The 113,588-nt window shown below is 62.1% G+C and carries 104 protein-coding genes and 1 pseudogene (2 of these 105 only partly in view); 68 read left to right on the forward strand and 37 right to left on the reverse strand.

The features are described from left to right. Positions 1–832: the 3' portion of a bifunctional UDP-N-acetylglucosamine diphosphorylase/glucosamine-1-phosphate N-acetyltransferase GlmU gene (gene glmU / locus ACWTU8_RS07635; protein ID WP_455847645.1), read on the forward strand. 533 nt of this gene lie to the left of the window's left edge; the window shows 832 of its 1,365 coding nt (coding positions 534–1,365); the start codon falls outside the window, past its left edge; the stop codon is at positions 830–832. A 10-nt stretch (positions 833–842) separates the two neighbouring features. On the opposite strand, the gene ACWTU8_RS07640 is transcribed toward glmU, so the two are convergent. Continuing rightward, positions 843–1,217: an ADP-ribosylation/crystallin J1 gene (locus ACWTU8_RS07640; RefSeq protein WP_455847646.1), complete on the reverse strand. Its 375-nt coding sequence runs from the start codon at positions 1,215–1,217 to the stop codon at positions 843–845. 227 nt (positions 1,218–1,444) lie between these two features. Between ACWTU8_RS07640 and glmS the strand changes: the two genes are divergently transcribed. Both glmS and ACWTU8_RS07650 read left to right on the forward strand, forming a co-directional pair. Beyond that, positions 1,445–3,268, forward strand: a complete 1,824-nt coding sequence (gene glmS / locus ACWTU8_RS07645) for a glutamine--fructose-6-phosphate transaminase (isomerizing) (protein WP_029353006.1) — start codon at positions 1,445–1,447, stop codon at positions 3,266–3,268. Between the two features lie 80 nt (positions 3,269–3,348). Beyond that, the gene (locus ACWTU8_RS07650) at positions 3,349–4,107 is read left to right on the forward strand and encodes a DUF502 domain-containing protein (RefSeq protein ID WP_455847647.1); all 759 of its coding nucleotides are present in this window, start codon (positions 3,349–3,351) and stop codon (positions 4,105–4,107) included. Here ACWTU8_RS07650 and recG read toward each other — a convergent pair. Next, entirely contained in the window at positions 4,059–6,167 is a 2,109-nt protein-coding gene (gene recG, locus ACWTU8_RS07655) for an ATP-dependent DNA helicase RecG (RefSeq protein WP_455847648.1), read from the reverse strand. The two genes, ACWTU8_RS07650 and recG, sit on opposite strands and share 49 nt — an antisense overlap. A gap of 92 nt (positions 6,168–6,259) precedes the next feature. Here recG and ACWTU8_RS07660 point away from each other — a divergent pair, with 92 nt between their 5' ends. From ACWTU8_RS07660 to ACWTU8_RS07670, 3 genes are all read left to right on the forward strand, one after another. Beyond that, positions 6,260–6,547, forward strand: coding sequence for an FAD assembly factor SdhE (locus ACWTU8_RS07660; protein ID WP_455848408.1), 288 nt, complete (start codon positions 6,260–6,262; stop codon positions 6,545–6,547). A gap of 12 nt (positions 6,548–6,559) precedes the next feature. Next, positions 6,560–10,057, forward strand: a complete 3,498-nt coding sequence (gene mfd / locus ACWTU8_RS07665) for a transcription-repair coupling factor (protein WP_455847649.1) — start codon at positions 6,560–6,562, stop codon at positions 10,055–10,057. 183 nt (positions 10,058–10,240) lie between these two features. After that, entirely contained in the window at positions 10,241–11,614 is a 1,374-nt protein-coding gene (locus ACWTU8_RS07670) for a class II 3-deoxy-7-phosphoheptulonate synthase (protein ID WP_455847650.1), read from the forward strand. A gap of 135 nt (positions 11,615–11,749) precedes the next feature. On the opposite strand, the gene ACWTU8_RS07675 is transcribed toward ACWTU8_RS07670, so the two are convergent. Then, positions 11,750–11,896 (reverse strand): hypothetical protein, encoded by a 147-nt coding sequence (locus tag ACWTU8_RS07675; protein WP_455847651.1) that lies wholly within the window; start codon positions 11,894–11,896, stop codon positions 11,750–11,752. Between the two features lie 79 nt (positions 11,897–11,975). After that, complete coding sequence (locus ACWTU8_RS07680; RefSeq protein ID WP_455847652.1) at positions 11,976–12,218, reverse strand: ribbon-helix-helix domain-containing protein; 243 nt, start codon at positions 12,216–12,218, stop codon at positions 11,976–11,978. Between the two features lie 224 nt (positions 12,219–12,442). Between ACWTU8_RS07680 and ACWTU8_RS07685 the strand changes: the two genes are divergently transcribed. The 3 genes from ACWTU8_RS07685 (at position 12,443) to ACWTU8_RS07695 (ending at position 13,944) form a co-directional block, all read left to right on the forward strand. Next, positions 12,443–12,862 carry a GFA family protein gene (locus ACWTU8_RS07685; protein WP_455847653.1) on the forward strand — a complete coding sequence of 140 codons (420 nt, stop codon included), beginning with the start codon at positions 12,443–12,445 and terminating at the stop codon, positions 12,860–12,862. Between the two features lie 94 nt (positions 12,863–12,956). After that, a complete protein-coding gene (locus ACWTU8_RS07690; RefSeq protein WP_029352991.1) occupies positions 12,957–13,316 on the forward strand; it encodes a diacylglycerol kinase in 360 nt (119 codons plus the stop codon). A 40-nt stretch (positions 13,317–13,356) separates the two neighbouring features. Then, positions 13,357–13,944: a hemerythrin domain-containing protein gene (locus ACWTU8_RS07695; protein ID WP_455847654.1), complete on the forward strand. Its 588-nt coding sequence runs from the start codon at positions 13,357–13,359 to the stop codon at positions 13,942–13,944. Between the two features lie 200 nt (positions 13,945–14,144). Here the strand turns inward: ACWTU8_RS07695 and ACWTU8_RS07700 are convergent, their stop codons facing one another. Together ACWTU8_RS07700 and ACWTU8_RS07705 are read right to left on the reverse strand one after the other, a co-directional pair. Further along, complete coding sequence (locus ACWTU8_RS07700) at positions 14,145–14,732, reverse strand: DedA family protein (RefSeq protein WP_455847655.1); 588 nt, start codon at positions 14,730–14,732, stop codon at positions 14,145–14,147. Beyond that, positions 14,729–15,292 carry a DUF1003 domain-containing protein gene (locus ACWTU8_RS07705; protein ID WP_455847656.1) on the reverse strand — a complete coding sequence of 188 codons (564 nt, stop codon included), beginning with the start codon at positions 15,290–15,292 and terminating at the stop codon, positions 14,729–14,731. The genes ACWTU8_RS07700 and ACWTU8_RS07705 overlap by 4 nt, the downstream gene beginning before the upstream one ends. Before the next feature lie 84 nt (positions 15,293–15,376). Between ACWTU8_RS07705 and ACWTU8_RS07710 the strand changes: the two genes are divergently transcribed. The 5 genes from ACWTU8_RS07710 to gltX all read left to right on the forward strand — a co-directional run bounded on the left by ACWTU8_RS07710 (position 15,377) and on the right by gltX (position 22,146). Then, entirely contained in the window at positions 15,377–16,090 is a 714-nt protein-coding gene (locus ACWTU8_RS07710) for a DNA-3-methyladenine glycosylase I (protein ID WP_029352983.1), read from the forward strand. 163 nt (positions 16,091–16,253) lie between these two features. Next, positions 16,254–17,969, forward strand: coding sequence for an NAD+ synthase (locus ACWTU8_RS07715; RefSeq protein WP_455847657.1), 1,716 nt, complete (start codon positions 16,254–16,256; stop codon positions 17,967–17,969). Positions 17,970–18,025: 56 nt separating this feature from the next. Beyond that, on the forward strand, positions 18,026–18,439 hold the full coding sequence (locus tag ACWTU8_RS07720; protein ID WP_455847658.1) for a GNAT family N-acetyltransferase: 414 nt from the start codon (positions 18,026–18,028) through the stop codon (positions 18,437–18,439). A 394-nt stretch (positions 18,440–18,833) separates the two neighbouring features. After that, positions 18,834–20,639, forward strand: coding sequence for an ABC transporter ATP-binding protein (locus ACWTU8_RS07725; protein WP_455847659.1), 1,806 nt, complete (start codon positions 18,834–18,836; stop codon positions 20,637–20,639). A gap of 133 nt (positions 20,640–20,772) precedes the next feature. Then, positions 20,773–22,146 (forward strand): glutamate--tRNA ligase, encoded by a 1,374-nt coding sequence (gltX, locus tag ACWTU8_RS07730; RefSeq protein ID WP_455847660.1) that lies wholly within the window; start codon positions 20,773–20,775, stop codon positions 22,144–22,146. On the opposite strand, the gene ACWTU8_RS07735 is transcribed toward gltX, so the two are convergent. From ACWTU8_RS07735 to ACWTU8_RS07745, 3 genes are all read right to left on the reverse strand, one after another. Beyond that, positions 22,064–23,260, reverse strand: coding sequence for a DUF2865 domain-containing protein (locus tag ACWTU8_RS07735; RefSeq protein WP_455847661.1), 1,197 nt, complete (start codon positions 23,258–23,260; stop codon positions 22,064–22,066). The genes gltX and ACWTU8_RS07735 overlap by 83 nt on opposite strands. A gap of 76 nt (positions 23,261–23,336) precedes the next feature. Continuing rightward, complete coding sequence (locus tag ACWTU8_RS07740; RefSeq protein WP_455847662.1) at positions 23,337–25,661, reverse strand: NADP-dependent malic enzyme; 2,325 nt, start codon at positions 25,659–25,661, stop codon at positions 23,337–23,339. 213 nt (positions 25,662–25,874) lie between these two features. Next, positions 25,875–26,708, reverse strand: coding sequence for a LysR substrate-binding domain-containing protein (locus ACWTU8_RS07745; protein ID WP_455847663.1), 834 nt, complete (start codon positions 26,706–26,708; stop codon positions 25,875–25,877). A gap of 147 nt (positions 26,709–26,855) precedes the next feature. On the opposite strand from ACWTU8_RS07745, the gene ACWTU8_RS07750 reads away from it, so the two are divergent. After that, complete coding sequence (locus ACWTU8_RS07750; RefSeq protein ID WP_455848409.1) at positions 26,856–27,929, forward strand: alpha/beta fold hydrolase; 1,074 nt, start codon at positions 26,856–26,858, stop codon at positions 27,927–27,929. Positions 27,930–28,150: 221 nt separating this feature from the next. Here ACWTU8_RS07750 and ACWTU8_RS07755 read toward each other — a convergent pair whose 3' ends face one another. Then, positions 28,151–29,068 (reverse strand): LysR substrate-binding domain-containing protein, encoded by a 918-nt coding sequence (locus tag ACWTU8_RS07755; protein ID WP_455847664.1) that lies wholly within the window; start codon positions 29,066–29,068, stop codon positions 28,151–28,153. Between the two features lie 139 nt (positions 29,069–29,207). On the opposite strand from ACWTU8_RS07755, the gene ACWTU8_RS07760 reads away from it, so the two are divergent. Next, entirely contained in the window at positions 29,208–30,176 is a 969-nt protein-coding gene (locus ACWTU8_RS07760) for an MBL fold metallo-hydrolase (RefSeq protein ID WP_455847665.1), read from the forward strand. Between the two features lie 129 nt (positions 30,177–30,305). Here the strand turns inward: ACWTU8_RS07760 and ACWTU8_RS07765 are convergent, their stop codons facing one another. Further along, entirely contained in the window at positions 30,306–31,085 is a 780-nt protein-coding gene (locus ACWTU8_RS07765; RefSeq protein ID WP_455847666.1) for an SDR family oxidoreductase, read from the reverse strand. Between the two features lie 119 nt (positions 31,086–31,204). Here ACWTU8_RS07765 and ACWTU8_RS07770 point away from each other — a divergent pair, with 119 nt between their 5' ends. Continuing rightward, positions 31,205–32,026: a UDP-2,3-diacylglucosamine diphosphatase gene (locus ACWTU8_RS07770; RefSeq protein ID WP_455847667.1), complete on the forward strand. Its 822-nt coding sequence runs from the start codon at positions 31,205–31,207 to the stop codon at positions 32,024–32,026. Positions 32,027–32,155: 129 nt separating this feature from the next. Further along, positions 32,156–33,373: an MFS transporter gene (locus ACWTU8_RS07775; RefSeq protein ID WP_455847668.1), complete on the forward strand. Its 1,218-nt coding sequence runs from the start codon at positions 32,156–32,158 to the stop codon at positions 33,371–33,373. Here ACWTU8_RS07775 and dgcA read toward each other — a convergent pair. After that, positions 33,344–34,327 (reverse strand): N-acetyl-D-Glu racemase DgcA, encoded by a 984-nt coding sequence (gene dgcA / locus ACWTU8_RS07780; protein WP_455847669.1) that lies wholly within the window; start codon positions 34,325–34,327, stop codon positions 33,344–33,346. The two genes, ACWTU8_RS07775 and dgcA, sit on opposite strands and share 30 nt — an antisense overlap. Before the next feature lie 99 nt (positions 34,328–34,426). Here dgcA and ACWTU8_RS07785 point away from each other — a divergent pair, with 99 nt between their 5' ends. From ACWTU8_RS07785 to ACWTU8_RS07800, 4 genes are read left to right on the forward strand one after another with little or no spacing between them, the layout of a single operon-like run. Then, positions 34,427–35,614 (forward strand): MlaE family lipid ABC transporter permease subunit, encoded by a 1,188-nt coding sequence (locus tag ACWTU8_RS07785; RefSeq protein ID WP_455847670.1) that lies wholly within the window; start codon positions 34,427–34,429, stop codon positions 35,612–35,614. A gap of 1 nt (position 35,615) precedes the next feature. Next, complete coding sequence (locus tag ACWTU8_RS07790; protein ID WP_065009514.1) at positions 35,616–36,437, forward strand: ABC transporter ATP-binding protein; 822 nt, start codon at positions 35,616–35,618, stop codon at positions 36,435–36,437. Between the two features lie 14 nt (positions 36,438–36,451). After that, positions 36,452–37,825 carry an MlaD family protein gene (locus tag ACWTU8_RS07795; protein ID WP_455841395.1) on the forward strand — a complete coding sequence of 458 codons (1,374 nt, stop codon included), beginning with the start codon at positions 36,452–36,454 and terminating at the stop codon, positions 37,823–37,825. A gap of 46 nt (positions 37,826–37,871) precedes the next feature. Beyond that, positions 37,872–38,540, forward strand: coding sequence for an ABC-type transport auxiliary lipoprotein family protein (locus tag ACWTU8_RS07800; protein WP_455847671.1), 669 nt, complete (start codon positions 37,872–37,874; stop codon positions 38,538–38,540). A 458-nt stretch (positions 38,541–38,998) separates the two neighbouring features. Here the strand turns inward: ACWTU8_RS07800 and ACWTU8_RS07805 are convergent, their stop codons facing one another. Further along, positions 38,999–40,168: an aldose epimerase family protein gene (locus ACWTU8_RS07805; RefSeq protein WP_455841391.1), complete on the reverse strand. Its 1,170-nt coding sequence runs from the start codon at positions 40,166–40,168 to the stop codon at positions 38,999–39,001. A 573-nt stretch (positions 40,169–40,741) separates the two neighbouring features. On the opposite strand from ACWTU8_RS07805, the pseudogene ACWTU8_RS07810 reads away from it, so the two are divergent. Together ACWTU8_RS07810 and ACWTU8_RS07815 are read left to right on the forward strand one after the other, a co-directional pair. After that, positions 40,742–40,969, forward strand: a pseudogene (locus ACWTU8_RS07810) (OmpA family protein); the annotation flags it as partial. A gap of 424 nt (positions 40,970–41,393) precedes the next feature. Next, positions 41,394–41,837 carry an SRPBCC family protein gene (locus ACWTU8_RS07815; protein WP_455847672.1) on the forward strand — a complete coding sequence of 148 codons (444 nt, stop codon included), beginning with the start codon at positions 41,394–41,396 and terminating at the stop codon, positions 41,835–41,837. A 75-nt stretch (positions 41,838–41,912) separates the two neighbouring features. Here the strand turns inward: ACWTU8_RS07815 and ACWTU8_RS07820 are convergent, their stop codons facing one another. Next, entirely contained in the window at positions 41,913–48,452 is a 6,540-nt protein-coding gene (locus ACWTU8_RS07820; protein ID WP_455847673.1) for a kinesin, read from the reverse strand. A 271-nt stretch (positions 48,453–48,723) separates the two neighbouring features. Between ACWTU8_RS07820 and ACWTU8_RS07825 the strand changes: the two genes are divergently transcribed. The 3 genes from ACWTU8_RS07825 to ACWTU8_RS07835 all read left to right on the forward strand — a co-directional run bounded on the left by ACWTU8_RS07825 (position 48,724) and on the right by ACWTU8_RS07835 (position 50,745). After that, positions 48,724–49,092 carry an Hpt domain-containing protein gene (locus ACWTU8_RS07825; protein WP_095520463.1) on the forward strand — a complete coding sequence of 123 codons (369 nt, stop codon included), beginning with the start codon at positions 48,724–48,726 and terminating at the stop codon, positions 49,090–49,092. 100 nt (positions 49,093–49,192) lie between these two features. Further along, positions 49,193–49,513: a 2Fe-2S iron-sulfur cluster-binding protein gene (locus ACWTU8_RS07830; RefSeq protein ID WP_006334837.1), complete on the forward strand. Its 321-nt coding sequence runs from the start codon at positions 49,193–49,195 to the stop codon at positions 49,511–49,513. Between the two features lie 203 nt (positions 49,514–49,716). Next, positions 49,717–50,745 carry an NAD(P)/FAD-dependent oxidoreductase gene (locus ACWTU8_RS07835; protein ID WP_095520558.1) on the forward strand — a complete coding sequence of 343 codons (1,029 nt, stop codon included), beginning with the start codon at positions 49,717–49,719 and terminating at the stop codon, positions 50,743–50,745. 66 nt (positions 50,746–50,811) lie between these two features. On the opposite strand, the gene ACWTU8_RS07840 is transcribed toward ACWTU8_RS07835, so the two are convergent. Together ACWTU8_RS07840 and ACWTU8_RS07845 are read right to left on the reverse strand one after the other, a co-directional pair. Continuing rightward, positions 50,812–52,296, reverse strand: a complete 1,485-nt coding sequence (locus ACWTU8_RS07840; protein ID WP_455847674.1) for an MDR family MFS transporter — start codon at positions 52,294–52,296, stop codon at positions 50,812–50,814. Between the two features lie 276 nt (positions 52,297–52,572). Further along, positions 52,573–53,190 (reverse strand): DUF922 domain-containing Zn-dependent protease, encoded by a 618-nt coding sequence (locus ACWTU8_RS07845; protein ID WP_029352939.1) that lies wholly within the window; start codon positions 53,188–53,190, stop codon positions 52,573–52,575. Positions 53,191–53,274: 84 nt separating this feature from the next. Between ACWTU8_RS07845 and folP the strand changes: the two genes are divergently transcribed. The 3 genes from folP to folK all read left to right on the forward strand — a co-directional run bounded on the left by folP (position 53,275) and on the right by folK (position 55,088). Then, positions 53,275–54,117 (forward strand): dihydropteroate synthase, encoded by an 843-nt coding sequence (gene folP / locus ACWTU8_RS07850; protein WP_455847675.1) that lies wholly within the window; start codon positions 53,275–53,277, stop codon positions 54,115–54,117. Positions 54,118–54,232: 115 nt separating this feature from the next. After that, positions 54,233–54,592, forward strand: coding sequence for a dihydroneopterin aldolase (folB, locus tag ACWTU8_RS07855; protein WP_029352935.1), 360 nt, complete (start codon positions 54,233–54,235; stop codon positions 54,590–54,592). Continuing rightward, complete coding sequence (folK, locus tag ACWTU8_RS07860) at positions 54,576–55,088, forward strand: 2-amino-4-hydroxy-6-hydroxymethyldihydropteridine diphosphokinase (RefSeq protein WP_455847676.1); 513 nt, start codon at positions 54,576–54,578, stop codon at positions 55,086–55,088. The genes folB and folK overlap by 17 nt, the downstream gene beginning before the upstream one ends. Positions 55,089–55,136: 48 nt before the next feature. Here the strand turns inward: folK and ACWTU8_RS07865 are convergent, their stop codons facing one another. Then, complete coding sequence (locus ACWTU8_RS07865) at positions 55,137–55,685, reverse strand: DUF924 family protein (protein ID WP_455840388.1); 549 nt, start codon at positions 55,683–55,685, stop codon at positions 55,137–55,139. A gap of 17 nt (positions 55,686–55,702) precedes the next feature. Further along, entirely contained in the window at positions 55,703–57,538 is a 1,836-nt protein-coding gene (locus ACWTU8_RS07870; protein ID WP_455847677.1) for a monovalent cation:proton antiporter-2 (CPA2) family protein, read from the reverse strand. Positions 57,539–57,798: 260 nt separating this feature from the next. Here ACWTU8_RS07870 and ACWTU8_RS07875 point away from each other — a divergent pair, with 260 nt between their 5' ends. Continuing rightward, a complete protein-coding gene (locus ACWTU8_RS07875) occupies positions 57,799–57,984 on the forward strand; it encodes a hypothetical protein (RefSeq protein WP_455847678.1) in 186 nt (61 codons plus the stop codon). Between the two features lie 166 nt (positions 57,985–58,150). Here the strand turns inward: ACWTU8_RS07875 and ACWTU8_RS07880 are convergent, their stop codons facing one another. The 4 genes from ACWTU8_RS07880 to ACWTU8_RS07895 all read right to left on the reverse strand — a co-directional run bounded on the left by ACWTU8_RS07880 (position 58,151) and on the right by ACWTU8_RS07895 (position 62,046). After that, the gene (locus tag ACWTU8_RS07880) at positions 58,151–58,705 is read right to left on the reverse strand and encodes a hypothetical protein (protein ID WP_455847679.1); all 555 of its coding nucleotides are present in this window, start codon (positions 58,703–58,705) and stop codon (positions 58,151–58,153) included. A 190-nt stretch (positions 58,706–58,895) separates the two neighbouring features. Next, positions 58,896–59,984 (reverse strand): YcjF family protein, encoded by a 1,089-nt coding sequence (locus ACWTU8_RS07885; protein ID WP_029352925.1) that lies wholly within the window; start codon positions 59,982–59,984, stop codon positions 58,896–58,898. After that, on the reverse strand, positions 59,981–61,477 hold the full coding sequence (locus ACWTU8_RS07890) for a YcjX family protein (RefSeq protein ID WP_455847680.1): 1,497 nt from the start codon (positions 61,475–61,477) through the stop codon (positions 59,981–59,983). The genes ACWTU8_RS07885 and ACWTU8_RS07890 overlap by 4 nt, the downstream gene beginning before the upstream one ends. A 65-nt stretch (positions 61,478–61,542) precedes the next feature. Next, complete coding sequence (locus ACWTU8_RS07895; RefSeq protein ID WP_455847681.1) at positions 61,543–62,046, reverse strand: SixA phosphatase family protein; 504 nt, start codon at positions 62,044–62,046, stop codon at positions 61,543–61,545. Positions 62,047–62,310: 264 nt separating this feature from the next. Here ACWTU8_RS07895 and dksA point away from each other — a divergent pair, with 264 nt between their 5' ends. Further along, positions 62,311–62,727: an RNA polymerase-binding protein DksA gene (gene dksA / locus ACWTU8_RS07900; RefSeq protein ID WP_006202025.1), complete on the forward strand. Its 417-nt coding sequence runs from the start codon at positions 62,311–62,313 to the stop codon at positions 62,725–62,727. Between the two features lie 100 nt (positions 62,728–62,827). Here the strand turns inward: dksA and ACWTU8_RS07905 are convergent, their stop codons facing one another. After that, positions 62,828–63,556 (reverse strand): hypothetical protein, encoded by a 729-nt coding sequence (locus ACWTU8_RS07905; RefSeq protein WP_455847682.1) that lies wholly within the window; start codon positions 63,554–63,556, stop codon positions 62,828–62,830. Positions 63,557–63,928: 372 nt separating this feature from the next. Between ACWTU8_RS07905 and cckA the strand changes: the two genes are divergently transcribed. Both cckA and ACWTU8_RS07915 read left to right on the forward strand, forming a co-directional pair. After that, positions 63,929–66,499 carry a cell cycle histidine kinase CckA gene (cckA, locus tag ACWTU8_RS07910; RefSeq protein ID WP_455847683.1) on the forward strand — a complete coding sequence of 857 codons (2,571 nt, stop codon included), beginning with the start codon at positions 63,929–63,931 and terminating at the stop codon, positions 66,497–66,499. A gap of 86 nt (positions 66,500–66,585) precedes the next feature. Continuing rightward, positions 66,586–67,296, forward strand: a complete 711-nt coding sequence (locus ACWTU8_RS07915; protein ID WP_455840395.1) for a purine-nucleoside phosphorylase — start codon at positions 66,586–66,588, stop codon at positions 67,294–67,296. Here ACWTU8_RS07915 and ACWTU8_RS07920 read toward each other — a convergent pair. Further along, the gene (locus tag ACWTU8_RS07920; RefSeq protein ID WP_287339090.1) at positions 67,293–67,598 is read right to left on the reverse strand and encodes a ribbon-helix-helix domain-containing protein; all 306 of its coding nucleotides are present in this window, start codon (positions 67,596–67,598) and stop codon (positions 67,293–67,295) included. The two genes, ACWTU8_RS07915 and ACWTU8_RS07920, sit on opposite strands and share 4 nt — an antisense overlap. Before the next feature lie 261 nt (positions 67,599–67,859). Here ACWTU8_RS07920 and ACWTU8_RS07925 point away from each other — a divergent pair, with 261 nt between their 5' ends. The 3 genes from ACWTU8_RS07925 to ACWTU8_RS07935 all read left to right on the forward strand — a co-directional run bounded on the left by ACWTU8_RS07925 (position 67,860) and on the right by ACWTU8_RS07935 (position 70,502). Then, positions 67,860–68,255: a VOC family protein gene (locus tag ACWTU8_RS07925; protein WP_029352911.1), complete on the forward strand. Its 396-nt coding sequence runs from the start codon at positions 67,860–67,862 to the stop codon at positions 68,253–68,255. A gap of 78 nt (positions 68,256–68,333) precedes the next feature. Continuing rightward, entirely contained in the window at positions 68,334–68,882 is a 549-nt protein-coding gene (locus tag ACWTU8_RS07930) for a gluconate 2-dehydrogenase subunit 3 family protein (protein ID WP_455847684.1), read from the forward strand. Positions 68,883–68,930: 48 nt separating this feature from the next. Beyond that, positions 68,931–70,502: a GMC family oxidoreductase gene (locus ACWTU8_RS07935; protein ID WP_455847685.1), complete on the forward strand. Its 1,572-nt coding sequence runs from the start codon at positions 68,931–68,933 to the stop codon at positions 70,500–70,502. A 67-nt stretch (positions 70,503–70,569) separates the two neighbouring features. Here the strand turns inward: ACWTU8_RS07935 and ACWTU8_RS07940 are convergent, their stop codons facing one another. After that, entirely contained in the window at positions 70,570–70,965 is a 396-nt protein-coding gene (locus tag ACWTU8_RS07940; protein WP_029352905.1) for a hypothetical protein, read from the reverse strand. Between the two features lie 301 nt (positions 70,966–71,266). On the opposite strand from ACWTU8_RS07940, the gene urtA reads away from it, so the two are divergent. The 6 genes from urtA to ACWTU8_RS07970 all read left to right on the forward strand — a co-directional run bounded on the left by urtA (position 71,267) and on the right by ACWTU8_RS07970 (position 77,730). Then, positions 71,267–72,577 (forward strand): urea ABC transporter substrate-binding protein, encoded by a 1,311-nt coding sequence (gene urtA, locus ACWTU8_RS07945; RefSeq protein WP_065009532.1) that lies wholly within the window; start codon positions 71,267–71,269, stop codon positions 72,575–72,577. A 125-nt stretch (positions 72,578–72,702) separates the two neighbouring features. Then, a complete protein-coding gene (urtB, locus tag ACWTU8_RS07950) occupies positions 72,703–74,319 on the forward strand; it encodes an urea ABC transporter permease subunit UrtB (protein ID WP_455847686.1) in 1,617 nt (538 codons plus the stop codon). After that, a complete protein-coding gene (gene urtC / locus ACWTU8_RS07955; protein WP_455847687.1) occupies positions 74,316–75,548 on the forward strand; it encodes an urea ABC transporter permease subunit UrtC in 1,233 nt (410 codons plus the stop codon). Before urtB ends, urtC begins: the two co-directional genes overlap by 4 nt. Positions 75,549–75,551: 3 nt before the next feature. Further along, positions 75,552–76,298, forward strand: a complete 747-nt coding sequence (gene urtD / locus ACWTU8_RS07960; RefSeq protein ID WP_455847688.1) for an urea ABC transporter ATP-binding protein UrtD — start codon at positions 75,552–75,554, stop codon at positions 76,296–76,298. A gap of 70 nt (positions 76,299–76,368) precedes the next feature. Continuing rightward, on the forward strand, positions 76,369–77,064 hold the full coding sequence (urtE, locus tag ACWTU8_RS07965; protein ID WP_455847689.1) for an urea ABC transporter ATP-binding subunit UrtE: 696 nt from the start codon (positions 76,369–76,371) through the stop codon (positions 77,062–77,064). A gap of 489 nt (positions 77,065–77,553) precedes the next feature. Then, positions 77,554–77,730, forward strand: coding sequence for a hypothetical protein (locus tag ACWTU8_RS07970; RefSeq protein WP_455847690.1), 177 nt, complete (start codon positions 77,554–77,556; stop codon positions 77,728–77,730). A 40-nt stretch (positions 77,731–77,770) separates the two neighbouring features. Here the strand turns inward: ACWTU8_RS07970 and ACWTU8_RS07975 are convergent, their stop codons facing one another. The 9 genes from ACWTU8_RS07975 to ACWTU8_RS08015 form a co-directional block, all read right to left on the reverse strand. After that, on the reverse strand, positions 77,771–78,922 hold the full coding sequence (locus ACWTU8_RS07975; RefSeq protein ID WP_455847691.1) for a GGDEF domain-containing protein: 1,152 nt from the start codon (positions 78,920–78,922) through the stop codon (positions 77,771–77,773). Between the two features lie 112 nt (positions 78,923–79,034). After that, complete coding sequence (locus tag ACWTU8_RS07980) at positions 79,035–79,841, reverse strand: DUF72 domain-containing protein (protein ID WP_455847692.1); 807 nt, start codon at positions 79,839–79,841, stop codon at positions 79,035–79,037. Between the two features lie 27 nt (positions 79,842–79,868). Continuing rightward, a complete protein-coding gene (locus ACWTU8_RS07985) occupies positions 79,869–80,339 on the reverse strand; it encodes a GNAT family N-acetyltransferase (protein WP_455847693.1) in 471 nt (156 codons plus the stop codon). 34 nt (positions 80,340–80,373) lie between these two features. Continuing rightward, entirely contained in the window at positions 80,374–83,295 is a 2,922-nt protein-coding gene (gene uvrA / locus ACWTU8_RS07990) for an excinuclease ABC subunit UvrA (protein WP_455847694.1), read from the reverse strand. Positions 83,296–84,064: 769 nt separating this feature from the next. Next, the gene (locus ACWTU8_RS07995; RefSeq protein ID WP_455847695.1) at positions 84,065–84,352 is read right to left on the reverse strand and encodes a hypothetical protein; all 288 of its coding nucleotides are present in this window, start codon (positions 84,350–84,352) and stop codon (positions 84,065–84,067) included. A 98-nt stretch (positions 84,353–84,450) separates the two neighbouring features. Next, positions 84,451–85,056 carry an ATP-dependent Clp protease proteolytic subunit gene (locus ACWTU8_RS08000; protein WP_455847696.1) on the reverse strand — a complete coding sequence of 202 codons (606 nt, stop codon included), beginning with the start codon at positions 85,054–85,056 and terminating at the stop codon, positions 84,451–84,453. 21 nt (positions 85,057–85,077) lie between these two features. After that, positions 85,078–85,566 carry an SRPBCC family protein gene (locus ACWTU8_RS08005; protein WP_455847697.1) on the reverse strand — a complete coding sequence of 163 codons (489 nt, stop codon included), beginning with the start codon at positions 85,564–85,566 and terminating at the stop codon, positions 85,078–85,080. Further along, entirely contained in the window at positions 85,563–85,877 is a 315-nt protein-coding gene (locus ACWTU8_RS08010; protein ID WP_455847698.1) for an ArsR/SmtB family transcription factor, read from the reverse strand. Before ACWTU8_RS08010 ends, ACWTU8_RS08005 begins: the two co-directional genes overlap by 4 nt. Positions 85,878–85,922: 45 nt before the next feature. Beyond that, positions 85,923–86,615, reverse strand: coding sequence for a cupin domain-containing protein (locus ACWTU8_RS08015; protein ID WP_455847699.1), 693 nt, complete (start codon positions 86,613–86,615; stop codon positions 85,923–85,925). On the opposite strand from ACWTU8_RS08015, the gene ACWTU8_RS08020 reads away from it, so the two are divergent. Further along, complete coding sequence (locus ACWTU8_RS08020) at positions 86,521–87,039, forward strand: single-stranded DNA-binding protein (RefSeq protein ID WP_029352883.1); 519 nt, start codon at positions 86,521–86,523, stop codon at positions 87,037–87,039. The genes ACWTU8_RS08015 and ACWTU8_RS08020 overlap by 95 nt on opposite strands. 133 nt (positions 87,040–87,172) lie before the next feature. Continuing rightward, the gene (locus ACWTU8_RS08025; protein WP_455847700.1) at positions 87,173–87,598 is read left to right on the forward strand and encodes an OsmC family protein; all 426 of its coding nucleotides are present in this window, start codon (positions 87,173–87,175) and stop codon (positions 87,596–87,598) included. 87 nt (positions 87,599–87,685) lie between these two features. Here the strand turns inward: ACWTU8_RS08025 and ACWTU8_RS08030 are convergent, their stop codons facing one another. Both ACWTU8_RS08030 and ACWTU8_RS08035 read right to left on the reverse strand, forming a co-directional pair. Continuing rightward, positions 87,686–88,315, reverse strand: coding sequence for a MarC family protein (locus tag ACWTU8_RS08030; protein ID WP_455847701.1), 630 nt, complete (start codon positions 88,313–88,315; stop codon positions 87,686–87,688). Between the two features lie 78 nt (positions 88,316–88,393). Beyond that, on the reverse strand, positions 88,394–88,930 hold the full coding sequence (locus ACWTU8_RS08035) for a hypothetical protein (protein WP_455847702.1): 537 nt from the start codon (positions 88,928–88,930) through the stop codon (positions 88,394–88,396). A gap of 86 nt (positions 88,931–89,016) precedes the next feature. Here ACWTU8_RS08035 and ACWTU8_RS08040 point away from each other — a divergent pair, with 86 nt between their 5' ends. Both ACWTU8_RS08040 and gyrA read left to right on the forward strand, forming a co-directional pair. Further along, positions 89,017–89,871, forward strand: a complete 855-nt coding sequence (locus tag ACWTU8_RS08040; protein WP_455847703.1) for a helix-turn-helix transcriptional regulator — start codon at positions 89,017–89,019, stop codon at positions 89,869–89,871. A 192-nt stretch (positions 89,872–90,063) separates the two neighbouring features. After that, positions 90,064–92,874 carry a DNA gyrase subunit A gene (gyrA, locus tag ACWTU8_RS08045; protein ID WP_455847704.1) on the forward strand — a complete coding sequence of 937 codons (2,811 nt, stop codon included), beginning with the start codon at positions 90,064–90,066 and terminating at the stop codon, positions 92,872–92,874. Positions 92,875–92,919: 45 nt separating this feature from the next. Here the strand turns inward: gyrA and ACWTU8_RS08050 are convergent, their stop codons facing one another. Then, on the reverse strand, positions 92,920–93,072 hold the full coding sequence (locus ACWTU8_RS08050; RefSeq protein ID WP_455847705.1) for a hypothetical protein: 153 nt from the start codon (positions 93,070–93,072) through the stop codon (positions 92,920–92,922). 297 nt (positions 93,073–93,369) lie between these two features. Between ACWTU8_RS08050 and coaD the strand changes: the two genes are divergently transcribed. The 21 genes from coaD to glpK all read left to right on the forward strand — a co-directional run. Further along, on the forward strand, positions 93,370–93,870 hold the full coding sequence (coaD, locus tag ACWTU8_RS08055; protein WP_127211165.1) for a pantetheine-phosphate adenylyltransferase: 501 nt from the start codon (positions 93,370–93,372) through the stop codon (positions 93,868–93,870). A gap of 73 nt (positions 93,871–93,943) precedes the next feature. Then, positions 93,944–94,534, forward strand: coding sequence for a peptidylprolyl isomerase (locus ACWTU8_RS08060; RefSeq protein WP_455847706.1), 591 nt, complete (start codon positions 93,944–93,946; stop codon positions 94,532–94,534). Positions 94,535–94,562: 28 nt separating this feature from the next. Further along, positions 94,563–95,075: a peptidylprolyl isomerase gene (locus tag ACWTU8_RS08065; RefSeq protein ID WP_455847707.1), complete on the forward strand. Its 513-nt coding sequence runs from the start codon at positions 94,563–94,565 to the stop codon at positions 95,073–95,075. After that, a complete protein-coding gene (locus tag ACWTU8_RS08070; RefSeq protein ID WP_455847708.1) occupies positions 95,072–95,470 on the forward strand; it encodes a hypothetical protein in 399 nt (132 codons plus the stop codon). Before ACWTU8_RS08065 ends, ACWTU8_RS08070 begins: the two co-directional genes overlap by 4 nt. Positions 95,471–95,482: 12 nt before the next feature. Then, on the forward strand, positions 95,483–96,595 hold the full coding sequence (gene queA / locus ACWTU8_RS08075; RefSeq protein ID WP_455847709.1) for a tRNA preQ1(34) S-adenosylmethionine ribosyltransferase-isomerase QueA: 1,113 nt from the start codon (positions 95,483–95,485) through the stop codon (positions 96,593–96,595). Then, positions 96,592–97,722 carry a tRNA guanosine(34) transglycosylase Tgt gene (gene tgt, locus ACWTU8_RS08080; RefSeq protein ID WP_455847710.1) on the forward strand — a complete coding sequence of 377 codons (1,131 nt, stop codon included), beginning with the start codon at positions 96,592–96,594 and terminating at the stop codon, positions 97,720–97,722. The genes queA and tgt overlap by 4 nt, the downstream gene beginning before the upstream one ends. Positions 97,723–97,931: 209 nt before the next feature. Continuing rightward, on the forward strand, positions 97,932–98,168 hold the full coding sequence (locus tag ACWTU8_RS08085) for an Lrp/AsnC ligand binding domain-containing protein (RefSeq protein WP_455847711.1): 237 nt from the start codon (positions 97,932–97,934) through the stop codon (positions 98,166–98,168). A gap of 171 nt (positions 98,169–98,339) precedes the next feature. After that, positions 98,340–99,752, forward strand: a complete 1,413-nt coding sequence (locus tag ACWTU8_RS08090; RefSeq protein ID WP_065009640.1) for a circularly permuted type 2 ATP-grasp protein — start codon at positions 98,340–98,342, stop codon at positions 99,750–99,752. A gap of 137 nt (positions 99,753–99,889) precedes the next feature. Then, positions 99,890–100,831, forward strand: coding sequence for an alpha-E domain-containing protein (locus tag ACWTU8_RS08095; RefSeq protein WP_455847712.1), 942 nt, complete (start codon positions 99,890–99,892; stop codon positions 100,829–100,831). A gap of 61 nt (positions 100,832–100,892) precedes the next feature. Next, positions 100,893–101,687, forward strand: coding sequence for a transglutaminase family protein (locus tag ACWTU8_RS08100; protein ID WP_455847713.1), 795 nt, complete (start codon positions 100,893–100,895; stop codon positions 101,685–101,687). A 31-nt stretch (positions 101,688–101,718) separates the two neighbouring features. Continuing rightward, positions 101,719–102,450, forward strand: coding sequence for a peptidase (locus ACWTU8_RS08105; RefSeq protein WP_065009553.1), 732 nt, complete (start codon positions 101,719–101,721; stop codon positions 102,448–102,450). A 55-nt stretch (positions 102,451–102,505) separates the two neighbouring features. Continuing rightward, positions 102,506–103,918: a pyridoxal phosphate-dependent decarboxylase family protein gene (locus ACWTU8_RS08110; RefSeq protein ID WP_455847714.1), complete on the forward strand. Its 1,413-nt coding sequence runs from the start codon at positions 102,506–102,508 to the stop codon at positions 103,916–103,918. Between the two features lie 129 nt (positions 103,919–104,047). Next, positions 104,048–104,815, forward strand: a complete 768-nt coding sequence (locus ACWTU8_RS08115) for a DeoR/GlpR family DNA-binding transcription regulator (protein ID WP_029352850.1) — start codon at positions 104,048–104,050, stop codon at positions 104,813–104,815. Positions 104,816–104,941: 126 nt separating this feature from the next. Continuing rightward, entirely contained in the window at positions 104,942–106,468 is a 1,527-nt protein-coding gene (gene glpD, locus ACWTU8_RS08120) for a glycerol-3-phosphate dehydrogenase (RefSeq protein ID WP_455847715.1), read from the forward strand. A gap of 28 nt (positions 106,469–106,496) precedes the next feature. Then, entirely contained in the window at positions 106,497–107,579 is a 1,083-nt protein-coding gene (locus tag ACWTU8_RS08125) for an ABC transporter ATP-binding protein (RefSeq protein ID WP_455847716.1), read from the forward strand. A 13-nt stretch (positions 107,580–107,592) separates the two neighbouring features. Further along, on the forward strand, positions 107,593–108,663 hold the full coding sequence (locus ACWTU8_RS08130) for an ABC transporter ATP-binding protein (protein WP_455847717.1): 1,071 nt from the start codon (positions 107,593–107,595) through the stop codon (positions 108,661–108,663). Between the two features lie 2 nt (positions 108,664–108,665). Then, a complete protein-coding gene (locus tag ACWTU8_RS08135) occupies positions 108,666–109,532 on the forward strand; it encodes a carbohydrate ABC transporter permease (protein WP_287339069.1) in 867 nt (288 codons plus the stop codon). A gap of 43 nt (positions 109,533–109,575) precedes the next feature. Next, complete coding sequence (locus ACWTU8_RS08140; protein ID WP_455848410.1) at positions 109,576–110,454, forward strand: carbohydrate ABC transporter permease; 879 nt, start codon at positions 109,576–109,578, stop codon at positions 110,452–110,454. 66 nt (positions 110,455–110,520) lie between these two features. Then, on the forward strand, positions 110,521–110,802 hold the full coding sequence (locus ACWTU8_RS08145) for a DUF2160 domain-containing protein (protein ID WP_077384043.1): 282 nt from the start codon (positions 110,521–110,523) through the stop codon (positions 110,800–110,802). A 77-nt stretch (positions 110,803–110,879) separates the two neighbouring features. Next, on the forward strand, positions 110,880–112,604 hold the full coding sequence (locus ACWTU8_RS08150) for an ABC transporter substrate-binding protein (RefSeq protein WP_455847718.1): 1,725 nt from the start codon (positions 110,880–110,882) through the stop codon (positions 112,602–112,604). A gap of 101 nt (positions 112,605–112,705) precedes the next feature. After that, on the forward strand, positions 112,706–113,588 hold the 5' portion of the coding sequence (gene glpK / locus ACWTU8_RS08155; protein ID WP_455847719.1) for a glycerol kinase GlpK. It continues 611 nt past the right edge of the window; the window shows 883 of its 1,494 coding nt (coding positions 1–883); the start codon lies at positions 112,706–112,708; its stop codon lies off the right edge, out of view.

The raw sequence follows: 113,588 nt of genomic DNA on the forward strand, positions 1-113,588 counted from the left end.
GGTTGCGGGCATGCACGCGCTGCAACTGCTCGATCAAGTCGGCAACAAGAACGCCAAGGGCGAATATTACCTCACCGACATTGTCGAGATCGCCGGCGGGCAGGGCCTCGATGTCGTTGCAACGGAAGCCGGCTTCGAGAATGTGCTCGGCATCAACAACCGCGCCGAACTCGCCGAGGCGGAAGGCATTTGGCAGACGCGCCGGCGGCGCGAGGCCATGCTCTCCGGCGTCACATTGATTGCGCCAGAAACCGTGTTCTTCTCATACGACACCCAAATCGGTGCCGACACGATCGTCGAACCCAATGTCTGGTTCGGGCCGGGCGTGAAAATCGCCACGGGCGCCAAGATCCATGCCTTCAGCCACATTGAAGGCGCCACCATCGCTTCGAACTGCGATGTCGGCCCGTACGCGCGGCTGCGGCCGGGCGCCGATCTCAAGCAAAAGGCCAAGGTTGGCAATTTCTGCGAGGTCAAGCAGGCGACGATCGAGGAGGGGGCCAAGGTCAATCACCTGACCTATATCGGCGATGCCCGCGTCGGCGCCGGCGCCAACATCGGCGCCGGCACCATCACCTGCAACTACGACGGCTACTCGAAGTTCTTCACCGACATCGGCGAGGGCGCCTTTATCGGCTCGAACTCCTCGCTGGTGGCGCCTGTTACAATCGGCAAGGGCGGCTACATCGCTTCCGGCAGCGTGATCACCGAAAGTGTCCCCGACGATGCGCTGGCCTTTGGCCGCGCCCGCCAGAGGACGCTGGCCGGCAAGGGCAAGGAATTGCGCGAGCGTTTTGCTTCGGCCGCGGCGGCGAAGAAGGCCGGTGGATGATCATTCGGCGTTAGCCGGCAAGGTTCGCATCTCTCCCGAAAGCAGCCGTCACCTCGATCATGCCGACAATTGCCCTGTCCAATTCGGGAAGGTCTTCGGCAGGGATCCAGTATTCCAGATGTGCCTTGCTACCGGCATGTTCGACCTGGTACCGGTCGAGAAAGCTCTTCAAAACGTCAAACCGGGTAACGAAGCCCGAGCCGCTGGCTGGTACGTTCCAGTCACGCGCGATCTGCACGGCATAGGCTTGAGACAAAACGGGGTAGAAAATGGGTTGCTCGGGAAGGCGCGGCGGAAACGCCCGCATGCCCGACTTCTCGATCAGTTTCAGCTCTTTAGGCCCAACCGGACGCCAAAGCGTCACCGTGTCGATTCGTTTGTTCATGACCGTATCATATCTTTGATGGATTTCAGGAACCACCGAGGCGAGATAGGATGCCCGTACGGAGAAACTGAGCGATTGCGGTAACCGGATTGCAAGAGCGCTCTGTCATGGTGCATCTGTGCAAGACCGTTCCGGCTGATATGGAACGAAACGCAATGTGATTTTCGCGGCAGCCCGGCCAATCCTCAATGACACCGGGTTTCTGCGGGGAAATGGGGAAAACGGCAATGTGCGGTATCGTAGGAATTGTTGGTCATTCGCCGGTCGCGCCGCTCATTGTCGACGCGTTGAAACGGTTGGAGTATCGCGGCTACGATTCGGCCGGCGTTGCCACTGTCGAGGACGGCCAGCTCGGACGCCGTCGCGCCGAAGGCAAGTTGGTCAATCTCGAGCGCCGGCTGAAGGACGAACCGCTCAATGGTATGATCGGCATCGGTCATACGCGTTGGGCAACGCATGGCGTGCCCAACGAAACCAACGCGCATCCGCATTTTTCCGACGGCGTCGCCATCGTCCACAACGGCATCATCGAGAATTTTGCCGAATTGCGCGACGAGCTGATGCGCGACGGCTACACATTTTCATCACAGACCGACACCGAGGTCGTCGCACATCTGGTGGGGCGCGAATTGGCCAGGGGCCTGAAGCCGGTCGAGGCCGCGCACCAGGCGCTGAAGCGGCTGGAAGGCGCCTTTGCGCTGGCCATCATGTTCAAGGGCGACGAGGACCTCATCGTCGGGGCGCGCAACGGCCCGCCGCTGGCGGTCGGCCATGGCGACGGCGAGATGTTCCTGGGCTCCGATGCCATCGCGCTTGCCCCCTTCACCAATTCGATCACTTATCTGGAGGACGGCGACTGGGCGGTGGTGCGCCGCAACGAGGTCGCCATCTTCGACATGGACGGCAGCAAAGTAGACCGCAAGCGCCAGCAGTCGCTCAGCACCAGCTTCATGGTCGACAAGGGCAACCGGCGCCATTTCATGGAGAAGGAAATCCATGAACAGCCCGAAGTGATCTCGCACACGCTGGCGCATTATGTGGATTTTGTCGGCGGCGTATCGAAGCCGCTCGACCTGCCGTTCGATTTCGCCAAAATCGACCGGCTGGCGATCTCGGCCTGCGGCACTGCCTATCTCGCCGGCCTGATCAGCAAATACTGGTTCGAGCGCTATGCGCGGCTGCCGGTCGACATCGATGTCGCTTCGGAATTCCGCTACCGCGAGATGCCGCTGTCGAAGACAGACGCCGCCTTCTTCATCTCGCAATCGGGCGAGACCGCCGACACGTTGGCCTCGCTGCGCTATTGCCGCAAGGCGGGCATGAAGATCGGCGCAGTCGTCAATGTCCGCGAATCGACGATGGCGCGCGAGTCCGACGTCATCCTGCCGACGCTGGCCGGGCCGGAGATCGGTGTCGCCTCGACCAAGGCCTTCACCTGTCAATTGTCGGTGCTGGCCTCGCTTGCCGTGCGGGCCGGCGTGGCGCGCGGAACGATCTCGCGGGAGCAGGAAACGACGCTAGTACGTCAACTGTCGGAAGCGCCGCGCTATGCCAACCAGGTCTTGAAGCTCGACGGGCAGATCGAAAAGGTCGCACGCGACCTCGCTCACTATAAGAATGTGCTCTATCTCGGCCGCGACACCAATTTCCCGCTGGCCATGGAAGGCGCGCTGAAGCTCAAGGAAATCTCCTATATCCATGCCGAGGGCTACGCCGCCGGTGAGCTGAAGCACGGGCCGATCGCGCTGATCGACGAGAACATGCCTGTCATCGTTATTGCCCCGCATGACCGCATCTTCGAAAAGACCGTATCGAACATGCAGGAAGTGGCGGCACGCGGCGGCAAGATCATCCTGATCACCGACAGCAAGGGTGCCGCACACGCCACGGTGAAGACGATGGAGACGATCGTGCTGCCGGACGTGCCGGAAATCATCTCGCCGATCATCTACGCGCTGCCGATCCAGATGCTGGCCTATTTCACCGCCGTGTTCATGGGCACCGACGTCGACCAGCCGCGCAACCTGGCGAAATCGGTGACTGTGGAATAGGCGTGGTTTGAAAAATTTCGCGGTTCCAAAGCGGATTGCGGTTCATTAATGTTGCGCCGCAATCAGTGCTGCGGTGAACCATGTCCGATGCGCCCAAGACCTCAGGCATGACCCGGCTGCGGAATTACTTCCTGACAGGCTTTGTCGTCTGCGCGCCGCTGGCGATCACCGCTTACATCGCCTGGTCCTTCATCGGCTGGGTCGATTCCTGGGTGAAACCCTATATTCCGGCGCGCTACAACCCCGATAGCTATCTGCCGGCGCCGGTTCCGGGGTTCGGCCTGATCGTCGCCTTGATCCTGATCACCCTGATCGGTTTCTTGACCGCCAATATAGTCGGCCGCGCTATCGTCTTGTTCGGCGAACGGCTGCTCGGCCGCATGCCGCTGGTGCGCGGCATCTATGGCTCGTTGAAACAGATCTTCGAGACCGTGCTGTCGAACAAAGGTGACATGTTTCGCCAGGTCGGGTTGGTCGAATATCCGCGCAAGGGCGTCTGGTCGCTGGTCTTCGTCGCCAGCGACAAGGAAACCGAGATCAACCAGAAGCTCGACCAGGAAGGTGATCCGCTAATCGCGGTTTTCATGCCGTGCGCGCCCAACCCGACCACGGGCTTTCTTATGTATGTGCCGAAATCCGACATCGTGCTGCTCGACATGACGGTCGAGGACGGCGCCAAGCTGATCGTTTCGGCAGGCTTGGTGGCGCCGGCGGTCAAGACGAAAATGGTGACGCTGAACGGCAAATCGATCGGCGGTCAGATCGGCAATCCGCCTGTGGATACCGGGCCTCAGCCGGCGCGCAAGAGCCGCACCGCCTCGTCGCGGCCGAACAAATAAAGCAGCATGCGAAGGGCGGCGCCGCGTTCGGATTGCAGCTCGGGATCGCGCGACAGGATCAGCCGCGCGTCGTCGCGGGCGGCTTCGAGCAGGTCGGCATGCGCTTCGATGTGCGCCACCTGGAAACCCGGCGTGCCGGACTGGCGGGTGCCCAGCAGCTCGCCTTCGCCACGCAGCTTCAGGTCCTCCTCGGCGATGCGGAACCCGTCCTCGGTCTCGCGCATCACCGACAGCCGGCGCGTTGCCGTCTCGCCGAGCGGATCCTTGTAGAGCAGCACGCAGGAGGACGGTTTTTCGCCGCGACCGACCCGGCCGCGCAACTGGTGCAACTGGGCGAGGCCGAAGCGCTCGGCATGCTCGATGACCATGATCGTCGCATCCGGCACATCGACCCCGACCTCGATGACCGTGGTAGCGATCAGAATGCGTGTCTCGCCGGCCTTGAAGGCGCGCATCGCCTCATCCTTGTCGGCGCCCTTCATGCGCCCGTGCACCAGGCCGATCCGGTCGCCGAACAGCGGCTTTAGCGAGGCAAAGCGGTCCTCCGCCGACATCAGCTTGATCTCTTCGGATTCCTCGACCAGCGGGCAGATCCAGTAGATCTTCTGGCCGTCGGCGACGGCGTCGCGCATGCGGCCGACCAGTTCGTCGAGCCGCTCGAGCGGCAGGGTGACGGTGCGGATCGGCTGGCGACCGGCTGGTTTTTCGGTCAGCTTCGACACGTCCATGTCGCCGAAAGCGGTCAACACCAGCGTGCGCGGGATCGGCGTCGCCGTCATCACCAGCATGTCGGGGGCATCGCCCTTGGCGGTGATGGCAAGCCGCTGGTGGACGCCAAAGCGGTGCTGCTCGTCGATGACGGCGAGGACGAGGTCGTGGAACGTCACCGTTTCCTGGAACAGGGCGTGAGTGCCGACGACGATGTCGATCTCGCCATTGGCCAGACCGGCCAGCGTGTCAGTGCGCTCGCGGCCCTTTTCACGGCCGGTGAGGATGGCGATGCGCAGGCCGGCTTGTTCCGCCAAAGGCGCAATCGTCGCAAGATGCTGGCGCGCCAGGATTTCGGTCGGCGCCATCAACGCCGCCTGGCCGCCGGCCTCGACGGCGCGCGCCATGGCGAGTAGCGCGACCACCGTCTTGCCGGAGCCGACATCTCCCTGCAAAAGCCGCAGCATGCGTTCGGGATCGGCGAGATCGGCGTTGATTTCGGCCAACGCGAATTCCTGGCTGGGAGTCAGCGAATAGGGAAGGGCGGCGCGCAGGTTTTCGACGACGCGGCCGTCGCCGACCAACGGTCGTCCGGACAAGCGGCGGACTTTCGCGCGCACCAGCGCCAGCGACACCTGGCCTGCCAGAAACTCGTCATAGGCGAGACGCCGCCAGGCCGCGCCGTCGACGGACACGTCGATCGGGTCGGCGGGATTGTGGATGCTGGCGAGCGCGTCGCCGAAGGCAGGAAAGGTGCGGCGGCGCAAAAACTCGCCATCCTGCCATTCCGGCAGCACCGGCAAGCGAGCGAGCGCTTGGCCGATTGCGCGGCGCAGTACTTTTCCCGAGAGCCCGGCGGTGAGCGGATAGACCGGCTCGACCAGCGGCAGGTTTTCCGCTTCACTGGCCAGCGCGATGTGGTCTGGGTGGACCATGGTCGGCCGGCCGTTGAACCATTCCATTCGACCCGAGACCACGACATGCTCGCCCTGGGGCATCGCCTTTTCGAGATAGGCGGCGTGCGCATGGAAGAAGGTCAGCGCGATCTCGCCGGTGTCGTCATGGGCGTGCACCCGGTACGGCACCGATCTGTTGCCGCGCGGCGGCGGCTGGTGGCGGTCGATGCGCACTTCGAGGGTGACGATCGCGCCTTCGGCCGAATCGGCGATGCCCGGCCGGTTGCGACGGTCGATCACCGTGTGGGGCAGCACGAACAGAAGATCGCCGGCGCGCGCCGCTCGGTCGCCGAGATCGGCCGGCACGATTTTCTCGATCAGTGCGCCGACCTTCGGCCCGACGCCGGCAAGCGAGGTGATCGGGACGAACAGCGGATCGAGGAGGGAAGGACGCATGATGTCAGCTTATGTCGCGACAGCCGCAGCGCAAGGCTGACACCGCCCTCTATCCACGCTATATGCCCCGCTTCAGGCAAGGATACTGGACGATGACGGGAACGGGACGATCAAGCGAGGGGCTCGACGCCCGCCGCCGCAAGCTTCTGTTTCGGTCCTGGCATCGCGGCATGCGCGAAATGGACCTCATTCTCGGCAGTTTCGCAGACGCCGAGATCGGCGCCTTGACCGGCGACGAACTCGACCAATATGAGAGGCTCCTCGACGTTCCCGACACCGAATTCCTGCCCGTGGTCACCGGCGAGCGCCCAGCTCCGGCTGATATCGAGTGTGCCGTCCTGCAAAAGATCTTGGCGTCGCGCCAGGCGATGACATTCTGAATACGTGATTTCATGAGCTTGATCCCCACCATTGGCCTGCCGAAAGGCCGCGTCGGCCAGTTCATCGTCGACGGTGTTGCCGACGGCTACGAAGCCTTTGCGCTGGTGCAGGCCGCGCACGAGATCGCGCCCGACAAGCCGGTGCTGTTCGTGGCGCGCGACGGCCAGCGCCTGCCTTCGATCGTTGAGGCGCTGTCATTCGCCGCGCCAGGCCTGCCGGTGCTCGAACTGCCAGCCTGGGATTGTCTGCCTTACGACCGCGTCTCGCCCGGGGCGGATGCTGCCGCACGGCGTCTGGATGCGCTCACAGCGATGATCGCGCTGGTGAAAAAACCGCACCGCGCCGTCATCCTGACTACCGCCAATGCGCTGCTGCAGCGCATTCCGCCGGCAAGCCTCATCGAGGCGCAGACCTTCCACGCCAAACCCGGCAACCAGATCGACATGAATGCACTGGTGTCGCGACTGGAGACGTCAGGCTTCGAGCGGGTGCCGACCGTCCGCGGCGTCGGCGAGTTTGCCGTGCGCGGCGGCATTCTTGACCTGTTCGCACCTGGCTGGACGGAAGCGCTCAGGCTCGATTTCTTCGGCGACACGCTGGAATCAATCCGCGTCTTCGACGCCGCCACTCAGCGCACCACCGGCCAGCGCAAGTCGATGGCGCTGCAGGCGATGAGCGAAGTGGCGCTGACGCCGGAGACCATCAGCCGTTTCCGCCGCAGCTACATCGAAGCCTTTGGCGCGCCTTCGCGCGACGACGGGCTCTATGCGGCGGTCAGCGAGGGACGGCGTTTCGCCGGCATGGAGCACTGGCTGCCGTTCTTCTATGAGCGGCTGGAGACGGTGTTCGACTATCTGCCGGACACGCCTGTCGTGTTCGACCATCTGGCGCATGAAGCGTTGGCAGAACGTCATACGCTGATCCTGGACCACTACGAGGCGCGCAGGAAGCAGGCGGACGGCGCGCTTAAGGACGCCGTTCCGTACAAGCCGGTGCCGCCGGACCTGCTTTATCTGTCGCCCGAAAACCTCATCGCCTCGCTTGGGCCGCGCGAAGCGGTCGACTTCACGCCCTTCGATGTGCCCGATGCCGGCGCGAAGAAAATCTTCCATGCCGGCTCGCGGCATGGCCGCAGCTTCGTCGAGGAACGCGCCGATCCCACCATCAACGTCTTCGACGTCGTCGTAAAACACATTGCCGATGAGCGGGCCGCCCGCCGCCGCGTCGTCGTCGCCGGCTGGACAGAAGGTTCGCTAGACCGGCTCGGCCAGATCCTGGCTGAACATCATCTCGGCAATCTCAAGCCGGTGGCCACGCTGGCCGAGGCGGAAAAGCTCGAACTAGGGCAGGCGGCACTTGCCGTGCTGCCGCTCGAATCCGGGTTCGAGACCGAGAAACTGGTCGTCGTCGCCGAGCAGGACATTCTGGGTGACCGGCTGATCCGTCGCTCGAAGCGCAAGAAACGCGCTTCGGACTTCATCGCCGAAGCCTCGGCGTTGTCCTCCGGCGACATTGTCGTCCACACCGACCACGGCATTGGCCGCTTCATCGGGCTGCGCACTATCGAGGCGGTCGGTGCGCCGCATGATTGCCTAGAAATCCATTATGCCGGCGACGACCGGCTGTTTCTGCCGGTTGAGAACATCGAACTGCTGTCACGCTATGGCTCGGATTCGGCCGAAGCGACATTGGACAAGCTTGGTGGCGGCGCCTGGCAATCGCGCAAGGCGCGGCTGAAGCGGCGGCTGCTCGACATGGCCGGCCAGTTGATCCGCATCGCCGCAGAGCGGCAGATGCGCGCCGCTCCTTCGCTGGTGCCGGCGGAAGGTCTCTATGGCGAATTCTCCGCGCGGTTTCCCTATGAGGAAACCGACGACCAGCAGACGGCGATCGATTCGGTCATGGGCGATCTGGGCGCTGGAAAGCCGATGGACCGGCTGATCTGCGGCGACGTCGGCTTCGGCAAGACGGAAGTTGCGCTTCGCGCCGCCTTCATCGCGGCGATGGAAGGGTTTCAGGTCGCGGTGGTGGTGCCGACGACATTGTTGTCGCGCCAGCATTTCAAGACCTTTTCGCAGCGTTTCTCCGGCCTGCCGATCCACGTCGCTCAGGCCTCGCGGCTGGTTGGCGCCAAGGATCTGGCCGAGACCAAGAAGGGCATCGCCGAAGGCACGGTCGACATCGTCGTCGGCACTCACGCGCTGCTCGGCGCCTCGATTTCGTTCAAGAATCTTGGCCTGTTGATCATCGACGAGGAACAGCATTTTGGCGTCAAGCACAAGGAACGGCTGAAGGACCTGAAGAGCGACGTGCATGTGCTGACGCTGTCGGCGACGCCGATCCCGCGCACGCTGCAACTGGCATTGACCGGCGTGCGCGAACTGTCGCTGATCGCCACGCCGCCGGTCGACCGCCTGGCGGTGCGCACCTTCATCTCGCCCTTCGACCCGCTGGTCATCCGCGAGACCCTGCTCAGGGAACGCTACCGCGGCGGTCATTCCTTCTACGTCGTGCCACGCATCAGCGATCTGGCGGAAATCCATGATTTCCTGCATGAATCCGTTCCAGAGCTGAAAGTGGCTGTCGCTCACGGCCAGATGCCGCCCGGCGAGCTCGACGACATCATGAATGCCTTCTACGACGGCCAGTACGATGTGCTGCTGTCGACCACCATTGTCGAATCCGGCCTCGATATCCCGACCGCCAACACGCTGATCGTGCATCGCGCCGACATGTTCGGTCTGTCACAGCTCTACCAGCTGCGCGGCCGCGTCGGCCGCTCGAAGGTGCGCGCCTATGCGCTGTTCACGCTGCCGGCCAACCGCAAGCTGACCGACACCGCCGAGCGCCGGCTGAAGGTGCTGCAATCGCTCGACACGCTGGGCGCTGGTTTCCAGCTCGCCAGCCACGATCTCGATATCAGAGGCGCCGGCAATCTTCTCGGCGAAGAGCAGTCGGGCCATATCAAGGAGGTCGGCTTCGAGCTCTACCAGCAGATGCTGGAGGAAGCTGTCGCGGAGGTGAAGGATTCCGGCGAGGTTCAGGATGGCGGCTGGTCGCCGCAGATCGCCGTCGGCACGGCGGTGATGATCCCGGAAAGCTATGTTCCGGACCTGCAGCTACGGCTGGCGCTCTACCGCCGCCTCGGCGACCTCGAAAACACCGAGGAGATCGATGCCTTTGGCGCAGAACTGATCGATCGGTTCGGCCCGCTGCCGGAGGAGGTGAAGCATCTGCTGAAGATCGTCTTCATCAAGGCGCTCTGCCGCAAGGCCAATGTCGAAAAGCTCGATGCCGGACCAAAAGGCGTTGTCATCCATTTCCGCAAGCGCGAGTTTTCCAATCCTGTCGGGCTGGTCACGTTCATCGGCGAGCAGGGTTCGCTGGCCAAGATCCGGCCCGACCAGAGCGTCGTCTTCAGCCGCGACTGGCCAACACCTGAAAAGCGTCTGGCCGGGGCCGCCGTCGTCATGACGCAATTGGCTCGGCTGGTGGAGAAGGCTGCCTAACAAGGCGTTGCTGGTGCTTTGGCCAATGACTACGCCGGCAGTTCCTGGCGCATCACGGCCATTCGCCACACGTCCAAATCCGGTCTAGAATAGGAAATCGGCTTCGTGTATGGAGCCGCGAGCCCCATTTTGGGGCGAAATGGCGGGCGATAGCACCCGCTGGAAAGAACGTTGGGTGCAACGATGACGAAATGGTCGCCGAATTCGTGGAGAGCAAAGCCGATCCAGCAGGTTCCTGCCTATCCGGATCTTGCCGCGCTGAAGAACACGGAAGCCCAGCTCGCCACCTTTCCACCGCTGGTTTTTGCAGGTGAAGCACGCAAGCTGAAGAAGCAGCTTGCGACCGTCGCTGCCGGTAACGCATTCCTTCTTCAGGGCGGCGATTGCGCCGAGAGTTTCGCCGAGCATGGCGCGGACAACATCCGCGACTTCTTCCGCGTCTTCCTGCAGATGTCTGTGGTGCTGACCTTTGCCGGCGCGCAGCCGGTGGTGAAGGTCGGCCGTGTTGCCGGCCAGTTCGCCAAGCCGCGCTCGTCCGACAACGAGACCAAGGGTGGCGTGACGTTGCCCAGCTATCGCGGCGACATCATCAACGGCATCGAGTTCGACGCCAAGTCGCGTATTCCCGATCCCGCACGCCAGGAAATGGCGTACCGCCAGTCGGCGGCGACGCTCAATCTTTTGCGCGCCTTCGCCCAGGGCGGCTACGCCAGTCTGGAGAACGTGCATCAATGGATGCTGGGCTTCGTTTCGGACAGCCCGCAAGGCGAGAAATACGAGTCGCTCGCCAACCGCATCACCGAGACGATGGACTTCATGAAGGCCGTCGGCATCACCTCGGAGACCAATTACGCGCTGCGCGAGACCGACTTCTACACCAGCCACGAGGCGCTGCTGCTCGGCTATGAGGAGGCGCTGACCCGCGTCGATTCGACCTCGGGCGACTGGTATGCGACCTCCGGCCATATGATCTGGATCGGCGATCGCACCCGCCAGCCAGACCATGCCCACGTCGAATACTGCCGTGGCATCAAGAACCCGCTGGGCCTGAAATGCGGCCCGTCGCTGACGCCGGACGGCTTGCTGCAGCTCATCGACCTGCTCAATCCGGAGAACGAGCCCGGCCGGCTGACGCTGATCGCGCGCTTCGGCTCCGACAAGGTCGCCGACCATCTGCCGAAGCTGCTGCGCGCGGTGAAAAAAGAAGGCCGGAGCGTGGTGTGGTCGTCGGACCCGATGCATGGCAACACCATCGAGGCCGCCGGCTACAAGACGCGGCCGTTCGACCGCATCCTGAAGGAAGTTCAGACCTTCTTCGAGGTGCATCGTGCCGAAGGCACGCATCCGGGCGGCATCCATATCGAGATGACCGGCAAGAACGTCACCGAATGTACCGGTGGCGCCCGCGCCATCACCGCCGAGGAGCTGCAGGATCGCTACCACACCCATTGCGACCCGCGCCTCAACGCCGACCAGGCGATCGAGCTGGCATTCCTGGTCTCGGACCTGCTCAAGAAGAGCCACCCGGTCCAGCACAAGCAGGCCGTCAACGGCTGATTTCAGTCGCCATCGATCAAGAAGCGCCGGAGAAATCCCCAGCCTCTGAGGAACCCGGACCACTTGGCGGCTTATCAGCGTCGGGTATCTCCGGGCTACCTGCCTTGGTTCTTGTCATATTCTTGAGTGCTCTGATCACTTTATGCCGTGGTTCCATGCGCTCATGGCGAGTTCGGCGCGCTCAATGGAACCTGGTCGATCCGGATCTTCCAAGACTAGCTGGATACCGAGTTCGATGATGCGAGCGTAGGCACGGACTTGCTGCGGATCGAACATCAGCATCGTATTTCGCAAGATGTCCCTGGTATCGCGTTCGGCGGGTTCGGTAAGCTCGTGTCTCATCTCCTGGGCGATTCGAGCATCACCTCATCGAGAATGTCACTGACGCTTTTCTCCGAGTCGCCCTGCGTTGGCGGCTTCCACCCCGATACTGATTTCGCGCCGAAGGATGGCGAGTTTCTCCGCCTGCTGGGCCCTTTTCGTGTCGCAGCAAGCGCAGTGCTTCCTTGACGACTTCACTCGAGGAAGCGTACCCGCCTTGGGAGACTTCGTGCTCCACAAACTCGACCATATCGCTTGGAAGACTTATGTTCATCGTTGCCATGTCGCTTCCTTTGCCTCTGGGCTTCGCCCGATAAATGAGCGCTTGGCAATCTTTGCAATGGCAATTTAGCTCAGCGCCACATTAGCGCCTTTAGGGTCGCGGTCGGTTTCATAGCTGGCAGTTCGAACACGCCCGCTTTGTGTCGCATTTGCTCGTGCGCGGCGGCCATAAAACTGGAATCCTACCGCAATGCCGGGGATGGCGACTGCGTTGGGAGGGGCGAGATGGACGACACTCATACCGGGTCATGCCTGTGCGGAACCGTGCGCTTCAGGACGCGGGGGCCATTGCGCGGCGTGATCTATTGTCACTGCTCGCAATGCCGGAAGCAGAGTGGTCACTTCTACGCTGCAACCAATGTCCCCGAAGGGAACATCACAATATCAGGTGTCGAGAGCATCACTTGGTACGAAGCGTCTTCGTTTGCAAAGCGCGGCTTTTGCAAGAGATGCGGCTCTCTGCTGTTCTGGAAGCCACGGCAAGATGCCTACATCTCGGTTCTGGCGGGACTATTCGACGAGCCCACGGGACTTCAGGGGCAATGTCACATCTTCGTCGGCGACAAGGGCGACTACTACACGATCGACGATGGGCTGCCGCAGTTCGAGAAGTCGACGCCGTCGATCAAGGTCGCGGATGGGTGAGAAGGTCGCCGACGAATGATTTTTGAAGAGATCGCCTTATTCCCTTGATCCGGCCATTGCGCTATCCCCTGCCGGTGATTTGGAAAGGTTTGGCATGCAGCGGCTGATCGATGCTTTCTTCAATTCAGTGCGGGCATTTCGCAAATTGGCTTCCAGCGAAAAAGCCTTCCAGCAGGAGCTGATGCTGCTCGTGCTGGCGTTGCCGCTTGGCTGGTTTGTTTCGGTGTCGTGGCGCGGCTATGCGCTGTTGATCGGGGCGGTGCTGCTCCTGATCATGGTCGAAGTGCTGAACACCGGCATCGAGGCCGCATGCGATGCGTTCAGCCGGGAATTCAACGTCGATATCCAGCTCGCCAAAGACTGCGGTTCGCTGGCGGTGCTGATTTCGGTGGTGATCGTTGCCGGCGTCTGGGGCATCGCCATCATCGAGCGAATCTTGGGGCTACCGATCTAATCCCTCACCTCTTATATGGCGGTTACCAAAGGAGACCGTCATGTCGGACGCTACTGATTCTCTTCTGCTCGAGCGTGCCGGCTTGCCCGATGATTTGCGCTGGCTGACTGATAAATATCCGCGCGAGATCTGGCAGGCGCATTCCAACATCCATGGAATCGCCACTATGTGGCTGCAGCGGCACGACATGTTCCGCGAGCTCGGCGGCATGCTGACCAACGGTATCGACGACTATCACGAGGGCAGGCTGACGGGGCCGGAGTTCGCTCGCTGGTTCGCGCCGCGCCTCAACCATTTTCTTAGCAATCTCGACGGTCACCACAATGTCGAGGACCATCATTATTTCCCGGTGTTCGCCAAAGCCGAGGTCCGGCTGAAGCGCGGCTTCGAGTTTCTCGATGCCGATCATCACACGATCCATGAGGGGCTGGAGCGCAATGCCGAGACCGCGAACGCCTTCATCCGCACGCTTCAGGACAGCGAGGACAAGCAGCGCTTTGCCGCCGATCCCTATGCCGACGAGAACAGCCGGTTGATCGCCATGCTGACCCGGCACCTTGCCGATGAGGAAGACCTGATCATTCCGCTGGTCCTTGATCGCGGCGACCGGGCGCTCGGCATCGACTAGGATGTGTGGATATTCAGGTGATGCCGGCCTGCAAATGGCGGCTTCCTGTGCTTCCGGTGCTCACGCACCCAAAAGTACGCTGCGCTCCGGTTCTCGGAACCCACCTGTTTGGTCGCTTCGCGCCCGTCTTCGACTCCGACTCGGCCTGACCTGAATCTCAACACATCCCGGAGCAAGGTGAGGTCAGGTTTGGTCGACCCTTACGTTTCCTTGCTACGCTCCTTTTTGGCAATGGTGTGAGCGATGAACCAGGCGAGGACCACCGCTGCCAACCCAATCGCCAGGGCGATCAGCAATCGCTCGTGACGGACCAACGCCTGGCCCACGATGCGCTCCGCGCCCAGCCCGAACACATAGCCGATGGTGGTGAAAGATCCGGCCCAGACTATGGATGAAATGACGTTGAGAATGACAAAGCGCGTCACGGCAATGCCGGACAATCCGGCCGCGATGCCGCCGACAAGGCGCAGGCCGTAAATGAAGCGGTTCGACAGCACGAAAATGTCGGGATGGTTGGAGACGAGACGATAGGCGTGGCTGAAGCCTGGCCGACCTCTCAATTTGATCACAAGCGGATGATTGGCGAAGCTTCGTCCGAGGGTGAAGAATAAAGTGTCGCCGACAAAGGCGCCGATGGAGGCCGCCAGAAACGCCTGCCACAGGACGAAGACATGCTGATGGGCGAAAAACCCGCCAAGGAGGGCGGCACTTTCGCCCTCGGCGACACAGCCCAGAAAGACGGCAATCAGCCCGTATTGTTCGACGAGATGGTGGATGGCATCCGTCATGAACGCGTCCGCTGCTTCGACAGAATCTCGTCGATCCGCTTCACCTGTTCGGCGAGCTGGGCGATCTCGTCGCGCATGCCAACGATCTGGCTGTGGCGCAGTTCGTCCAGCTTCTCATGCAGCGCCATGATCTCGATCTCGGCCTTGAGATTGACCTCGTAGTCGTGGGCGGCGTCGATGCGGTCGCGCTCGGCCTGGCGGTTCTGCGCCATCATGATCACCGGCGCCTGCAGCGCAGCGATCATGGACAGGATGAGGTTGAGGAAAATGAAGGGATAGGGATCGAAGGCATCGCGCGACAGGAGCCAGACATTGCCTGACGTCCACAGGATCAGGAAGGCGATGAAGGCCAGGATGAAGGACCAGGAACCGCCGATCCGGGCGATGGTGTCGGCGAGGCGGTCGCCAAACGTCTGATGAAAAGCGACGGCCTTGTTGGTGTCCTTCGAGATCGTGGTGCGTTCGAGCGTTGATTGCAGCACCCGGTTTTCAGGTGCGCTGAGGCCGTCCGGCTTTCGCTTCAGCCAACGGTTCGCCAGTTCCTCGATCGTCTTGTTCATCGTCGCCTCCGTCGTCAGCGATAGAGGTAGAGGCTACTGGTTCGCACGGGAAGTGGTAGATTGACGCGATAAGGTGAGGAAACAATGATGGATTTTCAGAAAATCCGCGCCCGCGCGGCCAAACGCAAGGGCGGGGAAGCGGCGCTGGCGTCGCTGCTGGGACCTATGCCCGACAATGCCGCGGTGGCTGACATTACCGACGACCGCATCCTCTCGACCATGGCTGAGCGTGTTTTCGCCGCTGGTTTCGTCTGGCGTGTCATCGAGCAGAAATGGCCTGGTTTCGAAGAAGCGTTCCTCCGCTTCGAGCCGAAGCGGCTGTTGTTTCAGCCGGACGATTTCTGGCACGATCTGGCGAGGGACGAGCGTATCGTGCGCAACCCGCAGAAGATCAAATCCGTCCGCGACAACGCGGCCTTCGTCGCCCGCGTGTCGAAGGAGCATGGCGGCTTCGGCAGGTTCCTCGCCGATTGGCCTGAAGACGACCAGGTTGGACTGATGGCCTATCTCGGCAAGCATGGCAGCCGGCTCGGCGGCAACACCGGCCAGTATTTTCTGAGGTGGCTGGAGTGGGACGCCTTCATCGTCTCAGCCGACATGGCGGCGGCGCTGCGCGACGCCGGCCTGGACATCGCCGAAATCCCGACCTCCAAGAGGGATCTCGACAAGATCCAGAACCAGATCAATGTCTGGGCGGCGGAAACCAGCCTGCCGCGCCGGCATATTTCTCGCATTCTGGCGATGTCGATCGGCGAGAACCACTCGCCGGAGGCACTGCGCGAATATATGGGCGAATAGGACACGATCGATATGTCGATCGATCCCACACGATCCGTAGATCGGTCTCGACACGATCGACGTCGTCGATCGGTCTGGACACGAATGACACATGTCATTCGGTCTGGGGTGGTCCAAGCGAACGCCATTGCCCGGCGAATTCCGTCGCGCTAAGTCAGCAGGCATGACCAACAACACCGCTTCCGACATATTGCGCATCGCCGTCGCCCAGCTCAATCCCACGGTTGGCGACGTCGCCGGCAATCTCGCCAAGGCGCGCGAGGCGAGGGCGGATGCCGCTCGCCAGGGCGCCGACCTCGTGCTGTTCACCGAGCTTTTCCTCGCCGGTTATCCGCCCGAAGACCTGGTGCTGAAGCCGGCTTTCCTGAAGGCCTGCGAGCGGGCGGCGCAGGATTTCGCCGGCGATACTGCCGATGGCGGGCCGGGCGTCATCATCGGCACGCCGCTGAAGCGCAACAGCGGCACGCACAATTCGATCATTTTCGCCGATGGCGGCAAGATCCTTGCCGAGCGCTACAAGCTCGATTTGCCGAATTACGGCGAATTCGACGAGAAGCGCGTCTTCCAGGCTGGTCCTGAAATGCAGGGACCGGTCAATTTCCGCGGCGTGCGCCTGGGGATTCCGATCTGCGAAGATATCTGGGGCGATGTCGGCGTCTGCGAGACGCTGGCCGAAAGCGGTGCGGAAATCCTGCTGGTGCCGAACGGCTCGCCCTATTATCGCGGTAAGGTCGACGTTCGCCACCAGGTTGTCATCCGCCAGGTCATCGAATGCGGATTGCCGATCATCTATGCCAATCAGCTTGGCGGCCAGGACGAACTGATCTTCGACGGTGCATCATTTGCCATCGGCGCCGACAAGACCCTGGCATTCCAGATGAGCCAGTTCGAGGAGACGGTCAACGTCACCACCTGGAAGAGAAACCGCGCCGCCGCAGGCGGGCAAAATGGAAATAATTCCGACGGCTGGGTCTGCTCCGAAGGGCCGATGTCGAAAATCCCGGAAAAGGAGGAGGCCGATTATCGCGCCTGCATGCTGGGCCTGCGCGACTACGTCAACAAGAACGGCTTCAAGAACGTTGTGCTCGGCCTATCCGGCGGTATCGATTCGGCGATCTGCGCGGCGCTTGCCGTCGATGCGCTCGGCGAGGAACGGCTGCGCGCCGTGATGATGCCTTATCGCTACACTTCGAAGGACTCGCTGAGGGATGCCGAGGACTGTGCCCGCGCGCTCGGTTGCCGCTACGATATCGTGCCGATCTTCGAGCCGGTCGAGGGATTCCTGCATACGTTAACGCAGCTTTTCGAGGGCACCAAGGAAGGCATCACCGAGGAAAACCTGCAGAGCCGCGCGCGCGGCACCATTTTGATGGCGATCTCCAACAAGTTCGGCTCGATGGTGGTCACCACCGGCAACAAGAGCGAGATGTCGGTTGGCTACGCCACGCTCTACGGCGACATGAATGGCGGCTTCAACCCGATCAAGGACCTCTACAAGATGCAGGTCTATGCGCTGTCGCGCTGGCGCAATACGCACGTGCCGCCGGGCGCACTGGGCCCCTCCGGCGAGGTGATCCCGAACAACATCATAGACAAGGCGCCGTCGGCGGAACTGCGCGAGAACCAGACGGATCAGGATTCGCTGCCGCCCTATCCGGTGCTGGACGACATCTTGGAGTGTCTGGTCGAGAACGAGATGGGTGTCGACGAGATCGTTGCCCGCGGCCACGACGGGGCGACGGTGACGCGCGTCGAACATCTGCTCTACATCGCCGAATATAAGCGCCGGCAGGCAGCGCCCGGCGTGAAGATCACCAAAAAGAATTTCGGCCGCGACCGCCGTTATCCCATCACCAACCGGTTCAGGGATGGCGGATAGATCACCGTTTCTCGCTCCTGTGAAATGGCTGCGGCCGGACGATCGGTGGGACAGCTATGCCTGACTGTGAAATCAGCTTCGACGTGTCACGGATCGACTTCCGGGCAACCTCCGACCTGTTGATGGCAAGCTACTGGGGCAGCGGGCGCAGCGATGAAGTCCACCGCCGCGCATTTGCTAATTCGCTTTGCGTCGGCGCCTATTCCGACGGCAAGCAGGTCGGCTTCGGCCGGGCAATCACCGACCGCACGGTGTTTGCCTATCTGGCTGATGTCATCATCTGGCCGGAATATCGTGGGCAAGGGATCGGCACGCGGCTTGTCCAGGCGCTTATCGATCATCCGGATTGCAAGACAGTCACGCACTGGAGCCTGTCGACCAACGATGCCCACGCCGTTTACGAAAAACTTGGCTTCAGGCCGTCCACCGATGGCCGCTACATGCGGCTCGATCGTATTCCGGTAGCCTGAGTGGACGACGACGGCGCACAACCCGCGATTGTTGCAAATCTTCTCACTGGTTGGACCAGATGCGCTTTCGGTCGCTCTCTGGCTTGGCGACGCGTTGGGGCATCTCTATAAGAACGGTTCCGCGATTCCCCTTTTCGGGAGGACCGAATGCCAGGATTTGATATCGTTATGCGAGGCCGCGAAGTCTAGGTCTCAGGAGGCGCGCCGGAAGGTTTTCACCTTCATGGCCAAGCCGATCTGACAACAGGCCTTCGTCGATGCCGGTCGCCGCCCGTATTCGGGTGAGCCGCCAAATATGCCGAACCTCCGCATTCCCGGGCGCTAATTCGCCCCACGCGGTTTTTTCAATTTTCGACCTTACCGGGACCGGGCTCGCTTGCGCCCGAATGACATCATGGCTCGTTTTCAGGTAGATTTGCGCGCGGGCGCCTTTCGCAGCGTTCTTGGCTTCACGCTCAGTCATTGGCGGCGTCAGCCGTGGCGGCTTTCGCTCATTATGGGCACGTTCCTGCTGTCGACGTTGGCCGACGTGCTGACGCCGCTCTATTCCGGCCGACTGGTCGATGCCGTTGCCAGCAGTGCTGCAGCGGACGATGTCGCGTGGAATGCGGCGATGGCGGCCTTTTCGATGCTGGTAGCCCTGGCGCTCACCGGTGTTGTGCTGCGCAATCTCGCCTTCATGGCCATCGTCGAACTGACCCTGAAGATGATGGCGGATATCGCCGCCGACGCCTTCCATCGCGTCCAGCGCTTCTCGACCGACTGGCACGCCAACAGCTTCGCCGGATCGACCGTGCGCAAGATAACCCGCGGCATGTGGGCGCTCGACCTGCTCAACGACACGATCCTGATCGCGCTGCTGCCGTCCCTCGTCATGCTCGTCGGCTCGACGCTGCTGCTCGGCTGGTTCTGGCCGCTGATGGGTGCTGTCGTCGCCGCAGGTTCGTTGCTTTTCATCGCGGTGACGGCGCTGCTGTCGCTTGGCTATGTCGCGCCTGCCGCAAGGCTTGCCAACGCGTGGGACACGCGCCTGGGCGGTTCGTTGGCCGATGCGGTGAGCTGCAACGCCGTGGTCAAGGGTTTTGGCGCCGAGGAGCGCGAGGAGACGCGCCTTGCCAAAGTCGTGGCCAGATGGCGCGCGCGTACGCGCCGCACCTGGGTGCGCGGCACCATCAACGGCACCACGCAAGGGTCGATGCTGCTGCTTCTGAGAGCAGCGGTGATCGGACTTTCGCTGCTTTTGTGGTCGTGGGGGCAGGCGAGCGCCGGCGATGTCACCTTCGTGCTGACCTCGTTCTTCGTGCTGCAAGGCTATTTGCGCGACATCGGCACGCACATCCGCAATTTGCAGCGCTCGATCAACGACATGGAGGAACTGGTCGACTTCCAGTCCGAGCCGCTCGGTATCGAGGATGCGCCCGGCGCCAAACCGATCCGCATCACCGACGGTCGCATCAGCTTCGACAACGTCACCTTCCATTATGGCAGCCATCGACTGCCGCTCTATCGCGACTTTTCGGTGGATATCGCGCCGGGCGAACGCATCGGGCTGGTCGGCCATTCGGGCTCGGGCAAGACGACCTTCGTCAAGCTGATCCAGCGCCTGTACGACGTGAACGCGGGAACGATCCTGATCGACGGCCAGGAAATTGCTGGGGTGGCGCAGGCATCGCTGCGCGGGCAGATAGCCATCGTCCAGCAGGAGCCGATTCTGTTCCACCGGTCGCTGGCCGAAAACATCGCCTATGCCCGGCCGAGCGCCACGCAAGCCGAAATCGAGCACGCAGCACGGCTGGCAAGCGCGCACGACTTCATCGTCGGCCTGCCGAAGGGTTACCGCACGCTGGTCGGCGAACGCGGCGTGAAACTATCGGGCGGCGAGCGCCAGCGCGTGGCGATCGCGCGGGCTTTCCTCGCCGACGCGCGGATCCTCATTCTGGACGAGGCGACATCCAGCCTCGATTCGGAATCGGAGGTGCTGATCCAGCAGGCGATGGAGCGGTTGATGGTCGGCCGCACAACGCTCGTCATCGCGCACCGGCTTTCGACGGTGCGGGCGCTGGACAGGCTTCTGGTGTTCGATCGCGGCCGCATCGTCGAAGAGGGTTCGCATGACCAACTGATCCGGCTGCAGGGCGGCATCTACCGCCGGCTGTTCGAGCGCCAGGCGCTCGAATTGACCAAGGGGCTGGCGATCTGACGCTTACAGCGCCGCGTGTCTTAATGGTCGCGCGGCGCTGCCGCCTTTTCATCGCCTTCGTCATGTTCTATGTCTGCGGCCAAGCGCGGGGGCGTGTCTTGTCAACAGCAAAACCATCCGGTACGCCCCGTTCATGACAGTTACCGTCCGTTTCGCCCCATCACCCACCGGCCGCATTCATATCGGCAACGCGCGCACTGCGCTGTTCAACTGGCTGTTCGCCATGAACAACAAGGGCCGCTTCATCCAGCGTTTCGACGACACCGACGTCGCCCGCTCGACGCAGGAATTCTCCGACGCCATCCTCTACGACCTACATTGGCTAGGGATATTTCCGGACGCGACGGAATACCAGTCACGGCGCTTCGAGATCTACGATGCGGCGGTGGAGAAATTGAAGGCGGCGCGCCTTCTCTACGCTTGTTACGAAACACCGGAAGAGCTCGATCTCAGGCGCAAGGTGCGCCGCACGCGCGGCCTGCCGCCGGTCTACGGCCGCGAAGCGCTGACGCTGACCCCTGAGCAGATCGCCGAATACCAGTCCGATGGTCGGCGGCCGCATTGGCGCTTCCTCCTGCCCAATTTCACCAGCGATCCTCTGCAGCCGGAGCGCACCGAAATCCACTGGAACGATCTGGTGCGCGGCGAGGAAACCGTCGACCTTGCCTCGGTTTCCGACCCGGTTCTAATGCGCGAGGACGGCACCTATCTCTATACTCTGCCCTCGGTGGTCGATGACATCGAGATGGGGATCAGCCATGTCATCCGTGGCGACGACCACGTCACCAACACGGGCGTGCAGATCGCGCTGTTCCAGGCACTGGGTGCCGAGCCGCCGGAGTTCGGCCACCACAATCTTTTGACCACTGCATCGGGCGAGGGCCTGTCGAAGCGGAGCGGCGCGCTGTCCATCGAGAGCCTACGCGAGACCGGCATCGAACCGATGGCCGTTGCCTCGCTGGCCGTGCTTGTCGGCACGTCGGAGAACGTAGTGGCGGTGCCTGATATGACCGAACTTGCCCGGCGCTTCGATCCGGCCGCGACGTCGAAATCCGCCGCCAAATTCGATCCGGACGAGCTCTTCGTGCTCAACCGCACACTGCTCCACCATATGCCGTTTTCCGAGGCGCGCGACCGGTTGATCGTGCTCGGCATTTCCGGCGAACAGGCCGAGCCCTTCTGGCTGGCGGTGCGCGGCAATCTCGACAGGCTGGCCGATGCAGCAATCTGGTGGCGCACACTTCGCGACGGCCCGCAGGAGCAGCCGGACCTTTCCGACGTCGACCGCGATTTCCTTCGCCAGGCGTTCGACCTTTTGCCGGAAGACCCCTGGAACGGGTCGGTCTGGAAGGAGTGGACGGGCAGGATCAGGGAAGCGACCGGCCGCAAGGGCAAGGCGCTGTTCATGCCGCTCAGGCTGGCGCTTACGGGGCAGCCTTCGGGGCCGGAGCTTGCAGATCTGTTGCCGCTGCTGGGTCGGGAAGGAACGTTGGCCCGACGACCCTGACCTTGCGCCGTCCCGGCGGCGGCAAAGTCGTCGGCGAGGGTTTGACGGCGAGGCGCTTGATGGCTTCGCGATCGCGCCCGCCTTCGACATTTGCCAAGGTCTCGGGGTCGGCGCCTTGATCGGCTTTGGCGACAGGCACCGGAATGAGCGGCTGGGTCTCCACATCGGCCTCGGTCTGTTCCGGGCTTGGCGGATTGCCGGCAATGATCTCGAAATTCTGTGCAGCGTTGCAGCCGCAGGCCGGCGGGCGCAACGTTTCGGGCTGCTTGTAGAGATAGGCGGTCGGCAGTTCGCTGTAGGGCCTGCCGGTTACCGAAGACGTCATGTCCGCCGAGTCGTCGCCAATGCCGCGCGTATACAACACCTGCATCTCGGTGCCGGGGCAACTCGAATCGCAGTTCTTCTGGTCGCGCTCGAAATCGCCCAGCGAGGCGGCATTCGACATCGGGAAGAAATAGCCGTCGCAAGTGCGCACGCACATTGTGCGGAATTCGCCGCCAAGGCGTGGCAGGTCCATGCCGTCGGGCTGATTGATCATGGCGCGGACACCGCGTTCTTCGTCGGGATCGCTCGGCTCGTCCAGAGCATCGGGGTGATTTCTGGCGTCGCCCAAAAGCCGATCGAGCAGGCCTTCTTCGCCGTTTTCACGGTTCGCTTCGAGGACAGGCGCACGTTTCGAAGGCACGACGCTGTCGCGACAGCCATTGGCGTCAAGTGAGGCCAATATGCGTGCGCGATCGCGGCGCGAGCCGCCGCCGGCGAGCTGCGCGCGCTTGACCTGCAGGGCATCGAGATTGGCGTTCATGCGGTCGAGCGTGGCCTCGAGTGCGGCGCAAGCGTTGCGATTGCGGCCGAGCAGCGAAAAGCCGCAGCCGGCGCTGTCGGACTGGCGGCTTACCTTTGAAATCTGCTCGCGCTGCCGCACGATCGCATCATCGTATTTCCTGAGCAGGGCCGGCTTGCCGCCGCCACCGCGCGAAGCGGTCGCGAGATCGGCTTCCAGTTGCCGGCAAACACGGGAGGCGGCCTGCGGCTGAGTGACGGCAAAGCCTGATAACGCCAGGGCACCAAGCAGCGCCGCGGCATGCGTCAGCTTCCTCCCTCCGCCCGTCATTGGCCGTGAACTCCGTTTAACCGCCCGTCGCTACCGCTTTTGCGGTCATTTATCAGCTTACCGCGAAAAAGCCGTTTTAGCCCAGATTTACTACCGCCTGCGCCTTATGGGCCGCTTCGACCACGGCGAGCGCCGTCATGTTGACGACGCCACGTGACGTCACCGACGGCGTCAATATATGCGCCGGTCTGTCGGTGCCGAGCAGGATCGGGCCGACATGCAGCGCGTCCATCATCGCGCGCAGCGCGGTGAGCGTGATGTTCGCCGAATCGAGATTGGGGAAGACCAGCAGATTGGCTTCGCCCTTCAGCCGCGAATGCGGATAGACCCGCTGGCGCAGCTGCTCCGACAAAGCCGAGTCGGCATGCATCTCGCCGTCGCATTGCAAGTCTGGCGCGATGCGCGCCAGGATTGCCGCCGCCTGCCGCATCTTGAGCGCGCTTGGCGAATCGCGTGAGCCGAAATCCGAATGCGACAGCAGGGCGGCCTTGGGTTCGATGCCGAAGCGCTGGATTTCTTCGGCCGCCAACACTGTCATCTCGGCGATCTCCTCGGCCGTCGGATCGACCGTGACATGGGTGTCGGTGAGGAAAATGATGCCTCGCTGCGAGATCAGCATGGAAAGCGTCGACAGGTCATGATCCTTGATACCGGCGCGCGGGCCGATGATCAGGGTGACATTGCGCAAATGCCGCTCAAAACGTCCTTCCAGGCCGCAAACCATGGCGTCGGCATCGCCACGCTTGAGGGCAAGTGCGGCGATCACCGTGTTGTCGGTGCGCACCAAGGTGCGGGCGGCCTCCGTCGTGACGCCGCGCCGGCCGGCGAGTTCGATCAAAAGGTCGACATAGTGGCGATAGCGTGGATCGTCCTCGGGATTGATCAGGCCGAAATCGACGCCTGGCTTGATGCGCAGTCCGTAGCGTTTCAGCCGCACCTCGATGACGTGCGGGCGGCCGATCAGGATCGGCTCGGCGATGCCTTCCTCCAGCACCACCTGGGCGGCACGCAACACGCGCTCATCCTCGCCGTCGGAATAGATGACGCGCTTGGCATTCGACGTCTTGGCCATCGTAAACACCGGCTTCATCACCAGGCCGGAGCGGAAGACGAAGCGGTTCAGCGTGTCGATATAAGCGGCAAAGTCGGTGATCGGCCGTGTCGCGACGCCGGTGTCGCAGGCGGCTTTGGCCACCGCCGGAGCGATGCGCAGGATCAGCCGCGGGTCGAAGGGCGAGGGGATCAGGAAATCAGGCCCGAAGATCGGCGTTTCGCCGGAATAGGCGCGCGCGGCGACATCTGACGGTTCCTCGCGGGCAAGGGCAGCGATCGCCCGCACCGCCGCCATCTTCATCTCTTCGTTGATGGCGCTGGCGCCGCAGTCCAGCGCGCCACGGAAAATATAAGGAAAACAAAGTACGTTGTTGACCTGATTGGGGAAATCGGAACGGCCGGTGCAGATCATCGCGTCGGGTCGTGCCGCCCGTGCCGCTTCCGGCATGATCTCGGGATTGGGGTTAGCCAGCGCCAGGATCAGCGGTTTTGGCGCCATATGCTGGAGCAATTCCGGTTTCAGCACGCCGGCGGCCGAAAGCCCCAGGAACACGTCGGCGCCGGGCAGCACATCGGCCAGCGTGCGCGCCTCGGTGTCCTTCACATAAGGGGCCTTCCAGCGGTCCATCTCATCGACGCGGCCCTTGTAGGCGACGCCGAAACGGTCGGTGACCCAGATGTTTTCGATGCGCGCGCCCAGCAAAACCAGCAAGTTGAGGCAGGCAAGGGCCGCTGCCCCGGCCCCGGAGGTGACGATCTTGATGTCGGAGATCGTCTTGCCGGCGAATTCCAGCCCGTTGAGCACGGCGGCGGCGACGATGATCGCGGTGCCGTGCTGGTCGTCGTGGAAGACCGGTATGGCCATGCGGGCCTTCAGCCGTTCCTCGACCTCAAAACATTCGGGCGCCTTGATGTCCTCGAGGTTGATGCCGCCGAAGGTCGGCTCCAGCGCCGAGATGGTCTCGACCATCCGCTCGATGTCAGGCGCGTCGATCTCGATGTCGAACACATCGATGCCGGCAAATTTCTTGAACAGCACCGCCTTGCCTTCCATCACCGGCTTGGAGGCCAGTGGGCCGATATTGCCCAAGCCGAGCACCGCCGAACCATTGGAGACGACGCCAACCAGATTGGCGCGCGCCGTGTAGTCGGCGGCCGCCGCCGGATTGTCGCGGATTTCCAGACAAGGCGCCGCGACGCCGGGCGAATAGGCAAGCGCCAGGTCGCGCTGGTTGCCGAGCGGCTTTGTTGCCTGGATTTCAAGCTTTCCAGGCCGTGGATGCTTGTGGAAATAAAGTGCGGCTTCGTCGAGGTCCGACCGGGCTGCTTTTTTGTTTTCGCCTTCCATACGGGCCTCTCTGCGATCCTGCCTTGAAGCCCTTTTAGCATGCAGCGTTGGATTTTCACGATGCCAAATGACGCAACTGCCAATTAGGCAGAAGAATCGTCAAAAACTCATCTATGTCAGATTGTTGCGCTGAAATCCTCACCTGCCATGTCGCTGCCGGGCTGATTTAATGGGAGCGCATTGCGCGACCGGGGTATGTCCGATCGCCAGCGGTCAAGTCACGTCTGGCCGACCGTCAAGCAGTTTCCAGACGCTATCGACGATGGCCGGCCGTGGCCGCCGTTTCGCGATCACCGCAAGTGGCCACGCGGGCAGCGATGCGTCGGCGATCGCTGCATACCGGACGCCCTGAAATACAAGGCGCTGAGTCGATCGTGGCAGCAGGGCCGCGCCCAAGCCTGTGGACACGAGCGATAGCATGGTCAGTGCCCGCGTCGCCTCCTGGACGATCCGCACCTCGAGGCCAGTCGTGGTGAATGTGTCTACGATGCGGGCATGGAGCGCCGGGCCTTGTGCAGCCGGAAACATGATGAGCCCGTGGCGGGCGATGTCCGCCAGCGTCACCCCGTGCGTCTGCCCGTCGTCAGGCAGAACGGCAATAAGATCTTCAGCAGGATAGTCATGGACGTCGAGACGTTCGTCGGTCCCGAGCGGTGGATGCACGAAACCGATGTCGATCTCACTGCGCGATAGCGCCGCAATCTGCTCATTGGTGGACACCTCGATGAGCTTTGGATGGATGTCCGGATATTTCTCGCGAAGCCGGGACAGGAGGTGCGGCAGACGCTCGTAAAGGGCCGCCGACACGAAGCCGATCCTGATCTCGCCAGCTTCGCCGTCATGCGCTGCGCGGGCGACATAAAGCGCCGAATCGGCGTGCCGTATGGATGCTCGAGCCTCTTCGACGAAGGCCGAGCCGGCGCGCGTCAAGGTCAGGCGGCGGTTGGCCCGCTCGAACAGCTTGACGCCGAGCTCCCTCTCCAGGCGCCCGATCGATTGACTAAGCGGAGGCTGCGCCATGGCCAGCCGCAGTGCGGCACGACCCATATGCAAATCCTCCGCAACAGCAAGGAAATGTCGCAAGTGCCGAAGTTCCATATCTTGACGATATCGAAAACCCTCAGACGCGTCATCGATAAGATATCGAATAGCTGGCAGTCTTTGCGGAACGCAATTGCGACCGGAGACGTCATGATGTCCCATTTTACCGCCTTTCCCCTCGTGCTCACAGCAGCCGCTATGATCGCCGCTCCAGCACCGGCAGGAGAGCCGGATCTCGTCCGGGCCGACAGGTTCGTCGAACTTCGGACGGGCGAGCGCCTCTTCGTCCGGGAGGTGCGCCGTCCTGGCGCAGCGTCCGAAGCCAACTCCGCCGTCCTCCTCGTCCATGGCGCACGCGTGCCCGGCGTTGCGTCCTTCGATCTGCCTGTTGCGGGTGGGTCGCTTGCCGCCGACCTCGCGGCGGACGGGCACGTTGTCTATGTCCTGGATGTTCGCGGCTACGGCGCATCGAGCCGCCCTGCGGCGATGAACAGGCCGCCGGATAGGTCCGCTCCCCTGATGCGTACCGAAGACGTCGTGGCGGATATTTCCGCAGCGGTCGACGCTATCGCGAAATGGAGCGACGTTTCGAGGGTCAGCCTCGTCGGCTGGGCCACCGGCGGACATTGGGCCGGCGCCTACGCCAGCCGGTTTCCGCAGACGGTTGACCGGCTCATCCTCTACAACACCCTGCACGGAGGCTCAGACCAGCACTCCACTCTTGGAACCGGCACGCCGCTCGAAAATCCCGACCGGCCCGGGACGTTCAATGTCCATACGTTCGGCGGTTATCGGATGAATACACGTCAGAGCCTATTCACTGCCTGGGACGACAGCATCCCGGTCGCGGACAAGGCCCAGTGGCGCGATCCCGCGGTCGTTGCGGCCTATGGTGATGCAGCACTCGCCTCCGACGAGACGGCGCCGACGCGCCAGCCGCCGAGTTTCCGGTCCCCAAGCGGCGCCATGGCCGACAGCTTCGAACTCGCCTTCGGTCGCCGGCAATGGGCGGCGGCGGCACTCACCATGCCAGTGCTCGTCATCCGCTCCGGACGGGATTTCTGGAGCCGGCCGGAGGACGCGAAGACAATCGTGGACGAAGCACCAAAAGCGGAACGCCTAAACATCCCGGACGCCACGCACTTCGTGCATCTCGATCGCGAGGCCGCAGGGCGCGGTGTGTTCCTCGACGCTGTGAAGCGGTTTCTCGATCGGCAGGAGGAATGACCATGAAGGGTAGTTCATGTGTCCTGCGGGAGCAGCAGCCGCAAAGGTGTCAGGTCGACCGCTTCCAGGCTTTGCGGCTACCTTCCACCCGATAGCTACTCACCGCGCGGTTGCGAGGCTACGCCTATCTCCGCCGCGCCACATCTCGACTCTCCCGTGTCCGCCATTCCCTGCGCGTACAAACCTCAGAGTTCGCTAGCCGGCGCCGTTTCCTTGGATGTTCATGCTTTTTTGTCATCGATGAGCGCACCCATCGCGGCGAGGTGGTCGGCGAAGCCGGCAACGAACCGCCTGACCTTCAACGGAATGAAGCGGTTCGATGGATAGACCGCATGCACATGGTGCGGCGCATAGTGCCAGTCCGGCAGCACATGTTCGAGCAAGCCTTCGGCGATGAGCGGATCGAGTATCACCCTGTGCCCGAGGCCGATGCCGACGCCGGACAGCAACGCCTGATGATTGAGCAGCGAATTGTCAGAGCGCATGGCCGGCCGGATTCGCACCTCGGCTTTTTCGCCGCCCGGGCCGGTGAGCGGCACGACATCGCGCTTCCTGATGTGAGCGTAAAGCAGATAATCATGGTCGGCGAGATCTTCCGGGCGCCGCGGCCGGCCCCGGCGGTCGAGATACTCTCGCGTCGCTGCGAGGCAGCGCCCGATCACGCCGAGCTTGCGCACGATCAGCCGGTTGTCATCGATGGTCCCCATACGGATCGCCACGTCGAGCCCCTCTGCGATCACATCGACGAAACTGTCGGTCAGCGCCACGTCAAGCAACAGTTCCGGATAGGCGCGCTTGAACTCGATCAGATAGCTGCCAAGCACGCCGGCGCCGAAGCTGGCCGGCGCGCCGACGGCAAGACGTCCGCACATCTTCGATTCGAGGCAGCCGACGCTGCGGTCCGCCTCCTCGATGCGCTCAATGATGTCGCGGGCGCGCTCCAGATAACGCCGGCCGGCTTCCGTTGGCGAAACATGGCGGGTCGTACGGTCAAAGAGCCGGACGCCTAGACGCTTTTCCAGTGCGCGGATCTGCTGGCTGACGGCCGGCTGGCTCAAGCCCAACTCGCGCGCTGCCGCCGAGAAGCTGGCGGTATCGCAGGCGCGTACGAAGCTGGTCAGCTCGGTCAAGCGGTCCATGATGGCAACTCTCCGCCGTGATTAATAAACAAGAGTAATAAGACATATAATGAATCGGCAAGTTCAAAAAGCTGAGCCTATGACATAGATCCGCCTTGCTCCGCCTGGAGCTCTGGATCCCCAAACTGGAGACGATGCAATGCCGCTTTCCCGCCGTCATTTTCTCGCCGGTGCCGGCCTAACCGGCGGCACTCTCCTGGCCAATGTCTCCGTTCCGGCCTTGGCCCGCGCGCCGCTAGTCGACGCCGCAACGCTTGGCGCGCTGCGCCGCAACGTGGGATCGGTCCAGGTTACGGCGCTGCTAGACGGCTATATCGACATTGGTTCCGAGCTGGTCATCGGGCTCGCTGAGGCCGATGCAGAGCGGCTGGCTGAGGCCAGCTTCCAGAAGCCCGGACCGCACCGCGCACCGGTCAATGCCTATCTCATCAATCTGGGCGACCGTCTGGTGCTCGTCGACGCCGGTACGTCGGACAGCATGGGCCCGTCACTCGGTCGACTTCCGGCCGCTATCGAGGCGGCCGGCGTGTCTCCGGACCAGATCGACACGTTGCTGATTACCCACATGCATCCCGACCATATCAACGGCGTTCTGACTCCCGCCGGCCAGGCGTTGTTTCCCAATGCCGAGCTCATCGTCACCGCCGCCGATTACGCCTTCTGGCATGACGACGCGAACATGAACCAGGCGCCGGATGGGGCAAGGCCGTTCTTCATCGGCGCCCGCCAGGCCGCCGCCGCCTATGCGAACCGCGTGCGGCAGGTGGCTAGCGAGGGCGAGGCGGTCGGCGCGATCCGCACCGTGCCGCTGCCCGGCCACACTCCGGGCCATGCCGGCTTCATCGTGGAATCGGACGGCGAGGCGCTGTTCATCTGGGGCGATGTCGTGCATATGGCGACCTACCAGTTCGCGCGCCCGGACTGGAGCATCGCCTTCGATGTCGATTCCAAGCTGGCTGCCGAAACGCGCAAGCGGACGCTCGACCGGGTCGCTGCTGACCGGATGCTGGTCGCCGGCATGCATTTGCCGTTCCCCGGCATCGGCCATGTGGCGCGCGATGGCGACGCCTATCGCTTCGTGCCGGAAGAATGGCCCTATGCACTGTAGGGCGGCCAGCGCGGGAAGGGGCCATCATAGCCCAGCTGCTCCATGACGACGGCCACCTGCAAGCAAGGCCTGCTTCAGAGCCGTCACGATCGTCTCCCGGCGTTCCCAGCGGGTACCAAGCGTTCGGTACTAGAACGCGCTGACATAGGCGCCGCCGTCGACCGGTATGTTATGCCCCGTCAGGTAGCCGGCATGAACTGAGCACAGGAAGGCGCAGATCTGGCCGAATTCCTCCGGCGTACCGAGCCGCTTGGCCGGAACGTTGGCTGCTGCCTGGGTCTTGCGTGCGGCGGCAGCAGCCGGATCTTCGGGGGTGCCGGCTTCATGCGGGGGGCGCAGCCGATCGGTGTCGATCTTGCCCGGCAGCATGTTGTTGATCGTCACATTGCGGTCGATCACCGTCCGCGCGACGCCGGCCAGGAACGAAGTCAGGCCTGCGCGCGCGCCGGACGACAGATCGAGGCCGGGAATGGGAACATAGACGGACAGCGAGGTGATGTTGACGACGCGGCCGAAGCCGCGTTCGGCCATGCCGTCGATCACAGCCTGAACCAGTTCGACCGGGGTCACCATGTTCTGGGTGACGCCTTCGATGATTTTTTCGCGGTCGAGTTCGCGGAAATCGCGAAGCGGCGGTCCGCCATTGTTGTTAACGAGGATATCGGGATCGGGACAGGCGGCAAGCAGCGCCTTCTGCACCTCGGGCTTCGACACGTCGCCGACGATTTCGGTCACCTCGACGCCAAATCTTTCCCGCAGTTCGGCGGCGGTCTTCGCCAATTGGTCGGCATTGCGCCCGTTGACGACCAGATCGCAACCGGCCTCGGCCAGCGCCATGGCGCAACCGCGCCCAAGTCCTTTGCTCGAAGCACAGACGATGGCCTTTTTTCCGCGAATACCGAGATCCATGGCGATTTCTCCTCTGATTGGCGCGGCAACCTACTCTTGAGGCTGGACCAATCGCAACCGTCATACGGTTGTTGCATGAATCGGGGCATAGGCTGCGCGAGAGCAACGGTGAGAATCCAATGCCTGGCGCAGAGCCCCGCACTTTCCGCAGCATGTTCATCTCCGACGTCCATCTCGGATCGAAGGCGGCAAAGGCCGAGTTCCTGATCGATTTCCTGCGCCATCACGACGCCGATATCATCTATCTCGTCGGCGACATCGTCGACGGCTGGCGGCTGAGACGGAGCTGGCACTGGCCCCAGAGCCACAACGACGTCGTCCAGAAATTGCTGCGTAAGGCGCGCAAGGGCGCCAGCATCACCTACATCGCCGGCAATCACGACGAGTTCGCGCGCCAGTTCCAAGGCGTGCATTTCGGCGGCATCGTCGTCGCCGACCGCGCCATTCACGAGACCGCCGACGGCAAACGTCTTCTTGTTATCCATGGCGACCAGTTCGACACTGTCGTCCACAATGCGCGCTGGCTGGCCTATCTTGGCGACTATGCCTATGACGCGGCTATGCTCGTCAACCGCGTGGTGACGCGGCTTCGCCAACTGCTTGGCCTGCCTTATTGGTCGTTTTCGTCCTGGGCCAAGGTCAACGTCAAAAAGGCGGTGAATTTCATCGGCTCGTTCCAGACCATGCTGACCGAGGAAGCGCGCCGCTCGCATGTCGACGGCGTGATCTGTGGTCATATCCACCATGCCGCGATCGAAAATTATGAGGACGTGCAATACATCAACACCGGCGATTGGGTGGAGAGCTGCACCGCGGTGGTCGAGCATTTCGACGGCCGGATGGAGATCCTGCACTGGCCGCACGTCCTGCCGGAGGCTCCGGTCGGCAACGAAGTGCTCGTGCCGATCGACATCAAGGGCAGGGCAGTCCAGGCTGCCTGACCAAACCCTACCTCACCTCGCTTTAATCGATTAGTCCAAGCGGTTCCGCCGACTTTTTCAGCATGTTATGGAATTGGCGTGCGCTGCAGACCGACTCGGCTGAACGCTGCGCCGACGGATTGCCTGTTGATGTCCTCCCTGCCGCCGCTTTCACCCGAACAGCTCGTCAAGCCGCGTCATTTCGAACTGCGGATGGGCCTGATTTTCTTCACGCTTTTCGTGCCGCTCGGAATACATTTGCCATATTTCCCGCTATGGTTGCAGGCAGAGGGTTTCGATGCCGAGCAGATAGCGGTCATTCTCGCAGCACCAATGTTCCTGCGCGTGGTGACGACGCCATTGCTTACAGCACTGGCCGACAGGGCGAGCGACCGCGCCCATGTTTATGTCGCACTGATGGCCGCATCTGTGGCGCTGTCCGCCGGTTATTTTATGACGCCGACCTACGCCATGGTGCTCGCTGTTTCGCTGGCGCTCGCTGTGGTCTGGACACCGCATTCGCCGATTGCCGATTCGCTGGCACTGTCGGGAGTGCGCCGCTTCGGCTCCAACTACGCAAGCATGCGCAAATGGGGATCGATCTCCTATCTGTGCGCAAATCTTGCGGGCGGTTTCATCCTGTCGGCGACGGGCGCCCAGGCTGTTCCGATGATCATCTTCGTGGCGTTTGGCGCCGCACTTGTCGTCGGATTGATCGCGCCGCGGCTCGGCCGTCCGCGCCGTGCCTCGCTGCTTTCGGCGGCCGACATCCAGCAATCGGCGCCAAAACTCCTCAACGCCTATTTCCTGTATTTCTCCATCGGCGTCGGCGTCATCACCGCCAGCCACGCGTTTCTCTACGGCTTCGTGTCGATCTACTGGAAATCGATCGGCATCGGCGATCAGGTGGTCGGGCTGCTTTGGGGTTGGGGTGTGGTGGCCGAGATCGGTATGTTCATGGTCTTCACCCGGGTTTTCGGCTCCTTCTCGGTCGTGTCGATCATGGTGATGGCCGGGATAGGCGCGATCGTGCGCTGGATTGCCTTCCCCATGATCTGGCCGCTCGGCCTTGGCGTCGCCGGATTTTTCGCAGTTCAGACGCTGCATGCGGTCTCCGTGGCGCTGGTGCTGATCGGCCTGCAGAAAATGATCGGTGAGACGATCGCAGAGGAGCGCACCGGGGCCGCGCAAGGCATCGCCTATTTCTCCAACGGCTTTTTTACGGCCGTGGTGACGCTCTTGTCCGGCCCGCTTTATGACCGCTTCGGCGTGGACGGCTTTTTTGCCATGATCCCGATCGCCCTTATCGGCCTTGCGTTGATCGGGCTTGCCGCGCGTTCAGCCCCACAGCGCCGTATCGGGCGGTGACACCAGCGAACCCTGGTAGACGAGACCGGGAACACGGTCGCGGGCCAGCAGCAGCGGCCCGTCGAGATCGACGAAATCGGCATCCTGCGCCAAGAGCACGGCCGGCGCCATGGCCAATGACGTGCCGACCATGCAGCCGACCATGACGTCAAAACCCAGTACGCGGGCGCGATCGCGAAGGATGAGGGCAGCGGTCAAGCCGCCCGACTTGTCGAGCTTGATGTTGACGGCATCGTAAAGGCCGACAAGCGAGGCCAGGCCCTCTGCCTCATGCACGCTTTCATCGGCGCAGATCGGCACCGGATGCGCGATTTGGCGAAGGATGCCGTCACGGCCCGCCGGCAGCGGCTGTTCAATCAGGGCGATGCCGTATTCGGCGGCAAAGGCGAGATTTGCAACGATGTTGTCGTCGCTCCAGCCCTCATTAGCGTCAAGGATGATGCGGCTCGCCGGTGCCGCCTCCCTAACCGCGCGGATACGGGCCATATCGTTGTCACCGCCGATCTTGACCTTGAGCAGCGGGCGCTGGGCGTTGGCGCGGGCCTGGGCTGCCATCGCTTCGGGCTCACCGAGCGACAGCGTGTAGGCCGTCTCAAGCGCGCTCGGCGGAGCCGTGCAGATGCTGAGAGCGACCGGCTTGCCTGTGATCTTCGCCTCCAGGTCCCATAGCGCGCAGTCGATGGCATTGCGGGCGGCTCCGGCGCGCATGGTATCGAGCAGCGCGGCCCGGCTGATGCCGCCAGCGATCTCGCCCCGCATCGCCTCGATCGCATCGCGCACACCGTCCATCGTTTCGCCGTAGCGCTTGTAGGGGACGCATTCGCCGCGCCCGCTCTGGCCGTCCTCGTGGATCGTCACTGTGATAACCTCGGCTTCGGTTTTCGAACCGCGCGAAATGGTGAAGGTCCCGGCGATGGGAAAGCGCTCGGCCTCGACCGAAATGACACGCGCCATATTTTTCTGCTCCGGCTGTGCGACAACGAGCTTGTCGGCAAATCGACAGGTGGGTTTCGTCAGGTTAAACAGATTGGCCCGTCAGGCTAACAGGACGCCATGTTTACCATCCGCAAACGCGACGCAAGCGGCACGACCGCCAAGGAGGCCGACCACCAGCCGCGCGTCGCGGTCGGTGAGGAGGGTGGCGTTCTGGGCTGCGCCTTCTCCGGAAACTGGACGACGCGCACCGTGACGCTGGTCGACGCCGAGATGCGCAAGATCGAGAAGCGCAGCGGTTTCCAGACGCTGGCGCTCGACCTTTCGCATATCGAGAAGATGGATACCGCCGGAGCCTGGCTGATCGACCGCCTGGTCAGCGCCTTCGAAAAGAAAGGCGTCGAGATCAGGCTGCAAGGGGAAAGCGAGATTGCCTCGATCCTGCTCGGCGCCGTTGGCGACGCGGTCCGGCGCGAACCCGATTCCGGCGGCACAAAGCCGCCCAACATCATCATTCGCGCGCTAGAGGCGGTTGGCCGGCGTGTCTATGAAATGCGCGACGATTTCCTAGCCGCGATGAACATATTGGGCGCCACGATACGCGGCTCGCAGATGAAGCTCGGCCGCGGCCATGCGGTCAATCCGGCGGCGATCTTCAACCAGATCGATCGCATGGGCGTCGGCGCCATCCCGGTGGTCGTGCTGATGTCGGCCATCGTCGGCGCGATCGTCGCCCAGCAAGGCGCCTACCAGCTCAGCTATTTCGGCGCCGATATCTTCGTCGTCGATCTGGTCGGCGTGCTGATCCTGCGCGAACTCGGCGTGCTGATGACCGCGATCATGATCGCCGGCCGTTCGGGCAGCGCCATTACGGCTGAAATCGGCTCGATGAAAATGCGCGAGGAGGTCGACGCGCTAAAGGTCATCGGGCTCAATCCAATCGGCGTGCTGGTGTTTCCGCGGCTGGTCGCGCTGGTGATCGCACTGCCTTGCCTGACGATCATCGCCAATTTCGCCGCACTCGGCGGCGGCATCCTGGCCGCATGGCTCTACTCCGACATCGCACCGGCGGCGTTCATCGACCGGCTGCGTGTCGCCATCGATCTCAGCACCATCTTTGCCGGGCTGATCAAGGCGCCGTTCATGGCCATGATCATCGGCACGATTGCCTCGGTCGAAGGCATGAAGGTTGGCGGCAGCGCCGAATCGCTGGGACAACACGTCACCGCTTCGGTGGTGAAGTCGATCTTCGTGGTCATCATCCTCGATGGGCTTTTCGCCATGTTCTACGCGGCGATCGAGTTCTGACATGGCGACGCAGGGCAGTACAAAGGCGACTGGGGTTGCGGAAGGGGCCGACGAAGACGAGATCGTGCTTTCCGCGCACGACATCACCGTGTCCTTCGGCGACAAGGTCATTCTCGACAGATTGTCGCTCGATATCAGGCGCGGCGAGATCCTCGGCTTTGTCGGCGCCTCCGGTGCCGGCAAGTCGGTTCTCCTGCGCACCATCCTCGGCCTGGTCCACAAGCAGTCGGGAACGATCAAGCTGTTCGGCGTCGATGTCGAAAAGGCGAGCGAGAGGGAGCGTCTTCGCATCGACATGCGCCTTGGCGTCCTCTTCCAGCACGGCGCGCTGTTTTCGGCGCTCACGGTTCTCGAAAACGTGCAGGTGCCGATGCGCGAATATCTCGACCTGCCCAGAAAGCTGATGGACGAGCTGGCGATGCTCAAGGTCGAACTGGTCGGGTTGCCGCCGGATGCGGCGCAGAAATTTCCGTCCGAGCTTTCCGGCGGCATGATCAAGCGCGCGGCGCTGGCGCGCGCACTGGCGCTCGACCCCGACATCGTGTTCCTGGACGAGCCGACCTCCGGCCTCGATCCGATCAGTGCGGCTGAATTCGACGAACTGGTCGTCAAGCTGCGCGATACCATGGATCTGACCGTGTACATGGTCACGCACGATCTCGACACGCTGTTCACAGCTTGTGATCGGGTGGCCGTGCTCGGCAAAAAGAAAGTGCTGGTCGAAGGCACGATCGACGACATGCTCAGAAGCGAGGAACCCTGGGTGAAATCCTATTTTCGCGGAAAACGTGCGCGGCAACTTGATCTTGCGGCCCGCGCGTAGCCATAAGTGGATAAATGGAAACCAGAGCCAACTACGTCATTGTCGGCATTTTCACGCTAGCCGCGATCCTGGCAGCGTTCGCGTTCGTCTATTGGACGGCAGCGATCGGCGACAGAGGTGAGACGGCGATGCTGCGGGTGCGCATTCCGGGATCGGCTTCCGGCCTCGGCCGCGGCAGCTTCGTGCTGTTCAACGGCGTCAGGGTTGGGGATGTCAGGCGCGTCTATATCGACGTCGATAATCCGACCGCCGCCATAGCCGACGCCGAAATAGACCGCATGACGCCGATCACCAAATCGACGCAGGCCGACATCGGCCTCGCCGGCCTCACCGGTCAGGCCAATATCGAACTCAAGGGCGCCGATCCCAAGGAGCCCAACCTCCTCGATCTGGCGGAAAAGGAAGGCCGTGTCGCCGAGATCGTCGCCAATCCGTCGGCGGTCACCAATCTCTTGCAGACGGCGCAGAACATCTTCACCCGCGCCGATACGGTTCTCACCCAGCTCGAAGGCTTCACCAGGGACGTTCGCGGGCCGCTGACGCAGACCGTCAACAATGTGCAGACCTTCTCCGACGCGCTGGCCAAGAACTCCGACGGCATCGACAAATTCCTCGCCAGCGTCAGTTCGCTTTCGGACGAGTTGAGGGGTGTCTCGGGCAAGCTCGACGGCACGCTGAAGGCGGCGGAAGGACTGCTCAACGCCGTCGACAAGGACCAGATCAAGAGCATCGTCGCCAACGTCGACACGGTGACCACGAACCTGAAGGAAACCAGCAAGCAGTTCGACAGGGTCGTCAGGAATGTCGACACGGCGGTTGGGTCGATCAACGATTTCGCTCAAAGGACGCAAGGCACGCTGGCCAAAGTCGACGGCGTTCTCGACGGCATCGACCCGGCACAGGTTCGCACCGCGCTGGCCAACATCCAGAAGGCCAGCGAAAACGCCAACGAGGCTGCCGCCGACATCGCCAAGGTGACCAGCAAATTCGCCAACCGGGCCGACGATATCGACCAGACCATCAAGGACGCGCAGCAGCTCGCGGAGCGTCTCAACGACGCTTCGGTGCGCGTCGACGGCATCCTCGCCAAGGTCGATACATTGCTCGGCTCAGGTCAGGCCGACGGCATGATAGCCGATGCCAGGAATACGCTGAGATCGTTCAAGCAGGTCGCTGACACCCTGAACGCCCGCCTCGGCACCATCACCGACAATCTGGCCCGATTCTCCGGTCAGGGCCTGCAGAACGTCGAAGCGCTGGTCCAGGACAGCCGCCGCTCGATCAGCCGCATCGAAGAGGCGGTGACGGATCTCAGCCGAAATCCGCAGCGTATCCTGTCAGGCGGCGAAGGCGAGGTTCGGCAATTCGACGGCAGGGTGCGGCGTTGACTTCGGCCTTCGCCCGCCCCAAGAACAGCGGGCAAGTGCGCTACGGATGCGGGTTGCTCATACGATTCGGGGACAACGGGGATCGCGTGTGAAGTCGGTCGTGCTTAAATTGGGCGGGGTCAAATCGGGCGGGCTTAAAGCGGGTGTGGCATTGCTTACGCTTTTGGTAGCCGGTTGCGCGTTTTTGCCGGGCGGCGGGCCGGCGCCTCTGGACACATTCGAATTGTCGGCGCCGCCGCTCGATGCGCGCGGCCGCAGCCGCCGCCAGATCCTCATTGCCCAACCCTCCGCGCTCAAGGCGCTGGACAGCCAGAACATCGTCATCAAGCCGTCCGTGCGCTCGATCCAGTACCTCAAGGGCGCGCAATGGGCCGATCGGCTGCCGCTGATCGTGCAGGCGCGGCTGGCCGAGACATTCCAGCGCTCGGGCAGCTTCGCCGGTGTCGGCAAGCCGGGCGAGGGGCTGGCGATCGACTACCAGGTCATCGTCGAGGTCCGTTCCTTCGAAGTCAGGGTCGACGGCGGCGAACATGCCGAAGTCGAGCTGTTCGTGCGGATACTGAACGACCGCAATGGCGAGGTGCGCGCCTCGAAGAGCTTTACCGCGACCGCGCCCGTCTCCGGCGGCGGCAACCAGGCCTATGTCGGCGCGCTCGACCGCGCATTCGGCGATGCCGCCAAGGACATCGTCCGCTGGACCGATTCGGTGATCTGATACAGCCGGAATTGCCGGGTGCAGTTTAGGATCAAACTCAATCATCTGGCTGCCGCCAATGGCCGAGACGGGTGGGGAGCTGCCGTCCGTTTCGACGACTGGAACGAGCAGGGGGCGCCAATTACCGACCTTCCCGGCGCTTCTCCAAAGCCGCCCTTCGCGCCACAGCTTTGAATCGACCCCCCTTTTGGACGTAGACAGCGACTTGCATGAAGGTCTGATTTGGCTACGGCTTTGGGGGCGATGGAAAGCCGCAACGTTCGCCTGCTTCGCCGCGGAGAGGCTGTGTGTTCGGCCGGGGACATAGCGCCAGCAAACAAGCTCCGGATCCGCTGTCTTGCCTCCCGCAGCGACGACGCCCAGAGCTCCAGCGTCTCGATCGAAACGCCCGTCATCCATGATCTCCGTATCATGGCGACCCATCGATTCAGCAACCAGAAAAGAACGCAGCTGCAACGCTAGGACGCGTCGGTGGAGAATTTGTGTATCGTAGTCGACTTCAGCGTTTCGCCCGGTTTCAGCACCGTCGTTGGAAATGACGGCTTGTTCGGCGAATCCGGGAAGTGCTGCGTCTCAAGGCAGAAGCCGTCGGTCTGGCGGTATTGCTGACCGGCTGCGCCGACGAGCGTCGAATCGAGGAAGTTGCCGCTGTAGAACTGGACGCCGGGCTCGGTGGTCGAGATCTCCATGATCCGGCCCGAGCGCGGCTCGTAGACTCGGGCGGCGAGCGAAAGTCCACCACCCGACCGGTTCAGCACGAAGTTGTGATCGTATCCGCGGCCATAGGCCATCTGTGGGTCGTTCGAGCGGATGCGTGCGCCGATCGGCGCCCCTTGGCGGAAGTCGAACGGCGTCGCGGTCACGGAGGCGAGCTGCCCGGTCGGGATCAAGGTCGCATCGACCGGCGTGTAGCGATCGGCGTTGATCGTGAGGATGTGATCGTCGACCCCACCCGTGCCGTCGCCGGCGAGATTGAAGTAGGAATGACTCGTGAGATTGACCACGGTTGGTTTGTCGGTCGTCGCCTCGTAGTCGATGCGCAGCTCGTTGTCGTTGGTGAGGCTATAGACGACCTGGACCGTGAGCGTGCCGGGATAGCCTTCCTCGCCATCCTTGCTCGTGTAGTTGAGCCGCGCTGCGGCGCCGCTGACGCTGCTCAGCGGCTCGACCGCCCAGACGACCTTGTCGAAGCCTTTCGTGCCGCCGTGCAGGCTGTTCGGCCCGTTATTGGCGGCGAGTTGGTATTGCGTGCCGTCGAGCGTGAACTTCGCGCCGCCGATGCGATTGCCGTAGCGCCCGATCAAGGCGCCGAAATAGGGGTTCATGGATTCGTAGTCGGCGAGTTCCTTGAAGCCGAGCACGACGTTGTCGAGCTTGCCCCAGCGGTCGGGCACATTGATCGCCGTGATGATACCGCCATAGGCGATGAACTTGACGGACGCGCCCCGGTCGTTGGTGAGCGTGTAGAGATCGACGGCTTTGCCGTCCTGCGTGTTTCCGAATGGGGTCTTGTCCACAGAGCCGGCGCCGGCGCTTGTTCCCGTCAGCAGCACGCCCATGCCGAGCACGGCCGCGCCGAGCACTGACCTATGCCAAGTACGCGACCTGTTTGGTTCGATCGGCGTCATGGTTTCCTCCCTTGATAGGCCTCTTCGCCGGCGGCTTCTGACGAGCCGCCTGGAAGACCAATTCTAAACTCATCGGGCTATCAAGGTAAGCGCGTCCTGGTAGAGATTGTCCAATAGCACCGTGCTTGAAAAGCGTGTGCCGAATACCGCCGGTCGCATCAGCTCATTGCCTGATCAAAATTGCCGTCGGTGCATGAATCGCAGGACGGGTGCCCGCCTGATTCCCGACTTCGATCTTGCTGCTAGTTGGTGTCGCAAAGCCACCCGATTGAGACGTAGAACGCGCCATAGCGGTGAAATCCGAGCCGATGCCCCGGCCGGCTCGGTTGCGACATTTCCGGACCAACATCGAGGTGACCCCTGTCGGTCGCCTCTCCGACCCGTTGGCCGGCCTTCGTGTTGCTTCGCTGCAAGGACCGCACAGGGGTTAGCGGTTCGACGTCGCTGCGGGCGAACATAGTAGAACGGGGTCGCCAGATCATTATCAAAAGATCTGACCGTCATTGAGCTTTCCTGAAAGGCAAAGGCCGCTTGGACGTGGGTGCGGGATTGGCATCTTCCAGTGTCGCTCACGATGCGGTCGGGGCGGAGGTGGCGAACCTGGCGCTGTCGGACCAGCGGGCCGAGGCGGTGGCGACCGCGCTGACCAACGTCTTCGACATCGCGCCCGAGAACATGGAGACGCAGGGCTATGGCGAGCAGTACCTGAAGGTTGAAACCCAGGAGCCCGAACGCGAGAACCGGCGCGTCGCGATCCGCCGCATCGCGCCGCTGGTCGCACCCGTGGCGAGCTCCGAATAGGCCCCACCCTTGTTTTTGAGCCGGCCGGGCAGGTAGCGCCAGGCTCACCATTGCAAGCCCGCTCATATACCCTGCGTATCGAGCGGGCCAAATAGGCGACACGCATCTAGCTCGGTCAAGATCCGCTTTCGCCACCTCTTGCGACATTGAGGTCGAAATCGAGTAACAACTGGATTGGGTCAAAGCGGTGAGTTCCACTGGAGGTCCCTATCTGGGAGAAAATTTGGGCCTGGAATGTCCGACTAGGGTCATGGGCGTGAATTCGGCAGGGTCGAACGAACTTCCGCAACGGGTCGAAAAGCGGTCGCAGGGAGCCTAACATGAAGGTCTGCGGCCCCGGTTCCAAAAAACCTCAGAACTTGTGTCGGATTGGTCAAGACCCGTTCGTCCTTGGGCATGGATCGACATCACAAGGATAAATGATATGCCCAGTACCGTACGCCTGCACCGCGTCCTGGCAACCAGCCCAGAAAAAGTCTACCGCGCTTTCCTTGAGGCGGACGCGCTCGCGAAATGGCTACCGCCCAACGGCTTTACCTGCACGGTTTATCATCTGGAACCCAAAGTCGGCGGCACATTCAAAATGTCGTTCCGCAACTTCACAACCGACAAAAGCCACGCGTTTGGCGGCGAATATGTCGAGCTCGTTCCGGGCGAACGCCTGCGCTATACGGACAAGTTCGACGATCCTAAATTGCCGGGCGAGATGCAGGTGACGGTGATACTGAAGAAAGTATCAGTCGGCACGGAGCTGGACATCACGCAGGCAGGGGTGCCGGACGTCATTCCAGCTGAGGCTTGTTATCTCGGTTGGCAGGACTCGCTGCGAAACCTGGCAAGGCTCGTCGAACCGGAGATCAATCAATAGAGCATCATCCCGAAGGGTCGGCACGGCATGAAAAAGGCGGGAAAATTTCCCGCCTTTTTGGTTCCTATCGTCTAATCAATGCAGGCGGCCACTGGCGTGGGCAAGCATCGTATAGACCTTGCCGGTGTCCGACGTCAGGTAGGTCTGCGCCATCATGTTGTCGCGGTCGTTGCGCGACACGTCCTTGAGCAGCTTTTCGAAATCGTCGCAGTAGCGGTCGACCGCGACGCGGAATTCCGCCTCCATCTGATATTTGCGGCGAATCTCGTCGAAAGTCTGCTGGCCCTTTAGCGTGTAGAGACGCCGCGTGAACACGTCACGCTCGCCGCGCCGGTAGCGGTTCCAAAGCTCGATCGAGGCGTCGTGATCGATGGCGCGGGCGATGTCGACGGAAAGCGAGTTAAGCGACTCCACGACGTGAAGCGGCGAGCGCTGGGCAGGTGCCGAGCGTGGCGCTTCCGAAGGTGCCGCCGGCTTGGCGCCCTCTTCGCGCGATGCCCCGGTCAAAAGATCGCGCACCCAGCCGCCCTGCGGCGTACGGCCATTGGGGTCCCGCTGGCGCGGCGCCGTCTCAGCCGGGCGTTCCAGGTCGAGCGTGCCGCGCAGTGCGGTGTCACCCGATGGCGCCTGCGGGCCACGAGGTTCGGGTTGCTGGGCGGGAGGACGGCGCAGCGGCTCAGTGGCGCGCGCGGCAGGCGCTTGCGGTGCCGGACGCAGGTTGCGCGGCTCCGAGGAGTCGGTGCTGCGGCCCGATTTCGCAACGATTTCAGATAATTCCTTCAGCGCGCTGATCTGCTCGGAAACGGCGCGGCGGATGGCCGTGGTCGATTCCTTTGCCTCTTCCGGCATCTCGATGACGCCCTTCTTGAGCTCGGCGCGGGTGAGGTCGAGCTCGCTCTTGATCGAGCCGGCGGTGCGTCGCATCTCCTCGGTCGCGTCGGCGAAGCGCTTCGTTGCCGAGTCGACGACGTCGGAGATGGCGGTACGGATCTTGTCCGCCGACTCCAGCGTTTTGCCTTCGGCGTTCTGCAACGTCTGGCCGACCAGATCCTCGAACGAGCGCATGACCTTTTCGAGATCCTCCGACTTCTTGACCAGGCCGACGGCGAGGTCCTCCAGCGACGACTGCCTTTCCAGCGTGTGTTCGAGGTTGCTCTGGGCCGAGCTCAACAGATCCGAAGCACTGGACAGCAATCGGCTGTGCTCGTCGAACTTGGTGGCGATCGAGGCAACCTCGCGCAAGGTCGCCGATGACAGCTCGGTAAGCCGTGTCGTGTTCGAATCGACCAGGCGTGCCGAACTGGCGAAGGTCTGCGCGGCTTTTTCCGTCGTCGCCGCAAAGCTTTGCGTGCTGCCGGTCAGGCGTTCGTCGACCTGGCCGAGGTTGGCCGCCGCCTGCTCGATCAACTGACCGAGCTGCGAGCTCGAGGTGCTCATGCGGCCGATCAGATCGGCGACACTGTCGGCGAGCGTCGAGCGCGCGCCTTCGACGGCCGACAATGTTTCGGCCGTGCGGCTGGCGAGCGCATTGACGAGGGTGGCGTTTTCACTGCGCAGCTTCTCGGTGGCGCGTTCGGTCACCTCTTCCATGCTCTTTTGCAGTTCCGAGCCGCCCTGGGCGAAGCGCTCGACCAGCGGCCGCGCCGTTTCGTCGAGGATTTTCGAGATCTCGGCCGAACGTGCCGCAAGCATGGTGTTGAGCTCGCGGGTGTTTGTGCCGATGGTCTTCGCCGCGTCGTTGGTGCTCTGGCCGATATGCTGGCCGACCGCAGTGAAGGTTTCGGCGATCGCGTTGGCGCGCGAAATAAGTTGCGCCTCAGCGGTCGAAACCTGCTCGTTGAGCTTCTGGCCTATCGTTTCGGTGGTGTAGACGAGACGGTTTTCGACGCCGGCAACCTGCTCCTCGACGCGAGCCGCCGCAGCCGCCGCGCTGGATGCCAGGCGCTCGTCGGCGCCGGCGAGCGCCTGCTCGATTTCACGGGCGTGGACGGCAAGTTCCTCACCGGTCTGCCGCGCACGTTCGGCAACCCGCTGCTCGGTGCTGGCGAAGGCCCCGACGATGTTGTCGGCATGTTCTCCGATCGTCGACGTGCTGTCGGCGATTCGGGATACCAGACGGTGATCCGCCTCGTCGAAGATACGGCCGATCTCCGACGCGCGGGCCGACAGCGCCTCCGAACCTTCGGCGATGCGCGAGATCAGCTGTTGGTCGGCGGCATCGAAAATGCGGCCAAGGTCCGATGCTCGCGCTGCGAGCGCTTCGGCCGATTCGCCGATGCGCACGCCGAGCCGTTCGTCGGCGCCTTCGAAATTGCGCAGGATGTCGCCGGCGCGTGCCGCCAGCGACTGCGCCGTTTCGACCGCGCGGGCAACCAGCTTCTGGTCCGCCACATCGAATGTACCGGCGATCTCGCTGGCACGAGCGGCCAGCTGGTCGGCCGTCTCCTGGGCGCGCGTCAGCAAGGAGTTCGATGTGTCGTCGACCCGGGCCATGATTGCGCTCGATGTATCCTCGGCGCGGGCAATGAGCGCACTCGACGTGTCTTCGGCACGTGCGGCGAGGCGGCGGTCCGCCTCTTCGAAGGTGCGGGCGATATCCTCCGCCCTGGCGAGCAAGGCGGCCGAGGTCTGCTCGGCACGCTCGGCGATCTTGCGGTCGGCGTCGCTGAACGCGGCGCCGGCCTGCTCATGCAGCGCGCTGGTGACTTCCATTACCTTTTCACGCAGCGCTCCCGCGACGAAGACGGCGCTCTTTTCGAGCACGCTGCGGACGTTGTCGACACCGGTCGACAGCGCGCGCTCCATGGTTCCGGCGCGCTCCTCAATGATGCCGGTCTGACGGCTGAACGCCTGCTCGATTTTTTCGACGTCAGCGGCAATGGCGTCCGAAATGTCGGTGCTTCTGGCGGCGATCTGGTCGATATGGCCGGACAGGGAACGGTCGACTTCCTTGCGCGTATCGGCGAGCTTGGAGAGATCGTCCTCCAGCGCACGGGTCAGCGCGTCGCGGCCTTCGGCCAGCTTGCCGACATGCCCGGCGATGATGTCGTCCACCTCGCCGCGGCTCGCCGCAATTTTCTGCAGGTCTGCTTCCAGCGCACGTCTAAGGATATCGCGGCCTTCGGCCAGTTTCTCGACCTGGCCGGCAACCAGCCCGTCGATGCTCGACCGGCTTTCGGCCAGTTTGGCGAGGTCGTCTTCAAGCGCCTTGGACAGGATCGAGCGGTCCTGGATGAGCTTCTCGGCGTGGCTGTTTACGAGACCGTTGACGCTGCCGAGATCGGCCTCCAGCGCCCGCGCAAACTCTGCGCGATTGTCGGTCAGCTGCTGCGACTGGTCGGCGACGACACCCTTGATGGTATTGAGGTCTGCTTCCAACGCGCGTCTGAGGATGTCGCGGCCTTCGGCCAGCTTCTCGACCTGGCCGGCAACCAGCCCGTCGATGCTTGACCGGCTTTCCGCCAGTTTGGCGAGGTCGTCTTCGAGTGCCTTGGACAGGGTCGAGCGCTCCTGGAGGAGTTTCTCGGCATGGCTGTTTACAAGACCGTTGACGCTGCCGAGATCGGCTTCCAGCGCCTGCGCAAACTGAGCGCGATTGTCGGTCAGCTGCTGCGACTGGTCGGCGACGATACCCTTGATGGTATTGAGGTCTGCTTCCAGCGCACGTCTGAGAATGTCGCGGCCTTCGGCCAGCTTTTCGACTTGGCCGGCAACCAGCCCGTCGATGCTCGACCGGCTTTCCGCCAGCTTGGCGAGGTCGTCTTCGAGCGCCTTGGACAGGGTCGAGCGGTCTTCCGCCAGCTTTTCGGACTGGTCTGCGATAACGCTCTTGATTGTGTTGAGATCGGATTCCAGCGCGCGTTTGAGAATGTCGCGGCCCTCGGCCAGCTTCTCGACCTGGCCGGTGACCAGACCATCGATGCTCGACCGGCTTTCGGCCAGCTTGGCGAGGTCGTCTTCGAGTGCCTTCGACAGGATTGAACGGTCCTCGGCGAGCCTGTTCATGTGATCGGAGATAAGGCCATTCACGCTTTGCAGGTCGGTTTCCAACGCCTTCGAAAGCTGACCACGGTCTTCCGCCAGCTTTTCGGACTGGCCTGATATGACGTCCTTGATCGTGTTGAGATCGGATTCCAGCGCGCGCTTGAGGATGTCGCGGCCTTCGGCCAGCTTCTCGACCTGACCGGCGACCAGCCCGTCGATGCTCGACCGGCTTTCCGCCAATTTGGCGAGGTCTGCCTCGAGCGTTTGCGAAAGCAGGCTGCGATCGTCGGCGAGCCTGCCCGAATGGTCCTCGATCAGGCCTCGGATACCGGACAGGTCGTTTTCGAGCGAGCGCGAAAGCAGGCTGCGGTCTTCCGCCAGTTTGGCGGAATGGCTCTGGATGAGATCCTTGATGCCGACAATGTCGGTTTCCAACGCCTTGGCAAGTATGGCGCGACCTTCGGCGATCTTCTCGACCTGACCGGCGACCAGGCCGTCGATGCTGGTGCGACTGTCGGCCAGCTTGCCGAGATCGGCCTCGAGGGCGCGTGAAAGAATGCTGCGGCCTTCGGCGAGCTTCCCAACATGGCCGGCAACCATTTCGTCAATGATCGTACGGGCTTGTACAAGTTTTCCGGAGTCTTCGTTCAAGGCTTGTGAAAGCCTGTTGCGGCCCTCTTCGAGCCTTTCGAGATGGCTGCCAAGCGAAGCATCGATGGCGGCGCTTGACTCGTTGACCTTGCGCAGATCCTCTTCGAGGGCGCGCGAGATCAGGTTGCGGCCTTCGGCAAGCTTCTGCACCTGGTCGGTGACAGCCGCGTCGATGCCGGCGCGGCTTTCGGCGAATTTCGCAAGATCGGCCTGCATTGCCGCCGCCATGCGTTCGCGGCTTTCGGAAAGCTTGCGGCTGTGGTTCTCGACGGCTTCTTCGATGCCGACGCGGGCATCGGAAAGCCGCTGGATGTCGGCGTCGAAGGAGCGCGACACCACATGACGGGCCGCTTCCATGCGCCCTGCGAAATCGCCTGCGCGTGCTTCAAGCATGGACGAAGTCGACGAAACGATGTCGGCCATGTCGGCGCCGATCTGGGTCTTGCCCTGATCGATCATCGCCGACAGCGTCTCCTTGCTCTCCTGGAAGGTATGGGCGATTTCGCGCGCGCGCTCGACCAGCGTCTCGTTGATCTGGCGTGCGCGAGCCTCGAGCGCGGCGTTGAGCTTCTGGGTGCCGGTGTCGAGCGCTTCGGCGCGGGTCTGAAATTCACTAATCAGCGCCTGGCCGCGTTCGGCCAGCGTCCGCTCGATGCCGTCAAGGCTGGCTTCAAATTCGGAGTTGAGCGTACGCGCGGCGCCGCCGAGCAACGACACCATGCCGGAGGTCCGATCGTCGAGCAGGTCGGTCAGCGACCGGGTGAGGCCGTCGGTCGTGTCCGTCAGCTTGGCGATGCGCGTATCGAGAAGGCTGGCGAAGGCTTCGCCGGAGGTCGACAGCCGGTCCGTGATCGATTCGAGCCGGCCTTCCACCGAATCGAAGATCGACAACGAGCTTTGGTTGATCCTGTCGATCAGGGTGTCGCCGGAATTGGTTATGGTCATCGACAGGTTGGTCGAGGCGTTGAGAATGCTGTCGCGAATGATGTCGCTGGCCGCCCCGATTTCGTCCTTCAGCGTCTCATGCGCGCCGGTGATCGAGGCGCGCACGCGTTCGGCGTGGGTGACCACCGCTTCGCGCTCGCTGCCCAGCCCGTCGACAAGCGAGCGGATGCGGGATTCATTCTCCGAGTAGGAGCGTTCGATCTGGTTCACCTCGCTGTGCACCAGGGTTTCGAGCTCGACGGCACGCGCAAGCGTGCGCTCAATGCCTTCACCCATGGCCGCCACCTCGCGGCGGACGGCTTGCCCGATCATCATGACGCGATCCTGGGCAATGTTTTCCGGCTCGGTCAGGCGGAAGGCCACTTCCGTCATCGACTGAGCCGCGATGCGCATCTCCTGCGCGCGGCGAATCATGGCTGCAAACGCCCAAAACAGCAGCACGGGCAGGATCGCAGCGATCGCCAGGCCGATCAGTTCGGGACGGGCGAAAAACTGGCCGGGCGTGCGGATTTGCCAGATGCCTGGTCCAAACAGCATGTTGGCCAATGCACCGGCGCCCGCGATCCAGGCAAGCGAAACGAGCGCCACGACCCAGTAGATCGTGTTCGAGGCACGCCGATTGAGGGTATGCAGCAGCGTTTTGTAATCTTTTTGACGAGGGTCATTGGCCGGCGTGAAGCCGGCCGGCTGCGTGCCATTGCGCGTTTCCACAGGGCGCAGTTCGTCCTTTGCCGCGGGTTTTGTTTTCTGGTCCTGGGCTTTTTGGTCCTGGTTGGCGGCAGGCTCCGTCTTCTGGCTCTGGCTGGCGACGGGCTCGGCATTCTCGCTCTGGCTGGCGACAGGCTCGGCATTCTGGTTACGGCCTTCGCGTGCCAACTCGTCGGCAGCCTGCGATATCTGCGTTTCCAGATCTTCCATCGACGCTGCGATGTCGAGGTCGCCGCCGGCATCGCCGCTCAGATCGATTTCAAGTGCTTTTTCGAGTTCCCTGGCTACGTCGTTGTCGAGCGTTCTCGTCGTTGTTTTCTTCGCCATGCCTTCGCTACCCTGTACAAGCTGCCGCGGGACTTATTGATTCTGCTTGTCGTGTCCCACGCAAGAGGCTGAAAATGGACCTGTCGTATCGTAATGACACACCGGGGTAAAGAAAACATGCATTCGGCGCGATACGTAAAACTTTAAATATAAGGTTAACAGAACTGTGATTCCGGCGCCGTTATCGCAACATTTTTCCGGGCCAATCATTAACCCGTCATCCACAGGATGGGCCTATTTTTTGCGGCTGGATGAACGGAGTTGCAGAATCATGCGTGGCGAAAACGGCATTGCCTTCTCGATGCCCGGCGGCGACGTATCGGGAACGGCCGGGTCGCGGCCGGTGGACTTGGCGCATCTGGCGCGTCAGACGATGGGCGACCGCAACCTCGAACAGGAGGTGCTGGCGCTGTTCGTGCAGCAGGCGCTGTCCGTTCGCGACAGGATCGTCGACGCCGATGTGGGGCAAAGACTGCTTCTTGCGCACGGGCTGAAAGGTTCGGCGCGCGGCGTCGGCGCCTTCGCTATTGCCGATTGCGCCAGCGCGATCGAACTTCAACCTGAGGATACCAATACCCTCAAGCGGCTTGGCGCCCTGATCGAAGAAGTCCGCGATTTCGTCGCCGCCATCAGCCGTTAAACCGATTTCCGAAAAAAACGGCATAGAGCGCCGCTTTCGCGCGGCAGTTGACTTGTCTGCTGGAGTGATTATCTCGGCTGGAACTCCCTTCAGGTGACAAATGACCAAGCTGACCTTCATCGCCCATGACGGCACACATTTTGACGTGGATGCCGAAAACGGCTCGACCGTCATGGAGAACGCGATCCGCAACGCCGTGCCGGGGATCGAGGCCGAGTGCGGTGGCGCCTGCGCCTGCGCGACCTGCCACGTCTATGTCGACGAGGCATGGACGGCGGAAGTCGGTGAGCCGGAAGCGATGGAAGAGGACATGCTGGACTTCGCCTACGATGTCCAGCCGAACTCACGGCTCTCCTGTCAGATCAAGGTGCGCGACGCTCTCGACGGCCTGGTTGTGCGCGTGCCCGCCCGCCAGGGCTGAAGCGTGAAGGCTGAAGCGTTGTAGCCGATTTTTCGGGTCCCGGCTTGGCAGCGGGCCAATGGTCATGCAGTGTCTCGCCGTTCTCTATAGCGCCGCGCATCCTCTTGGACACGCAAAGGACGCTATAGCACCGTGATTTGGCGCATGATCTCCAGCGAAAATCGATTTCGATTTTCGCGGTCGTGCGGATTGAAGGCGCATTCATGACCGATATCACCAGGACGGACGTATTGATTGTCGGGGCAGGGCCGGTCGGCCTGTTCGCCGTGTTCGAGCTCGGCCTCTTCGACATGAAATGCCATCTCATCGACATACTCGATCGCCCTGGCGGGCAATGCGCCGAACTCTATCCGGAAAAGCCGATCTACGACATTCCCGGCTGGCCATCGATTTCGGCGCAGGGCCTGGTCGACAGGCTCCTTGAGCAGATCGCGCCGTTTAAGCCCGACTTCACCTTCAACCGCATGGTCTCGAGCCTCGAAAAGCTCGAGGACGGCAGCTTTCGCGTCCTCACTGACGAGAACGAGGTTTTTGAAGCAAAGGTTGTGGTTATCGCCGCCGGCGGCGGCTCATTCCAGCCGAAGCGGCCGCCGATCCCGCACATCGAGATTTATGAGGGCAAGAGCGTCTTCTACTCGGTTCGCCGGATGGAGGAATTTCGCGGCCACGACCTCATTATCGTCGGCGGCGGCGATTCGGCGCTCGACTGGACGCTGAACCTGCAGCCGGTGGCCAAGAGCGTGACGTTAGTCCACCGGCGGCCGGAGTTTCGCGCGGCGCCCGACAGCGTCAACAAGATGTACGCCATGCAGGAGATGAAGGAACTGGATTTCCAGGTAGGGCAGGTGGCGGGATTGTCTGGCGCCGACGGCCAGCTTTCCTCCGCGACCATCAAAGGCCCCAGCGGCGATATCGAGGTGCCGTGCACGCGGATGCTGCCGTTCTTCGGCCTGACCATGAAGCTAGGACCGATCGCCGAGTGGGGGCTCAATCTTCACGAGAACTTGATCCCGGTCGACACCGAGAAATTCCAGACATCGGTACCGGGCATCTTCGCCGTCGGCGACATCAACTGGTACCCCGGCAAGCTGAAGCTGATCCTGTCGGGCTTCCATGAGGTCGCCCTGATGGCGCAAGCGGCCAAGCGCATCGTCAGCCCCGGCGAGCGCATCGTGTTCCAGTATACGACCTCGTCGACCAGTCTGCAGAAGAAGCTTGGCGTCGCCGGCTAGCGGTGTTGATATTCAAGATGATGCCGGGCCTGATCTGAATCTCAACACGCACCTGGGTCTTTGATTTTACTCAACGAGAATCGGCGCCGCGGTCTCGGCAGGGCCGCGCAGCGGCTTCTCGGGCATCAGGCCGAGCGTGACAAGCGATACAAGCAGCGTCGCCGCGGTGGCAAGAAAGATCATCACGAACGGGGTCGCCGAGGCGATATGGCCGGCCGCCTGCGCGGCTTCGCCGGCCAACGGCAGGCCATAGCCGAGGGCGACCGCGCCGAGCATGGCGACACCAAGCGCGCTGCCGAGCGAGCGAAGGAAAGCCAGCACGCCGGTCGCGACACCAAGATGCGGGCGGTCGACGGCGTTCTGGACCGCAATGGTGACAACCGGAAACGTCGTCCCGGCACCCAGCCCTATGCAGGTCGTCAGAACCTCGACAACCGCCAGCGAGGCGTGTCCGGCGATGAGGCTGAGCAGGCCGAGGCAGGCTATGGCGAAGATCGTTCCTGCGAGCGCGATCCGCTTGTAATGGACGAAGCGCGGTATCATGCGGCCGCTGAATGTCGCGCCTGCAACGGTGCCAAGCAACAGCCCGAGCATCGCGATGCCCGAATTGCTGACGGAGAGAGCAAGGACCGACTGCAGATAGACGGGCAGGTAGACCGCCAGGCCGACATTGGCGGCCTGCAGCAGGAACATCGAAAGCGTGCCGGCAAGCACGATCGGATTGCCGAGCACTTCGAGCGAGATCAGCGGTTCGGCCGCGCGCATGAGCCGCAGCGCAAAGGCGCCGCTAAAGACAGCCGAGCAAGCGAGCAGCCCGAGGATTTCGCGCGACGCCCAAGGATAGGCGCTGCCGCCCCAGTTCAGTGCAAGAAGCAATAACGCGGTGGCCACGACAAGAAGCAGCGCGCCGAGGCCATCGATGCGGTGATGCTTTGCGGCGACGGGCAGTTTCTTGAGCGGCTTGTCGATGATCGCCATGGCCAGGAGGCCGAGCGGGATGTTGATCCAGAAGATCAGCGACCAGTGCAGATGCTCGGCGAAGGAGCCGCCGAGCAGCGGCCCGGCGATGCTGGCAACCGCCCATGTGCCTGCGATCCAGGCCGCGTAACGTGCGCGTTCGCGCGGCGGAACGAGGTCGCCGATCACGATTTGGGTCAGGGCGAACAGGCCGCCACCGCCGGCGCCCTGGATCGCCCGTCCAACGACCAGGACGAGCATGTTGAGCGCCATGGCGCTGACAAGCGATCCGGCGAGAAAGATGAGGATTGCCGCATAGACGGTCGGCCGGCGGCCGTAGACGTCGGAGATCTTGCCGTAGAGCGGCGCCGTGGCGGTCGCGGTCAGAAGGTAGCCGGTCACGATCCACGGCAGATATTCGGCATGACCGAGCAAACGCGCGATGGTCGGCATTGCCGGCGCGACGATAGTCTGGTCGAGCGCCGCCAGCAGCATCGACAGCAGGACACCGCCGATGATGGCGTTCTTTTCGCTTTCCGTCAGCGGCGACGCCTTTACCGGCGCCGTGGCCGCTTCGCTGACAGATTTGTCCATCGATCCACTCCGTCCGCCTGCGGCGACACTGCTTCCAGAGGAAGAGCCGAGGCCGTCCGTCTAAGCGCCGGTGACGGCGACAGGCCGGAAATCGGACCCTCTGAATTGGGCTGTGGACCTCGTTGGGCAACGGGGCTTCGAATCCCGCCAGGCAGGATCGGCGGACTACCGACCGGCATGCGTTTCGTATAACAGCCGCGTGGCAATAGCAGGCGATCTCGGACGTGTCGAGGCGAAGGCCCTGCCAATGCCTAAATCGTTACCATCTGGCCTGAGCTAACCCGGCAGCCGGCCGTTCTCGATGCGCTCCATGCGATAGCGCAGCAGCCGCAGGATGCGGCTTTCGAAATTGATTGTCTCGACGCGATCGAATTGCATCTGGGCCCGGTCGTGCTTGGCAAGAATAGCGGCGGCGATTTCCGCGGCCTTGGCCTTGGCCTGCTGGCAAGTCTTCTGCGGATAGGTCGCCTTCAGCGCATCCTCGAGGTCGCGGGCATGGTTCTTGGCGATCTCGACATGGCGATCCTCATGGCGCTTGATGTCGGCGGACAATGTATCCCAAAACAGCCTTACGCCCGCATCAGCCTTGCGCGAGCGGCGCCACTCGGGAAGGATCACCTTGACTTTGAGAGTGACGTTGGCGTCAGCAATCGCGCAGGAATTCGATTTTTCTGCATAGCTGATGCGGGTGGTGAACGCCATCTGCGTGGCGCCTGGATGCCGCATCCCTGTACTTTTTACCTGGGGCCCAAGTTTCGTAAGCTGGGTTCCGATATCATCGAGCGTCCTGCCGCCGATGCTAAAGTAGCTATATGTCTTTACCAAACTCGCGGTGCCCGCCGGCAAGGCAGAAAATGCGAGCATCAGGGCGCAAAGCAGTGATCGTTTCATCATGTTGCCTCTTTGCCCACCATGCGCTACGGCCGCTGCCGGCGCAACGGAATTGATCTTTGGCGGATCACACATGGTTGATGGACAATGACGACACGGCGATGGCAACTGGCGCATGGGCGTCATCTCGACCTCGGCGGCAAAGCGGTGATCGTCGGTATCCTCAATGTCACGCCGGACAGTTTTTCCGACGGGGGACTGTTCGTTGCGCCCGAACAGGCGATGGCCCAGGCCCGCCGGATGGTGGAAGAGGGGGCCTCCGTCATTGACGTCGGCGGAGAATCGACACGCCCCGGCGCATCTCCGGTAGCCGTCAAGGAGGAGCAGGCCCGTGTGCTGCCTGTCATCGAGGCGCTCGCCAGGCTTGGCAAGGCGCTGATTTCGGTCGACACCTATCGCGAGGACACCGCTCGGCTTGCCGTCGCCGCCGGCGCCCATATCGTCAACGATGTCTGGGGCCTGCAGCGCGAACCGGGCGTCGCGCGGGTCGCTGCCGAGACCGGCGCCGGGCTGGTCATCATGCACACCGGACGTGACAGGCAAAAACTGCCCGACGTTATCGAGGATCAGTTTTCCTTCCTCAGGAAGTCACTGGAAATCGCCCGGCAAAGCGGCGTTGCCGACGACCAAATCGTGCTCGATCCGGGCTTTGGCTTCGCCAAAGAAACAGCGGAGGAAAATCTCGACCTGATGGCACGGTTTTCCGAACTTGATGCCTTAGGCTTTCCGCTGATGGCGGGTACATCGCGAAAGCGCTTCATCGGCGTCGTCACCGGCCGCGACCCCTCGGCCAGGGGGGCCGGAACAGCGGCGGCGAGCGTTATCCTGAGACTCAAGGGCGCGCAGCTTTTTCGCGTCCACGATGTCGCAATCAATGTGGATGCGCTGGCGCTTGCGGATGCTATGCTGGCCCGTGAAACGACCGCATAGGCTCGAAAATCAAAATCGATTTTCGGAAAGCAGGATGCGTAGATTGAAAGCGCTAGAGCGTAGTTTTTGCGTCCAAGTGGATGCACGTCGCTCTAATCGAGCGGGACGCTGAGCGATGTATGTCATCCGCATGAAAAACTGCGCCTTCTTCGCCCGGCACGGCGTGCTGGATGAGGAGGAGACGCTCGGCCAGCGTTTCTATGTCGACGCTGCGCTCTCCGTCGAACCCGGCCGCGCGCTGGTCGATGATTCCATCGAGGATACCGTCCACTATGGTGTCGCCTTCGGAGTGATCGAAAAGATCATAACCGGCGAGAGGCGTTTTCTGATAGAAGCGCTAGCGCTGGAGGTGGCCCGGGCGCTGACGGCCCGGTTTCCTCAGATCAAAAAGGCCGAGATCACCGTGCGCAAGCCGAATGCGCCAGTGCCCGGTGTGCTCGATCATGTCGAGGTGACCGTTGTCTGGCCAGAATAACACGGTTTACCTCAGCCTTGGCGGCAATCTCGGGGACCCGGCAAGGTCGATGGGCGCTGCGCTGCGTATGCTGGACGCTGACGAGAACACGCGCGTCGTTGTCGTCTCCTCGCTTTACCGCACGTCGCCTTGGGGCAAGCTCGACCAGCCGGATTTTCTCAATGCGGCTGCCGAAATTTCGACTGTGCTCGCACCACACGCATTGCTCGATCTCTGTCTCGACGTCGAGCGCAAATTGAAGCGGGTGCGCGAGGAGCGCTGGGGTCCACGGCTGATCGACATCGACATTTTGGTGTTCGGCGATCGGATTATCCACGAATCCGGGCTGGAAGTGCCGCATCCGCGCATGCTGGAGCGCGCTTTCGTTCTGGCGCCGCTGGCCGAGATCGCGCCTGACCTCACCGTCGACGGCAGAAGTGTGGCGGAGCGGCTTGCCGCGCTCGACAGCGCCGGCATCGAGCGACTGCCGTCTGGCCGGGATTGGTGGCTGACCTAAAGCATCGGACCAAAACCTCTAACCAGTTTTGGCTCCGATGCACTGAGCTCAGCCGGAAAATCCGCCCCCGTCGAGGAACACCTGTTCCTCCGGCGTCGTCTCGCGGCCAAGCATCCTGTTTCGATGCGGAAAGCGGCCGAAGCGCTGAATGATCTCCAGGTGCTCCACCGCATATTTCAGATAGGATTGGGCTTTGGCGGTAAAAAGGTCCATGGATTTGAGCTGGTCGGCGAGATGCTCCGAATGCTCATACGGCAAATAGAGGAAGGCGCGCAGGTCTTCGTCGAGCGCCAGATCCTGGCCGGCGGCGGTCGCCTTTTCGGCAAAATGCCTCGCCAGCGGGTCGGTTGCATACATATGGCCGGTGCCGCGAAAGCAGTTTCGCGGGAACTGGTCGAGCAGGATCATCAGTGCCAGTGAGCCTTCGGCATGCTCCGACCAGTCATCGCATTCACGCCGTGCGGCAGCGAAGTGCAGGTCGAGAAACCGGTTGCGGAACTCCGCGTCGAAGGCGTCATTCTTCTCGAACCACGCATCTTTCCCGGCGTCACGCCAGAATCTGGTGACGGAGAGCGCACGTTCGTCCAGTTCGGTCATCTGTTTGCTCCAGGTATTTAGTCCGCAGGCTCGGATTTGTGCAGAACGCCGGCGGTTTCTTCATTGAGCGCCTGACCGGTGCGGCGCGGCTGGCTGAGCGGTGTCGGAATGGGCGTGCCGATATTGCCCTTGAGGAAGCGCGCTCCGGCGCGAACGCCTTCGGCGAGCTGCAACTCGAAACGGGCAGCATCGCGGCGGCGGACATCCTCGATTACCTCGGCGACTTCCGCCGGGTCGACGCCCAGCGCTTCTAGTGTGGAGCCGCCGAAGACAAGCGCCGATTCGAAGGTTTCGCGAATCTGGAAATCGACGCCGGCACGTATCAGCTGCAATGCGGTTCCGCGGTCGAAGGCGCGTGCCAGCACGGTCAGCAGGGGAAACTCCGCCTTGATGAGCTCTGCGATGCGGACGGCGACATCTGGCTTGTCGACGCAGATCAACACGGCGCGGGCGCGGCCGGCGCCTGCGGCACGCAGAATGTCCAGCCGCGTGCCGTCGCCATAATAGACCTTGAAACCGAAATCAGCTGCCGCCTGGATCATCTCGACCTCATTGTCGATGATCGAGACATCGATCCCGCGCAACAGCAGCGGCTGGCTGGCGATCTGGCCGAAGCGGCCGAAGCCGATGATCAGCACGCTGCCGGTAAGGCCATCGGCGATGTCGACGCCTTCGAGCGACTGCTCGTCGCGCGGCGTCAGATACCGCAATGCCAGAATGGCCAGCGGTGTCAGCACCATGGAGATGATGACGATCGCCGTCAGGGTCGCGTTAGCCTGGCCGTCGATGATGCCGACTACCGCGGCGGCCGAATAGAGAACGAAGGCGAATTCGCCGCCTTGCGCCATGCAGACGGCACGCTCGAGCGCTTCTCGATGACTGGTCTTGAGGATGCGGGCGACGAGGTAGATGCCGATCGCCTTTATCACCATGTAGGCGACGACGTAGATGGCGACAAGGCGCCAGTTCTGGACGACCACATGCAGGTCGAGCGACATGCCGACAGCGAGGAAGAACAGCCCGAGCAGCACGCCGCGGAATGGTTCGACGTCGGCCTCCAGCTGATGACGGAAGGTGGATTCCGACAAAAGCACGCCGGCCAGGAAAGCGCCCATCGCCATCGACAGGCCGCTGAGCTGCATGGCAAGCGCCGATCCCAGAACGACCAGAAGGGCGGCTGCGGTCATCACTTCGCGGGCGCGGGCGTCCGCCAGGATGCGGAAGAATGGATTGAGCAGATAACGCCCGGCCAGCACCAGCCCGACGATGGCGGCAAGGCCTATGCCCACCTCCGTCAGCCGCTGCGTCAAGCTCATATCGGCGCCGCCCGGCGCCAGGAAGGCGATCAGGGCCAGCAACGGCACGATCGCCAAGTCCTCGAGCAGCAGGATGGAGACGATGCGCTGGCCTTTGGGCGCAGCGATCTCACCACGTTCCTCCAGAAGCTGCATGACGATCGCTGTCGAGGTCAGCACGAAGCCGGCGCCGGCGACGAAGGATTGCGAGATCGGAAAACCTCCCGCCAGTCCGACGCCGGTCAGCAACAGCGCGCATACGCCGACCTGCAATGCCCCAAGGCCAAAGATCTCTCGCCTGAGGCCCCACAGCCGCGACGGCTGCATCTCCAGCCCGATGATGAACAGGAACATGACGACGCCGAGCTCGGCGACGTGAAGAATCGCTTCCGATTCGGAAAAGATGCCGATGCCGAACGGGCCGATGACCACGCCGGCCGCCAGATAGCCGAGGATGGAACCAAGCCCCACGCGCTTGAAGATCGGTACGGCGACAACACCTGCGGCGAGCAGCGCCACCACGTGGATCAGATCGCTGCCCGCTGCTTCTGCTGCCATGCCTGCCGTTCCGTTCTCTCTAGAGACCGCTGCACGTGCTGCGGCATCGAGCAGCCAAGATAGGGGCTTCGGCTGAAATCGAACAGTCCGAATCCGGAAACTGGTGCAGCAGTGTTGCAGGCGCGCTCCACAGCTTTATGCACCCGCTGCGCTGCGTGTTGCAGCAATCGGGCGCTAAGGAGGCGCGGCTTTGGCCGTGAAGGGCGGACGACGATCAAATCCGCGCCTTTTTTGAGGGAGACGACTGACATGAAGATTTTTTGCTTGTTGCCGTTGGCATCGCGGCACTTGCCGGATCGGCCTGCTCGAACGCGCCGGACTGCACGACTGAAATGCTGACCAAGAAAGCTCAGGACATGACTGCAGCCCTTCAGGAGGCGATCACCAAGGATCCGGCCAAGGCGGCCGATCTCACCGCCAAGGTTCAGGCGGTCGCAGCCAAGTAGCAGGGCGCTACGACGGCGGACGAGGCCTGCAAGGCCTATAACGAGCTGACTGCCGCCATCAAGGCCTGAGAATCGATTTGAGTTTTGCAAAAGAAGCGGCGGCCGTGGCTGCCGCTTTTTTTATAGCGCCGGCGCCGCACGTCCTGTCGGACGCGCAGATAAGCGCTCAGTTCGGCGCGATCGAGCCGACTTCGACCGTATCGACGCGCTTCAGCTTCATGCCGATGACCGGCACCAATTGCTGGTCGACGCGCACCGCAACCGTCACCGTCATCGAATTGTCGTTGGGGACAAGAGCCTGCATCACGCCGCGCAACTGATTGCGGTTGATGGTGAAGACGACCTTGTTGGGGCTGACCACGTTGCCGCCGATAATGTCGAGGCCGGAACCGGCGGCACCGCCCATGAAGCTGCCCTTGTAGCCCTCGCGGCCCTTGTGCTGGATCGTCGCCGACATCTGCTGGGTGAACATGCCGACCCGACAACCGCCGTCGAGCGACATGCCGATCTTGCCGTCAGGTGTCGAGCCGGTGAAATTGCAGGTGAATTTCGTGCCCTTGTATTTGCCGGCGACGATTTCCCCCGGGCCGACCCATTCGCCTTCCACGGATTGAAAGAACTTCTTGTCTCGTTCTGCTGCAAAGGTCTTTTCGGCCATGCCGGCAGTTGTTGAAACCACGACCGCTATGGGCAGGACACTGGACAAGATCACGCTTTTCATCGACGACATCCGGCAACAAAGAGTCTGGATTGGAACCCGTCCGACCATGAACAAGATTGGTTAATGCTTCGTCACCACTAGCGCATGGCCCCGAAAACCGGAAGCGATTTGCGCTGGGATCGCGCGCGAAATCTAAGGGCTACAGCGTCCTTTGCGCGCCCACCAGGACGTGCGGTTCTGGAGACGGTTGTCACGTGTCGGAAGCGGATGTCTCCTTCTGCTTTTTGGTTGCAAACGATGTCAGCGCGGACAGGAAATCACCCATGCCGGGCCGTCTCGCGGCGCTGAAGGGCAGGGGCCTTGCGGTCTCCATCGCAGCAATGCCGATGCGCGCCGTCATCATGCCGTTGACGACACCCTCGCCAAGCTTGGCCGAGAGCCGAGCAGCGAGGCCATGGCCGACGATCTGCTGAACGAAACTGTCGCCGACGGCAATCGAGCCGGTCACCGCCAGATGGGCGAGAACGCTGCGCGCCAGCCGGAAGAACCCCAGCGTGCCCGGCCGGCCGCCATAAAGCTCCGACAGGCGGCGAATCAGCCGGCCCGCTTCGAACACGACATAGGCGACGTCGACCAGAGCGCGAGGGCTGACCGCCGTCACCAGCGACACGCGCTTTGCCGCTTCGAGGATCATCACCTTGGCGCGCGCATCGAGGGGGCCGAGGATTTCGGTCTCGGCAAGGCGCACCAGATTGCCACCGTCGATGATCTCGTCGCGCAGGTCAGCCAGCGCGCGTCTGCCGGCCGCGGTTTCGGGCTTGGCCGCGACGAAGGCCGAGAGTTCGTCGACCACGGCGCGAGCGGCCTTTGGATCGTCGCGGGCAATGGCGTCGAGTGCCCGCTTCTGCAGTTTTTCGACCTCGGCGAGGCGGGTGATCGCCAGGAATTCGCGGACGAGGATGATCAGAAGCGCCAGCAGCGCGATCGCGGCCATGCCGGCGGCCAGCCAGCCCAGCCATTCGGCACGCGCGAACAGATCGCGAATCAGCTGGTCGGTCCAAAGGCCGAGGGCCAGCGAAACCAGAACGCCCAATGCGCCGAAGAACAGGGTGCCGAACGTCGAACGCTTCCGCGGCGCGGTCGCCGGCGGCGGTTCGGCGGCGATGATGTCCGGCTCGGCGAAAACGTCGATTTCCGCCGGAATGACGACGGCAAGATCAGCCTTCACGGTGCGCGGCTTTCTGGCCGATGGAGCGTCGGGCTGGCGCAAGGCTGCCCTTTCTTTTGGCGGGGCTTCCGGCTCGATGCGAAATGCCGCCGGCTTGCGGGGCGCGGTCATGCCAGATGATCTCCGATCAGGAACTGCAGGGCGCGGTCGAGCCTGATATGCGGCAGCGACAGCGTGACGCCTTCAGCCGTGCGTTCGAGCTTTGGCGGGCGAAAGCGCACGAAGCGTATCGCCGGGTCCTCATCGCTTTGCCGATAGCCCGGGTTCTGCCGATGGTCTGGTCCAGAGACATCGAACACTGCATCAATTTTCTCCGGCAAATCACCGGGAAATATGGCTGTTTCGGTTCTTCCATCGAATGTTTCGCCGTTGATCTTTTCACCTTTCAACGGTGTGCCAATGATGACCGGCAGCGTCTCACGGCCTTGCTTGACCGTGCCTTCGCGGGTCGCGCGCACCGCCGCCAGGGCGACCACGTCGACATCGGCGCCGGTGAAATTTGCTCGCGCCACGGCGCGGTCGGCAAGCCGCCGCACGATCGCCTGCAGCCGATCGTGGCTTTCGTGATGCAGATGGTCCGCCTTCGTCGCCGCCACCAATATGCGGTCGATCCGCCTTGAAAAAAAGTCAGTCAGGAAATTGCCGCGGCCGGGGCGGAAGCAGGCGAGGATTTCGGTCACCGCACGTTCGAGATCGGCCATCGCGCCGGGGCCTGCGTTCAGGGCCTGCAGGGCGTCTATCACCACGATCTGGCGGTCGAGGCGCGTGATGTGCTCCCGGAAGAACGGCTTTACGACGTATGTCTTGTAGGCCTCGTAGCGCCGCTCCATCATCGCCTGAAGCGACCCGGAACGCGCCCGCCGCTCACTCAGGCCCGGCAAGGGCGCGAAGGTCAGCGCCGGCGAGCCCTCAAGATCGCCGGGCATCAGGAAACGGCCGGGCGGCAGGGTCGAAAGCGCCCGCTCGTCGAGCTTGCATGCCTTGAGGTAAGCGGCGAAGCTCTCGGCGAGGCGTCGCGCCGTCATCTCGTCGGCGTCCGCATTCAGGTCTACTGCGGCGGAGAGCGAGCGCCATTCCTGCGAAAGGTCGGCGCGCACCGGCAGCACGGCCATCTCGAACGCTTCGCGCGAGAAATCAGCGTAGGATTTACCGAGCAACGGTAGGTCCAGCAGCCATTCGCCGGGATAGTCGACGATATCGACCGACAATCGGCCTGATGAAAACATGCGGCTCCAGGCGGAGGCCGATTCATATTCGATGGTGAGCCTCAGCTCGGAAATGGCACGTGTCGAATCTGGCCACAGGCGATCGTTGACCAAAGCCGCTACGTGATCCTCGTACTGGAATCGCGGTACGGCGTCATCCGGTTGCTCTTCGAGGAAGGCACGGGCGATGCGTCCCGATTTCTGCGCCGAGAACAGCGGCAAGCGCCCGCCATGGATCAGATTGTGGACAAAGGCTGAGATGAACACCGTCTTGCCCGCGCGGGAAAGACCAGTGACACCCAGTCGCAGTGATGGCGAAAAAAGCCCGGTAGCGCGCCCCGACAGCGTATCCAGGGCAATCTTCGCCTCGTCGGTGAAAGTGGTCAGCGATGATGCCAAAATGCGGTCTCTCGGGGCTTCGGTACCATCCGATATAGACGCTGCTGCCTAGGTTTGAAATGGCGTCAGAGATCGGCCGGCGTCACGAAGGCTTCGAGATAGCCGGTGCCTTGCGCGGCGTTGGCAAGACTGGCCGGAAAGCGGACGACGGCAAGGCCGGAAGTCGGAAAGCCGTGATTCAGCATTCCCATCGCAGCCTCGTCGCCGTCGCCCGAAAGCGCGATAGTGAGATCTTCCGTGATCGGGTTGTGGCCGATGATGAGCAGCGAGCTAGGCCCGCCATTGCTGCGGATGAGGTTGAGATAGCCGGCGGCGTCCTCACTGTAGAGCGTGTCCAGGAACAGGACCCGGCCTGTATAGATGTGGCCGGCCAGACCTTCCAGGGTCTGGCGCGCTCGCTTTGCGTTGGAGCAAAGGGTGAAGTCCGGAATGTAGCTGCGGGCCCGCATGGCCGCACCCATCGTTTCGGCGTCGGCGACGCCGGATGCGTCGAGGGGACGATCGAAATCGCGCATGCCCGGCAGAGCCCACCCGGCCTTGGCATGCCTCAACAGATAAAGCTTGCTCACCGGCCCCTCGCTTGTGCCAAACACCGAAACTCGTCAAAAGGAGATGCAGGATTAGCCATGAGAAACGCCTTGCGCACAATGGCCGGCACCCTTCAAACCCAACGAATCATACGCGAATTCGGTCGCGCCCTTCATGCGAATGATGCGGCCCATAGCATTTTGCCCGACATTAACAATTGCGTGAAACTGTCGTCGATTGCGCTTGTGCAGTATTCGGTCCGCGAATATATAGGCGCCAAAATTGGGGCTGTTTGGGTGAGTCGAATGAACGACATCGTTACCGCCGATTACGTACCCTCCGAAGACGAGCCGTTCATGAACGAGCGGCAGAAATCCTACTTTCGCCTGAAGCTCGTCACTTGGAAGAACGACATACTGCGCGAAGCGCGCGAAACTCTCGAAATCCTACAGCAGGAAAACGCCAACCACCCCGATCTCGCCGATCGCGCCTCTTCGGAAACCGACCGCGCCATCGAACTTCGCGCCCGCGATCGCCAGCGAAAACTCATTTCAAAGATCGATTCCGCGCTTCAGCGCATTGATGAAGGCACTTACGGTTATTGTGAGGAAACCGGCGAGCCCATCGCGCTGAAGCGGCTCGATGCGCGTCCGATCGCGACCTTGTCGATCGAGGCGCAGGAGCGCCACGAGCGCCGCGAGAAGGTCTACCGCGACGACTGAAGCACAGGCGAATCGCCTAAAAGCAGCAATAGCGAATTTTGTCATGGCCGGTCTCCGGCCATTTTTTTGTTGCCTGTTCGCTGGCCCCGTTTCTGGCCGGTTATCTTTTTTGGCTGGAAAGCTCGCCTAGAAGCTTCGTCATCTCGTCATCGAGAGACGACGGCGCCTTTGCCGCCGGCTTGCTCTCCGGCGGGGGCTGCGGGACATCAAACGAGACCTCGAGCTCCCTCATCAGCGTATCGTCAATGGAATCCTGCTTTGCCGGGGAATCCTGTCTTGCCGGCGATGGCGCGTGTCGAACGGCATTGGCGTAGGCGGGCAGCGGCGTGATGGTCGCCGATTGATGGCTTTGCGCTGGCTTCGGCGCTGGCGCTGGTGCAGTCTGATGGGGCCGGACAGGCGTCGGGGCCGCGCTTAGCGGCTGCGGAGGCGGTGCTTGCCTCATTGGCGCAGGAGCCGGTTGAGGCGCGCGCGGCCGCGGTGCCGGCTGATGGCCACCGCCATCTCCGGTCAGCGCGGGACGGCGCAGCGCCGACAGCCGGATGTCGCGTTCAACGACGACGTCTGTCGGGCCCCCGATCAGCAGCAGGTGCTCGATGTCGTCGCGGCGCACCAGCACCAACCGGCGGTGGCTGTCGACAGCGGTGGCGTCCATGACGGCCAGCCGCGTCTTGCGGTTCCTGCCGCCGGCAACGAATGTTCCGAAGGTCAGATTGCGGACCAGCTTGACGATGAGGAGAATGATGACCAAAAGGACCAGCGCGACAAACGTCCACAGGATTGCCGCGGCATAACCCGGACCCGCCACACTATCCAGCCACTGCAGCATTGGTGCCCCCAATATCGCCTTTCGAAGAAGACGCGACACTAGACTGTTGCGGCACGCCACTGCAAGTCGCCTTTCGCGCCTCTTGAACAGCTTGAAACACCAATGTGGTGGATTTGAAGTCCCTACGAATTGAGGGCGTCAGCGTTCCGGAATTTCAAATCCACCACACTGGATTTTCAGCACGTTGCTGATGTGGTGAATCCGAAATTCGCTCCCCGCAGCACCCAGGGCAATGCGAATTTCGGATTCACCACCCCAGGCGCCGAACGGGCGTCATTTTTAGCGGACATTTGCCGCCAAGGCCTTTTCCGGACCCTGAGAATGTGATTCAACCGGGCAGGGGCAAGTACCGGATTTCACGAGCAGGGGCACATGGCCAAGGACGCGCGCGGCGATTTCTATCCGGTACCGATCGTCGACCAGAACACGCGACCGGGTGCGGTCACCCGGCTCATCGTCTTCATCGTCGTCCTGACTGGCGCCGCGATCGTCTTCGGCCTTTTCCGCGAACGTCTTGGCGACCCATTCCTGCTTGGAATGCTTGGTGTGCTGGCGATGATCGGTGTCGGCTTCCTGTTCGCCACCGCCATCGGCTTCGTGCAGATCACACCGCGCTCGACGAGTGACGAGCTGTCGAAAGCCTTCGTCGATTCGATGTCGCAAGGTCTTCTGGTCACCGACACCAAGGGTCGTGTCGTCTACGCCAACCGGGCCTATGCCGACATGACGGGCGCGGCGTCCGCGGCGGATCTCAAGACGGTCGAAGGTTTGCTGTCCGACGTTCCCGAGGCCTCAGTGACAATATACCGGCTCGCCTCCGGCCTGCGCGACGGCCAGCCCGGCGACGGGGAGTTTCGGCTTGCGCAATCCATTCGACCCGGCGCCGAGCCGGGCGCGCGCTGGTATCGTGCCCGCGCCCGCGCCTTCAGCGTCCCGGGCCAGCGGCTGCCCTTGCTCGCCTGGCAACTCGCCGACATCTCGGAAGAACGGGCCGAGCAAGAGCGGTTCTTCCTCGATCTGCAGGAGGCCATCGATCATCTCGACCATGCGCCGGCCGGCTTCTTTTCGGCCGATCAGGAAGGCCGCGTCACCTACATCAACGCCACGCTTGCGGAGTGGCTGGGCATCGACCTGACGAGTTTCACGCCTGGCGCCGTCACCCTTCCGGAGATCGTCGCCGGCGACGGCATGGCGCTGGTCCGCTCGGTCAAGGCCGATCCCGGCACCACGCGCAATGCGGTCATCGATCTCGATCTGACGACAGTGAAGGGCGAGGCGCTGCCCGTGCGTTTCATGCATAGGGTCTCGGCCAGCCGCGAGGGCGCCAACGGTCCGACGCGCACCATCGTGCTCAACCGGACGCAAGGCGAGGACGCTTCCGCCGACCTTCGCGCCTCGGAGATCCGCTTCACCCGCTTTTTCAATTCGACGCCGATGGCAATAGCAGCTGTCGACAGCAGCGGGCGCATCTTGCGCACCAACGCGCCTTTCCTGTCGCTGTTTTCCTCCGTCGTCGACGGGGACGCGGTCGATCGGCGCGTGCGGCTGGACTCGGTGATCCATGAGCGCGACCGGCCCGCCTTTGCCGCGGCGTTCGAGAAAGCGCGACAAAGGCAGGCTGACATCGAACCAATCGATACGCTGCTGCCCGGCAATGAAGAACGGCATATGCGCTTCTACGTCAACGCGGTCGCCGACGGCACCGGCGAGGGCGCCGAAGAATCGGCCATCGTCTACGCCGTCGAGACCACCGAGCAAAAGGCGCTCGAGGGCCAGATGGCTCAAAGCCAGAAGATGCAGGCGGTCGGCCAGCTTGCCGGCGGCATCGCACACGACTTCAACAATGTGCTGACCGCCATCATCATGGCGTCGGACCTTTTGTTGACCAATCATCGCCCGTCGGACCCGTCCTTCCCGGACATCATGAACATCAAGCAGAACGCCAACCGGGCGGCGTCGCTGGTGCGGCAGCTTCTGGCCTTCTCGCGCAAGCAGACGCTGCGGCCGGAGGTGCTCAACCTGACCGACGTGCTAGCCGATCTGCGGATGCTGCTGGCCCGTCTGGTCGGCAACGACATAAAGCTGAAGGTCGATCATGGCCGCGATCTGTGGCCAGTGAAGGTCGACATCGGGCAGTTCGAGCAGGTGGTGGTCAATCTGGCGGTTAATGCGCGCGATGCGATGCCGAACGGCGGCGACCTCACCGTGCGCACCCGGAATGTGACCATAGAGGAGAGCAAGAGCCTTCCCTACCGCGAACTTGCGCCGGCCGATTATGTGGTGGTCGAAGTCGAAGACACCGGCAGCGGCATCGCCCCCGAAGTACTCAAGAAGATTTTCGAACCGTTCTTCACCACCAAGGAGGTCGGCAAGGGCACTGGCCTCGGCCTGTCGATGGTCTATGGCATCATCAAGCAGACAGGCGGCTTCATCTTCTGCGAATCCGAGGTCGGCAAGGGATCGGTGTTCCGCATCTTCCTGCCGCGCTACATTGCAGAGGCGAGAACGGGGGGCGAACCCGGCGAGGCGCCGGCTGCACCGGCAAAGATCGCCGACGCAGCCAAGGATCTGTCTGGTTCGGCCACGGTGCTGCTCGTCGAGGACGAAGATGCCGTGCGGATGGGCGGCATGCGGGCCCTGACGTCGCGCGGCTATACCGTCCACGAAGCGTCCTCAGGCGTCGAGGCGCTGGAAGTCTTCGAGGCGCTCGGCGGCAAGGTCGACATTGTCGTTTCCGATGTGGTGATGCCTGAGATGGATGGGCCGACGCTGCTTGGCGAATTGCGCAAGCGGCAGCCGGACATCAAATTCGTGTTCGTTTCCGGCTACGCGGAGGATGCGTTCGCTAAAAACCTGCCGGCAGACGCGCATTTCGGTTTCCTGCCGAAGCCGTTTTCGCTCAAGCAACTGGCCACAATCGTCAAGGATGTGCTGGAATCTTAGGGCTTACTAATTCTCGCACTTGCGAAATGGCGCGAGACTGCCATGATTATGGGCGAAACGGGCGGCGGGTTTTGGGGGAGCATGCCGTGACGCCGCACAACGAGGCAGGCAAGGGTGATTATGCCGCAACAGTGCTGTTGCCGGGCGACCCGCAGCGTGCCGAATGGATGGCGGAAACCTTTCTGGAGGCGCCGCGCTGCGTTAACCGTCGAAGGGAAGCCCTCGGTTTTACCGGCCTGTTTCGCGGCAAGCCCGTGAGCATCCAGTCCACCGGCATCGGCGTCTCGTCATTCCTGATCTACGCGCATGAATTGCTGGATTTCCACGGCGTGAGGACACTGATCCGCACCGGTACCTGTGGTGCCCTAACTGCCGCGGTTAAACTGCGCAGCCTGGTGATCTCGCAGTCGGTGCGCGGTGAAAGTGCCGAGAGCGGCCAGGTTTTTGGGCTCTATGGTGCTGATGCCGGCCCCGATCCGGCGCTATTTTCCCGAGCCTTAGCCCGAGCTGCCGGAATCGGCATCGAACATCAGGCTGGGCTGACCATCTGCAGCGATATATTCTATCATCCTCAGGGGCGCGATCGCTTCGCCGAAGCGCAGGCCCACGGCGCGCTGGCCGTGGATATGGAGACCAGTGCGCTCTATCGCATCGCGGCGCATTTCGGCGCCCGGGCGCTGTCGATCCTGACTGTCGTCGACAATGTGGTGACCGGCGAGCAAACCGATTATTCCGAACGCCAGGCGCTTTTCACCGATATGACTCGCCTGGCACTCGATGTTGCGATCGAAAGTTAAGCTGCTTGCCGCTTCGGGGCCGTGTGTTCTTCGATGCCCGGCCGATGGCCGCGCAGATAGAGGGCACAGGTCGTGCGCAACATCGAGGCGAAGTTCGGAACCTGGCCATTGATCTCTATGGCCTCGTCATAAAGCTTCGAGATGAATTTCGGCGTCGTTAAACCTTGGCTGTCGGCGATCTCGTCGAGCAATGCCCAGAACGTCGCCTCGAGCTGGATGCTCGTCGAGTGCCCATCGATGCGGATCGATCGATTGATCTGCCGGTAGCCCTCCGGATCCTGCCCGGCAAAAACCCTGCACATCGTTACCTCCTGTTCTTAGTGGTCTTGGCCATTCTTGTTGATTTTAGGCGCAATCAGCAGCGATTCGCGCCTTTGAGCAGTGCCTATTGCGGCCAATTATCTTCAGCCGGAAAGCGGAAAACAGCAATCGGACTTTCGTCCTTAGGCGGTTTGCCACCCCGTCGTTAGATTAGCGCGTGGTAATCGGCTGCCACCACCTTTGCCGCAACCCGCGCATAATCACGCCGACGCGCATAAGGTGCTGGTGCGACGGAGTGTCATTTGGCGAAGACGATCCACACCATGATCCGGGTTCTGGACGAGGCCCGTTCCATCGACTTCTACCGGAAAGCCTTTGGGCTGGACGTCGCTGAACGGCTCGATTTCGAAACCTTCACGCTCGTCTATCTGAGCAATGCCGAGGCGGGCTTCGAAGTCGAGCTCACCGTCAATAAGGGCCGCCAGGAGCCTTATGCGCTCGGCGACGGCTACGGCCATCTCGCGGTTTCGGTCGCCGATCTGGACAGCGAACATGACCGGCTCGGCGCGCTTGGCCTGAGCCCGAAGAAGATCGTCGAGTTCAACCGCGACGGAGCGCTGCTCGCGCGCTTCTTCTTCATCGAGGATCCCGACGGCTACAAGATCGAGGTTCTGCAGCGTCAGGGCCGGTTCAAATAGGAGACATTACGGCCGACCGGCCAGCGGGCGCCAGCCAGGGCACCTTCGGGTGCGAACAGCAAGCAAAGGGAGGAACAAATGGTCACGATTTATGAGAGAAAGCCGGCCCATGAAAGGAAGCCCGGGCTATCGCGCCGCGAGCTTCTGAAGCGCGGTGGTGTCGGCGCGTTGCTGGTCATTTCGGGTAGTGCCGTCATCAGCCCGGAACATGCCTGGGGTCTCGAAACATCTGCGCTCAAGCCCGAAACCATGGCGACCCTGATCCAGATGGCGCGCGACATCTATCCGCACGACCAAGTGCCTGACAAATATTACGCAATCGCCGTCAAGGCCCATGACCAGCAGGCCGGCAAAGACCCAGCCCATAAGGACCTCATCAAAAACGGCGTCGCCGAACTCGACTCGAAGTCGGGTAAGGGTGGCTACACCAGCCTCGGCTGGGAGGAGCAGCGCGTTGCCGTGCTAAGAGAGATCGAGGACACGCCGTTCTTCCAGGCAGTCCGTGGCGGGCTTGTCGTCGGTCTCTACAACCAAAAAGAGGTCTGGCCGATCTTCGGCTACGAGGGCGAGTCCTACTCCAAGGGCGGCTACATGGCGCGCGGGTTCGACGACATCGAGTGGCTCTGAGCCCCCGTCGTCCCAAACCGTACACAATAGACATCATGGGAGGAAACCATGGCAGCACCATTTGATCTCACGAACGACGGCGTGGTTGTCATCATCGGCTCCGGCGCCGGCGGCGGCACGCTCGGCAATGAACTCGCCCAGAAAGGCATCGATGTCGTCATCCTGGAGGCGGGTGCACGCCACGAATACGAGGATTTCATCAACGACGAGTGGGATTCATTCGCCCAACTCGCCTGGACGGACAAGCGCACAACCTCGGGCGACTGGCGGGTGGCGAAAGATTTTCCCAATCTGCCGGCATGGATCGTCAAGGCGGTCGGCGGCTCGACCACGCACTGGGCGGGCGCCTCGCTGCGCTTTCAGGAGCATGAATTCAGAACGCTTTCGACCTACGGAAAACTAGAAGGCGCGAACCTGCTCGATTGGCCGATCACGCTTGCCGAGCTGGAGCCCTACTACGCAAAGGCCGAAGATAAGCTGGGCGTGACGCTCACCAACAACATCCCAGGCCTTCCCGGCAACAACAACTTTAAGGTGATGAAGGCCGGCGCCGACAAGCTCGGCTACAAGGAGTGCCACACCGGCCGGATGGCAATCAATTCCGAGCCGCGCGACGACCGCAATGCCTGCCAGCAGACCGGCTTCTGCTTCCAGGGCTGCAAATGGGGCGCCAAATGGTCGACGCTCTATAGCGAAATTCCCAAAGGCGAGGCGACCGGCCATCTCGAGGTCAGGCCGAACGCCATGGCTATCAAGATCAACCACGATGCGTCAGGCAAGGTGACCGGCGTCGTCTATGCCGACAAGGACGGCAGACTGCAGGAACAGAAGGCCCGCATCGTCGCCGTGGCCGGAAATTCGATCGAGAGCCCCCGGCTGCTGCTCAATTCGGCATCGAGCCAGTTTCCCGACGGTCTTGCCAATTCATCGGGGCAGGTCGGCAAGAACTACATGCGCCACACCACGGGCTCGGTCTACGGCATCTTCGACAAGCCGGTGCATATGTATCGCGGCACCACCATGGCCGGTATCATCCGCGATGAGGCCCGCAACGATCCTTCGCGCGGCTTCGTCGGCGGCTACGAGCTTGAGACGCTGTCGCTCGGCCTGCCGTTCATGGCCGCCTTCCTCAATCCCGGCGGCTGGGGGCGTTCCTTCACCACGGCGCTCGACCACTACGACCATATGGCCGGCATGTGGATCGTCGGCGAAGACATGCCGCGCGAGGAAAACCGCATCACGCTGCATGCCGATCTCAAGGACGAGCACGGCATGGCGGTGCCGGACGTCCATTTCGACGACCATGCCAACGACACGACAATGCGAGACCACGCCTACAAGCAGGGCTCGGCGCTTTACGCAGCGGTGGGTGCGACCCGGACCTTCCCGACGCCACCCTATCCGTCGACCCACAATCTCGGCACCAACCGGATGAGCGAGAAGGCGGCCGACGGCGTCGTCAACAAGCATGGCCAGGCGCACGACATCAAGAACCTGTTTGTGTCGGATGGCAGCCAGTTCACCACCGGCGGCGCTGAAAATCCAACATTGACGATCGTGTCGCTGGCGATCCGTCAGGCCGACTATATCGCTGAACAGATGTCGGCCAAGAGCATTTAGCGATACCCTCTCGAGTGCCTGTTGGCGCGGAACCTCGCAAGGTTTCGCGCCTCTTCTTGTCGGCTGTTCAACGCTTCGTGCAGGTCGAGGCGGTGAAGGCGCCGTCAGGCTGCTTCATGATGATGTCGAAGGACGGGCTGGTTTGACCGTCCAGGATGGCTTGCGTGAGCGAGATCGAGTTGCCGCCGGTCGTATAGCCGCCCAACGGTCCCAACCATGTAATCTCGCCATTTGTATCCATCTGATAATTGTAGCCCTGCCGGGCGGTTCCGAAGGTCACCGGACCGCTATAGACATTTCCCTTGATGGTGATGTCGCCAAGGCTGAGGAACATGCCAAGCAGATAGACTTCGCAGTGATAGGTCCCGTCCGGCAATTTGCCGTGGGTGAAATCGGCGCGTGCACTGCCGGTGGCCGCAACCAGAAGCATCGTGCTGAAAATACGAGAAATCCTGGAGGTCATGACGTCGCTCTTTTGAAGATCGAGCTTGCCGCATTTTCCTGCGGCGCTGCAACCTTTCGTCGTCTTTGATACGGCGTTGCTCAAAATTCATGCATTAATTCGTGACTGATCAAAACTTAGGCGAGAGCGGGGAATTTTTTCTCAATCAGAACACCTGCGGCGGCGCTTAACTTTGGCGGCTAATATATTAACCAGCTGATAGAGCAAGAAAATCTAAGCCCACTCAATTTTGCTCCCACGGTTGGCACAGCCGTTGCATGGTCTGTTTGCGATGCGATCAACCAGCTAGGGAGTTTGAAATATGAGGGGCAGTTTCTCGACAATAACAAAAATGTTTTCGGCAGGCGCGGTCACAGCCGGCTTGCTGATGAGTGTCCCGGCCAGGGCGGCTGACGACACGATCAAGGTGGGTATTCTCCACTCGCTGTCGGGGACCATGGCGATTTCGGAGACGACGCTGAAGGACGCCATGCTGATGCTCATCGAAGAGCAGAATGCAAAGGGCGGCCTGCTCGGCAAGAAGCTCGAAGCGGTCGTCGTCGATCCGGCTTCGAACTGGCCGCTGTTCGCCGAAAAGGCACGCGAGCTGATTTCCAAGAACAAGGTCGCGGCGGTGTTCGGTTGCTGGACCTCGGTGTCGCGCAAATCGGTGCTGCCGGTGTTCAGCGAACTCGACAACATCCTTTTCTACCCCGTCCAGTATGAGGGCGAGGAGAGCGAGCGCAACGTGTTCTACACCGGTGCGGCGCCGAACCAGCAGGCTATTCCGGCCGTCGACTATCTGATGAGCGAGGACGGCGGGTCGGTGAAGCGCTGGGTGCTTGAAGGCACCGACTATGTCTATCCACGCACCACCAACAAGATCCTCGAAGCCTATCTGAAGGCCAAGGGCGTCGCTGCCGAAGACATCATGGTCAACTACACGCCGTTCGGCTTCTCCGATTGGCAGACCGAGGTCTCGGCGATCAAGAAGTTCGGCTCGGCCGGCAAGAAGACGGCCGTCGTCTCGACCGTCAACGGCGACGCCAACGTGCCGTTCTACAAGGAACTCGGCAACCAGGGCATCAAGGCCGAGGACATCCCGGTCATGGCCTTCTCGGTCGGCGAGGAAGAGCTTGCCGGTCTCGACACCGCGCCGCTCGTCGGTCATCTCGCCGCTTGGAACTATTTCCAGAGCATCGATACGCCCGAGAACGCGAAGTTCATTGCCGACTGGCACAAGTTCATCAAGAACGACAAGCGCACCACCAACGACCCGATGGAAGCCCACTATGTCGGCTTCAACATGTGGGTGAAGGCGGTTGAGAAGGCTGGCACCACCGACCCTGACAAGGTCATCGACGCCGTGATCGGCGTCTCGGTGCCGAACCTGACCGGAGGTTATTCGACCATGATGCCGAACCATCACATCACCAAGCCGGTGCTGATCGGCGAAATCCAGGCCGATGGCCAGTTCGAGACCGTCTCGCAGACGCCTGGCCTGGTGATGGGTGACGAGTGGTCTGACTATCTGGCTGATTCGAAGGACCTGATCTCCGATTGGCGCGCACCTCTGTCCTGCGGCAACTTCAATGTTGCCACCGGCAAGTGCGGCGGTAAGGGAACCAACTGATCCTCCCGGGTCTGACGGTCGCGGATTTCTCCACGACCTAGACCGCGACGCGTCCGGGCGAGCTCCTCCTCTCCTCCAGTCCGCCCGGACGCGAAGTTCAACCCTTCAAGAGTCGCCAGAAATCGATGATCTTCACCCGCGCTATCGGCCTGACGCTGCTGCTCCTCCTGGGGATGCTGTCGCCGTCGAACGCTGCCGAAGCGGATCTGCGCGCCATCATCGTCAAATTTGCCACTGCCTCGAATTTTTCGGCCACCGAAGCTGTCGTGCGCGAGCTGGCGGCCACCGGCGACCCTGCCGTCGAACGCCCGCTTGGCGCGCTTGCGGAGGGCGATCTTTATGTCCGCAAGACCGATTCGCTGGTTTTCATCGGCAAGGAAGGTGGCGGCAGCGTTGAGCTGCTCGACCCGCTGAGCGGTGAAAAGTCCGGCGACGCGGCCAAGGCCGAGATCACCAAGATCAAGGTCAACAATACGCTCCGCCGCGCCATCCGCGATGCTTTGGGCATGCTGACGCTCGGCGCGAAAGATCCGGCCGCGCGCATTGCCGCCGCCGACACCATGTTCAAGACGCCCGATGCGACAAACATCGAGCCACTCGATGCCGCAATCGCCAGCGAAACCGTGGCAAGCGTCAAAGCGCTGCTCGAACAGGCCCGCGCCGCATCGGTTCTGGTGTCGGACAGGCCGGAGGCCGATAAACTCGCGGCGATCGCCCTGATCGGCGCGCGCGGCGACCGCACCGCACTGTCTCTGCTCACCGCCGTCGAGGCCAATTCCGAAGGCGCGGTCAAGGACGCGGCGACGGCGGCGATCGCCAGCATCAATTCGACGCTGGCGCTGTGGGATGCGGGCCAGAACATCTGGTACGGCATTTCGCTTGGATCGGTGCTGCTGCTGGCGGCGATCGGCCTCGCCATCACCTTCGGCGTCATGGGTGTCATCAACATGGCGCATGGCGAGATGATCATGCTCGGCGCCTACACGACCTTTGTCGTGCAGGAGGTGATCCGCAATTCCTTTCCCGGCCTGTTCGACTGGTCGCTGGTCATCGCGCTGCCGCTCGCCTTCTTGGTCGCGGCGCTCGTCGGCCTTGTCATCGAGCGGGGCGTCATCCGTTTCCTTTACGGCCGGCCGCTGGAGACGCTGCTGGCGACATGGGGCGTCTCGCTGATCCTGCAGCAGGCCGTGCGCACCATCTTCGGGCCGACGAACCAGGAAGTCGGCAACCCGTCATGGATGTCCGGTTCGTTCGATATCGGCCAGCTTGCGGTTACCTGGAACCGGCTCTGGACACTGGTATTCGCGCTCGGTGTGTTCGCGGTGCTGCTTTATGTGATGAAGCGCACGCCCTGGGGCCTGCAGATGCGCGCCGTCACCGCCAATCGCCGCATGGCCGCGTCTATGGGAATCAGGACGCCATGGGTCGACGCGCTGACCTTTGCGTTGGGGTCCGGAATTGCCGGCATCGCCGGTGTCGCGCTCAGCCAGATCGACAATGTCTCGCCCAATCTCGGCCGCGGCTACATCATCGACAGCTTCATGGTCGTCGTCTTCGGCGGCGTCGGCAATCTATGGGGCACGCTGGTCGGCGCCTTCTCGCTCGGCATCGTCAACAAGTTTCTCGAACCGTATGCCGGGGCAGTCCTCGGCAAGATAGTCGTGCTGGTCCTCATCATCCTGTTCATCCAGAAACGCCCGCGCGGCCTTTTCGCACTTAAGGGCAGGTCGGTGGAAGCATGATCACGGGACGCTTCTTCGCCGCCGGCGCCGACCGCCGCATCGCCATCACGATCTTCATCCTTTTGGCGATCGCCTTCATCGTGCCGCTGCTCAATCTTGCGGTCTCGCCGACAAGTGCGTTCTACGTGCCGTCCTATGTCGTCGCGCTCACCGGGAAATACCTCTGCTACGCGCTGCTCGCCTTGGCGCTCGATCTCGTCTGGGGCTATTGCGGCATCCTTTCGCTCGGCCACGGCGCCTTTTTCGCGCTCGGCGGCTATGCGATGGGCATGTATCTGATGCGCCAGATCGGCTCGCGCGGCGTCTACGGCAATCCGCTGCTACCCGACTTCATGGTGTTCCTGAACTACAAGGATCTGCCGTGGTTCTGGTACGGTTTCGACCATTTCTGGTTTGCGGCGATCATGGTGCTTGCGGTGCCCGGCCTGCTCGCCTTCGTCTTCGGCTGGTTCGCCTTCCGCAGTCGCGTCACCGGCGTCTATCTGTCGATCATCACCCAGGCGATGACCTATGCGCTGCTGCTTGCGTTTTTCCGCAACGACATGGGTTTCGGCGGCAACAACGGCCTGACCGATTTCAAGGATATTCTCGGCTTCAACGTGCAGGCCGATGCGACTCGCTCGGGATTGTTCGCGGCCAGCGCCATAACGCTGGCGCTCGCCGTCTTCGTTACCTGGGCAATCGTCGGTTCAAAATACGGCAAGCTGCTGATGGCGGTGCGCGACGCCGAGAGCCGCACGCGCTTTCTCGGCTGGCGCGCGGAGAACGTCAAACTGTTCGCCTTCACTGTGTCGGCTGTCATGGCCGGCATTGCCGGCGCGCTCTACGTGCCGCAGGTGGGCATCATCAATCCGGGCGAGTTCGAGCCGTCCAACTCGATCGAGGTCGTGGTATGGGCGGCCGTAGGCGGGCGCGGCACCATCGTCGGGCCGATCATCGGCGCACTCGTAGTCAATGCCGGCAAATCCTGGTTCACCGGCGTGCTGCCGGAGTTCTGGCTGTTTGCGCTTGGCGGCCTGTTTGTCGCCGTCACGCTGTTCCTGCCCCAAGGCATTATCGGCACGTGGGATTCTTGGCGCGGGAATGCCAAGGCGCTGCGCGCGGCCTCGATCGCCGAGGGGGCCAGCAGCGATCCTGACGTCCAGCCACCGCCGAAGATCGTTCGCTCGGCTGCGAGAACGCCGGGCGACTGGTCCACATCCAGCCCCGAACCGCAGCCGGCGGAGTGAGCGATGTCGAAGAGCAACACCATCCTCTATCTCGACGGCGTCTCGGTTTCCTTCGACGGCTTTCGCGCCATCAACAACCTGTCGCTGGTGCTCGACAAGGGCGAGATGCGGGCGATCATCGGTCCCAACGGCGCCGGCAAGACCACGATGATGGACATCGTCACCGGCAAGACGCGCCCCGACGCGGGCGAGGTTTACTTCGACGGGCAGGTCGACCTGACCAGACATGACGAGGCCGAAATCGCCATGATGGGCATCGGCAGGAAATTCCAGAAGCCGACCGTCTTCGAAAGCCACACGATCGAGGAGAACCTGACGCTGGCGCTGAAGGGCCCACGCTCGATCTTCCCGGCGCTGTTCCATCGCCGCTCGGCCGCGGAGGCGCGGCAGATCGACGATATTCTCGGCATCACCCGGCTGGGCGACAAGCGCGATGAACTCGCCGCCAATCTCAGCCACGGCCAGAAGCAATGGCTCGAGATCGGCATGCTGCTGGCGCAGGATCCAAAGCTGCTGCTGGTCGACGAACCGGTTGCCGGCATGACCGACGCCGAGACTGAGGAGACAGCGCGGCTGCTCAAGGATATTGCAAGCGACCATTCGGTCATAGTCGTCGAGCACGACATGCATTTCGTGCGCGAGCTCGGCGTCAAGGTCACCTGCCTGCACGAAGGTTCGGTCCTGTCCGAAGGCTCGCTCGATTTCGTTTCGGCCGACGAGCGTGTCGTCGAAGTTTACCTGGGAAGATGATCATGGTCTGGCGCGTTCCGTTCCATCATTTCGACCTTTCGTTCTTCAGCCGTTGGAGAAGGCGCTAACCATGCTCGAAGTCTTCAACGCCACGCTGCACTACGGCGCCGCCCATGCGCTGCGTGGCGTCTCGCTGAAGGCCGGCGCGGGCAAGATCACCTGCGTGCTCGGCCGCAACGGCGTCGGCAAAACCAGTTTGATGAGATCGATCGTCGGCCACCACCGGTTGACGAGCGGAAGTGTTGCCTTCGAGGGGAAGGCGCTCGACCGGAGCGCGGCGTATGATCGCGCCCGGTCGGGCATCGCATTCGTGCCGCAGGGCAGGGAGATCTTCCCGCTGCTCACCGTGCGGGAAAACCTCGAATCGGGCTTTGCGCCATTGAAGCGCGCCGACCGCAACATTCCCGGCCACGTCTTCGAATTGTTCCCGGTGCTGAAGCAGATGCTCGGCCGCCGGGGCGGCGACCTTTCCGGCGGCCAGCAGCAGCAGCTTGCCATCGGCAGGGCACTGGTGATGCGGCCGAAACTGCTGGTGCTCGACGAGCCGACCGAAGGCATCCAGCCATCGATCATCAAGGATATCAGCCGCGCCATTCGCTATCTGCGCGACCAGGCAGGCATCGCCGTGCTGCTGGTTGAACAGTATCTAGATTTCTGCCGGGAACTGGCGGACGAGGTCAACATCATGGACCGCGGCCAGATCGTCCACACCGGCCCGGCCGAGGATCTCGACCGCGCCGATGTCCGCAAGTTCCTGACTGTCTAAGCCTCAGTGGCGAATCCCAAACCTCTAGGATTAGCTGAACCATCTCTCCCGTCGTCATCCTGGGGCGAAGCAAGGAGCGAAGCGACGCGGTGCAGACCCCAGGAATCCATGCCGCGCCGAAGAGTGCAGGGGCGAAGAGAAAAAGCCGTTCTCCGGCGCCCCCCATCCTCGATTCTGCACCGTGGCGATGCTCTGAAGTCATGGCATTGATCCTTGGGTCTTCACTCCGCTTCGCGTCGCTGCGCCCAAGGATGACGAAATAACGAAGGTTTACGAGATTTTCTTCAACGGCACCGTTTGCAACTCTGGCGCGCCGAAGATTGCATGCTAGGCTTTACTTGGCCTTGTTGAGTCGGCCGCTTTCCGTATCAGTCTCGTTGACGATCAAGGTGAGGCGTGGGCTCAGCCGGCACGTTCCGTGCAAGCAGCCCCCTTCTTGAGATCTGATTGTTGTTCAACGCATTTGGGGCACTTGGGCCAGGGCAGCCGATGGAACGTTACTTCGAGGACCACCAGAAACGACGGCTCACCGAGCGCGTCGACATCATGACCGCCATCAACATTCTGAAATCACAAGGATACGACCACGACGAGCTGATCGCAGAGATCACCAAGGTCTTCTATGTCGATCTCGATACCTACAACGAGGTCGTGAAGGCGGCGTGAGGGGTGACGGAAGGGGCGGATGCGCTAAACCGCGAAGCGACTAGCTTGCGCGTCGGAAGGTCGAGGCGGCGACGCGGTTGCGACCGCCGCGCTTGGTGGCATAGAGCGCCTTGTCGGCCGCGCTGAGCACCTTGTCGAAGCTTATGCCGTCCTTGCTGCCGAAAGCGTATCCGGCGCTGACCGTACATGTCAGGGGACGGGTTTCGGTCGCGATGACGCGCGCGGCGAAGGCGGTGCGTATACGCTCGGCGATGAATTCCACCGTTTCGGGCAGGGTCCGCTTCAGAACCAACGCGAATTCCTCTCCGCCCATGCGCGCGGCGACATCGGTCGGGCGAAGGTTCTCGACTAGTTCCTCGGCGAACACTTTCAGCACCTGATCGCCCGTGGCGTGGCCGAATTCGTCGTTGATGGCCTTGAAGCGGTCGAGGTCGAACACGACCACAGCCGTGAACGCCCCGATCGGAGCGCCGCCATTGAGGTCGAACAAAGCGCGACGATTGAGCAGGCCGGTCAGCGGATCGGTCAGCGCATCCAGACGGTGATGCCGAGCCAGACGGCCTTGGTTGAGCGCCAGCGAAAGGGCGCCGATGCCGGTCATGCTGGCGATGGCCAGGACGAGGCTCAGATCCTCGGCCCAGTTGCTGGGCGCATGTCCGAGGACAAGCTTCCCATCCCATGCAAGAGCCATGGCACACAGCACAAAAGAAATGCCGGTGGTCGAGTAGAGCACGGTAAGGCCGATGATCGGGACAGGGGCTTCCGCGCGCCCGATCCAGTACTGATAGGCCGTTGCAAATAGAAGCAGGGCGGCGAGGAGATTTTCAAACATGAAGCCCAGCCCGTCATAGCCGAGCGCCATCGGCGGCAGCGCCAGGGCCAGCGAGATGCAGCTGCCGAGAACCGTCAGCGGGATTGGCGACCGGCCGCTCCTGAACTGGTAGGCGGCGCCCAGCATGGTCGAGAACCCAACCAGGAGCAGAGCGAACGTCGCGATGCCGAGAATGCGTCCGGGCGTTTCGATATAGTCCTTGTAGATAACAACCTCGCCGACGATCAACAAAGCGCTGATCGCCCATGTCAGCAGAAACTTTTCAGTACGCGCGGTCAGCCAGATGCCGAACAATGTCAGGCTCAGGCAGGCGGCGGAAAAACCGACAGCCTGCAGAAGTGAGTGGTAGTCAAGCGACATGCCCTCGTCCTTGCCCGCGCCAATCCTGCGACTTGGCCTGGCTGGATTCTTGCAGCAAGGAGGTATCGATAAGGTTACGACGGCGGTGAAGATGTCACAAATTCGAGGCCGGTCAGCCTGTGACGCGTTTCATCAGCGCCATGGCGCCGAACGGTGCGCGGACCTTGCCCTCGGTGATGAAGTAGACGAACACATCACGCGGTTTTACCGATGCGTCGGTCGAGGGATCGGCGCGTGGCAGGTCGGCCGGCGCCTTGCCTTCTGCCCAGGTTTTGGCACGCGCCGTCCACTCATCGAGCCCCTTCGGCGTGTAGCAGTCGGGATTGTCGTCGCTGCCGGTCTGCAACCGGGCATAGATGAAATCGGCGGTGATGTCGGCGATCCCTGGATATTTGGCGTGGTCGGCATAGACGATCGCGACCTTGTATTTGCGTGCCAGGGCTGGGAATTCCGGCACGGCGAAGCTGTCATTGCGCACCTCCACCGCATGGCGCAGCGCAACGCCGTCATGCTTTTCAGGCAATAGCTTGAGGAAGGCCTCGAAATCGTCCGGGTCGAACTTTTTCGTCGGCGCTAACTGCCACAGGATCGGCCCGAGCTTGTCGCCGAGTGCGGCGACGCCCGACCCCAGGAAGCGCGTCATCGACTCGCCGGCCTCGCCGAGCACGCGGCGGTTGGTGACGAAGCGGTTGCCTTTAAGCGAATAGACGAAGCCATCCGGCGCTTCGTTAGCCCATTTGACGAAGGTCGGCTCCTTGAAACTCGAATAATAGGTGCCGTTGACCTCGATGCTCGGCACCTGCCGGGTTGCGTAGTGCAGTTGCTTCGCCTTGGACAGTTTGTCCGGATAGAAGGACGTGTCCCATGGCTCGAAGGTCCAGCCGCCCATGCCGGCGCGAATTGTTCCTGATTGAGTCACTGTCGTCCTCCCATTTGCTGCAAAGGATCAGGCGATCGCCGTTGTCTGGGCGGCTTTAGCCATGTCGACGATCGTCCATCCTGGCCGGTACGGATTGGGCCGGCGACCCGTTTCGTGAAAGCCACAGGCTTTGTAGAGCGCAATGTTCCGCTCCATCTTCGCGTTGGTGTAGAGCCGCACCTCGGGCAGATGCCATAGGCGCGTCTGTTCGTCCGCCCATCTGAGTAGGGCGATGCCGAAACCTTTGCCCTGGAAGGCAGGGCCGACGGCGACGGAGAAGATCATTGTGTGGTCCGGGTGCCGCTCGATGACAATCAGTCCGGCCGGCTCGGCGCTGCTTTCCAGCAGCCAGACTTCGCCGCGTCCGATCCGCGGCGCATAGTCTTCGGTGACCGGGATCGGCGGCGCGCCGAACAAGGCTGTGTAGGGCGCGTAGGCGGCGTCGGTCAGCTGGGCGACAGCGTCAAGATCACCGGCAAGCGCTCTTCTGATCTTCATTTGAAGGTTCTTCCAGACGCCAGCCAGTCCTCATTCACTCCGCCGCTTCGCGCTTGCCTCCGGGCCGCCGCTCCAGCAGTTCCCGCAGGAACTGGCCGGTGTAGCTGCGCTTTTCGCGAACGATCTCCTCCGGCGTGCCGGACGCCACCAGCTCGCCGCCGCCGTCGCCGCCTTCGGGGCCAAGGTCGAGCACCCAGTCGGCGGTTTTGATGACCTCGAGATTGTGCTCGATGACGACCACGGTGTTGCCTTGGTCGACCAGTTCGTGCAGCACTTCGAGCAGTTTGGCGACGTCGTGGAAATGCAGGCCGGTGGTCGGCTCGTCGAGGATGTAGAGCGTCTTGCCGGTCGCCTTGCGCGACAGCTCCTTGGCGAGCTTGATGCGCTGCGCCTCGCCTCCCGACAGCGTCGTCGCCTGCTGGCCGACATGGATGTAGCCGAGGCCGACCTGCTTCAGCGTCTCCAGCTTGTCCCGCACGCCGGGCACCGCGGCGAAGAAATCGACGCCCTCCTCGACCGTCATATCGAGCACGTCGGCAATCGACTTGCCCTTGAACAGGACGTCGAGCGTCTCGCGGTTGTAGCGCTTGCCATGGCAGACGTCGCAGGTGACATAGACGTCCGGCAGGAAGTGCATCTCGATCTTGATGACGCCGTCGCCCTGGCAGGCCTCGCAGCGGCCGCCCTTGACGTTGAACGAGAAGCGGCCCGGCTGATAGCCGCGCGCCTTGGATTCCGGCAGGCCAGCGAACCAGTCGCGGATCGGCGTGAAGGCGCCGGTGTAGGTGGCGGGATTGGAGCGCGGCGTCCGTCCAATGGGCGACTGGTCGATATCGATGACCTTGTCGAGGAACTCAAGGCCCTCGATGCGGTCATGATCGGCCGGGTGCTCGCGCGAGCCCATGATGCGGCGCGACGCCGACTTGAACAGCGTTTCGATCAAAAAGGTCGACTTGCCACCGCCGGAGACGCCGGTGACGGCGGTGAAGGTGCCGAGCGGGATTTCGGCGGTAACGTTCTTCAGATTGTTGCCGCGCGCGCCGACGATCTTCAGACGCCGGTTCTTCTTGGCTTCGCGCCGCACGGCCGGCGTAGCCACTTCGAGCTCGCCTGACAGATACTTGCCGGTGATCGAGGCCGGGCTGGCCATGATCTGCTGCGGCGTTCCCTGCGCGATGATGTGGCCGCCATGGATGCCGGCGGCCGGGCCGATGTCGACGACATAGTCGGCATGCAGGATGGCGTCCTCGTCATGCTCGACGACGATCACCGTGTTGCCGATGTCGCGCAGGTGCTTCAGCGTGTCGAGCAGGCGCGCATTGTCGCGCTGGTGCAGGCCGATCGACGGCTCGTCCAGCACATAGAGCACGCCGGTGAGGCCGGAGCCGATCTGCGAGGCCAGGCGAATGCGCTGGCTCTCGCCGCCCGACAGTGTGCCGGAATTACGCGACAGCGTCAGATAGTCGAGCCCGACATCGTTGAGGAAGCGCAACCGCTCGCGAATCTCTTTGAGCACGCGCACGGCGATCTCGTTTTGCTTGTCGGTGAGCGAGCCGGGCAGGGCGGTAAACCATTGGTCGGCCTTGCGGATCGACAGTTCGGTGACCTCGCCAATATGCTTGCCGGCAATCTTCACCGCAAGCGCTTCCGGCTTCAGCCGGTAGCCGCGGCAGGCCGGGCAAGGCGTGGCTGACATGAAGCGCTCGATCTCCTCGCGCATCCAGGCAGATTCGGTCTCCTTCCATCGCCGCTCGAGATTGGGGATGACCCCTTCGAAGGTTTTCGTCGTCTTGTAGGAGCGCAGGCCGTCATCGTACTGGAAGGTGACCTCGCGCTCGCCGGTGCCATGCAGGATTGCTTGCTTTGCCTCTTCGGTCAGATCCCTGAACTTGTCGCCGAGCTTGAAGCCATAGACCTTGCCCAGCGCCTCCAGCGTCTGCACGTAATAGGGCGAGGTCGATTTCGCCCACGGGCTGACGGCGCCGGCACGCAGGGACAGGTTGTCGTCGGGCACGATCAGGCTGGCGTCGATGGCGCGCTGGCTGCCGAGGCCGTCGCAGGTCGGGCAAGCGCCGAACGGGTTGTTGAAGGAGAACAGCCGCGGCTCGATCTCGGGAATGGTGAAGCCTGAGACCGGGCAGGCGAACTTTTCCGAGAACAAAATACGTTCGTGCGTCTCGTTCTTCGACTTGTTGACCGAATCCTCGCCGGTCTGGCTGGAGTCGAGCGGACGGTCGGCGAATTCGGCCACCGCCAGCCCGTCGGCGAGCTTCAGCGCGGTTTCGATGGAATCGGCAAGCCGCGTCGCCAGATCGCCGCGCACCACGATGCGGTCGACGACGACATCGAGATCATGCTTGTACTTCTTGTCCAGCGCCGGCACGTCGGCGATTTCGTAGAAGACACCGTCGACCTTGACGCGCTGGAAGCCCTTTTTCTGCAGCTCCAGCAGTTCCTTGCGGTACTCGCCTTTGCGGCCTCGCACCATCGGCGCCAGGATGAACAGACGCGTGCCTTCCTCGATCGCCAGCACGCGGTCGACCATCTGCGACACCGTCTGGCTCTCGATCGGCAGGCCGGTGGCCGGCGAGTAGGGGACGCCGACGCGCGCGAACAGCAGCCGCATGTAGTCGTAGATTTCCGTGACGGTGCCGACCGTCGAGCGTGGATTCTTCGAGGTGGTCTTCTGCTCGATCGAGATAGCCGGCGACAGGCCGTCGATCTGGTCGACGTCAGGCTTCTGCATCATTTCGAGGAATTGCCGCGCATAAGCCGACAGACTCTCGACGTAGCGGCGCTGGCCCTCGGCATAAATGGTGTCGAAGGCGAGCGACGACTTGCCGGAGCCCGACAGGCCGGTCATGACGATCAGGCTGTCACGCGGCAGGTCGAGATCGACATTCTTCAGATTGTGCTCGCGCGCCCCGCGAATGGAAAGATATTTATGGTCGGCCATCGCCGGTCGCCGCCTCAGGTCTGGACTCTCGTGGGATGGCGGGTTGTCCCGGCCATCCCCTATGTAGGTAATTTCGCCACCTTTTCGAGAGACGCCACAACTCTCGACCAGAGCCTTTAACCGTCTTTCGCGCGGGCGGGCAAGCGGAAAGAACAAAGACCGAACACGTTCCTGACAAAAGCGTCCATGTAATCCACGGCCGCCGCGGCGCTGCTCAAAACGGATGCAAATTTCGGTTTCGCCACACAAGCGATCACATTTTTGGTAATCGGCTATCCAACGGTTGACGTCTCAGCCTCAGAGAGTCAGACTCCAAACGTCACCGAAGCCGACCGTCTATCGATGGCCTCGCCGCCTAAGGCGGCCTGCGAGACGCCGCAGGCTTTTGCGATATGCACTTCGGATGACACCAGTCGCAATGGACAGAAAAGGAGAGCAGAGGAATGACTCCACCGGACAGTCCCTTGAGGCTCCACGTGTCGCTGGAGCCGCGGCAGGCATAAGTGCCAGGGCCAGGCGTCTACGCCGTCCGACAAACCGTGACCTGCCGATCCCCATAAAATCAGAGACTGCTAGTCGGATCGTCGGCTGAACGCCGCGAAGCATCCGAAATCAAAAGCCGGCAGTGTACTCCCGGCAAATTGGATTTGAGATCCAAAAAAGCCCCGACCGTTTGCGGAAGCAGCGGCGGGGCTGTTTGTTTTAGATGGCCGCCGCAAAACGCTCGAGTGCCTTGAGCATTGTGGCAGCAATGAAGGCCGATGCGCTATCACCGGGGGGCCTTGATCGCGCCGACGCCGACGTCGAAGGTTATGCTGCCGGAAATCCTGACATCGGTATCGCCGATCTTGAACTGGCCGTTACCGTTGTTTGGCACGGCGTCGTCGGGTTCGGGAGCCGGCTTGGCGACGCGATAGTCATCGGCCACGCCGGGCAACGTGTCGTTCTGCGAAGACGTTGAATTGTCTTCCGCGAACGCCGCTCCGGAAGTCATGGCCGCGACGGCAACACCGATGATTAGCCGGTTCAAGTGGGTGCGTAAAATCTTGTGGAGCATCGGCGGACTATATCCGCCGAGCCCTGGTCGAAGCCAGACCGGTGGCGATGAAACTTGCCGAACGACTTGGACGCATCGCGCATGAGACGGCTACCTTTTCACGCCGCCTTCTTACGGGTGTCAAAAACATGATCGACGAGCCCCCAAGTCTTTGCCTCCTCGGCGGTCATGAAATGGTCGCGGTCGAGCGTGCGTTCGACCTCTTCGAACGTGCGACCGCAATGGTGCGAGTAAAGCTCGGTCATGCGCCGCTTGGTCCTGAGGATGCCTTCGGCGTGGCGCTGGATGTCGGAGGCTTGGCCCTGGAAACCGCCTGACGGCTGGTGCAGCAGGATGCTGGCATTGGGCAACGCGATACGCCGTCCCGGCGTGCCCGCCATCAGCAGGAACGAGGCCATCGAGGCGGCAAAGCCCATGCAGACGGTTGATACTGGACTGCTTATATACTGCATCGTGTCGTAGATGGCGAAACCGCTGGTCACCACACCGCCCGGCGAGTTGATGTAAAGGGAAATCTCCTTATCGGGATTGTCGGATTCCAGCGATAGAAGCTGGGCACAGACCAGCGCCGACATGCCATCGTCGATCGGACCGTTGATGAAGACGATGCGCTCGCGCAGCAGCCGCGAAAAAATGTCGAAGGCGCGTTCGCCGCGGCTCGACTGCTCGATCACCATCGGGACCAGGTTGGCAAAACCGCTCATCGCTTTTCTCCGTTGTGCCGCTCAGGCCGCGCGCAGGAAAAGGCGAGGCGTGTTTGCGGCAATGGTCTGTTTGGGGCTGTGTGCGTTGAGCGAAAGCCGGCAACCGGCGCCCACCATCGCAACCGCAGGCGTAGCTACCCGCGCAAATCCATCGTGGACGATGCGCAGATGCGTGCCGCCCGACACGGTGCGGTCGAGCGTGAAGGTGACGATACTGTCCATTGGGCTGTCGAGCGGATCCGGTGCGTCGCCCGGCGCCGCTCGCTCCCGCCAGGAATAGCGCAGCAAGCGTTCGGGCTCAGCGTTGAGGATTTCGCACTCGATCGGTGCACCCGCCTTAGCAAAGGCAAAGCGACTGCCGATCTCGGGCTTGATGTCGTTCGGCATCATCCAGGCCGCGAGCAGGTCCGGCACCGTCAGCGCCCGCCATACTTTTTCCGGCGGGTCTGGAAGCTCGCACTCGAACTCGATCGAGTCTGCCGCCATGTACAAATGCTGTTTTGCCTTCATTGGTCCATATCCTTCAAAACCGCCTTGAGCCTTTCGATACGCTCGGGCCAGAACGCCCGGTAGCGCTCGATCCAGCCGAGCAGTGGCTCAAGTCCTTGCGGATCGGTGCGATAATAGGCGTTGCGGCCGGCCCGCCGCTCGACCACTAGGCCGGCGCCGCGCAGCACCGCGAGATGCTGCGAGACGGCCGGTTGCGACACGGTCATGCCGCTGCGCAGTTCCGATACGGTCATCTCGCCCGCGGCGAGCCGTTCGTAGACGGCGCGTCGCGTCGGGTCGGAAAGCGCTCGAAAAATCTCTGCTTCGATCATGATAGAAGCATAAGTCTGCACTTATTGGTTTGGCAAGCGGTCTTTTTACGACGCCCAACGTCTCATCGGTTGGGCCAATCCGTCGAAGGTTGCCTCGAAGAATGGCGACGCAAGCACGGCATAGACGTGAAGTTCTTCTATGCCAACATTCCGGAAGCCATGTTTCCGATGCGCCGGTATAACAAGCGATTGCCCCGAGGTAAGGACGGTACGCTCGTCGTCGATCCACATCTCGGCCTTGCCTGCGACCACCGTCAGCACTTCCTCCACCGGGTGCCAATGCGTTGGGGCGCCAACTGTGGGCTCCACCCATTGCTCGAATATGCAAAGTTGCGTTGTACCGTTGCGGGCCGATACATGCATGCGCGTTTCCACTCCCGCTCGCCATTGCTCGCGCTGATGGTCTTCATGTGCGACTGGCTTCAATGGATTTTCCCCCTGATCCCGGTCGGCTCCGATGTCGAAAGTTCCGGGCAGAGATACTACATACTGCTGACAACCATTGACAGCGCATCGCCTGCATCCTAGAACGAAAACGGAACAAAAACCTTGTGGGAAAAGCCAGCTGTAGCGGACGTGGATTGCCTTAAGGCTGTAAGGTGCGGCCTCAAAAATTTGTTTCGGATGAGCGCGGAGAAGTATCATGGCGGGTAGCGTCAACAAGGTCATTCTGGTGGGCAATCTCGGGGCGGACCCGGAAATCCGCCGTTTGAATTCGGGTGAGCCGGTCGTCAACATCCGCGTCGCTACCTCGGAAAGCTGGCGCGACAAGACTTCCGGCGAGCGCAAGGAAAAGACCGAGTGGCACAATGTCGTCATCTTCAACGACCAGCTCGCCAAGGTCGCCGAGCAGTATCTGAAGAAGGGTGCGAAGGTTTATGTCGAGGGCCAGTTGCAGACGCGCAAATGGCAGGACCAGACCGGCAATGATCGCTACACGACTGAGATCGTGCTGCAGAAATTCCGTGGCGAGCTGCAGATGCTCGACGCGCGCGGGCAAGGCGAGGGCGGTCAGGTCGGCAGCTATGCCGGTGGCGGCAGCAGCCGCGGTTCCGATTTCGGCCAGTCCGGCCCGGGCGAGAGTTTCAATCGCGGTGGCGGCAACAAGGGCGGTGGTGGCGGCGGTTCGTCGCGCGAACTCGACGACGAAATTCCGTTCTGATTTCTTGGGCGGACGTCCCTTACGCGGGCGAGAAACGCCAGCTACTTGAGGCCACGAATTGGCGTCCCGAAAATCTGTCTTGGATTTCGGGACGTTCTGCATTTAAGCGGTGCGCAGTGAAAGGACGTATTAGGTGAAAGCACGGGTCAAATGGGTCGAGGAGCGCACCTTTGTCGGCGAGTCCGGCAGCGGCCACAAGGTGGTGCTGGGGACTGCGTTCGGGCCGGAAGGCAGGACGCCGGGGCCGAGCCCGATGGAGCTTGTGCTGCTCGGCACCGGCGGCTGCTCAGCCTATGATGTCGTCCACATCCTCGAAAAGAGCCGCGAGGCGGTCGAAGACTGCGTGGTCGAACTCGACGCCGATCGGGCGGAGAAGGAGCCGCGGGTGTTCACCCGCATCCATATGCGTTTCATCGTCAAGGGTCGCGCGCTTTCGCGCGACAAGGTGAAACGGGCGATCGACCTGTCGATCGAAAAATACTGCTCGGCGACCGCGATGATGGCCAAGACCGCCGAGATCACCCACGACTTCGAAGTCATTGATACGATGGCGAGGTAGGATAGCGCCTGGTGGCGGCGGTTCGCCGCGCGAGCTGGACGACGATAATGACAGCCTCGGCAATCAAGCGCGAGGCCGCTTCCGTTTTCATGCTGCCATCAGCGCTTTGATGCCGTCCGCGACGAACTGCACGGCGAGCGCCGCCAGGATGACGCCGAGCAGCCGGGTCAGGATCGAGCGGCCGGTCTGGCCGAGGATGCGGTCGATGCGCTCGGCCAGCACGAACACCAGATAGGTGATGACAAGGCAGATCGCGATGATGCCGACAAGGGCTGCCTGCGCGCCAAAACCTGGAAAAGAGCCGGACAGCAGAACTGTCGCTGAAATCGCACCGGGACCGGCGATCAGGGGGATCGCCAGCGGAAAGGCGGCGATGTTGTGGATCATGTCCTTGGTGATGGCGACGTCGCCGATCTTTTCCTTGCGGTCCTGCCGGCGCTCGAACACCATTTCAAAGGCGATGAAGAACAGCAGGAACCCGCCGGCGACGCGGAACGCCGGCAGCGTGATGCCGAACACCGACAGGATCGATGCACCGGCGATTGCAAACAGCGCCATCACCAGGAAACCGATGATCGAAGCGCGGACGGAAACCTGGTTGCGTTCCGAGCGATTCATGCCGCGCGTCACGGCGAGGAAGAGCGGTGCCAGGCCTGGCGGGTCGATGGTCACGAGAATGGTGACGAAGGCGTTGAAAAGGCTGTCGAAGCTCGGCATCTCTGACCCTCCCCGCCGGGCCGTGCCCGAGACCCCTGCATTGGTAGAGCAAAGCAGCGTCAGCGGAAACCGTGCAGGTCAGGTGCTGCCGGCTCGCCGCGCCAGGAACTCGACTTCGAGCCGCCAGGTCGCGCCATCGTCCTGAGAGCGTTCGCCCAGCCAGCGGAAGGAGTTTTCGGTAATCCGGGAAAAGCTCCAGCGCACCGAGGCGCCGCTGCCGTCAGCGCCTTGCTGGACGATGGTGTCGCCCTCGGCGCGGCCGAGCTGGCGGCTGTAGTACTGGGTGCGCGGATCGCTCCAGAAAATATGCCAGGCGTCGGCGCCGGGGTCATAGACACGCAATGTCGTGCCATAGAAAGTCCATTTGCCGAGGGAGGGTGAGGGACCGGCGTCGCGCGCCGGCAGGATCCATACGTCCTGGATCGCGCGGCCCTCGAGCACCCAGCCGAAATGCACCTCGCCGCGCCCGGTCAGCACCTGGCCGTCCTCGAGGTGGCGCGTGGCATCGAATGTCCAGGCGCCGACGAAGCGGCCGTAAAGGTTCAGTTTTTCGGCCAGGCCCCCGGCAGGCTCGTCGCTGTGCAGGGCTTCGACAAAGGAAGATGAATTGAACATGATTTCGACCTCATCTTGTCAGGAGACTGGAGGGAATAGGCGGCGGCAGGGTTCTGTGCTTGGGAAAAATTGCTATCTTTCAAGCCATGACAACGAGCGCGCATACACTGGCGTCCGGACGAGGCTGGCAGGTGTTGGACGTGGTCTGCACCGCCGGCGCCGCCGATCGCCCGTTCGAGGAAGAGCATCGTAATTTCTGCGTCGCCGTGGTGACCAATGGCACATTCCGCTACCGCGCACGCCAGGGCAATGCGATGCTGACGCCGGGCGCGCTCCTGCTCGGCAACCCTGGCACGTGCTACGAGTGTGGGCACGAGCATGGCGCCGGCGACCGCTGCCTCTCCTTCCAGTTCGAGCCGGCCTATATGGAACAGATCGTTGCCGACATGCCGGGCGTGAAGAAGCTGGCCTTCGAGACGCCACGGCTGCCGCCCTTGCCGGCGCTGGCACCGCTGCTGGCCGAGGCGGAATCCGCACGCGAGATGGCCGACGTCGACGCGTTCGAGGAAATCGGTCTGCGGATTGCCGGCGCAGCCGTCGCCTCCGGCGTCACGCCTGCTGCCCGGGCGCCGAGCCGCCGCGACGAGAAACGTGTCGCGGAGGCGGTGCGGCGCATTGAGCTGGATGCCGACCGGCCGGTCTCGCTTGCTGCGCTTGCAAGCGAGACGGCGACCAGCCCGTATCATTTCCTGCGCACGTTCCGACGCGTCGCGGGCATGACGCCCTACCAGTTCCTGCTGAAAACCCGGCTGCACAGGGCGGCGGTGCGGCTGCGCATGTCGGACGAGGCGATCTCGACGATCGCCTTCGAGGCGGGGTTCAACGACTTGTCGACCTTCAACCACCGTTTCCGGCGCGTGATGGGGGAGACGCCCGGCGCCTACCGGGTCCGGCGGCGAGGCGCTAAATTGCCGAATGCATCCGCCGTTCCGGCGTTGTGAAGCAAAAATTGGTCTGACAATGAGCTTTGCCCCGGCGGCTACGAAAAGCGCCTCGGCCATATCGTCGCAATCAGTGATATCCTTTTGAAATCACCACAAGAATCGACACTGGAAAACTACCGCGGACATTGGAGTTTCGACCCGGCTTCCTATATAAGCACCGAGTGATTCCCGATTAGATTGTGACCTGATTTGACCGACCAGAAGACACCGCGCGGCGCCGACGGCGGCCCCACCGGCATCGAGCCGATATCCATCATCGAGGAGATGCAGCGCTCCTACCTCGATTACGCCATGAGCGTGATCGTCAGCCGTGCGCTGCCCGATGTGCGCGACGGGCTGAAGCCGGTGCATCGCCGCATCCTCTATGCCGCCCATGAGAGCGGCTACCACTGGAACCGCAAATACGTGAAGTCGGCGCGCCCGGTCGCCGACGTGATGGGTAAATACCATCCGCATGGCGACGCCTCGATCTACGACGCCTTGGTGCGCATGGCGCAGGATTGGTCGCTGCGCGTGCCGCTGATCGACGGGCAGGGCAATTTCGGCTCGATCGACGGTGATCCGCCGGCGGCGATGCGTTACACTGAATCGCGCCTGACGAAGGTCGCGCATGAGTTGCTGGAAGACATCGACAAGGACACCGTCGATTTCCAGGACACTTATGATGCGTCCGGCAGCGAGCCGAAAGTCCTGCCGGCGCGCTTTCCAAATCTGTTGGTCAACGGCTCCGGCGGCATCGCCGTCGGCATGGCCACCAACATCCCGCCGCACAATCTGGGCGAGGTCTGCAACGGCGCCATCGCCCTCATCGACAATCCGGCGATCGATCTGCCGGCGTTGATGGAGATCATTCCGGGGCCGGATTTCCCGACCGGCGGCATCGTGCTCGGCCGCTCCGGCATCTACAGCGCCTATTCGACCGGCCGCGGTTCCATCGTCATGCGCGGGCGCGTCAACGTCGAGGCGCGCGGCAACGACCGTGAATCGATCGTCATCACCGAAGTTCCCTACCAGGTGAACAAGTCGTCGATGATCGAGAAGATGGCGGAGCTGGTGCGCGACAAGCGCATAGAGGGCATTTCCGACATCCGCGACGAGAGCGACCGCCAGGGTTACCGCGTCGTCATCGAACTGAAGCGCGACGCGGTCGCCGACGTCATTCTCAACCAGCTCTACCGTTTCACGCCGCTGCAGACGTCGTTCGGCGCCAATATGGTGGCGCTGAACGGCGGCAAGCCGGAATTGCTGACGCTGACCGACATGCTGAAGGCGTTTGTCGCCTTCCGCGAGGACGTGATCAGCCGGCGCACGAAATTCCTGCTGCGCAAGGCGCGCGACCGCGCCCATGTGCTGGTCGGCCTTGCCATTGCCGTCGCCAACATCGACGAGGTCATAAAGCTGATCCGCACCGCGCCGGACCCGCAGACGGCGCGCGAGCAGTTGATGGAGCGGCGCTGGCCCTCAGGCGACGTCGAATCGCTGATCCTGCTGATCGACGATCCGCGCCACCGCATCAACGAGGACGGCACCTACAATTTGTCCGAGGAACAGGCGCGCGCCATCCTCGAACTGCGCCTGCAGCGCCTGACCGCGCTCGGCCGCGACGAAATCGCCGACGAGTTGAACACGATCGGCGACGAGATCAAGGACTACCTGGACATCCTGTCGTCCCGCGCCCGCATTCAGCAGATCGTCAAGAACGAGCTTGCCGCCGTCCGCGACGAGTTCGGCACGCCGCGCCGCACCGAGCTCTCCGAGGGCGGGGCTGATATGGAAGACGAGGATCTGATCCAGCGCGAGGACATGGTCGTGACGGTCAGCCATTCCGGCTACATCAAGCGCGTGCCGTTATCGCTCTACCGGGCGCAGCGGCGCGGTGGCAAGGGCCGATCCGGAATGTCGACCAAGGAAGAGGATTTCGTCACTAGGCTGTTCGTTGCCAACACACACACGCCGGTGCTGTTCTTCTCCTCGCGTGGCATCGTCTACAAGGAAAAGGTCTGGCGCCTGCCGATCGGCAATCCGCAGTCGCGCGGCAAGGCGCTGATCAACATGCTGCCGCTGGAGCAGGGCGAACGCATCACCACCATCATGCCGCTGCCTGAGGACGAGACCAGCTGGGGCGAGCTCGACGTGATGTTCGCCACCACCCGCGGCACGGTGCGCCGCAACAAGCTGTCGGACTTCGTCCAGGTCAACCGCAACGGCAAGATCGCCATGAAGCTGGAAGAGGAAGGCGACGAGATCCTCGGCGTCGAGACCTGCACCGACAATGACGACGTGCTTCTGACCGCAAGCTCCGGCCAGTGCATCCGCTTCTCGGTCAGCGACGTGCGCGTCTTCCAGAGCCGCAACTCGGTCGGCGTGCGCGGCATCGCCATGGCTGCCACCGACCGGGTGATCTCGATGGCGGTGATCGAACATGTCGAGGCGCCGCCGGCCGAGCGCGCCGCTTATCTCAGGCGAGTGGCGGCGGAAAGGCGGCTCGCCGCCGGCATTGCGGCGGGCGAGGACGAAGACATCCAGCTCACCAATGAGGAGGTCGGCGAGGAGACGGAGCTTTCCGACGAGCGCTACGAATTCCTCAAGGCACACGAGCAGTTCGTGCTGACGGTGACGGAGTATGGCTACGGCAAGCGTTCGTCTTCCTATGATTTCCGCCTCACAGGGCGCGGCGGCAAGGGCATCCGGGCCACCGATGTGTCGAAAGTGGCTGAGATCGGCCGTCTGGTGGCGACTTTCCCGGTCGGCAATGACGACCAGATCATGCTTGTCTCGGATGGCGGCACCGTCATCCGCGTGCCGGTCAACGGCATTCGTTTCGCCAGCCGGGCCACCAAGGGCGTGACCATCTTCAACACGGCCGACGGCGAGAAGGTCGTTTCGGTGGAGCGGATATCGGAACCGCAATCGGACGAGGAAGCCGAAGAAGGTGTCGAGGGCGACGCAACTCTGGATACCGGTACTGAAGACGTTGGCCCGGACAACAACGCCGAGTAGGTCTTGACGGGCAATGCCGGCCCGATGGGCCGGCGCCGTCAACAGCTAGCGGTGGCGAAACGGCTTGCGGATACCAAAGGCTCCGAGCCGCTTGGCACTGGACTTGGCGCGGACGCGCTCTGCTTCCTGATGCAGCCCGAATACGGTGGCGATCAGCATGGCGACGGTCATTGCGGTGGCGAGCATGTAGATCAGCATGTGCGTGTCTCCTGCACCAAGCAACGATTAAATGGGGTTTTGGTTTCATCTCCTGAAGCTGCAACCTAGTGAACGCTGCGTGAAGGCTTCGTGATCGGCCCGTTCATTGGTCGTTCATTTCGGCCAAAAGGTTCACACAAAGCGCATCGCGATTACCGTGGCTCAGGCGTTGCGCTTTGAGGCTCTATTTGGGTGCATGTCGTTGTCCAAATCCGCTGCACACTTTTGGGCGACATGCATTGGCGGCTCGCTGATCGGATTTGCCTTTGCGAGAGAGGCTCGCTAGAAGCACCTGCCATGACCGAACGCATCGCCCTTTATGCCGGCTCCTTCGACCCGCTGACCAACGGCCATCTCGATGTGCTGAAGGCGTCGCTGGCCGTGGCGGACACAGTCTATGCGGCGATCGGCATTCATCCCGGCAAAAAGCCGCTGTTTTCGTTCGAGGAACGGGTCGGCCTCATCGAAGCAGCGACGAAGGCCGAATTTGGCCGCGACGGCGCGCGCATCAAGATTGTCGCTTTCGACGGGCTGGTCATCGACGCGGCCAGGAAGCAGGGCGCCTCGATCATGATCCGCGGCCTGCGCGACGGCACCGATCTCGACTACGAGATGCAGATGGCCGGCATGAACGAGACGATGGCGCCGGAACTGCAGACAGTTTTTCTGCCCGCCAGCCCTTCGGTGCGAACCATTACCGCCACACTTGTTCGTCAGATAGCCTCCATGGGAGGCGACATCCGCCCCTTCGTGCCGGCGGCTGTGGCCGGCGCACTTACCGCCAAATTCGCGAAATAATGCGTGTCGCCCCAACGTGGAACCCGGTTTTGGGACAACGACACTTGAAACAAAGGTTTTCGGAGAAATATCCATGCCGCTCAAAAGGCTCGCCACCTGCTTTGTCGTTGTTTTCAGTCTTGTGGCTGCAACCGTTTCGGCGTTCGCGGTCGATCCGGAAAACACCATGATCATAACGCTGAAGGGCGGCGACGTGACAATCGCGCTCAGGCCCGATCTCGCGCCGAAGCATGTCGAGCAGATCAAGAAGCTGGTTCGTCAGGGCGCTTACGACAACGTCGCTTTCCACCGCGTCATCGACGGCTTCATGGCGCAGACCGGCGACGTGAAGTTCGGCAACATGAAGAACGGCTTCAACGCCGATGCTGTCGGTACTGGTGGTTCCGATCTTCCCGACCTACCGGCCGAATTCTCGACGTCCGAGCGCTACGAGCGCGGCGTGGTCGGCATGGCCCGCTCGCAGGACCCGGATTCCGCCAATTCCCAGTTCTTCATCATGTTCGCGCCGGCGCCGCCGCTCGATGGCCAGTACACTATCGTCGGTAATGTCGAGAACGGCATGGAGTTGGTGGACCAGATAAAGAAAGGCGATGCGGCACAGAACGGGGTTGTCACTGATCCCGATCGCATGATCAAGGTTCGCATCGCCGCCGACGGCAAGTAAACCCATTCGTTTCAAAGGATATTCTGACATGACCGAGATCAAGGACCGCGAGAACGCGCTCATCATGGAAACGACCAAGGGCAAGGTCGTCATCGAACTGTTTCCCGATCTGGCGCCTGGCCATGTCGGCCGCGTCAAGGAACTGGCGCGCGAAGGCGCTTATGACGGCGTGGTGTTCCATCGCGTCATCGAGGGATTCATGGCGCAGACCGGCGACGTGAAATTCGGCAATTCCACCAAGCCCTCTTTCGCACCGGCGCGCGCTGGCACGGGCGGCTCCGACAAGCCCGACCTGAAGGCGGAGTTCTCCAACGCCAATCACGGCCGCGGCACCTGCTCGATGGCGCGCTCGCAGAATCCGAACTCGGCCAATTCGCAGTTCTTCATCTGCTTCGACGATGCCGCCTTCCTCAACCGCCAATACACGGTCTGGGGCCAGGTCATCGAGGGCATGGACAATGTCGACAAGATCAAGCGCGGCGAGCCGGTGCCGGATCCCGACAAGATCGTGTCGCTGAAGGTGGCGGCCGATGTGAAATGACCTACCGGGCTGTCGCGGCTATCACTCTGATGCTTGTCGCGGCGGCCACTCCGGCGCTGGCGACGGAATCGATTGTTTGCAGTGCTGAAGGCGACGCGGCATCGATCGACGTCCTGATGGGGCACACTGCAGTCGTCGCGGTTGCGCGTGTATGGCTTGATGCCGGCGGCAGGAACTGGACCACCGACGGTCAGCCGGGTTCGACGAAAGTCATCGTCGGACAGGCATTCGAGGACGACCAGCACATGGCTATCGATCTCACCGATGAGGGCATCAGCTCGATCGTCGCCAAATTGCGACTGGTCAAGGCCAGCGAACAGTCCAATTTCGCAATGGGCGGCACGCTGAGCATCGACGGTGTTGGCGCCTGGGCGGTGACCTGCCCGGAATTTTGAGGCGGGATTTTCTTGCGCGTCGATCTTTTCGACTTTGATCTGCCGGAGGAGCGTATCGCGCTTCGACCGGCAGAACCGCGCGACAGCGCCAAAATGCTGGTTGTCAGGCCGGGTGAGAGGCGCGAAGACCGGACGGTGCGCGAGCTGCCGTCCCTGCTCGAGACCGGTGACGTGCTGGTCTTCAACGACACCAAGGTCATTCCGGCACAGTTAAAAGGCATCAGGCGGCGCGGCGAGGCGGTGGCGCAAGTCGAAGCCACGCTGCACATGCGGGTGGCTCCCGACCGCTGGCTGGCTTTCATGCGGCCGGGCAAGCGCATCGCCGCCGGTGACCGCGTCCATTTCGGCCATGACGCCAATTCCTGCTTTCTCGGCCAGCTCGATGCCACGGTGATCGAGAAGGGCGAGGCCGGCGAGGCTTTGCTCGGTTTTGACCTCTCAGGTCCGTTTCTCGATGAGGCGTTGCACGCCGTCGGTCACATTCCGCTGCCGCCTTACATCGCTTCGAAGCGCGACGACGACGAACGCGACCGCAACGACTACCAGACCATCTATGCTAGGGAGGAGGGGGCCGTGGCGGCACCCACTGCCGGCCTGCATTTCACGCCCGAGCTTTTCGCGGCGCTGGATGCGAAAGGCGTCGAGCGGCGTTTCGTCACCCTGCATGTCGGCGCCGGCACGTTCCTGCCGGTGAAAGTCGACGACACCGCCGATCACAAGATGCATGCCGAGATCGGTTCGGTCAGCCCGGAAACCGCCGAGGCGCTGAACGCGGCGAAAGCGCGCGGCGGGCACATCATCGCCGTCGGTACGACGTCGCTGCGCCTGCTGGAGAGCGCCGCGCGGGAGGACGGCACATTGGCTGGATGGTCGGGTCCGACCGACATCTTCATCACCCCCGGCTACCGTTTTAAGGCCGCCGACATGCTGCTGACCAATTTCCATCTGCCGCGTTCGACGCTGTTTATGCTGGTTTCGGCGTTTTGTGGTCTGGAAACAATGCGAGCGGCCTATGCGCATGCCATCGAGAACAGCTACAGGTTCTACTCCTACGGAGATGCAAGCCTTCTGTTCAAAGAGGAGAACGATGGACGCGCGCCCGGTATAGGACAAGAAATTCAATGACTAAGGCGTTCACCTTCGAGGTGCTGGCGACCGACGGGAAAGCGCGGCGCGGTTCCATCACTATGCCGCGCGGAGAAATCCGCACGCCAGCCTTCATGCCGGTCGGCACCGGCGGCACGATCAAGACCATGTATATGGATCAGGTGCGCGGCGTCGGCTCGGACATTATCCTTGGCAATACCTATCATCTGATGCTGCGGCCTGGCGCTGAACGTGTGGCGCGGCTTGGCGGTCTGCATGAATTCGCCCGCTGGCCGCATCCGATCCTGACCGACAGCGGCGGCTTCCAGGTAATGTCGCTGTCGAAACTGAGGAAACTCACCGAAAAGGGCGTCACCTTTCGCTCACATATTGATGGCGCCCCCTATGAGATGTCGCCCGAGCGCTCGATCGAAATCCAGGGACTGCTCGATTCCGATATCCAGATGCAGCTCGACGAATGCACCGCACTGCCGGCCATGGAGAAGGAGATCGAGCGGGCCATGGAGCTGTCGCTGCGCTGGGCCGAACGTTGCAAGACGGCATTCGGCGACCAACCGGGCAAGGCGATGTTCGGCATCGTCCAGGGCGGCGACATACCGGCCCTTAGGCTGCGCTCGGCGCAGGTGCTGAAAGCGATGGACCTCAAGGGCTACGCCATCGGCGGGCTGGCGGTCGGCGAGCCGCAAGCGGTGATGCTCGAAATGCTCGATATCACCTGCCCGGAGCTGCCGGCGGACAGGCCGCGCTATCTGATGGGTGTCGGCACGCCTGACGACATATTGAAATCGGTGGCACGCGGCATCGATATGTTCGATTGCGTGATGCCGACGCGCGCCGGCCGTCATGGCCTCGCCTATACAAGGCGCGGCAAGGTCAATCTGCGCAACGCTCGCCATGCCGACGATCCGCGCCCGCTGGACGAGGAGAGCAACTGCCCGGCCGCCAGAGATTATTCACGCGCCTATCTGCACCATCTGGTCCGCTCGCAAGAGGCGCTGGGGGCGATGCTGCTGACCTGGAACAATCTTTCCTACTACCAGAGGCTGATGCAGGATATTCGTGCCGCCATCGAAGCCGGCGCCTTCGAGGCGCGGGCGGCGGCAATTTCCGAGGGCTGGGCAAGGGGCGATATCCCGGTGATGTGAGCGGGCCCTCGCAGCGAAGCGAACGCGCGCAGGCATAGCCTGCGCTTGGCAGCGCTCCACAGTCTCATCGCCCGCGTGCATCCGTCGTTTGGCTGTACTAAAGCTTCCCTCAGGTCGCGTTCTGCCTGAGCGCCGACCTGATGCTTGAAAGCCGGGCGGCAGTCTGCCACAAGGGCCGCTTATGCGTGTAAGTTGAGCAGGACCGGGCAATGAAGGCATTTTTCGTGCAGATAAAGTGCGATCTGGGCAGGGCCTATGACGTTGCCGGCGCATTGGCCGATGCCGAGATCGCTTCGGAAATCTACTCGACAGCCGGCAACTACGATTTGCTCGCCAAATTCTATGTCGACGACGAGGAAGACATAGGCCACTTCGTCAACGAGAGGGTGCAGATTCTTCCCGGCATCAAGGACACGTTTACGGTCGTCACCTTCCGCGCCTTCTGAGTGACGCCGGCCCCTGCCCGGGCACAAGGCAAAGCCTCACCCAGCCATATCGGCGCTGCCCTATTTTTAGGCAGGTCGCGACATACTGATCGCCAGCATCCTCCAAATCACCGATTGCGCTTGATTTTCTCCCGTGACGCCAGTGAAATGGTCTCACAGGGGAGTATGCGATTGGCAGCGTTCGACGAAATGCTTCCGGAAATCTCCGGATTGAGAAAACCGTATTCGGCTTACGACCGCTGGCTGAAGGAGCAGGATCCGGCCAGGCTGACCGAGAAGATGCAGGACGCCGAACGCGTCTTTCGCAAGACCGGCATCACCTTTGCCGTCTATGGCGAGCAGGAAGCCTCCGAACGCCTTATTCCCTTCGATATCGTTCCGCGCATCATTTCCGGCAACGAATGGCGACGGCTGACGCAAGGCATCGAGCAGCGCGTCCAGGCGCTGAACGCGTTTCTCGACGATATCTACCACCGCCAGGAGATATTGCGCGCCGGGCGCGTGCCCAAGGAATTGATCGCCAGAAACGAGGCGTTCCTGCCGGAGATGATCGGGGTAAGGCCGCCGGCCGGCGTCTACACCCATATCATCGGCGTCGATATCGTGCGCATCAGCGAGAACGAATTCTACGTGCTGGAGGACAATGCGCGGACGCCGTCCGGCGTGTCCTACATGCTGGAGAATCGCGAGACGATGATGCAGCTCTTTCCCGAGCTGTTCCAGCAGATCAAGGTGCGGCCGGTGGAAAACTATCCGCAGCTCTTGCGCCAGTCGCTGGCGGCGGTGCGGCCGCAAAGCACCAAGGGTGCGCCGACCATTGCCGTGCTGACGCCGGGCAGCTTCAACTCCGCCTATTTCGAACATGCCTTCCTTGCCGACCAGATGGGCGTGCAGCTTGTCGAGGGGCAGGATCTGCGCGTCGTCGATGGCCACGTCGCGATGCGCACGACCGAAGGCTACAAGCAGATCGATGTGCTTTATCGAAGGGTGGACGATTCTTTCCTCGATCCACTGACCTTCCGTCCGGACTCGGCACTTGGAGTGCCGGGCATCATGGATGTCTACCGCGCCGGCAACATCACCATCGCCAATGCGCCGGGAACTGGCATCGCCGACGACAAGGCGATCTATTCCTACATGCCCGAGATCGTCGAATTCTACACTGGCCGCAAGGCAATCCTCGGCAACATCCCGACCTGGCGCTGCTCGGAGCCGGACAGCCTGAAATACGTGCTCGAACATATCGACGAGCTGGTGGTGAAGGAGGTGCACGGCTCAGGCGGCTACGGCATGCTGGTCGGGCCGGCGGCGACCAAGAAGGAATGCGAGGATTTTTCCAAGAAACTCGCGGCAAAACCGTCGAACTACATCGCCCAGCCAACGCTGGCGCTGTCGACCTGTCCGATCCTGACCGACAAAGGGCTGGCGCCGCGCCATGTCGACCTCAGGCCCTACGTGCTGGTTTCCGACCGCATCCAGATCGTGCCGGGCGGGCTGACGCGCGTGGCGCTGAAGGAAGGCTCGCTGGTGGTCAACTCATCGCAGGGCGGCGGCACCAAGGATACGTGGGTGCTGGATGATTGAGACGGGTAAGTAGTGAATAGTCAGTAGTCAGTACTCAGTAGTAGAGGAAAAGCACAATGCCGTACTCCGTCAAAATCCAAACATTCACCATGCACTACTCGCCTCTCACTACTCACTAGCCCGAAGGGCAGCCCCGCATGCTTCTCGGCCGCACCGCCAACGGGCTCTACTGGATGAACCGCTACATCGAGCGGGCGGAAAACATGGCGCGGCTGGTCGATGCCGGGCTGCGCATGGCGCTGACCCGTACCCAGAACGCCTCCGAAGAGTGGAATTCGGTGCTGCTCAGCGCCGGTTCGGACGCTGCCTTCACGCAGAAATATTCCGACTATACCGCCGCCAACGTCGCGGATTTCCTGCTTCGCGACACGTCGAACCCGTCGAGCACGATGGCGTCGATCGAGACGGCCCGCAACAACGCCCGCATGGTGCGCACCGCGCTGACGCGCGAAACCTGGGAAAGCATCAACGAGGCCTGGATGTCGCTGAAGCGCATGCTGGCCAAGCCGATCGACGAACGCGACCTGCCCAGCGTGCTCGACGCGATCAAGCGCGAAACGGCGCTGATCCGCGGTTCATTCTACGGCACCATGCTGCGCAACGAGATCTTCGATTTCTCGCAGCTCGGCACCTATGTCGAACGCGCCGACAACACGGCACGCATCCTGGACGTGAAGTATTACGTGCTGTTGCCGTCGATCTCGTGGGTCGGCTCGACGCTCGACAATTATCAGTGGGAATCGATCCTACGTTCGGTGTCGGCGCACCGCTCCTATCGTTGGGTATACGAGGCCGACTACAAGCCGAGCAACATTGCCGACTATCTGGTCCTCAATGTTCGAATGCCGCGCTCGCTGACCTTCTGCTACCGTTTCCTGACGGAGCACCTGAAATTCCTGGGCGACGATTATGGCGAACGCCACGCCTGTCATGCGACAGCCGGCAAGACCCAGGCCATGCTGACGGCCGGCTCGATCAAGGACATATTCGACGCCGGCCTGCACGAATTCCTGGCCAATTTCATTCGCGACAACACTAGGCTCGGCGACGAGATCGCGCACGACTACAGGTTCTATTGAGCATGATCCCGGAAAGTGAACGCCGGTTTCCGGTAAAGATCATGCTCAGGGGACGAGAGCAATGCGGCTGAAGATCACCCACCGGACCGAATACCGCTACGATGCGCCGGTGCATTATCTATTGCAGCGGTTGCGGCTGCTTCCAGTCAGCGGGCCGACGCAGACCGTTTTGTCCTGGGCGCTGACGATCGAAGGGGCACGCGAGGAAGTGCGCTTCATCGACCATTTCGGCAACGATACGCGGCTGTTGAGCGTCGAAGGTGAGCGCGATTTCATCACCGTCGAGGCATCAGGCGAGGTGGTGACACGCGACACCGCTGGCGTCTCCGGGCCACATCAGGGTTTCGCGCCGCTCTGGCTGTTTGGCCATGAAACCCCGTTGACCACGATCGGGAGCGGCATTCGCGAAATCGCGGCCTCGGTCGGCGAGGGGACCGATATCGAAAGGCTGCACCGGCTGATGGCCGTGATCGGCGAGCAAGTGGCTTATACGCCGGGTACCACCAATGCGGCGACCCCGGCCGAGGACGCGCTGGCGCTCAAGACCGGCGTCTGCCAGGACCACAGCCACATCTTTGCCGCCGCGGCGCGCGCCATGGGGTTTCCGGCCCGCTACGTCAGCGGCTATTTGATGATGGATGCGGCGGTCGAGCAGGCGGCAAGCCATGCCTGGGCTGAGGCGCATGTTGCGGGCCTCGGCTGGGTCGCGTTCGACGTCGCCAACGGCATTTCGCCCGACGAACGCTATGTAAAGGTGGCGACCGGCCGTGATTACCGCGATGCCACGCCGGTGTCGGGAATTCGGCTGGGACAAGCGGAAGAACAGCTTGCGGTCACCGTCACCGTGGAGCAGTAATCCACGGCAAGATTGCTGCCAAAGAGATTCGATGACCTATTGCGTCGGCCTGAAGATCGATCGCGGGCTCGTGTTCATGTCGGACACGCGTACTAATGCCGGCATGGATTCGATCTCGACCTTCAAGAAGATGCATGTCTGGGAAGAGCCGGGCGAGCGCGTCATCGTGCTGATGTCGGCCGGCAATCTGGCGACGACGCAGGCGGTCGTCAGTTTGCTCGACGAACGCACCAAGGCGGTGGCCGATCGCCACGCCACTCTGCTCGAAACGCCGTCTATGTATCAGACGGTGCGGATGGTCGGCGACACCGTTAAGGAAGTCATCGCCAGTTCGTCGCCGGCAGGCGAAAAGGCCGATTCCTATTTCAATGCCTCCTTTATCCTCGGCGGCCAGATCAAGGGCAGCGCGCCGCGGCTGTTCATGATCTATCCGGAAGGCAATTTCATCGAATCGACCGATGACACGCCGTTTTTCCAGATCGGCGAGACCAAATACGGCAAGCCGATCATCATCCGCGCCTATGAAAAGACGATGAGTTTCGCCGAGACGGTGAAACTCCTGCTGGTGTCGTTCGACTCGACGCTGAAATCGAACCTGTCGGTCGGTCTGCCGCTTGACCTGCTGTTCTACGAAAAGGATGCCTTCAAGGTCAGCCTGAAGAAACGGATAGCCCAGGACGATCAATATTATCGCACGATCTCGGACGGCTGGTCGAACGCGCTCAAGACCGCTTTCGCGAGCCTGCCCGATTTTCCCGAATGAAAGCCTCCGTTTTTCGTGCTCTTTGATTTCTGGGCTCGATGCGACGGAGAGGAAAATGAATAGCAACGAATTCCGGGAATGGTCGATGTACGCGGCCGAATGGGGTGCCGACTACAGGAGCACACTTCGCGAAAGACCGGTGCGACCGCTTGTCGAGCCGGGCGAAATCTCTAGAAGCATCGATGTCTCGCCGCCGGAAGAGGGCGAAACGATGCAGGCAATCTTCGCCGACTTCGAGCAAAAAATCCTACCGGGCATGACACATTGGCAGCATCCGCGCTTCTTCGCCTATTTCCCGGCCAACGCCGCACCGGTCTCGGTGGTGGCCGAATATCTGGTCTCGGTGATGGCCGCGCAATGCATGCTCTGGCAGACCTCGCCGGCAGCGACCGAACTCGAGACGCGCGTCGTCGACTGGATGCGTCAGGCGCTTAGCCTGCCGGAAGGGTTTTCCGGCGTGATGCAGGATTCGGCATCGTCGGCGACGCTTGCCGCCGTGCTGACCATGCGCGAGCGCGCGCTAGACTGGCAGGGCAACAAGAAGGGCCTGCAAGGCCAGCCGATATTGCGCATCTATTCTTCCGACCAGGTCCATACTTCCATCGACCGGGCGATCTGGGTATCGGGCATTGGCGAGGACAATCTCGTCCGCATTCCGGTTGCTGGCCGCCGTCGCGCCATGGATGTCACAGCCCTCGAAGCGGCGATCGTCGCCGACCGGGATGCGGGCATGCTGCCGGCCGGCATCATCACTTGTGTCGGCGGCACCAGCACCGGCGGCACCGATGACATCGCCGGCGTCGCCGCTGTGGCTAAGCGGTACGGGCTCTATCTGCATGTCGATGCCGCCTGGGCCGGATCGGCGATGATATGTCCGGAATACCGGCATTTCTGGGCCGGCGCGGAGCACGCGGATTCCATCGTCTTCAATCCGCACAAATGGCTGGGCGCGCAGTTCGACTGCTCGATGCAGTTCATCCGCCGGCCGGAAGACCTAGTGCGGACGCTCGCCATCAAGCCGGATTACCTGAAGACGCATGGACGCGACGGAATCATCAACTATTCCGAATGGTCGGTGCCGCTCGGGCGGCGCTTTCGCGCACTGAAACTGTGGTTCCTGCTGCGCGCCCACGGGCTGGAAAATCTCCGGACCATGATCCGCAACCATGTCGCCTGGAGCGAAGGCCTTGCCGCGCGGCTGGCTCGGGAACCGGATTTCGAGATCGTCACGGAACCGATGCTGTCGCTGTTCTCGTTCCGGCATCTGGCGGAAGCCGGCATCGATTCGGACAAACACAATCTGCGGCTGGTCAACGCGATCAACGACGATGGCCGCATCTATCTGACTCAGACACGGGTGGACGGGCAGATCGCGATCCGCTTTCAAGTCGGTCAGTTCGAGACGACGGCGGCGGATATCGACACCGCTTTCGAGGTCATCACCGAAATCGCCCGCGGTCTTGGTTGAGTTGAAATGGTCGGCAAAGTTGCGCGGTGGTTGTCTTTGGACGGATGTAATTTCGTTAGCCGGCTTATGCCTTTTCATCACTTTCGTTTTCCGCTATAGACAAGAAAAGCGAAAACGAGAGGCCCCCAAATGTATCTGTCGCCGCGTCATTCCGAAATCATCCAGATGGCCAAGGACAATGGCCGCGTGCTGGTCGACGATCTGGCAACGCATTTCAACGTGACGCCGCAGACCATCCGCAAGGACCTTAACGACCTGTGCGACCAGCGGCTGCTGTCGCGGATTCATGGCGGGGCGCTGTTCCCGTCCGGCATCGAAAACATGGAATATGAGGCGAGACGCAAGATCGCCGCCGAGGAGAAGGAGGCGATCGGCCGCGCAGCAGCCAGGCTTATCCCGGACAATGCCTCGCTGTTCATCAATATCGGCACCACGACGGAGTCGGTCAGCAAGGCGCTCCTTGATCATACCGGATTGATGGTGATCACCAATAATATCAATGTTGCCAATAGGATGCGCATATACCCTTCCATCGAAGTCGTTATTGCCGGCGGGGTTGTACGCGGCTCCGATGGTGGCGTGGTCGGCGAAGCGGCGGTCGATTTCATCAGGCAGTTCAAGGTCGACTACGCGGTGATCGGCGCCTCGGCGATCGACCATGACGGTGCGTTGCTCGATTTCGATTTTCGTGAAGTGAAGGTGGCGCAGGCGATCATCGCCAATGCCCGGCATGTCATCCTCGTTTCCGACCAGACCAAATTCGAGCGGACGGCGCCGGTCCGCATCGGCCATCTGTCGCAGGTCAACACCTTCATCACCGACCGTTGCGACATCCCGTCGGTACGCAAGATCTGCCAGGAGGCAGAGGTTCAGCTGATCGAAACGTCGCTCTCGTAAGGGTGCCGTAGCGGCAATTGCTGCTGTTTATATTTCGTTTGACATTCGTTCCCATTTCGAAATAATCCCATCACGGTTTCGTAAAAACCTAAAAATGCTGCAATGCGAAATCCGGGAGGACTTATTGTGGACGCACCCCCGATCCATGACATCTTCGTCATCGGTGGCGGTATCAACGGCTGCGGCATCGCCCGCGATGCGGTTGGGCGCGGCTTCTCGGTCTTCCTTGCCGAAATGAACGATCTGGCCAGCGGAACCTCCTCCGGTTCGACCAAACTGATCCATGGCGGCTTGCGCTATCTCGAGTTCTACGAATTCCGCCTGGTGCGCGAGGCGCTTATGGAGCGCGAAATTCTCTGGAAGAATGCGCCGCACATCATCTGGCCGATGCGCTTCGTGCTGCCCTATGCCAAGGGTTTGCGTCCGGCCTGGCTGATCAGGCTCGGCCTTTTCCTTTACGACCACATTGGCGGGCGCAAATTGCTGCCGGCGACCAAGACGCTGGACATGGCAAAGGACCCAGCCGGCAAGCCGCTGAAGCCGTTGTTTCGCCAGGCCTTCGAATATTCCGACGCCTGGGTCAACGATGCGCGGCTGGTGGCCCTGAACGCCCGCGACGCCGCCGATCGCGGCGCAACGATCCGAACCCGCACGAAAGTCGTCGGCGCACGCCGTGAAGCCGAACTTTGGACGGTCAGACTGGAAAACGCGCAGACCGGGGACACCGAGGAGGTCAAGGCGCGGCTTTTGGTCAACGCCGCCGGTCCATGGGTCGACCATGTGCTGGCTGCTACGGTCGGCTTGAACGAGGTGCACAATGTCCGGCTGGTACAGGGCAGCCATATCGTCATCGGCAAGAAGTTCGACGATCCGCGCGCCTATTTCTTCCAGAACAAGGATGGCCGCATCATCTTTGCTATCCCCTACGAGGAAGAGTTCACGCTGATCGGCACCACTGACCAGGACTATGCTGGCGACCCGCACGACGTGAAGATCAGCGACGCCGAGATCGATTATCTCTGTGCCGCGGCGAGCGAATATTTCGCGCAGCCGGTCAAGCGTTCGGACATCGTCTGGACCTATTCCGCCGTGCGCCCGCTTTATGACGACGGCGCCTCGAAGGCGCAGGAAGCAACCCGCGATTATGTGCTGAAGACCGACGGCGGCGAGGGCACGGCGCCGATCATCAACACCTTCGGCGGCAAGATCACCACCTATCGCCGGCTGTCTGAATCGATGCTCGAGAAAATCGAGGGTTTTCTCGGCAAGCGCGGCAAGCCGTGGACGGCAAACGCGCCGCTGCCGGGCGGCGATTTCCCGGCCAGCGGTTTCGACGCCGAAGTGGCGAAACTGAAAACGGCCTATCCGTTCCTCGACGCACGTCTGGCGCGCCGCCTGAGCCGGCTTTACGGAACTCGCGCAAGGATGCTGCTGGGCCTCGCCAGATCGAATGCCGACCTTGGCCGCAACTTTGGCGCCGATCTCTATGAGGCCGAAGTGCGCTACCTCGTTCAATATGAATGGGCGATGACGGCTGAAGATGTATTGTGGCGCAGGACCAAGCGCGGCCTGCATCTGAGCCGCGAGCAGACGGCAGCGCTCGACGAATTCATGCGCGGGATAAGCCGGCGCCATGTCGCGGCTGCCGAATAGTCATGCAGAAAGCCTGGGAGGAGGCATCATGCTGGAACTGAGAAACGTGACGAAGACGGTCGGGGCGACGGAGCATATACGCGACGTGTCGCTGACGCTTCAGCACGGCTCGCTCAATGTCCTTCTCGGGCCGACGCTTTCCGGCAAGACCAGCCTGATGCGGCTGATGGCCGGCCTTGATGTGCCGACATCCGGCTCGGTCTGGTTCGATGGCAAGGATGTCACCGGCATCCCGGTGCAGAAGCGCAACGTCGCCATGGTCTACCAGCAGTTCATCAATTATCCGGCGATGACCGTCTACGAGAACATCGCCTCGCCGCTGAGGGTGGCCGGGACTGAGCGGGCAAAGATCGACAAGGAGGTGCGCAGTGCGGCAGCCCTTCTCAAGCTGACGCCCTATCTCGACCGCACGCCGCTCAGCCTCTCCGGTGGCCAGCAGCAGCGCACCGCGCTGGCGCGCGCTATCGTCAAGAACGCCAGCCTCGTGCTGCTCGATGAGCCGCTCGCCAACCTCGACTACAAGCTGCGCGAGGAGTTGCGCGCTGAATTGCCGAAAATCTTCGCGGCGACCGGCACCATTTTCGTCTACGCCACTACGGAGCCGCACGAAGCCTTGCTGCTCGGCGGCAACACGGCGACGCTTTCCGAAGGCCGCATCACTCAGTTCGGCCCGACGATCGAGGTCTTCCGCAGGCCGAACGACCTCGTCACGGCCAAGACATTCGCCGATCCGCCGCTCAACACGATCGTGCTGAAGAAGAGCGGTTCGAGCTTCCTTCTTGATGGTGGGGTGAACCTCCCGGTGCCGGCTGAACTCGCCGGTATTGCCGATACGAGCTACACGATCGGCTTCCAGCCTCACCATCTCTCTCTTGCCCGGCCGAGCCCGTCGGCGGTTCCGGTGAGAGCCAAGGTGTCGGTCACCGAAATCACCGGTTCTGAAAGCTTTGTGCATCTCGATTTCGCCGACGTCCGCTGGGTGATGCTGGAGCACGGCATCCTGGTGTTCGAACCGGACCAGACCATCGAGGTGTTCATCGACCCGCGGCACATCATGGTGTTCGACGCGAACGGCCGCTCGGCCGCGCCGCCACAGATGCTGGCGGCTTGAGGGAGGAGGGCACATGGCGCGCATCGACTGCAACCACATCCGCCACGCGTACGGGCCGCATCCGAAGTCGGACAAGGACTATGCGCTGAAGGAGGTGCATCACGCCTTCGAGGATGGCGGCGCCTATGCGCTGCTGGGGCCGTCGGGCTGCGGCAAGACCACGCTGCTCAACATCATTTCCGGCCTGTTGTACCCCTCGCATGGCGAGCTTCTGTTCGACGGCAAGGACGTGACCAATCTGTCGACGCAGGAGCGCAACATCGCGCAGGTGTTCCAGTTCCCGGTCATCTACGACACCATGACCGTCTACGATAATCTGGCCTTCCCGCTGCGCAACCGCGGCGTTCCAGAACCCGACGTCGACCGCAAGGTGCGCGAAACGCTAGAAATGACGGGGTTGGCCGATATGGCCAAAAGAAAGGCGAGGGGGCTGACCGCCGACCAGAAGCAGAAGATCTCGCTCGGACGCGGGCTGGTGCGCTCCGATGTCAACGCGATCCTGTTCGACGAACCGCTGACCGTAATCGACCCGCACATGAAGTGGGTGCTGCGCTCGCAGTTGAAGCAGCTGCACAGGCGCTTCGGTTTCACCATGGTCTATGTCACGCACGACCAGACCGAGGCGCTCACCTTCGCCGAAAACGTCGTCGTCATGTATGAGGGCGAGATCGTGCAGATCGGCTCTCCAGCCGAACTGTTCGAGCGTCCCAAGCACACATTCGTCGGCTATTTCATCGGCTCGCCGGGCATGAACGTCATGCCGGTCGCGGTCGAAGGCAGGAATGCGCGGCTCGGCAGCCAGACAATCGAATTGCCTGGCGCGCCAAAGGCTGGAACCTCAGGCGTGATCGAACTCGGCATCCGGCCCGAATATGTCAGGCTTGGCGCTAGCGGCATGCCGGTTTCAATCCGGAAGGTCGAGGATATCGGCCGCCACAAGGTGGTGCGCGCCAGTTTCGAAGGCCGCGACATAGCGGCGATCGTCGGCGAGGACGAGGACATTCCGGCCGATCCGAAGATCGCTTTCGACCCGGCCGGCATCAACATCTATGCCGATTCCTGGCGCGTCGAGATCGGAGGCTGAGCATGGAAAGGACCTGGAACAACAAGGCTTGGTTCATGGTGCTGCCGGTGCTCTTGCTGGTGGCTTTCTCGGCGATCATCCCGCTGATGACGGTCGTGAATTATTCGGTGCAAGACACTTTCGGCAACAACGTCTTCTTCTGGGCGGGCTCGGAATGGTTCGAAGAAATCCTGCATTCCGACCGTTTTTGGGAAGCGATGGGCCGCAACCTGGTGTTCTCGGCCATCATCCTCATCATCGAGATCCCGCTCGGCATCTTCATTGCGCTCAACATGCCGAAGAAGGGCTGGGGCGTTCCGGTCTGCCTGGTGCTGATGGCGTTGCCGCTGCTCATCCCGTGGAACGTCGTCGGCACGATCTGGCAGGTGTTCGGCCGCGTCGACATCGGTCTACTCGGATATTCGCTGCGGTCGCTCGGCTTCGACTACAACTACGTCAACGACCCGTTCGACGCCTGGGTCACCGTCATCGTCATGGACGTCTGGCACTGGACGAGCCTGGTGGTCCTGCTCTGCTACGCAGGGTTGGTCTCGATCCCCGACGCCTATTACCAGGCGGCGAAGATCGACGGGGCGTCGCGCTGGGCGATCTTCCGCTATATCCAGTTGCCCAAGATGAACCGTGTGCTGCTGATCGCGGTTCTGCTGCGCTTCATGGACAGTTTCATGATCTACACCGAGCCGTTCGTCGTCACCGGCGGCGGGCCCGGCAACACCACCACTTTCTTGTCGATCGATCTGGTGAAGCTGGCCATCGGAGAGTTCAACCTCGGTGAGGCGGCGGCCATGTCGATCGTCTATTTCCTGATTATCATGCTCCTGTCCTGGGTGTTCTACACCGTCATGACAGCCTACGACGCGGAGCGGTGAAATGGCACACCTCGACGAAACCACGGCCAACGAACGAACGCTGATGCGGCAAACCCCCGCTACAGCGGAAGCGCAGACGGCGAACGCCACGCTGGCACGCAAGATGCGGCGGCGGGGCGAGGAGTCGCGGTTCTGGTGGCTGGTGCCAACGATCTACATCATCTTCCTGATGCTGCCGATCTACTGGCTGGTCAACATGAGCTTCAAGACCAACCAGGAGATCCTCGGCGCCTTCTCGCTGTGGCCGAGAAACCCGACGATCGCCAACTACATGGTGATCTTCACCGACCCGTCCTGGTACAAAGGTTACATCAACTCGATCATCTATGTGGTTATGAACACGGTGATTTCCGTCGCAGTGGCGCTTCCAGCAGCATATGCCTTCTCGCGCTACCGTTTTCTCGGCGACAAGCACCTGTTTTTCTGGCTCTTGACCAACCGCATGGCGCCGCCGGCGGTGTTCGCACTGCCGTTCTTCCAGCTCTATTCGGCTTTCGGCTTGATCGACACGCACATCGCGGTGGCGCTCGCGCACTGCCTGTTCAACGTGCCGCTGGCGGTCTGGATTCTCGAAGGCTTCATGTCGGGCGTGCCGAAGGAAATCGACGAAACCGCCTATATCGACGGCTATTCCTTCCCGCGCTTCTTCCTCAAGATATTCATGCCGCTGATCGCGAGCGGAGTTGGTGTCGCGGCCTTCTTCTGCTTCATGTTCTCGTGGGTGGAGCTGCTGATCGCGCGGACGTTGACCACGACCGCCGCCAAGCCGATCGCCGCCATCATGACGCGCACGGTCTCGGCCTCGGGCCTCGACTGGGGCGTGCTGGCTGCAGCCGGCGTGCTCACCATCCTTCCGGGCGCGCTCGTGATCTGGTTCGTACGCAACTACATCGCCAAGGGCTTCGCCCTGGGGAGGGTATGATGGAACGAACGCAAGAGTTCGTGCGCAACACCATCGCCAAGGGCTTTGCCCTGGGGAGGGTGTGACATGAATCTCACCTGGATGGCATGGACGCTGCCGACGGCGGTCTTTTTCATCACGATCCTGGCGCTGCTCTGCGGCATGGCGATCTGGGAGTACGTTTCGCCAGGCGGCAATCCCCGGGTTGGCGTGCTGCGGTTCGAGACGACGCGTGGCGACCGTCTCTTCCTATCGCTGCTTGGCAGCGCCTTTATCCATCTCGCTTGGCTGGGTCTTGTCGGACCCAACCTGTGGTGGGCTCTCGCTCTCTCCGTGGTCTACGCCATCGGCGTGTTCCGCTACGTATAGAGGGGGAAACTGTTGGAGCGCCCGCGTGCCGGCGGCTGCTCCGATCGCACTTGAAACTGAAACAGTGGAGGAAATACATGAGACGGCAATTTTTGACATCGACGACTGCGCTTGTCCTGTTGCTCGGGGCAGGCAACGCCTATGCCGGAATGGATGAGGCCAAGGCGTTTCTCGACGCCGAGATCAAGGACATGTCGACGCTCGATCGCGCTGCCCAGGAAGCCGAGATGCAGTGGTTCATCGATGCCGCGAAACCCTTTGCGGGCATGGACATCAAGGTCGTCTCGGAAACCATCACGACGCACGAATATGAATCGAAGACGCTGGCCAAGGCGTTCGCCGACATAACCGGCATCAAGATCACCCATGATCTGATCGGCGAAGGCGATGTCGTCGAAAAGCTGCAGACGCAGATGCAATCGGGCGAAAACGTCTACGACGCCTATGTCAACGACTCCGACCTGATCGGCACCCACTGGCGCTACCAGCAGGCGCGCAGCCTGACCGACTGGATGGCGAACGAGGGCAAGGACGTTACCAACCCGAACCTCGATCTCGCCGATTTCATCGGCACCAAGTTCACCACGGCTCCGGACGGCGACCTTTATCAGCTGCCCGACCAGCAGTTCGCGAACCTCTACTGGTTCCGCTATGACTGGTTCAACGACGAGAAGAACAAGGCGGACTTCAAGGCGAAGTACGGCTACGACCTCGGCGTTCCCGTCAACTGGTCGGCCTATGAGGACATCGCCGAATTCTTCACCGGCCGCGAGATCGACGGCAAGAAGGTCTACGGCCATATGGACTACGGCAAGAAGGACCCGTCGCTCGGCTGGCGCTTCACCGATGCCTGGCTTTCGATGGCCGGCAATGGCGACAAGGGGCTGCCGAACGGACTTCCGGTCGATGAATGGGGCATCAAGGTCGACGAGAAGTCGCGGCCCGTCGGTTCGTGCGTGGCTCGAGGCGGCGACACCAACGGTCCGGCGGCGGTCTACTCCATCCAGAAATATCTCGACTGGATGAAGGCTTACGCTCCCGCCGCGGCCCAGGGCATGACCTTCTCTGAATCCGGACCGGTTCCGGCGCAGGGCGAAATTGCCCAGCAGATGTTCATGTACACGGCCTTCACCGCCGACATGGTGAAGGACGGCCTTCCCGTCGTCAACGAGGACGGTACGCCGAAATGGCGCTTCGCTCCGTCGCCGCACGGCGTCTACTGGAAGGACGGCATGAAGCTCGGCTACCAGGACGTGGGTTCGTGGACGCTCCTCAAGTCGACGCCTGACGACCGCGCCAAGGCAGCCTGGCTCTACGCGCAGTTCGTCACCTCGAAGACAGTCGACGTGAAGAAAAGCCATGTCGGCCTGACGCTGATCCGCGAGAGCACGATCCAGCACAAAAGCTTCACGGACCGCGCCCCGAAGCTCGGTGGCCTGATCGAGTTCTACCGCTCGCCGGCCCGAGTCCAGTGGTCGCCGACGGGTACGAACGTCCCTGACTACCCGAAGCTGGCACAGCTTTGGTGGCAGGCGATCGGCGATGCCTCGTCGGGTGCCAAAACCCCGCAGGAGGCGATGGACTCGCTCTGCGCCGAGCAGGAAAAGGTGCTCGAGCGCCTTGAGCGCGCGGGCGTGCAGGGCGACATCGGACCGAAGCTCGCCGAGGAAAAGACCCTCGAAGAGTGGAATGCCGACGCCGTCGCCAAGGGCAATCTCGCGCCGCAGCTGAAGATCGAGCCGGAGAAGGACAAGGCGCAGACCATCAACTACGACGAGCTGGTCAAGAGCTGGAGCAACTGAGCATCGATCCGGGCGTTCGCGCCCGCATCGCAACAATCGGGGGAGGCGGCAAATTGCCGTCTCCCCTGTTTGCGCCAAGGGAGCGGGGCCGAGGGAATGGAATGAGTGGCTTTATCCTAGCAATCGACCAGGGGACGACATCGAGCCGGGCGATCCTGTTCGACGGTGAAATGAAGGTCGTGGGCAGCGGGCAGAAGGAATTCACCCAGCATTATCCGGCCTCCGGCTGGGTCGAGCACGATCCGGAGGAAATCTGGTCGAGTGTCGTGGCGACGGTGAAGGCTGCGCTGAACAGCGCCGGCCGCGATGCGTCGGATGTCGCGGCGATCGGTATCACCAACCAGCGCGAGACCGTCGTCATCTGGGACAGGGCGACCGGCACGCCGATCCATAACGCGATCGTCTGGCAGGACCGCCGCACCGCGCCGCTGTGCCAGAAATTGAAGAAGCAGGGGCTGGAGAAGACGTTCACCAGAAAGACCGGCCTGCTGCTCGATCCCTATTTCTCCGGCACCAAGATCGCCTGGATGCTGGACAAGGTGAAGGGCGCCAGAAAACGCGCCGAGAACGGCGAATTGCTGGCCGGCACCATCGACAGCTTTCTGATCTGGCGGCTGACCGGCGGCAAGGTTCACGCCACCGATGCCACCAACGCCTCGCGAACGCTGGTCTACAACATCGAAAAGAACGAATGGGACGACGAGCTTCTGGCCATTCTCGGCATACCGGGAAGAATGCTGCCGCAGGTGAAAGATTGCGCCGACGATTATGGAATCACCGAGAAAAGTCTATTTGGCTCGGAGATAAAAATCCTCGGTGTGGCTGGCGACCAGCACGCGGCAGCCATCGGCCAGGCCTGTTTCGAGCCGGGCATGATGAAATCAACCTATGGCACCGGATGCTTCGCACTGCTCAACACCGGCAGCGATCTGGTGCGCTCGAAGAACCGTCTGTTGACGACCATTGCTTACAGGCTGAACGGCA

It is taken from the genome of Mesorhizobium sp. BHbdii, assembly GCF_053848045.1.

Excerpts from the sequence above, each read along its gene's own strand:
- ACWTU8_RS07830 (WP_006334837.1), top strand. The coding sequence starts at position 49,193 with ATGACCAAGCTGACCTTCATCGCCCATGACGGCACACATTTTGACGTG.
- ACWTU8_RS07995 (WP_455847695.1), bottom strand. The coding sequence starts at position 84,352 with ATGCTCCACAAGATTTTACGCACCCACTTGAACCGGCTAATCATCGGT.
- uvrA (WP_455847694.1), bottom strand. The coding sequence starts at position 83,295 with ATGGCCGACCATAAATATCTTTCCATTCGCGGGGCGCGCGAGCACAAT.
- mfd (WP_455847649.1), top strand. The coding sequence starts at position 6,560 with ATGAGCTTGATCCCCACCATTGGCCTGCCGAAAGGCCGCGTCGGCCAG.
- ACWTU8_RS07745 (WP_455847663.1), bottom strand. The coding sequence starts at position 26,708 with ATGGGTCGTGCCGCACTGCGGCTGGCCATGGCGCAGCCTCCGCTTAGT.
- ACWTU8_RS07935 (WP_455847685.1), top strand. The coding sequence starts at position 68,931 with ATGGCAGCACCATTTGATCTCACGAACGACGGCGTGGTTGTCATCATC.
- ACWTU8_RS07975 (WP_455847691.1), bottom strand. The coding sequence starts at position 78,922 with ATGTCGCTTGACTACCACTCACTTCTGCAGGCTGTCGGTTTTTCCGCC.
- ACWTU8_RS07675 (WP_455847651.1), bottom strand. The coding sequence starts at position 11,896 with ATGCTGATGTTCGATCCGCAGCAAGTCCGTGCCTACGCTCGCATCATC.
- ACWTU8_RS08010 (WP_455847698.1), bottom strand. The coding sequence starts at position 85,877 with ATGATCGAAGCAGAGATTTTTCGAGCGCTTTCCGACCCGACGCGACGC.
- ACWTU8_RS08105 (WP_065009553.1), top strand. The coding sequence starts at position 101,719 with ATGACCTATTGCGTCGGCCTGAAGATCGATCGCGGGCTCGTGTTCATG.
- ACWTU8_RS07775 (WP_455847668.1), top strand. The coding sequence starts at position 32,156 with ATGTCCTCCCTGCCGCCGCTTTCACCCGAACAGCTCGTCAAGCCGCGT.
- ACWTU8_RS07795 (WP_455841395.1), top strand. The coding sequence starts at position 36,452 with ATGGAAACCAGAGCCAACTACGTCATTGTCGGCATTTTCACGCTAGCC.
- ACWTU8_RS07790 (WP_065009514.1), top strand. The coding sequence starts at position 35,616 with ATGGCGACGCAGGGCAGTACAAAGGCGACTGGGGTTGCGGAAGGGGCC.
- ACWTU8_RS07765 (WP_455847666.1), bottom strand. The coding sequence starts at position 31,085 with ATGGATCTCGGTATTCGCGGAAAAAAGGCCATCGTCTGTGCTTCGAGC.
- ACWTU8_RS07755 (WP_455847664.1), bottom strand. The coding sequence starts at position 29,068 with ATGGACCGCTTGACCGAGCTGACCAGCTTCGTACGCGCCTGCGATACC.
- ACWTU8_RS07930 (WP_455847684.1), top strand. The coding sequence starts at position 68,334 with ATGGTCACGATTTATGAGAGAAAGCCGGCCCATGAAAGGAAGCCCGGG.
- ACWTU8_RS08015 (WP_455847699.1), bottom strand. The coding sequence starts at position 86,615 with ATGTTGACGACCGGCTCACCCGAATTCAAACGGCGGATTTCCGGGTCC.
- ACWTU8_RS08145 (WP_077384043.1), top strand. The coding sequence starts at position 110,521 with ATGAATCTCACCTGGATGGCATGGACGCTGCCGACGGCGGTCTTTTTC.
- ACWTU8_RS08085 (WP_455847711.1), top strand. The coding sequence starts at position 97,932 with ATGAAGGCATTTTTCGTGCAGATAAAGTGCGATCTGGGCAGGGCCTAT.
- glmS (WP_029353006.1), top strand. The coding sequence starts at position 1,445 with ATGTGCGGTATCGTAGGAATTGTTGGTCATTCGCCGGTCGCGCCGCTC.
- ACWTU8_RS08060 (WP_455847706.1), top strand. The coding sequence starts at position 93,944 with ATGCCGCTCAAAAGGCTCGCCACCTGCTTTGTCGTTGTTTTCAGTCTT.
- ACWTU8_RS07710 (WP_029352983.1), top strand. The coding sequence starts at position 15,377 with ATGATGGATTTTCAGAAAATCCGCGCCCGCGCGGCCAAACGCAAGGGC.
- ACWTU8_RS08000 (WP_455847696.1), bottom strand. The coding sequence starts at position 85,056 with ATGAGCGGTTTTGCCAACCTGGTCCCGATGGTGATCGAGCAGTCGAGC.
- ACWTU8_RS08115 (WP_029352850.1), top strand. The coding sequence starts at position 104,048 with ATGTATCTGTCGCCGCGTCATTCCGAAATCATCCAGATGGCCAAGGAC.
- ACWTU8_RS08030 (WP_455847701.1), bottom strand. The coding sequence starts at position 88,315 with ATGCCGAGCTTCGACAGCCTTTTCAACGCCTTCGTCACCATTCTCGTG.
- ACWTU8_RS07985 (WP_455847693.1), bottom strand. The coding sequence starts at position 80,339 with ATGAAGATCAGAAGAGCGCTTGCCGGTGATCTTGACGCTGTCGCCCAG.
- dgcA (WP_455847669.1), bottom strand. The coding sequence starts at position 34,327 with ATGGCGCGTGTCATTTCGGTCGAGGCCGAGCGCTTTCCCATCGCCGGG.
- ACWTU8_RS07940 (WP_029352905.1), bottom strand. The coding sequence starts at position 70,965 with ATGACCTCCAGGATTTCTCGTATTTTCAGCACGATGCTTCTGGTTGCG.
- ACWTU8_RS07715 (WP_455847657.1), top strand. The coding sequence starts at position 16,254 with ATGACCAACAACACCGCTTCCGACATATTGCGCATCGCCGTCGCCCAG.
- ACWTU8_RS08095 (WP_455847712.1), top strand. The coding sequence starts at position 99,890 with ATGCTTCTCGGCCGCACCGCCAACGGGCTCTACTGGATGAACCGCTAC.
- ACWTU8_RS07690 (WP_029352991.1), top strand. The coding sequence starts at position 12,957 with ATGCAGCGGCTGATCGATGCTTTCTTCAATTCAGTGCGGGCATTTCGC.
- ACWTU8_RS07670 (WP_455847650.1), top strand. The coding sequence starts at position 10,241 with ATGACGAAATGGTCGCCGAATTCGTGGAGAGCAAAGCCGATCCAGCAG.
- ACWTU8_RS08110 (WP_455847714.1), top strand. The coding sequence starts at position 102,506 with ATGAATAGCAACGAATTCCGGGAATGGTCGATGTACGCGGCCGAATGG.
- ACWTU8_RS08150 (WP_455847718.1), top strand. The coding sequence starts at position 110,880 with ATGAGACGGCAATTTTTGACATCGACGACTGCGCTTGTCCTGTTGCTC.
- ACWTU8_RS07785 (WP_455847670.1), top strand. The coding sequence starts at position 34,427 with ATGTTTACCATCCGCAAACGCGACGCAAGCGGCACGACCGCCAAGGAG.
- ACWTU8_RS07650 (WP_455847647.1), top strand. The coding sequence starts at position 3,349 with ATGTCCGATGCGCCCAAGACCTCAGGCATGACCCGGCTGCGGAATTAC.
- ACWTU8_RS08035 (WP_455847702.1), bottom strand. The coding sequence starts at position 88,930 with ATGTTCAATTCATCTTCCTTTGTCGAAGCCCTGCACAGCGACGAGCCT.
- ACWTU8_RS08020 (WP_029352883.1), top strand. The coding sequence starts at position 86,521 with ATGGCGGGTAGCGTCAACAAGGTCATTCTGGTGGGCAATCTCGGGGCG.
- urtB (WP_455847686.1), top strand. The coding sequence starts at position 72,703 with ATGATCTTCACCCGCGCTATCGGCCTGACGCTGCTGCTCCTCCTGGGG.
- ACWTU8_RS07825 (WP_095520463.1), top strand. The coding sequence starts at position 48,724 with ATGCGTGGCGAAAACGGCATTGCCTTCTCGATGCCCGGCGGCGACGTA.
- dksA (WP_006202025.1), top strand. The coding sequence starts at position 62,311 with ATGAACGACATCGTTACCGCCGATTACGTACCCTCCGAAGACGAGCCG.
- urtA (WP_065009532.1), top strand. The coding sequence starts at position 71,267 with ATGAGGGGCAGTTTCTCGACAATAACAAAAATGTTTTCGGCAGGCGCG.
- ACWTU8_RS08070 (WP_455847708.1), top strand. The coding sequence starts at position 95,072 with ATGACCTACCGGGCTGTCGCGGCTATCACTCTGATGCTTGTCGCGGCG.
- ACWTU8_RS07695 (WP_455847654.1), top strand. The coding sequence starts at position 13,357 with ATGTCGGACGCTACTGATTCTCTTCTGCTCGAGCGTGCCGGCTTGCCC.
- folB (WP_029352935.1), top strand. The coding sequence starts at position 54,233 with ATGTATGTCATCCGCATGAAAAACTGCGCCTTCTTCGCCCGGCACGGC.
- ACWTU8_RS07705 (WP_455847656.1), bottom strand. The coding sequence starts at position 15,292 with ATGAACAAGACGATCGAGGAACTGGCGAACCGTTGGCTGAAGCGAAAG.
- ACWTU8_RS07750 (WP_455848409.1), top strand. The coding sequence starts at position 26,856 with ATGTCCCATTTTACCGCCTTTCCCCTCGTGCTCACAGCAGCCGCTATG.
- ACWTU8_RS07640 (WP_455847646.1), bottom strand. The coding sequence starts at position 1,217 with ATGAACAAACGAATCGACACGGTGACGCTTTGGCGTCCGGTTGGGCCT.
- urtC (WP_455847687.1), top strand. The coding sequence starts at position 74,316 with ATGATCACGGGACGCTTCTTCGCCGCCGGCGCCGACCGCCGCATCGCC.
- ACWTU8_RS07760 (WP_455847665.1), top strand. The coding sequence starts at position 29,208 with ATGCCGCTTTCCCGCCGTCATTTTCTCGCCGGTGCCGGCCTAACCGGC.
- ACWTU8_RS07845 (WP_029352939.1), bottom strand. The coding sequence starts at position 53,190 with ATGATGAAACGATCACTGCTTTGCGCCCTGATGCTCGCATTTTCTGCC.
- ACWTU8_RS08100 (WP_455847713.1), top strand. The coding sequence starts at position 100,893 with ATGCGGCTGAAGATCACCCACCGGACCGAATACCGCTACGATGCGCCG.
- ACWTU8_RS07725 (WP_455847659.1), top strand. The coding sequence starts at position 18,834 with ATGGCTCGTTTTCAGGTAGATTTGCGCGCGGGCGCCTTTCGCAGCGTT.
- gltX (WP_455847660.1), top strand. The coding sequence starts at position 20,773 with ATGACAGTTACCGTCCGTTTCGCCCCATCACCCACCGGCCGCATTCAT.
- ACWTU8_RS07840 (WP_455847674.1), bottom strand. The coding sequence starts at position 52,296 with ATGGACAAATCTGTCAGCGAAGCGGCCACGGCGCCGGTAAAGGCGTCG.
- ACWTU8_RS07770 (WP_455847667.1), top strand. The coding sequence starts at position 31,205 with ATGCCTGGCGCAGAGCCCCGCACTTTCCGCAGCATGTTCATCTCCGAC.
- ACWTU8_RS07700 (WP_455847655.1), bottom strand. The coding sequence starts at position 14,732 with ATGACGGATGCCATCCACCATCTCGTCGAACAATACGGGCTGATTGCC.
- ACWTU8_RS07720 (WP_455847658.1), top strand. The coding sequence starts at position 18,026 with ATGCCTGACTGTGAAATCAGCTTCGACGTGTCACGGATCGACTTCCGG.
- ACWTU8_RS07740 (WP_455847662.1), bottom strand. The coding sequence starts at position 25,661 with ATGGAAGGCGAAAACAAAAAAGCAGCCCGGTCGGACCTCGACGAAGCC.
- cckA (WP_455847683.1), top strand. The coding sequence starts at position 63,929 with ATGGCCAAGGACGCGCGCGGCGATTTCTATCCGGTACCGATCGTCGAC.
- ACWTU8_RS08005 (WP_455847697.1), bottom strand. The coding sequence starts at position 85,566 with ATGAAGGCAAAACAGCATTTGTACATGGCGGCAGACTCGATCGAGTTC.
- ACWTU8_RS07870 (WP_455847677.1), bottom strand. The coding sequence starts at position 57,538 with ATGGCAGCAGAAGCAGCGGGCAGCGATCTGATCCACGTGGTGGCGCTG.
- urtE (WP_455847689.1), top strand. The coding sequence starts at position 76,369 with ATGCTCGAAGTCTTCAACGCCACGCTGCACTACGGCGCCGCCCATGCG.
- ACWTU8_RS08135 (WP_287339069.1), top strand. The coding sequence starts at position 108,666 with ATGGAAAGGACCTGGAACAACAAGGCTTGGTTCATGGTGCTGCCGGTG.
- ACWTU8_RS07970 (WP_455847690.1), top strand. The coding sequence starts at position 77,554 with ATGGAACGTTACTTCGAGGACCACCAGAAACGACGGCTCACCGAGCGC.
- ACWTU8_RS07685 (WP_455847653.1), top strand. The coding sequence starts at position 12,443 with ATGGACGACACTCATACCGGGTCATGCCTGTGCGGAACCGTGCGCTTC.
- ACWTU8_RS07920 (WP_287339090.1), bottom strand. The coding sequence starts at position 67,598 with ATGTGCAGGGTTTTTGCCGGGCAGGATCCGGAGGGCTACCGGCAGATC.
- coaD (WP_127211165.1), top strand. The coding sequence starts at position 93,370 with ATGACCGAACGCATCGCCCTTTATGCCGGCTCCTTCGACCCGCTGACC.
- ACWTU8_RS07820 (WP_455847673.1), bottom strand. The coding sequence starts at position 48,452 with ATGGCGAAGAAAACAACGACGAGAACGCTCGACAACGACGTAGCCAGG.
- ACWTU8_RS08040 (WP_455847703.1), top strand. The coding sequence starts at position 89,017 with ATGACAACGAGCGCGCATACACTGGCGTCCGGACGAGGCTGGCAGGTG.
- ACWTU8_RS07905 (WP_455847682.1), bottom strand. The coding sequence starts at position 63,556 with ATGCTGCAGTGGCTGGATAGTGTGGCGGGTCCGGGTTATGCCGCGGCA.
- ACWTU8_RS08050 (WP_455847705.1), bottom strand. The coding sequence starts at position 93,072 with ATGCTGATCTACATGCTCGCCACCGCAATGACCGTCGCCATGCTGATC.
- ACWTU8_RS07865 (WP_455840388.1), bottom strand. The coding sequence starts at position 55,685 with ATGACCGAACTGGACGAACGTGCGCTCTCCGTCACCAGATTCTGGCGT.
- ACWTU8_RS07680 (WP_455847652.1), bottom strand. The coding sequence starts at position 12,218 with ATGGCAACGATGAACATAAGTCTTCCAAGCGATATGGTCGAGTTTGTG.
- urtD (WP_455847688.1), top strand. The coding sequence starts at position 75,552 with ATGTCGAAGAGCAACACCATCCTCTATCTCGACGGCGTCTCGGTTTCC.
- folP (WP_455847675.1), top strand. The coding sequence starts at position 53,275 with ATGACGACACGGCGATGGCAACTGGCGCATGGGCGTCATCTCGACCTC.
- tgt (WP_455847710.1), top strand. The coding sequence starts at position 96,592 with ATGACTAAGGCGTTCACCTTCGAGGTGCTGGCGACCGACGGGAAAGCG.
- ACWTU8_RS07805 (WP_455841391.1), bottom strand. The coding sequence starts at position 40,168 with ATGACGCCGATCGAACCAAACAGGTCGCGTACTTGGCATAGGTCAGTG.
- ACWTU8_RS07660 (WP_455848408.1), top strand. The coding sequence starts at position 6,260 with ATGACGGGAACGGGACGATCAAGCGAGGGGCTCGACGCCCGCCGCCGC.
- ACWTU8_RS08065 (WP_455847707.1), top strand. The coding sequence starts at position 94,563 with ATGACCGAGATCAAGGACCGCGAGAACGCGCTCATCATGGAAACGACC.
- ACWTU8_RS08125 (WP_455847716.1), top strand. The coding sequence starts at position 106,497 with ATGCTGGAACTGAGAAACGTGACGAAGACGGTCGGGGCGACGGAGCAT.
- ACWTU8_RS08130 (WP_455847717.1), top strand. The coding sequence starts at position 107,593 with ATGGCGCGCATCGACTGCAACCACATCCGCCACGCGTACGGGCCGCAT.
- ACWTU8_RS07815 (WP_455847672.1), top strand. The coding sequence starts at position 41,394 with ATGCCCAGTACCGTACGCCTGCACCGCGTCCTGGCAACCAGCCCAGAA.
- ACWTU8_RS07885 (WP_029352925.1), bottom strand. The coding sequence starts at position 59,984 with ATGACCGCGCCCCGCAAGCCGGCGGCATTTCGCATCGAGCCGGAAGCC.
- recG (WP_455847648.1), bottom strand. The coding sequence starts at position 6,167 with ATGCGTCCTTCCCTCCTCGATCCGCTGTTCGTCCCGATCACCTCGCTT.
- ACWTU8_RS07835 (WP_095520558.1), top strand. The coding sequence starts at position 49,717 with ATGACCGATATCACCAGGACGGACGTATTGATTGTCGGGGCAGGGCCG.
- ACWTU8_RS07800 (WP_455847671.1), top strand. The coding sequence starts at position 37,872 with ATGCGGGTTGCTCATACGATTCGGGGACAACGGGGATCGCGTGTGAAG.
- ACWTU8_RS07880 (WP_455847679.1), bottom strand. The coding sequence starts at position 58,705 with ATGAAAAGCGTGATCTTGTCCAGTGTCCTGCCCATAGCGGTCGTGGTT.
- ACWTU8_RS08140 (WP_455848410.1), top strand. The coding sequence starts at position 109,576 with ATGCGGCAAACCCCCGCTACAGCGGAAGCGCAGACGGCGAACGCCACG.
- ACWTU8_RS07735 (WP_455847661.1), bottom strand. The coding sequence starts at position 23,260 with ATGACGGGCGGAGGGAGGAAGCTGACGCATGCCGCGGCGCTGCTTGGT.